This window comes from Microbacterium sp. R86528, assembly GCF_044596335.1.
Lineage (GTDB): Bacteria > Actinomycetota > Actinomycetes > Actinomycetales > Microbacteriaceae > Microbacterium > Microbacterium marmarense.
Genome location: NZ_CP138996.1, coordinates 57,672 through 173,014, shown reverse-complemented (window position 1 = coordinate 173,014; position 115,343 = coordinate 57,672). Strand labels below are relative to the sequence as shown.

General features: G+C 63.0%; 106 protein-coding genes, 1 tRNA gene, 1 pseudogene and 1 riboswitch (2 of these 109 cut by a window edge). Of the genes and pseudogenes, 43 read left to right on the top strand and 65 right to left on the bottom strand.

Annotated elements, in window-relative coordinates; genetic code table 11:
* The 3 genes from SJY18_RS00790 to SJY18_RS00780 form a co-directional block, all read right to left on the bottom strand.
* Positions 1 to 703, bottom strand: the 5' portion of a protein-coding gene (locus SJY18_RS00790) for an AzlC family ABC transporter permease (RefSeq protein WP_337338261.1). Its footprint begins 68 nt before the window's first position; only the first 703 of its 771 coding nucleotides appear in the window; the start codon lies at positions 701 to 703; the stop codon falls past the left edge of the window.
* 113 nt (positions 704 to 816) lie between these two features.
* The gene (typA, locus tag SJY18_RS00785; protein WP_396668080.1) at positions 817 to 2,733 is read right to left on the bottom strand and encodes a translational GTPase TypA; all 1,917 of its coding nucleotides are present in this window, start codon (positions 2,731 to 2,733) and stop codon (positions 817 to 819) included.
* A 135-nt stretch (positions 2,734 to 2,868) separates the two neighbouring features.
* Positions 2,869 to 4,575: an ABC transporter ATP-binding protein gene (locus tag SJY18_RS00780; protein ID WP_363580235.1), complete on the bottom strand. Its 1,707-nt coding sequence runs from the start codon at positions 4,573 to 4,575 to the stop codon at positions 2,869 to 2,871.
* 29 nt (positions 4,576 to 4,604) lie between these two features.
* Here SJY18_RS00780 and SJY18_RS00775 point away from each other — a divergent pair, with 29 nt between their 5' ends.
* Entirely contained in the window at positions 4,605 to 5,204 is a 600-nt protein-coding gene (locus tag SJY18_RS00775; protein WP_363580232.1) for a PH domain-containing protein, read from the top strand.
* Here the strand turns inward: SJY18_RS00775 and SJY18_RS00770 are convergent.
* The 3 genes from SJY18_RS00770 to SJY18_RS00760 all read right to left on the bottom strand — a co-directional run bounded on the left by SJY18_RS00770 (position 5,195) and on the right by SJY18_RS00760 (position 10,030).
* Positions 5,195 to 6,430 carry an ABC transporter permease gene (locus tag SJY18_RS00770; RefSeq protein ID WP_363580230.1) on the bottom strand — a complete coding sequence of 412 codons (1,236 nt, stop codon included), beginning with the start codon at positions 6,428 to 6,430 and terminating at the stop codon, positions 5,195 to 5,197. The two genes, SJY18_RS00775 and SJY18_RS00770, sit on opposite strands and share 10 nt — an antisense overlap.
* 1 nt (position 6,431) lies before the next feature.
* Complete coding sequence (locus SJY18_RS00765) at positions 6,432 to 7,976, bottom strand: ABC transporter permease (RefSeq protein WP_363580229.1); 1,545 nt, start codon at positions 7,974 to 7,976, stop codon at positions 6,432 to 6,434.
* A 212-nt stretch (positions 7,977 to 8,188) separates the two neighbouring features.
* Entirely contained in the window at positions 8,189 to 10,030 is a 1,842-nt protein-coding gene (locus tag SJY18_RS00760) for an ABC transporter family substrate-binding protein (protein ID WP_396668079.1), read from the bottom strand.
* Between the two features lie 154 nt (positions 10,031 to 10,184).
* Between SJY18_RS00760 and SJY18_RS00755 the strand changes: the two genes are divergently transcribed.
* The gene (locus SJY18_RS00755) at positions 10,185 to 11,036 is read left to right on the top strand and encodes a CPBP family intramembrane glutamic endopeptidase (protein ID WP_396668078.1); all 852 of its coding nucleotides are present in this window, start codon (positions 10,185 to 10,187) and stop codon (positions 11,034 to 11,036) included.
* A gap of 74 nt (positions 11,037 to 11,110) precedes the next feature.
* Here SJY18_RS00755 and gcvP read toward each other — a convergent pair whose 3' ends face one another.
* The 3 genes from gcvP to gcvT are packed head-to-tail and all read right to left on the bottom strand — an operon-like array spanning position 11,111 to position 15,510.
* Complete coding sequence (gene gcvP, locus SJY18_RS00750; protein WP_396668077.1) at positions 11,111 to 13,990, bottom strand: aminomethyl-transferring glycine dehydrogenase; 2,880 nt, start codon at positions 13,988 to 13,990, stop codon at positions 11,111 to 11,113.
* On the bottom strand, positions 13,987 to 14,370 hold the full coding sequence (gene gcvH / locus SJY18_RS00745; RefSeq protein WP_396668076.1) for a glycine cleavage system protein GcvH: 384 nt from the start codon (positions 14,368 to 14,370) through the stop codon (positions 13,987 to 13,989). The genes gcvP and gcvH overlap by 4 nt, the downstream gene beginning before the upstream one ends.
* Positions 14,371 to 14,391: 21 nt before the next feature.
* Positions 14,392 to 15,510, bottom strand: coding sequence for a glycine cleavage system aminomethyltransferase GcvT (gene gcvT / locus SJY18_RS00740; RefSeq protein WP_396668075.1), 1,119 nt, complete (start codon positions 15,508 to 15,510; stop codon positions 14,392 to 14,394).
* Positions 15,511 to 15,669: 159 nt separating this feature from the next.
* Positions 15,670 to 15,766: riboswitch (glycine riboswitch) on the bottom strand.
* Between the two features lie 213 nt (positions 15,767 to 15,979).
* On the opposite strand from gcvT, the gene SJY18_RS00735 reads away from it, so the two are divergent.
* From SJY18_RS00735 to SJY18_RS00725, 3 genes are read left to right on the top strand one after another with little or no spacing between them, the layout of a single operon-like run.
* Entirely contained in the window at positions 15,980 to 16,954 is a 975-nt protein-coding gene (locus tag SJY18_RS00735) for a methionine ABC transporter ATP-binding protein (protein ID WP_396668074.1), read from the top strand.
* Positions 16,951 to 17,700, top strand: coding sequence for a methionine ABC transporter permease (locus SJY18_RS00730; protein ID WP_337338272.1), 750 nt, complete (start codon positions 16,951 to 16,953; stop codon positions 17,698 to 17,700). The genes SJY18_RS00735 and SJY18_RS00730 overlap by 4 nt, the downstream gene beginning before the upstream one ends.
* Positions 17,701 to 17,759: 59 nt before the next feature.
* Complete coding sequence (locus SJY18_RS00725) at positions 17,760 to 18,584, top strand: MetQ/NlpA family ABC transporter substrate-binding protein (RefSeq protein ID WP_337338273.1); 825 nt, start codon at positions 17,760 to 17,762, stop codon at positions 18,582 to 18,584.
* Positions 18,585 to 18,658: 74 nt separating this feature from the next.
* Here the strand turns inward: SJY18_RS00725 and SJY18_RS00720 are convergent, their stop codons facing one another.
* Positions 18,659 to 19,828 carry a MarP family serine protease gene (locus SJY18_RS00720; RefSeq protein WP_396668073.1) on the bottom strand — a complete coding sequence of 390 codons (1,170 nt, stop codon included), beginning with the start codon at positions 19,826 to 19,828 and terminating at the stop codon, positions 18,659 to 18,661.
* A 131-nt stretch (positions 19,829 to 19,959) separates the two neighbouring features.
* Here SJY18_RS00720 and SJY18_RS00715 point away from each other — a divergent pair, with 131 nt between their 5' ends.
* From SJY18_RS00715 to SJY18_RS00690, 6 genes are read left to right on the top strand one after another with little or no spacing between them, the layout of a single operon-like run.
* Positions 19,960 to 20,685 (top strand): NrtR DNA-binding winged helix domain-containing protein, encoded by a 726-nt coding sequence (locus SJY18_RS00715; RefSeq protein ID WP_396668072.1) that lies wholly within the window; start codon positions 19,960 to 19,962, stop codon positions 20,683 to 20,685.
* 11 nt (positions 20,686 to 20,696) lie between these two features.
* The gene (nadA, locus tag SJY18_RS00710; RefSeq protein WP_396668071.1) at positions 20,697 to 22,049 is read left to right on the top strand and encodes a quinolinate synthase NadA; all 1,353 of its coding nucleotides are present in this window, start codon (positions 20,697 to 20,699) and stop codon (positions 22,047 to 22,049) included.
* The gene (gene nadB, locus SJY18_RS00705) at positions 22,046 to 23,659 is read left to right on the top strand and encodes an L-aspartate oxidase (RefSeq protein WP_396668070.1); all 1,614 of its coding nucleotides are present in this window, start codon (positions 22,046 to 22,048) and stop codon (positions 23,657 to 23,659) included. Before nadA ends, nadB begins: the two co-directional genes overlap by 4 nt.
* Complete coding sequence (gene nadC / locus SJY18_RS00700) at positions 23,653 to 24,510, top strand: carboxylating nicotinate-nucleotide diphosphorylase (RefSeq protein WP_396668069.1); 858 nt, start codon at positions 23,653 to 23,655, stop codon at positions 24,508 to 24,510. Before nadB ends, nadC begins: the two co-directional genes overlap by 7 nt.
* Before the next feature lie 14 nt (positions 24,511 to 24,524).
* Complete coding sequence (locus SJY18_RS00695) at positions 24,525 to 25,673, top strand: cysteine desulfurase family protein (protein WP_396668864.1); 1,149 nt, start codon at positions 24,525 to 24,527, stop codon at positions 25,671 to 25,673.
* 2 nt (positions 25,674 to 25,675) lie between these two features.
* Entirely contained in the window at positions 25,676 to 26,638 is a 963-nt protein-coding gene (locus SJY18_RS00690) for a glycosyltransferase family 2 protein (protein ID WP_396668068.1), read from the top strand.
* 4 nt (positions 26,639 to 26,642) lie between these two features.
* On the opposite strand, the gene SJY18_RS00685 is transcribed toward SJY18_RS00690, so the two are convergent.
* Positions 26,643 to 28,550 carry an ABC transporter ATP-binding protein gene (locus tag SJY18_RS00685; RefSeq protein ID WP_396668863.1) on the bottom strand — a complete coding sequence of 636 codons (1,908 nt, stop codon included), beginning with the start codon at positions 28,548 to 28,550 and terminating at the stop codon, positions 26,643 to 26,645.
* 84 nt (positions 28,551 to 28,634) lie between these two features.
* Between SJY18_RS00685 and SJY18_RS00680 the strand changes: the two genes are divergently transcribed.
* Together SJY18_RS00680 and SJY18_RS00675 are read left to right on the top strand one after the other, a co-directional pair.
* Positions 28,635 to 28,832, top strand: a complete 198-nt coding sequence (locus SJY18_RS00680) for a hypothetical protein (protein ID WP_396668067.1) — start codon at positions 28,635 to 28,637, stop codon at positions 28,830 to 28,832.
* Positions 28,833 to 28,951: 119 nt separating this feature from the next.
* The gene (locus SJY18_RS00675; protein ID WP_396668066.1) at positions 28,952 to 30,460 is read left to right on the top strand and encodes an MDR family MFS transporter; all 1,509 of its coding nucleotides are present in this window, start codon (positions 28,952 to 28,954) and stop codon (positions 30,458 to 30,460) included.
* A gap of 304 nt (positions 30,461 to 30,764) precedes the next feature.
* Here the strand turns inward: SJY18_RS00675 and SJY18_RS00670 are convergent, their stop codons facing one another.
* The gene (locus tag SJY18_RS00670; RefSeq protein WP_337338282.1) at positions 30,765 to 31,874 is read right to left on the bottom strand and encodes an acyl-CoA desaturase; all 1,110 of its coding nucleotides are present in this window, start codon (positions 31,872 to 31,874) and stop codon (positions 30,765 to 30,767) included.
* A 381-nt stretch (positions 31,875 to 32,255) separates the two neighbouring features.
* Positions 32,256 to 32,708 carry an Hsp20/alpha crystallin family protein gene (locus SJY18_RS00665; RefSeq protein ID WP_396668065.1) on the bottom strand — a complete coding sequence of 151 codons (453 nt, stop codon included), beginning with the start codon at positions 32,706 to 32,708 and terminating at the stop codon, positions 32,256 to 32,258.
* Between the two features lie 186 nt (positions 32,709 to 32,894).
* On the opposite strand from SJY18_RS00665, the gene SJY18_RS00660 reads away from it, so the two are divergent.
* From SJY18_RS00660 to SJY18_RS00645, 4 genes are read left to right on the top strand one after another with little or no spacing between them, the layout of a single operon-like run.
* Positions 32,895 to 33,191 carry a hypothetical protein gene (locus SJY18_RS00660; protein WP_337338284.1) on the top strand — a complete coding sequence of 99 codons (297 nt, stop codon included), beginning with the start codon at positions 32,895 to 32,897 and terminating at the stop codon, positions 33,189 to 33,191.
* Positions 33,192 to 33,208: 17 nt separating this feature from the next.
* Positions 33,209 to 34,642, top strand: a complete 1,434-nt coding sequence (locus tag SJY18_RS00655) for an MFS transporter (protein ID WP_337338285.1) — start codon at positions 33,209 to 33,211, stop codon at positions 34,640 to 34,642.
* Between the two features lie 52 nt (positions 34,643 to 34,694).
* Entirely contained in the window at positions 34,695 to 35,036 is a 342-nt protein-coding gene (locus SJY18_RS00650; RefSeq protein ID WP_337338286.1) for a metalloregulator ArsR/SmtB family transcription factor, read from the top strand.
* On the top strand, positions 35,033 to 35,716 hold the full coding sequence (locus SJY18_RS00645; protein WP_337338287.1) for a cation transporter: 684 nt from the start codon (positions 35,033 to 35,035) through the stop codon (positions 35,714 to 35,716). Before SJY18_RS00650 ends, SJY18_RS00645 begins: the two co-directional genes overlap by 4 nt.
* Positions 35,717 to 35,738: 22 nt before the next feature.
* On the opposite strand, the gene SJY18_RS00640 is transcribed toward SJY18_RS00645, so the two are convergent.
* Both SJY18_RS00640 and putP read right to left on the bottom strand, forming a co-directional pair.
* Positions 35,739 to 36,446 (bottom strand): spermidine synthase, encoded by a 708-nt coding sequence (locus SJY18_RS00640; RefSeq protein ID WP_337338288.1) that lies wholly within the window; start codon positions 36,444 to 36,446, stop codon positions 35,739 to 35,741.
* A gap of 40 nt (positions 36,447 to 36,486) precedes the next feature.
* The gene (gene putP / locus SJY18_RS00635; protein WP_396668064.1) at positions 36,487 to 37,998 is read right to left on the bottom strand and encodes a sodium/proline symporter PutP; all 1,512 of its coding nucleotides are present in this window, start codon (positions 37,996 to 37,998) and stop codon (positions 36,487 to 36,489) included.
* A gap of 128 nt (positions 37,999 to 38,126) precedes the next feature.
* Between putP and SJY18_RS00630 the strand changes: the two genes are divergently transcribed.
* Together SJY18_RS00630 and SJY18_RS00625 are read left to right on the top strand one after the other, a co-directional pair.
* Positions 38,127 to 38,942, top strand: coding sequence for an MOSC domain-containing protein (locus SJY18_RS00630; RefSeq protein ID WP_396668063.1), 816 nt, complete (start codon positions 38,127 to 38,129; stop codon positions 38,940 to 38,942).
* A 72-nt stretch (positions 38,943 to 39,014) separates the two neighbouring features.
* The gene (locus SJY18_RS00625; protein ID WP_396668062.1) at positions 39,015 to 39,365 is read left to right on the top strand and encodes a LysR family transcriptional regulator; all 351 of its coding nucleotides are present in this window, start codon (positions 39,015 to 39,017) and stop codon (positions 39,363 to 39,365) included.
* 144 nt (positions 39,366 to 39,509) lie between these two features.
* Here the strand turns inward: SJY18_RS00625 and abc-f are convergent, their stop codons facing one another.
* Together abc-f and SJY18_RS00615 are read right to left on the bottom strand one after the other, a co-directional pair.
* A complete protein-coding gene (gene abc-f, locus SJY18_RS00620; RefSeq protein WP_396668061.1) occupies positions 39,510 to 41,171 on the bottom strand; it encodes a ribosomal protection-like ABC-F family protein in 1,662 nt (553 codons plus the stop codon).
* Between the two features lie 128 nt (positions 41,172 to 41,299).
* Positions 41,300 to 42,376, bottom strand: coding sequence for an alkene reductase (locus SJY18_RS00615; RefSeq protein ID WP_396668060.1), 1,077 nt, complete (start codon positions 42,374 to 42,376; stop codon positions 41,300 to 41,302).
* A 157-nt stretch (positions 42,377 to 42,533) separates the two neighbouring features.
* Between SJY18_RS00615 and SJY18_RS00610 the strand changes: the two genes are divergently transcribed.
* On the top strand, positions 42,534 to 44,066 hold the full coding sequence (locus SJY18_RS00610; protein WP_396668059.1) for a DUF222 domain-containing protein: 1,533 nt from the start codon (positions 42,534 to 42,536) through the stop codon (positions 44,064 to 44,066).
* Here SJY18_RS00610 and SJY18_RS00605 read toward each other — a convergent pair whose 3' ends face one another.
* Positions 44,067 to 44,738, bottom strand: coding sequence for an alpha/beta hydrolase (locus tag SJY18_RS00605; protein ID WP_337338296.1), 672 nt, complete (start codon positions 44,736 to 44,738; stop codon positions 44,067 to 44,069).
* A 198-nt stretch (positions 44,739 to 44,936) separates the two neighbouring features.
* On the opposite strand from SJY18_RS00605, the gene SJY18_RS00600 reads away from it, so the two are divergent.
* Positions 44,937 to 45,389 (top strand): hypothetical protein, encoded by a 453-nt coding sequence (locus SJY18_RS00600; RefSeq protein ID WP_396668058.1) that lies wholly within the window; start codon positions 44,937 to 44,939, stop codon positions 45,387 to 45,389.
* A 124-nt stretch (positions 45,390 to 45,513) separates the two neighbouring features.
* A complete protein-coding gene (locus SJY18_RS00595) occupies positions 45,514 to 46,461 on the top strand; it encodes a class II glutamine amidotransferase (RefSeq protein WP_396668862.1) in 948 nt (315 codons plus the stop codon).
* A 159-nt stretch (positions 46,462 to 46,620) separates the two neighbouring features.
* On the opposite strand, the gene SJY18_RS00590 is transcribed toward SJY18_RS00595, so the two are convergent.
* The 5 genes from SJY18_RS00590 to ychF all read right to left on the bottom strand — a co-directional run bounded on the left by SJY18_RS00590 (position 46,621) and on the right by ychF (position 49,417).
* The gene (locus SJY18_RS00590; RefSeq protein WP_396668057.1) at positions 46,621 to 46,977 is read right to left on the bottom strand and encodes a hypothetical protein; all 357 of its coding nucleotides are present in this window, start codon (positions 46,975 to 46,977) and stop codon (positions 46,621 to 46,623) included.
* Between the two features lie 144 nt (positions 46,978 to 47,121).
* The gene (locus SJY18_RS00585; RefSeq protein ID WP_396668056.1) at positions 47,122 to 47,541 is read right to left on the bottom strand and encodes a type II toxin-antitoxin system VapC family toxin; all 420 of its coding nucleotides are present in this window, start codon (positions 47,539 to 47,541) and stop codon (positions 47,122 to 47,124) included.
* Entirely contained in the window at positions 47,538 to 47,819 is a 282-nt protein-coding gene (locus SJY18_RS00580) for a type II toxin-antitoxin system Phd/YefM family antitoxin (RefSeq protein WP_396668055.1), read from the bottom strand. Before SJY18_RS00580 ends, SJY18_RS00585 begins: the two co-directional genes overlap by 4 nt.
* Before the next feature lie 54 nt (positions 47,820 to 47,873).
* Positions 47,874 to 48,326 carry a hypothetical protein gene (locus tag SJY18_RS00575; RefSeq protein ID WP_396668054.1) on the bottom strand — a complete coding sequence of 151 codons (453 nt, stop codon included), beginning with the start codon at positions 48,324 to 48,326 and terminating at the stop codon, positions 47,874 to 47,876.
* Positions 48,327 to 48,343: 17 nt separating this feature from the next.
* Positions 48,344 to 49,417, bottom strand: coding sequence for a redox-regulated ATPase YchF (gene ychF, locus SJY18_RS00570; RefSeq protein WP_396668053.1), 1,074 nt, complete (start codon positions 49,415 to 49,417; stop codon positions 48,344 to 48,346).
* A 109-nt stretch (positions 49,418 to 49,526) separates the two neighbouring features.
* Here ychF and SJY18_RS00565 point away from each other — a divergent pair, with 109 nt between their 5' ends.
* Positions 49,527 to 50,129 (top strand): exonuclease domain-containing protein, encoded by a 603-nt coding sequence (locus SJY18_RS00565; protein WP_396668052.1) that lies wholly within the window; start codon positions 49,527 to 49,529, stop codon positions 50,127 to 50,129.
* 135 nt (positions 50,130 to 50,264) lie between these two features.
* Complete coding sequence (locus SJY18_RS00560; RefSeq protein ID WP_396668051.1) at positions 50,265 to 51,587, top strand: DNA recombination protein RmuC; 1,323 nt, start codon at positions 50,265 to 50,267, stop codon at positions 51,585 to 51,587.
* Between the two features lie 90 nt (positions 51,588 to 51,677).
* Here the strand turns inward: SJY18_RS00560 and SJY18_RS00555 are convergent, their stop codons facing one another.
* The 6 genes from SJY18_RS00555 to SJY18_RS00530 all read right to left on the bottom strand — a co-directional run bounded on the left by SJY18_RS00555 (position 51,678) and on the right by SJY18_RS00530 (position 57,831).
* Entirely contained in the window at positions 51,678 to 51,887 is a 210-nt protein-coding gene (locus SJY18_RS00555) for a UDP-N-acetylmuramyl pentapeptide phosphotransferase (RefSeq protein ID WP_337338306.1), read from the bottom strand.
* A gap of 105 nt (positions 51,888 to 51,992) precedes the next feature.
* The gene (gene glpX, locus SJY18_RS00550) at positions 51,993 to 52,982 is read right to left on the bottom strand and encodes a class II fructose-bisphosphatase (RefSeq protein WP_337338307.1); all 990 of its coding nucleotides are present in this window, start codon (positions 52,980 to 52,982) and stop codon (positions 51,993 to 51,995) included.
* 113 nt (positions 52,983 to 53,095) lie between these two features.
* A complete protein-coding gene (locus SJY18_RS00545; RefSeq protein WP_396668050.1) occupies positions 53,096 to 54,523 on the bottom strand; it encodes a GntP family transporter in 1,428 nt (475 codons plus the stop codon).
* Between the two features lie 41 nt (positions 54,524 to 54,564).
* Positions 54,565 to 55,461, bottom strand: coding sequence for an NAD(P)-dependent oxidoreductase (locus SJY18_RS00540; protein ID WP_396668049.1), 897 nt, complete (start codon positions 55,459 to 55,461; stop codon positions 54,565 to 54,567).
* Between the two features lie 21 nt (positions 55,462 to 55,482).
* On the bottom strand, positions 55,483 to 56,913 hold the full coding sequence (locus SJY18_RS00535; RefSeq protein ID WP_396668048.1) for a four-carbon acid sugar kinase family protein: 1,431 nt from the start codon (positions 56,911 to 56,913) through the stop codon (positions 55,483 to 55,485).
* Positions 56,914 to 57,126: 213 nt separating this feature from the next.
* On the bottom strand, positions 57,127 to 57,831 hold the full coding sequence (locus tag SJY18_RS00530; protein WP_396668047.1) for a FadR/GntR family transcriptional regulator: 705 nt from the start codon (positions 57,829 to 57,831) through the stop codon (positions 57,127 to 57,129).
* Positions 57,832 to 57,954: 123 nt separating this feature from the next.
* Here SJY18_RS00530 and fbaA point away from each other — a divergent pair, with 123 nt between their 5' ends.
* Entirely contained in the window at positions 57,955 to 58,986 is a 1,032-nt protein-coding gene (fbaA, locus tag SJY18_RS00525) for a class II fructose-bisphosphate aldolase (RefSeq protein WP_396668046.1), read from the top strand.
* Between the two features lie 79 nt (positions 58,987 to 59,065).
* Here fbaA and SJY18_RS00520 read toward each other — a convergent pair whose 3' ends face one another.
* Both SJY18_RS00520 and SJY18_RS00515 read right to left on the bottom strand, forming a co-directional pair.
* Positions 59,066 to 59,647 carry a DUF6264 family protein gene (locus tag SJY18_RS00520; protein WP_396668045.1) on the bottom strand — a complete coding sequence of 194 codons (582 nt, stop codon included), beginning with the start codon at positions 59,645 to 59,647 and terminating at the stop codon, positions 59,066 to 59,068.
* Entirely contained in the window at positions 59,647 to 60,684 is a 1,038-nt protein-coding gene (locus SJY18_RS00515; RefSeq protein ID WP_337338435.1) for a 4-hydroxy-3-methylbut-2-enyl diphosphate reductase, read from the bottom strand. Before SJY18_RS00515 ends, SJY18_RS00520 begins: the two co-directional genes overlap by 1 nt.
* A gap of 57 nt (positions 60,685 to 60,741) precedes the next feature.
* Between SJY18_RS00515 and xseA the strand changes: the two genes are divergently transcribed.
* Genes xseA through SJY18_RS00480 form a run of 7 tightly spaced genes read left to right on the top strand, consistent with a single transcriptional unit; the run spans position 60,742 to position 67,204 of the window.
* The gene (xseA, locus tag SJY18_RS00510) at positions 60,742 to 62,028 is read left to right on the top strand and encodes an exodeoxyribonuclease VII large subunit (RefSeq protein WP_396668044.1); all 1,287 of its coding nucleotides are present in this window, start codon (positions 60,742 to 60,744) and stop codon (positions 62,026 to 62,028) included.
* Between the two features lie 40 nt (positions 62,029 to 62,068).
* Positions 62,069 to 62,308: an exodeoxyribonuclease VII small subunit gene (locus tag SJY18_RS00505; protein WP_396668043.1), complete on the top strand. Its 240-nt coding sequence runs from the start codon at positions 62,069 to 62,071 to the stop codon at positions 62,306 to 62,308.
* Positions 62,308 to 62,943, top strand: coding sequence for a DUF4245 family protein (locus tag SJY18_RS00500; protein WP_396668042.1), 636 nt, complete (start codon positions 62,308 to 62,310; stop codon positions 62,941 to 62,943). The genes SJY18_RS00505 and SJY18_RS00500 overlap by 1 nt, the downstream gene beginning before the upstream one ends.
* A 35-nt stretch (positions 62,944 to 62,978) precedes the next feature.
* The gene (locus SJY18_RS00495) at positions 62,979 to 63,593 is read left to right on the top strand and encodes a carbonic anhydrase (RefSeq protein WP_396668861.1); all 615 of its coding nucleotides are present in this window, start codon (positions 62,979 to 62,981) and stop codon (positions 63,591 to 63,593) included.
* 26 nt (positions 63,594 to 63,619) lie between these two features.
* Positions 63,620 to 65,014 (top strand): class II fumarate hydratase, encoded by a 1,395-nt coding sequence (locus SJY18_RS00490; RefSeq protein ID WP_337338313.1) that lies wholly within the window; start codon positions 63,620 to 63,622, stop codon positions 65,012 to 65,014.
* A 7-nt stretch (positions 65,015 to 65,021) separates the two neighbouring features.
* Complete coding sequence (locus tag SJY18_RS00485) at positions 65,022 to 66,551, top strand: sensor histidine kinase (protein WP_396668041.1); 1,530 nt, start codon at positions 65,022 to 65,024, stop codon at positions 66,549 to 66,551.
* Positions 66,548 to 67,204, top strand: a complete 657-nt coding sequence (locus tag SJY18_RS00480; RefSeq protein ID WP_396668040.1) for a response regulator transcription factor — start codon at positions 66,548 to 66,550, stop codon at positions 67,202 to 67,204. The genes SJY18_RS00485 and SJY18_RS00480 overlap by 4 nt, the downstream gene beginning before the upstream one ends.
* A 95-nt stretch (positions 67,205 to 67,299) precedes the next feature.
* Here SJY18_RS00480 and SJY18_RS00475 read toward each other — a convergent pair whose 3' ends face one another.
* The 4 genes from SJY18_RS00475 to SJY18_RS00460 all read right to left on the bottom strand — a co-directional run bounded on the left by SJY18_RS00475 (position 67,300) and on the right by SJY18_RS00460 (position 71,576).
* Positions 67,300 to 67,920 (bottom strand): hypothetical protein, encoded by a 621-nt coding sequence (locus tag SJY18_RS00475; protein ID WP_396668039.1) that lies wholly within the window; start codon positions 67,918 to 67,920, stop codon positions 67,300 to 67,302.
* A gap of 150 nt (positions 67,921 to 68,070) precedes the next feature.
* The gene (locus tag SJY18_RS00470) at positions 68,071 to 69,426 is read right to left on the bottom strand and encodes a PhoH family protein (RefSeq protein ID WP_396668038.1); all 1,356 of its coding nucleotides are present in this window, start codon (positions 69,424 to 69,426) and stop codon (positions 68,071 to 68,073) included.
* A gap of 188 nt (positions 69,427 to 69,614) precedes the next feature.
* Positions 69,615 to 70,736, bottom strand: coding sequence for an aminotransferase class V-fold PLP-dependent enzyme (locus SJY18_RS00465; RefSeq protein ID WP_396668037.1), 1,122 nt, complete (start codon positions 70,734 to 70,736; stop codon positions 69,615 to 69,617).
* A gap of 54 nt (positions 70,737 to 70,790) precedes the next feature.
* A complete protein-coding gene (locus tag SJY18_RS00460) occupies positions 70,791 to 71,576 on the bottom strand; it encodes an isoprenyl transferase (protein ID WP_337338318.1) in 786 nt (261 codons plus the stop codon).
* A 108-nt stretch (positions 71,577 to 71,684) separates the two neighbouring features.
* On the opposite strand from SJY18_RS00460, the gene SJY18_RS00455 reads away from it, so the two are divergent.
* Entirely contained in the window at positions 71,685 to 72,413 is a 729-nt protein-coding gene (locus tag SJY18_RS00455) for a hemolysin III family protein (protein ID WP_337338319.1), read from the top strand.
* A 10-nt stretch (positions 72,414 to 72,423) separates the two neighbouring features.
* Here the strand turns inward: SJY18_RS00455 and SJY18_RS00450 are convergent, their stop codons facing one another.
* Positions 72,424 to 72,735 carry a hypothetical protein gene (locus SJY18_RS00450; protein ID WP_396668036.1) on the bottom strand — a complete coding sequence of 104 codons (312 nt, stop codon included), beginning with the start codon at positions 72,733 to 72,735 and terminating at the stop codon, positions 72,424 to 72,426.
* Positions 72,736 to 72,843: 108 nt separating this feature from the next.
* Here SJY18_RS00450 and SJY18_RS00445 point away from each other — a divergent pair, with 108 nt between their 5' ends.
* Both SJY18_RS00445 and greA read left to right on the top strand, forming a co-directional pair.
* Positions 72,844 to 73,236 (top strand): DUF4307 domain-containing protein, encoded by a 393-nt coding sequence (locus SJY18_RS00445; protein ID WP_337338321.1) that lies wholly within the window; start codon positions 72,844 to 72,846, stop codon positions 73,234 to 73,236.
* A gap of 86 nt (positions 73,237 to 73,322) precedes the next feature.
* Positions 73,323 to 73,814, top strand: coding sequence for a transcription elongation factor GreA (gene greA / locus SJY18_RS00440; RefSeq protein ID WP_337338322.1), 492 nt, complete (start codon positions 73,323 to 73,325; stop codon positions 73,812 to 73,814).
* A gap of 8 nt (positions 73,815 to 73,822) precedes the next feature.
* Here greA and ilvA read toward each other — a convergent pair.
* Positions 73,823 to 75,126 (bottom strand): annotated as a pseudogene (gene ilvA, locus SJY18_RS00435) (threonine ammonia-lyase).
* Positions 75,087 to 76,277, bottom strand: a complete 1,191-nt coding sequence (locus SJY18_RS00430) for an AI-2E family transporter (RefSeq protein ID WP_396668035.1) — start codon at positions 76,275 to 76,277, stop codon at positions 75,087 to 75,089. The pseudogene ilvA and the gene SJY18_RS00430 overlap by 40 nt, the downstream one beginning before the upstream one ends.
* A 73-nt stretch (positions 76,278 to 76,350) precedes the next feature.
* Here SJY18_RS00430 and SJY18_RS00425 point away from each other — a divergent pair, with 73 nt between their 5' ends.
* Together SJY18_RS00425 and SJY18_RS00420 are read left to right on the top strand one after the other, a co-directional pair.
* Entirely contained in the window at positions 76,351 to 77,637 is a 1,287-nt protein-coding gene (locus SJY18_RS00425) for a winged helix-turn-helix domain-containing protein (protein ID WP_396668034.1), read from the top strand.
* A gap of 19 nt (positions 77,638 to 77,656) precedes the next feature.
* The gene (locus SJY18_RS00420) at positions 77,657 to 78,565 is read left to right on the top strand and encodes a hypothetical protein (protein WP_396668033.1); all 909 of its coding nucleotides are present in this window, start codon (positions 77,657 to 77,659) and stop codon (positions 78,563 to 78,565) included.
* A gap of 11 nt (positions 78,566 to 78,576) precedes the next feature.
* Here the strand turns inward: SJY18_RS00420 and SJY18_RS00415 are convergent, their stop codons facing one another.
* From SJY18_RS00415 to SJY18_RS00345, 15 genes are all read right to left on the bottom strand, one after another.
* A complete protein-coding gene (locus tag SJY18_RS00415) occupies positions 78,577 to 79,146 on the bottom strand; it encodes a LemA family protein (RefSeq protein ID WP_337338438.1) in 570 nt (189 codons plus the stop codon).
* 82 nt (positions 79,147 to 79,228) lie between these two features.
* Positions 79,229 to 80,542 carry a D-arabinono-1,4-lactone oxidase gene (locus SJY18_RS00410; RefSeq protein WP_396668032.1) on the bottom strand — a complete coding sequence of 438 codons (1,314 nt, stop codon included), beginning with the start codon at positions 80,540 to 80,542 and terminating at the stop codon, positions 79,229 to 79,231.
* Complete coding sequence (locus SJY18_RS00405; RefSeq protein WP_396668860.1) at positions 80,539 to 81,768, bottom strand: alanine racemase; 1,230 nt, start codon at positions 81,766 to 81,768, stop codon at positions 80,539 to 80,541. The genes SJY18_RS00410 and SJY18_RS00405 overlap by 4 nt, the downstream gene beginning before the upstream one ends.
* 68 nt (positions 81,769 to 81,836) lie before the next feature.
* Positions 81,837 to 81,913: transfer RNA gene (locus SJY18_RS00400), tRNA-Leu, on the bottom strand.
* An 82-nt stretch (positions 81,914 to 81,995) separates the two neighbouring features.
* Positions 81,996 to 83,390 carry an NAD(P)/FAD-dependent oxidoreductase gene (locus tag SJY18_RS00395; protein WP_396668859.1) on the bottom strand — a complete coding sequence of 465 codons (1,395 nt, stop codon included), beginning with the start codon at positions 83,388 to 83,390 and terminating at the stop codon, positions 81,996 to 81,998.
* A 32-nt stretch (positions 83,391 to 83,422) separates the two neighbouring features.
* On the bottom strand, positions 83,423 to 84,769 hold the full coding sequence (locus SJY18_RS00390; RefSeq protein WP_396668031.1) for a S8 family serine peptidase: 1,347 nt from the start codon (positions 84,767 to 84,769) through the stop codon (positions 83,423 to 83,425).
* Entirely contained in the window at positions 84,766 to 85,284 is a 519-nt protein-coding gene (locus SJY18_RS00385; protein ID WP_337338329.1) for a DUF501 domain-containing protein, read from the bottom strand. Before SJY18_RS00385 ends, SJY18_RS00390 begins: the two co-directional genes overlap by 4 nt.
* A 39-nt stretch (positions 85,285 to 85,323) precedes the next feature.
* Entirely contained in the window at positions 85,324 to 85,851 is a 528-nt protein-coding gene (locus tag SJY18_RS00380; protein WP_396668030.1) for a septum formation initiator family protein, read from the bottom strand.
* Between the two features lie 32 nt (positions 85,852 to 85,883).
* A complete protein-coding gene (gene eno, locus SJY18_RS00375) occupies positions 85,884 to 87,164 on the bottom strand; it encodes a phosphopyruvate hydratase (RefSeq protein ID WP_337338331.1) in 1,281 nt (426 codons plus the stop codon).
* A 128-nt stretch (positions 87,165 to 87,292) separates the two neighbouring features.
* Entirely contained in the window at positions 87,293 to 87,961 is a 669-nt protein-coding gene (locus tag SJY18_RS00370; protein WP_396668029.1) for an O-methyltransferase, read from the bottom strand.
* 97 nt (positions 87,962 to 88,058) lie between these two features.
* Entirely contained in the window at positions 88,059 to 89,063 is a 1,005-nt protein-coding gene (locus SJY18_RS00365; protein WP_396668028.1) for a DUF1648 domain-containing protein, read from the bottom strand.
* The gene (locus tag SJY18_RS00360) at positions 89,053 to 89,409 is read right to left on the bottom strand and encodes a GntR family transcriptional regulator (RefSeq protein ID WP_337338334.1); all 357 of its coding nucleotides are present in this window, start codon (positions 89,407 to 89,409) and stop codon (positions 89,053 to 89,055) included. The genes SJY18_RS00365 and SJY18_RS00360 overlap by 11 nt, the downstream gene beginning before the upstream one ends.
* A 69-nt stretch (positions 89,410 to 89,478) precedes the next feature.
* Positions 89,479 to 89,646, bottom strand: coding sequence for a methionine/alanine import family NSS transporter small subunit (locus tag SJY18_RS00355; RefSeq protein ID WP_337338335.1), 168 nt, complete (start codon positions 89,644 to 89,646; stop codon positions 89,479 to 89,481).
* The gene (locus tag SJY18_RS00350) at positions 89,643 to 91,220 is read right to left on the bottom strand and encodes a sodium-dependent transporter (RefSeq protein ID WP_396668027.1); all 1,578 of its coding nucleotides are present in this window, start codon (positions 91,218 to 91,220) and stop codon (positions 89,643 to 89,645) included. Before SJY18_RS00350 ends, SJY18_RS00355 begins: the two co-directional genes overlap by 4 nt.
* A 102-nt stretch (positions 91,221 to 91,322) precedes the next feature.
* On the bottom strand, positions 91,323 to 92,264 hold the full coding sequence (locus tag SJY18_RS00345; RefSeq protein ID WP_396668026.1) for an SGNH/GDSL hydrolase family protein: 942 nt from the start codon (positions 92,262 to 92,264) through the stop codon (positions 91,323 to 91,325).
* Between the two features lie 80 nt (positions 92,265 to 92,344).
* Here SJY18_RS00345 and SJY18_RS00340 point away from each other — a divergent pair, with 80 nt between their 5' ends.
* Positions 92,345 to 93,589, top strand: a complete 1,245-nt coding sequence (locus SJY18_RS00340) for an APC family permease (protein WP_396668025.1) — start codon at positions 92,345 to 92,347, stop codon at positions 93,587 to 93,589.
* Here SJY18_RS00340 and hisS read toward each other — a convergent pair.
* Genes hisS through nhaA form a run of 3 tightly spaced genes read right to left on the bottom strand, consistent with a single transcriptional unit; the run spans position 93,582 to position 96,766 of the window.
* Positions 93,582 to 94,853 (bottom strand): histidine--tRNA ligase, encoded by a 1,272-nt coding sequence (hisS, locus tag SJY18_RS00335; protein ID WP_396668858.1) that lies wholly within the window; start codon positions 94,851 to 94,853, stop codon positions 93,582 to 93,584. The genes SJY18_RS00340 and hisS overlap by 8 nt on opposite strands.
* Before the next feature lie 31 nt (positions 94,854 to 94,884).
* The gene (locus SJY18_RS00330) at positions 94,885 to 95,523 is read right to left on the bottom strand and encodes a MazG family protein (RefSeq protein ID WP_337338442.1); all 639 of its coding nucleotides are present in this window, start codon (positions 95,521 to 95,523) and stop codon (positions 94,885 to 94,887) included.
* A gap of 52 nt (positions 95,524 to 95,575) precedes the next feature.
* The gene (gene nhaA / locus SJY18_RS00325) at positions 95,576 to 96,766 is read right to left on the bottom strand and encodes a Na+/H+ antiporter NhaA (protein WP_396668024.1); all 1,191 of its coding nucleotides are present in this window, start codon (positions 96,764 to 96,766) and stop codon (positions 95,576 to 95,578) included.
* A 145-nt stretch (positions 96,767 to 96,911) separates the two neighbouring features.
* Here nhaA and SJY18_RS00320 point away from each other — a divergent pair, with 145 nt between their 5' ends.
* Positions 96,912 to 99,584: a phosphoenolpyruvate carboxylase gene (locus tag SJY18_RS00320; RefSeq protein WP_396668023.1), complete on the top strand. Its 2,673-nt coding sequence runs from the start codon at positions 96,912 to 96,914 to the stop codon at positions 99,582 to 99,584.
* 57 nt (positions 99,585 to 99,641) lie between these two features.
* Here the strand turns inward: SJY18_RS00320 and mfd are convergent, their stop codons facing one another.
* A complete protein-coding gene (gene mfd, locus SJY18_RS00315) occupies positions 99,642 to 103,247 on the bottom strand; it encodes a transcription-repair coupling factor (protein WP_337338341.1) in 3,606 nt (1,201 codons plus the stop codon).
* 79 nt (positions 103,248 to 103,326) lie between these two features.
* On the opposite strand from mfd, the gene SJY18_RS00310 reads away from it, so the two are divergent.
* Positions 103,327 to 103,878, top strand: a complete 552-nt coding sequence (locus tag SJY18_RS00310) for a hypothetical protein (RefSeq protein ID WP_396668022.1) — start codon at positions 103,327 to 103,329, stop codon at positions 103,876 to 103,878.
* A gap of 19 nt (positions 103,879 to 103,897) precedes the next feature.
* On the opposite strand, the gene pth is transcribed toward SJY18_RS00310, so the two are convergent.
* The 5 genes from pth to SJY18_RS00285 all read right to left on the bottom strand — a co-directional run bounded on the left by pth (position 103,898) and on the right by SJY18_RS00285 (position 108,778).
* Positions 103,898 to 104,482, bottom strand: a complete 585-nt coding sequence (pth, locus tag SJY18_RS00305; protein WP_337338343.1) for an aminoacyl-tRNA hydrolase — start codon at positions 104,480 to 104,482, stop codon at positions 103,898 to 103,900.
* An 80-nt stretch (positions 104,483 to 104,562) separates the two neighbouring features.
* Entirely contained in the window at positions 104,563 to 105,183 is a 621-nt protein-coding gene (locus SJY18_RS00300; RefSeq protein ID WP_396668021.1) for a 50S ribosomal protein L25/general stress protein Ctc, read from the bottom strand.
* A 373-nt stretch (positions 105,184 to 105,556) separates the two neighbouring features.
* Positions 105,557 to 106,576: a zinc-binding dehydrogenase gene (locus SJY18_RS00295; protein ID WP_396668020.1), complete on the bottom strand. Its 1,020-nt coding sequence runs from the start codon at positions 106,574 to 106,576 to the stop codon at positions 105,557 to 105,559.
* 20 nt (positions 106,577 to 106,596) lie between these two features.
* Positions 106,597 to 107,364 carry an SDR family oxidoreductase gene (locus SJY18_RS00290; RefSeq protein ID WP_396668019.1) on the bottom strand — a complete coding sequence of 256 codons (768 nt, stop codon included), beginning with the start codon at positions 107,362 to 107,364 and terminating at the stop codon, positions 106,597 to 106,599.
* Positions 107,365 to 107,389: 25 nt separating this feature from the next.
* Complete coding sequence (locus SJY18_RS00285; RefSeq protein WP_337338347.1) at positions 107,390 to 108,778, bottom strand: GntP family permease; 1,389 nt, start codon at positions 108,776 to 108,778, stop codon at positions 107,390 to 107,392.
* Positions 108,779 to 108,936: 158 nt separating this feature from the next.
* On the opposite strand from SJY18_RS00285, the gene SJY18_RS00280 reads away from it, so the two are divergent.
* The gene (locus tag SJY18_RS00280; RefSeq protein WP_396668018.1) at positions 108,937 to 109,632 is read left to right on the top strand and encodes a FadR/GntR family transcriptional regulator; all 696 of its coding nucleotides are present in this window, start codon (positions 108,937 to 108,939) and stop codon (positions 109,630 to 109,632) included.
* Positions 109,633 to 109,657: 25 nt separating this feature from the next.
* Here the strand turns inward: SJY18_RS00280 and SJY18_RS00275 are convergent, their stop codons facing one another.
* Positions 109,658 to 111,097, bottom strand: coding sequence for a gluconokinase (locus SJY18_RS00275; RefSeq protein ID WP_396668017.1), 1,440 nt, complete (start codon positions 111,095 to 111,097; stop codon positions 109,658 to 109,660).
* A 228-nt stretch (positions 111,098 to 111,325) separates the two neighbouring features.
* Here SJY18_RS00275 and gndA point away from each other — a divergent pair, with 228 nt between their 5' ends.
* The gene (gene gndA / locus SJY18_RS00270) at positions 111,326 to 112,771 is read left to right on the top strand and encodes an NADP-dependent phosphogluconate dehydrogenase (protein ID WP_337338350.1); all 1,446 of its coding nucleotides are present in this window, start codon (positions 111,326 to 111,328) and stop codon (positions 112,769 to 112,771) included.
* A 73-nt stretch (positions 112,772 to 112,844) separates the two neighbouring features.
* On the opposite strand, the gene SJY18_RS00265 is transcribed toward gndA, so the two are convergent.
* Together SJY18_RS00265 and SJY18_RS00260 are read right to left on the bottom strand one after the other, a co-directional pair.
* Positions 112,845 to 113,573 (bottom strand): ABC transporter ATP-binding protein, encoded by a 729-nt coding sequence (locus SJY18_RS00265; protein ID WP_396668016.1) that lies wholly within the window; start codon positions 113,571 to 113,573, stop codon positions 112,845 to 112,847.
* A 68-nt stretch (positions 113,574 to 113,641) separates the two neighbouring features.
* A complete protein-coding gene (locus tag SJY18_RS00260; protein WP_396668015.1) occupies positions 113,642 to 115,117 on the bottom strand; it encodes an ABC transporter permease in 1,476 nt (491 codons plus the stop codon).
* 175 nt (positions 115,118 to 115,292) lie between these two features.
* Here SJY18_RS00260 and SJY18_RS00255 point away from each other — a divergent pair, with 175 nt between their 5' ends.
* On the top strand, positions 115,293 to 115,343 hold the 5' end (the start) of the coding sequence (locus SJY18_RS00255) for a response regulator transcription factor (protein WP_337338353.1). The gene runs 681 nt beyond the window's last position; 51 of the gene's 732 nt are visible here — the first part of the coding sequence; its start codon is at positions 115,293 to 115,295; the stop codon falls past the right edge of the window.

Here is a 115,343-nt window from a genome sequence, read left to right as displayed (position 1 = left end):
AATCGAACAGGTTTGCCCATCCGACCACGATCGCCACGATCGCAGCGATCAACACGGGCATGCCCGGCATGACGAACGGCGTCACGACGGTGGCCACGACGGCGGCAGCGATTCCTACGATGATCGGCTGCCGATGCTTCAGCCGCGGCCATAGCAGCGCGAGGAACGCGGCGGCAGCGGCAGCATCCAACCCATATGCACGTGGATCTCCGAGAACGTCCCCTAGCAGCGCACCGGCCAGTGTGGAGAGGTTCCAACCGATGTAGATTCCGACGCCAGTGACCCAGAATCCGATCTGGCGGGCGTGACCCGTGCGTTGCGCGAGAGACACCGCAACCGACTCGTCGATTGTGAACTGCACGGCCATCGCGCGACGCCACACTCCCCCGCCGACGATCGGCGCCATTCGCATTGAGTAGGCGACATTTCTCACGCCAAGCAATGCGGCTGAGGCGATCGCCGCGGGAATTGCGGCTATTCCCCCGGCCGCGACAACCCCGACAAAGGCGAACTGAGAGCCGCCGGTGAACATCAGCAGGCTGAGCACACATGTCTGCCACACATCAAGGCCTGCGGCGACACCCAACGCCCCGAAAGAAATTCCATAGAGACTGGTCGCGAACGCCACGCCGGCACCCGCACGCGCCGCGCGGCGAGCCTCGCCAGGCGTATGCGCATGATCAAAGCGCGGTTCGAGGTTCACTTGTCGATGTTATCTGCGCAGCGTCTCTCGCGTTGCGGCCAGCGCTGGCTTTTCCCCGCGCAACAAAGACAAAGCGGGCGGCCACCCTCAGGTGGCCGCCCGCTTTGATCAGATCACGCGTTGGCGTCTTGCTTCTTCAAACGTGCGGTGTTGCGCGCGCGCTCGTTGGCGTCGAGACTCACCTTGCGGATGCGCACGACCTCGGGAGTCACTTCAACGCATTCGTCGTCGCGAGCGAACTCAAGGCTCTCTTCAAGAGTCAGCAGGCGTGGGGGCGTCATCGACTCGAATGTGTCAGAGCTGGCTGCACGCATGTTGGTGAGCTTCTTCTCTTTGGTGATGTTCACGTCCATGTCGTCGGCACGTGAGTTCTCACCGATGACCATTCCCTCGTAGACCTCTTGCGTGGGCTGAACGAAGAACGACATGCGCTCCTGGAGTGCGATCATGGCAAACGGCGTGACAACACCCATGCGGTCAGCAACGATCGACCCGTTCTGACGGGTCACGATGTGACCAGCCCAGGGCTCGTAGCCGTGTGAGATCGCGTTCGCGATACCCGTGCCTCGCGTGGTGGTCAAGAACTCGGTGCGGAAGCCGATGAGACCGCGTGACGGAACGATGAACTCCATGCGCACCCAACCGGTGCCGTGGTTGGTCATGTTGTCCATGCGGCCCTTGCGCGCAGCCATGAGCTGCGTGATCGCGCCGAGGTACTCCTCGGGGGCGTCGACGGTCAGGTGCTCGAACGGCTCGTGCGTCTTGCCGTCGATCTTCTTGGTGACCACCTGGGGCTTGCCCACTGTCAGCTCGAAGCCTTCACGACGCATGTTCTCAACGAGGATGGCGAGAGCCAGCTCGCCACGTCCCTGAACTTCCCACGCGTCCGGGCGGCCGATGTCGACGACCTTCAGCGAGACGTTACCGATGAGCTCACGGTCGAGGCGGTCCTTGACCATGCGAGCGGTGAGCTTGTGGCCCTTGACCTTGCCCATCAACGGCGAGGTGTTCGTGCCGATGGTCATCGAGATGGCGGGGTCGTCGACCGTGATCGCCTTCAATGGCCGCACATCTTCTGGGTCGGCGATGGTTTCACCGATCGTGATGTCTTCAAAACCTGCGATGGCGACGATGTCGCCGGGGCCCGCCGTCTCGGCAGGATAGCGCTCGAGCGCACGGGTCTTGAGAAGCTCGGTGATACGAGCGTTGCTCGTGGTGCCGTCAGCACGCACCCAGGCAACCGTCTGCCCCTTCTTGAGCGTGCCATTGAACACGCGCAACAGAGCGAGTCGACCGAGGAACGGGCTGGAGTCGAGGTTGGTGACCCAGGCTTGCAACGGCGCTTCGTCATCGTACTCGGGCGCGGGCACGTGCTTGAGGATCGCCTCGAAAAGCGGTTCGAGGTCGTCATTGTCGGGCAACGCGCCGTTGTCGGGGCGGGAGAGCGATGCAGCGCCCGCACGACCACTCGCGTAGACCACAGGCACGTCGAGAAGAGCATCAACATCGAGGTCAGGCACATCGTCTACGAGGTCAGAAGCAAGACCGAGGAGCAGGTCGTGCGCTTCTTCTTCAACCTCGGCGATGCGCGCGTCGGGACGATCGGTCTTGTTGACCAAAAGGATGACCGGCAACTTGGCCTCGAGCGCCTTGCGCAGCACAAAGCGCGTCTGCGGAAGAGGGCCTTCGCTGGCGTCGACGAGCAGCACGACACCGTCGACCATCGACAGGCCTCGCTCCACCTCGCCACCGAAGTCAGCGTGGCCGGGGGTGTCGATCACGTTGATGGTGACAGCCTGACCATCGGGCGCGTGCAGGCCGCTGTAGCTGATCGCGGTGTTCTTCGCGAGGATCGTGATGCCCTTTTCGCGTTCAAGATCGTTTGAGTCCATCGCGCGCTCTTCAACGTGCGAGTGCTCGCCGAACGAGCCGGTCTGGCGGAGCATGGCATCGACCAAAGTGGTCTTGCCGTGGTCAACGTGGGCGACGATCGCGACGTTTCGCAGGTCTGAGCGGAAGGCGTGCGCCATGAAGGATTCCTTGCAAGATGTGGGAGGTAGCCGGGATGCCGGCATGACCAGCCTAACGTAGGAGACCGAAAGCGACCTGAAGGCCCGTTCCAGGGCGCTCAGATCGCTTTCGACAATGTTGCATATCGCTCCCGGCTAGCTTGCGGTACGACCCAACAGTGTCGCCCGCGCCAGGCGACGCTCACGCTGTTCAGCAGGGTCAGGCACAGGAACCGCAGCGATAAGGCGCTTGGTGTAGTCGTTCTGCGGGTTGCGCAAGATCTGCTCTTTCGAGCCTTGCTCAACGATCTTTCCGTGCTGCATCACGGCGATGCGGTCAGCCAGCAGATCCACGACAGCCAGGTCATGAGTGACAAACAGAGTCGCGAATTGCTTCTCTTTCTGGATGTTCTGCAGCAGTTCAAGCACGCGGGCCTGAACCGAAACGTCCAAGGCGCTCGTCGGTTCGTCCGCCACCAGCACTACCGGGTCGAGCGCGAGCGCCCGAGCGATACCGATGCGTTGACGCTGGCCGCCAGAGAGTTCGTGCGGGTAGCGGTTGCGGAAGTCCCGCGGCAACTCAACGAGGTCGAGCAAGTCCTCTACCCGCTTGGAGATCTCTTTGCGATCGCGCCCCGCGAGCTCGAGCGGCTCGCCAATCGATTCGCCGACGGGCCAGCGCGGATTCAACGACGAGCCCGGGTCTTGGAAGACGATGCCGATCTTGCGGCGCACGGCGCGCAGCTGCTTCGCATCCACCCCGATCATGTCTTGACCGGCAACGCGCAAAGTGCCTTCCTTCGGCGCCACAAGTCCGACGACTGCCCTGGCGATGGTGGTCTTACCCGAGCCGGACTCGCCCACCAGACCCATGACTTCACCTGGTTGGATCGACAAGGATGCTTCGCTGACCGCGAGGAAGGCCGGGACGCGACCTCGCTTGGGATACTCGATAGAGACGTTCTCGAGGTGAAGAGCCGCTTTCGCAGCTTCGCGAATACCGTGCGTATCCGCGGTTGCCTCGCCCAGTCCCAAGTGGGGAACTGATGCCATGAGCGCCTGAGTGTAGGGATGCGATGGCGCGGCGAACAGATCAGTCGCCGTGGCGTGCTCCACAACTGCGCCGTCTTTCATCACCATCACGTCATCGGCCATATCGGCGACCACACCCATGTCGTGGGTGATGAGAATAATCGCCGAGTCGAGCTTCTGGTGAAGGTTGCGAAGCAGATCGAGAATCTCGGCCTGCACCGTGACGTCAAGTGCCGTCGTGGGCTCATCTGCCACCAGCACACGCGGGTCGAGGGCGATCGACTGCGCGATCATGGCGCGCTGCCGCTGCCCACCCGACAATTGGTGCGGGTAGGAGTTGTAGGCCTTTTCCGGGTCGGGCATCTCGACCAGACCCAGCAGCTCGATTGCACGTGCTTTGGCGAGCTTTCGCGTCATATTCGAACGGTGGGTAAGCACCGTCTCAGCAATCTGGAAACCGATCGTGTACACCGGGTTCAACGCCGTCATCGGCTCTTGGAAGATCGCAGAGATGCCTTCACCGCGCACCTTGCGCAAGGATTCGATCGGCGCGTTGATCAGTTCACGACCCGCCAGCTTTGCGCTACCCGTGACTCGAGCGTTTTTTGGCAGCAGGCCCATGATGGCCATGGAGCTGGTGCTCTTGCCCGAACCTGACTCGCCCACGATTGCCAGCACTTTTCCTGGCATCAGGTCGTAGGTGACGTGCATGGCGGCAGCCGCCCAGCGATCGCCGACCCAGAACTCAACGCCTAGGTTGCTAACTGAAAGCACGGGCTCACCCGGCTTCGGTGCGTGAGAGACGACGGATGCGTCTTTGCTCGTACTCATCGTGTGGTCCCTCGTGTCAGGATTGTCGAATGTCCCAGCCGGTTGTCTTCCGTCCACGCGGCGGGGTAATACTCGCGATCATCGCGATGGCAGTGTGCGTTGCTGCGCTGATCTTCATTGTGCTCACCGAAGATCTCACCGCACTGTTTCGCTGGGGTTGGCCCATCGTTCTGCTGGCCTGGAGTGCCTGGGTGCTCTATGTTCAGCCGGCTGTCACAGTCACCGATGGCTTCGTTGAAGTGCGCAACCTGGTTCGCACCCACCGCGTGCCGTGGGGCGATCTCGACAGCGTCGACACTCGATTCGCGCTCACCTTGGTCACCAAGGACGGACGCAAGATCCAGGCGTGGGCGGCGCCCGCTCCCGGCGCGCGCCAAGCACTGTCCACCAGACGCGAAGAGGTGTCGCTCACTCCCGGCGAGGGAGATTCGCGGCGTCCTTCCGACTCGGAGACGAGCTTCTCGGGTGGGGCTGCCGCTCTTGTGCGTCGACACCTTGCTGCCTATCAGCACGCTGGCGGCGCCTCGCTGGGCGGTGGAACCACGACGAACTGGCACGTTGCTGTTCTTGCCGTCAGCGCGGTTCTCGTCGCTGCGACGCTGCTGAGCTTTTTCGCACCTCACGGCTGATCACCCTTGGCGCCGGGGTCTCCCCGATCGGGCCCCTCGACGGTCCCGCGTTCTGAGGGGTCTTCATAGTCGGCCGCTTCCTCCGTTGACTCGCTGAACATCGCGCGTGGCAGATCGGGGTCTTCTTCTGACGTCTCGATCTCGACCATCTGCACAGCCTGGATCGACGGAATGGCGGCGACAGTCTTCGCTGCCTTGCGGCCGACCTTGCCCTGCTGACGCGGGTCGAACGCGTCGCGCAAACCGTCACCAATGAAGTTGATGCACAGCGCAAGCGTCACGATGAACAGACCCGGCCACCAGAACAGCCACGGCCGCGTGCGGAACGCTTCGCGGTACTCACTGATGATCTGGCCCAATGAGATGTCGGGATAGGTGATTCCGAACCCGATGAAGCTCAGCGCGGCTTCGATGAGCACTGCGGCGCTCATCAGCAACGTGGTGTTGACGATGATCACGCCGACCGCGTTCGGCAGAATGTGACGGAAGATGATGCGGGAGCTGCCAGCGCCAGCGACGCGCGCAGCATCCACAAATTCTCGTTCTCGAAGTGCCAGGAAGTCACCTCGGACCAAACGAGCCAGGCCCGTCCAGCTCAGCAAGCCGAGGAAGATTCCGAAAACGATCGCATTGCCACCGAACAGCTTTCCGAAGATCGAGCCGATGACGATGATCGGGATGATGATGATCACATCGGTGAAGCGCATGAGCAGCGAATCGACCCAGCCACGGTAATAACCCGACAGGGCGCCGATGACGACACCCACGATCAGCGAGCCGATGCCGACGAGGAACATCACAGTGATGGACTGCTGAGTACCGCGCATCACTTGCGCGAAGACATCCTTGCCCAGAGTGTCTTGACCGAAGGGATGCTCACCCAAACTCAGCGGCCAGAGTGTCAGCGTGGGCTGACCACCGTTGATCACGGGGTAGGTCGTCCACCAGTTGAGGGGCCACCAGCCGGGGATGCGGAATCCATCGACGGTCAGCGTGCCGTTGGGCAGGGCCTTCAAATTGCCCGTGCCACCCACCACTGTTCCCACTGAGCTGAATGCCAGCACGATAACGAGAAAGAGGACGACCATCGCGATCAACGCGAACTTGTGTCGGAAGAAGCGGCGGCGCACCAGGGTTCCCTGGCTGAGGCCCGCAATCGCCTTCTGCTCAATGCTCTGCTCGTTGCCGCGATCTTCCTGCGGCGCGTTCGTTGGTGTCGTAGTCATGTCAGTTCACCCGAATCCGGGGGTCAAGAGCGGAGTAGAGCAGATCGGCGATCAGGTTGAAGACCACCGCGAGAATTCCCGTGACGACGAAGAAGCCCATCACGAGGTTCACGTCGCCCGCATTGAGTCCGTCGACGAAAAGCGCGCCCATTCCCTTCCAGGCGAAGATCGTCTCGGTGATCACTGCACCGCCGATCAGTGCTCCGATGTCGAACGCGATGATCGTCGCAATCGGAATGAGAGCGTTTCTCATCGAGTGGCGCATGATGACGGTGCGCTCGGTGAGCCCCTTGGCTCGCGCTGTGCGCACGTAGTCCTGGTTCATCACCTCGAGCAGGCTGGAGCGTGCGTAGCGGGTGTACGCGGCGATCGAGACCAGCGCGAGCGCAATGGTCGGCAAGACGAGGTGGGCGAAGCCGTCAAGAATCTCAAACCACATGTCGCCCTGCAGACCGGGCGTCTGTGCGCCGATGGTGGCAATCACCCCGCTCTGCGGAATGCGGTCGACGTAGTCGGGATACACGAGCATCACACGGTCGATGACGATGACGAAGAAAGTGATGAAACTCACGATGGCAGCGGTGCGCGCCGCTTCTTTGCGGCCATCACCGCCGATAAGCGCGCCGATTCCGATACCGAGTCCGATCGCGGCAACGGCGAGGCCCAGGAGCATCCAGCCCGTCGGAACGTAGAAGAACAGGTACTGAAGCGGCACGTAAAGCGCTACCCAGATCGCGACAACGATCAACGATGAATACAGCGCGCGCTTGTTCGCGAGGCCGGTAGACAGAGCCGTGATTCCTACGGCTGCTGCCACTCCGGTGATGATCACACCGACGATCGTGATCTGGGGGCGTGAGAACCAGTCCATGACGCCAAGGAGCCACAAGAGGCCTGCCGTTGCGATGAACGCGCCTCCAAACGAGACGAGGCGCTTTTTCGCATTGCCGCCGATGATGCTCATCACGATCAGGCCCCAGACGGCGCCGGTGATCAGAATTGCTGGCCATGTGATCACGGGGTCGCTCAAAAACTCGTTGAAGCGAATCGCGCCGTACTCCTTGAGGAGCACCGCGACCCAGAAAATGGGGAGCGAGTAGACGATGAACGTGAGGAAGGTCACGGTGTAGTCAAAACCGCTGTACTGGCGAAGAGCCGTCAGGATTCCGATGGTGAGACCGAAGAGAATGGCGACAATAGTCGCCGCGGTGACCAGCTGAATGGTGGATGCAGCAGCCGAGCCGAGTGCGTCGGTGACCGGCTGATAGCTGCGGCTGAATGCCGCGCCGAGATCGCACTCGAGAACACCCGGCACGAGGCACTTGGCCGCGCCGCCGAGCCAGACGAAGTAGCGGAGCGGAATGGCGAGATCTAGGCGGAGCTGCTCGGTGCGGAACGCGATGAGCTCGTCACGGTTCGGTGCGCTTGATCCCTTTAGATCCGCGAGGGGATCAGCCGTGATGGCCGTCAATGTGTACACGATGAACGAGGCGACGAGCAGGACCAATACGGTCGCTCCCAGCCGCCTCAGGATGTACGTCAGCACTGCCGACCTCCGTGCGAGGTTGTGAGTTTACTCATGGGTTTGTTCCATTCGCGAGCGGTCTGCTCAAGCTACTACGTCAACGGGCATACGGGGTGCGTTTGCGTGGTGACGCGACTGTGGGCGCCGGGGGTCCCCGCGGCGCCCACAGTCATTGAGTCGTCGACTCGGGAGAGCGGGCATGATGCCCGCTCTCCCTTGAGGTCAACCGATGTCTACTCGGAGTCCTCAGCCGGTGCCCACTCCCAGAAGTTCCAGAAGTAGTCCGGGCTCAGTGGCATCGATTCGACACCGGTCACCTTGTCGCTCGAAACGAGCAGACCCGGGAACTGGAAGATCGGAATCGACACCGAGTCAGCCCAAATAGCGGCTTCAGTCTGCTCGAGAAGAGCGGTCTGCTCGTCGTAGTCAGCGGTCACGTTCAGCTGGTTGAGGAGGTCGGTAACCTCTTCGTTGCAGTAACCGTTGTAGTTTCCGCCCTTGGCGAGCGGGTCTTCGTAGCATGCGTAGATCTGGTCAGATCCACCAACTGCGAGGCTGGTCTGCGACCATGCGAAGATCACCGCGTCGTGGTTGTTGACCGGAACCGAAGCCGGGTCGGTGAAGAGCCAGTCAGGCTCGCTCTGATCGACCAGTTCGAAGCCAGCAAGTGCTGCCGACGATGCGATCAGTTCGTACTCCTGGCCACGACGCACGTTGCCCTCGGGGTACCAGAAGCCGACCTCGACGGTGCCCTCGATGCCAGCATCGGCGAGAAGCGCCTTGGCGCCCTCGATGTCGACGTCGGCGTAGTCAGCCGAGCCGTTGGTGTCCGACAGGAGCGGGTAGCGCTCGGGGTCAGACGGGCTGACGAGGTGCGTGTTGCGAACCTCTGCGTCAGCCTGAAGCGGCGCGATGATCTTGTCGACGATCTCCTGGCGCGGGATCGTCTTGAGGAACGCGGTGCGCACTGCAAGAGCGGTCGCCTCGTCGCCGTCATACGTGGCGGGGTCGAACGGGCCGCCGTTGTTGACCGTGAGGTCGACGTGCTCGTGCGAAGCCTGCACCGCGGTCTGAACATCGGCGGTCGCGATTTCGTTCGCGAGCTCCAGGATGTCGGACGTCGGCTGGCCGGTCCAGATGTCGAGCTCGCCCGACTCAAGTGCCTGCAGAGCGGTCGTCGCGTCAGCGATCGTACGGATCGTGATCTTTTCGAACTTGGGCGACGGACCCCAGGTGTAGAGCGGGTTGGCTGCCACGGTGATGTACTGGTCTTCGACGATGTCGTCGATGATGTACGCACCGCTCGTCAGCGCCGCTGCGGGGCTTTCGGGAAGCGTGGTGTAACCGTAGCCGGTGTTCCATGCCTCACCAAGAGCTGCGAGAACCTCTTCGTCGCCACTGGTGATGGCGTCGACGACCTTCTGCTTGGCGTCTTCAGCGAACGTTGCCGCTGCTTCCTGGTAGGCGTCCATGTCGCCCTCGTCGTAGGCAGACTGCACATCTGCGTACTCGTCCGGGAAGGCGAGTGCGTAGGTGCCGTGTGCTGACACGCCGAGCGGGCCAACGAGCTCCCAGTCCACGTAAGGCTCGTCGTAGACGAGCGTGATGCTCTTGTCCCCGGTCTCAGGCGTTGTCGTGACGAGGTTGTAGCCCGTGGTCGCCGCGGGTGCGAATGCGTCGGTGACGTTGCCCGACATCGCAGCCCACTGCAAAAGCATGTCGGCCTCGTCGATGGCCACGCCGTCAGACCAGACTGCGTCTGCCGTGATGGTGTACTCGACCGTCAGCGGGTCTTCCGACGTCTGCTCGTACGAACCGAAGTCGGTGTTGTTAACCCACTCGGGGGTGTTGTTGTAGTACCCGAATGACGTGTCCGTCATGTATTTGACGTTGCCATTGGCCGTGTTGTTTCCGGCACCGCTGTCGTCGTTGAAGTGGAAGAATCCCGAGTTGTACGCAACCGTGATCTCTGTGCCTTCTACGACTTCAGACTCGTAGGGGTTGCCGCAGCCAGCGAGCGTAAGTGCTCCGACTGCAACGATCCCCACGCCCGCCGTCAAGCGTGCGATCTTCACATTTCCTCCTGTGCAAGGGTTAAGTGCCCAGCCTGTGGCAGCGCTGGACACGGTCACGGACACGATAAGCACCGTTGGCGATCCGAACAAAGCAGAAACGCAAACCGTTACATATCCTTAACTCAAAGCGACAAGCGTGTGACAATCTGACAACGTGAATACTTTCCTCCCCCGGAATCTGCTCGATCCGCCTCCGCTGACGCACGGCGCCCGGGTGCGTCAGCGCTGGGAGATCGGTATTGTGCTCGCCATCACCGTCGGGCAGTCTGCGGTGTACTCCGTGCTTTCGCTCGTGCGAGCGCTCTTCCGCCCCACGCCGATCGGCGAGCAGCAGACCCAACTCAACGCATCGCGCGACTCTGCAGCCTTCTGGGATGTGCTCTACCAATCGCTGTCGATCTTCTTCGGTCTGTCGTTGGTGGCTCTGGTGGTGTTTCTGATGTGGGAGCCCTCAGCAAACGCACTGCGCCGCATGGGACTGGACTTTCGCCGGTTCGGAGGAGACTTCGCGAGGGCGCTGCTGCTGGGTGCGGCAATTGGCATTCCGGGTCTCGCGCTCTACGCCGCCGGACGTGCGCTCGGAATCACGGTAGACGTGCAGGCGTCGCCGCTTGATACCGCCTGGTGGACAGTTCCGCTGCTGATCCTGGCGGCGCTTCGTGCTGGTCTGACCGAAGAAGTGATCTTCATCGGCTACCTGTTCGACCGATTGCGACGGCTGGGATGGGGATGGTGGAGCATCATCTTCACGACGGCCGCGCTGCGGGGCGCCTACCACGCCTACCAGGGCATCGGTCCGATCATCGGCAATTTCGCAATGGGTGTCGTGTTCGGCTGGTGCTACAAGCGCTGGGGACGGGTGATGCCGCTCGTCATCGCTCACACGCTGATCGATATCGTCGCATTTGTCGGCTACCCGCTCGCAGTCGCCCTCTGGCCGGGTTTGTTCGGCGCGCCTCCCGCAGAGTCACCGAGCCCGACCCCGACGCCCAGCGCGACGCCGTAGCGCTGCAGGCGCTCGCCTCACACACGACAAGAGGAGGGATGCCATGGCATCCCTCCTCTTGTCGTTGTTCGGGTTCAGGCGAAGGCCTCGATGGGCGGGCACGAGCACACCAGGTTGCGGTCGCCGTGCGCCTGGTCGATGCGCCTGACGGGCACCCAGTACTTGTTGCGCACGAGCGTCGGCACCGGATAGACCGCGATCTCGCGTGCGTACGGGTGAGCCCATTCGTCGCCGACAACCGACTGCGCCGTGTGCGGAGCGTTCACCAGCGGGTTGTCATTCGCGGGCCATTCCCCCGCAGCCACACGGTCAGCTTCGGCCTTGATTGCGATCATCGCCTCGATGAAACGGTCGATCTCGCCGAGATCCTCTGACTCCGTCGGCTCGACCATAAGCGTCCCCGCGACCGGGAATGACATCGTCGGCGAGTGGAAACCGTAGTCAACGAGCCGTTTGGCCACATCGTCGACGGTGATCCCCGTGCTCTCTTTGAGCGGGCGCAGATCGAGAATGCACTCGTGCGCCACGAGTCCGCCCTCGCCGGTGTACAGCACTGGATAGTAATCGCGCAGCCGCGAGGCGATGTAGTTCGCCGAGAGCACGGCCGCCGCGGTCGCGTCACGCAGTCCTTCGGCTCCCATCATGCGCATATAGGCCCAGGAGATCGGCAGGATGCTGGCCGATCCGTGCGGAGCACCCGCGACCGCACCGCCAGAGAAGACGCCACCGGCATGATCTTCTCGCTGCTGCATTTCGTGACCCGGCAGATAAGGCGCGAGGTGAGCCTTTGCCGCGACTGGACCAACGCCCGGCCCACCGCCCCCGTGCGGAATCGCGAAGGTCTTGTGCAGATTGAGATGCGACACATCGCCGCCGAGGTCACCGAAGCGCGCGTAGCCGAGCAGCGCATTGAGATTGGCGCCATCGACGTACACCTGCCCGCCGGCGTCATGCACAGCCTGCGTGATCTCCAGCACATCGTGCTCGTACACCCCGTGCGTCGAAGGGTACGTGATCATCAGAGCCGACAGCAGCTCGGCATGCGCGCTGATCTTGGCGCGCAGATCATCGAGGTCGACGTTTCCGGCTTCGTCGCACGCCACGACAACGACCTTCATACCGGCGAGCACCGCGGAGGCGGCATTCGTTCCGTGCGCTGAGGAGGGAATGAGACACACAGTGCGCTCGGTCTCACCGTTCGCGTGGTGGTAGCCGCGAATCGCCAACAGCCCCGCCAGCTCACCCTGCGAACCCGCGTTCGGCTGCAACGAGACGGCGTCATAGCCGGTGACTTCGGCAAGCCAGCGCTCAAGCTGTTCGATCATGACGAGGTAGCCGCGCACGTCAGCTTCGGGCGCGAAGGGATGCACGCGAGAGAACTCGGGCCACGATACGGCCGCCATCTCTGTTGCCGCGTTCAGCTTCATCGTGCAAGAGCCGAGGGGGATCATGCCGCGATCGAGTGCGTAGTCGCGGTCGGCGAGCACCTTCAGATAGCGCATCATCGCCGTCTCGGAGTGGTGCGTGTTGAACACCGGATGCGTCAGGAACTCCTCTACCCGGTTGAGCTCAACCGGCACCCCTGCGATTGCGCTGCTCTCAGCGAACGACAGCTGAAGCTCTTCAGACTCGGGCAGCCCGAATGCCCACGCAACCGCCGCCAGGTCATCAGCGGTCGTCGTCTCATCGACTGACACGGCGACCGTCGCCTCGTCAGCTTCGTAGAGTTGATACCCCTTCGATCGGGCGCGCGCGATCACACGCGAAGCAGGGCCGGGCGTCACGACGCGAATCGTGTCGAAGAACGAATCGCTGACGAGCGCGAGGCCATACGAGCGCAGTCGCTCGGCGAGCGCTTCAGCCTTCTGAGCGACTTCGCTCGCGATTTCGCGCAGACCCGCAGGCCCGTGGTACACCGCATACATTGACGCCATCACTGCGAGAAGCACCTGCGCCGTGCAGATGTTGCTCGTCGCCTTCTCACGACGAATGTGCTGCTCGCGCGTCTGCAACGACAGCCGGTACGCCGGTTGACCCGCCGCATCCTTCGACACGCCCACGAGTCGCCCCGGAAGCTGACGCTCCAGTCCCGCTCGTACCGCCATGTAACCGGCGTGTGGGCCGCCGAATCCCATCGGCACTCCGAATCGCTGCGTGGTGCCGACGGCGACGTCTGCGCCAAACGAGCCGGGCGAGCGCAACAGCGTCAGCGCCAGCAGATCGGCCGCCGCCACTACGACGCCGCCCTGCGCGTGCACCGCGGTCACGACATCGCTGGGATCCCAGATATGCCCGGATGCTCCGGGGTACTGCACGAACGCCCCGAAGATGTCTTCACCGATCACAGCACCAACGTCATCAGCATGCGCGAGGTCTGCGTATCGAAGCTCGATACCGAGCGCTTCGGCGCGGTGGCCGATCACAGCCTTGGTCTGCGGCAGAGTGTCAGCATCCATCACGAAGACGTTTGAGCGCGACTTCGAGGCGCGACGGGCAACGAGCATGCCCTCCACGACGGCAGTCGATTCATCGAGCATTGAGGCGTTCGCCGTGGTCAACCCCGTGAGGTCGGTGACCATGGTCTGAAAGTTGATGAGCGCTTCGAGTCTGCCCTGAGAGATCTCGGGCTGGTAGGGCGTGTAGGCGGTGTACCACGACGGGTTCTCAAGCACGTTCCGCGTGATCACAGACGGGGTGAAGGTGTCGTAGTACCCCAGGCCGATCATCGGCCGGGCGGCACGGTTCTGCGATGCGAGAACGCGCAACTGGGCCAATGTCTCTGCCTCGGTGGCGGCTGGAGGAATATCGCTGGTCGGTCTCGGCTGGACGTGAATGGATGCTGGTACTGCTGTGGTCAGCAACGCTTCTACATCTGCATATCCCAGGGCGTCGAGCATGGTGCGCTGCGCCGCGGTGTCAAGTCCGATGTGGCGCTGGGCGAAACTGCCACTCATTCTTCGCCGCCGGTGAGTGCGACGTACGCGTCGCGGTCGAGCAAGGCGTCAACGGCCGCCGCGTCCGTGGCGATCTTGATCAGCCATCCCGCGCCGAACGCGTCGGAGTTCACCAGCGACGGGTCATCGACCGCGGTCTCGTTGGTCGCGACAACCTCACCGCTCAGCGGCGCGTACAGCTCACCGACCGACTTGGTGGATTCGATCTCGCCGCAGACATCACCGGCAGTCACGGTGTCGCCGACTGCCGGCAGTTCCACGAACACGACGTCGCCGAGTTTGTCGGCCGCGAAGTCGGTGATGCCCACGGTCGCGGTCTCGCCGTCGAAAGCGATCCACTCGTGCTCGGCCGTGTACTTGAGTGAGTTGAGGTCAGTCATGGTTTTCTCCGGTGAGGTTGATCAGTTGCTGCGCCGATAAAACGGCAGGGCGGTAACGGTGGCGGCAATGCGGGTTCCCCGCACATCGATAAAGAGCGTGGTGCCAGCAGTGCTGGCCGACGGCGAGACAAGGGCCATCGCGATCGGGTGGCCGAGTGTGGGGCTGAGCGCGCCGCTGGTGATCTCGCCGACGGGTTCACCGCCCTCAGCGACATCGAACACGGCGTAGCTGGCGCGACCTGCCCGACGTCCTTCGCTGATCAAGCCCACGAGCACAGCAGCATCATCGGCATCTCTGGCCGCCAGCCCGTCGCGCCCGACAAAGTCAGACTTATCGCTGGCAACGACCCGACCCAGCCCGGCTTGCGCGGGGACGATGTCGAGCGAGAGCTCATGACCGTAGAGCGGCATGCCTGCTTCGAGGCGCAGCGTATCGCGCGATGCGAGACCAGCGGGCACGAGCCCCAGAGGCTCGCCCGCCGCCGCGAGCGCGTCCCAAAGGTCGGGAGCCTTATCGACGGGAATCAGCAGTTCGAAGCCATCTTCTCCGGTATAGCCGGTGCGTGCGATCAGCAGGGGTGATGAATCGAAGCGCGCATCGACGGCGGCGTAATACTTCAGCTCGTCGAGCGGCTTGCCCAGATCGGTGATCGAGTCGGTCTTTTCGAGCACCGTCCGCGCGACGGGCCCCTGCACAGCGATCAATGCGTATTCGTCGGTGACATCAGTCACTTCAGCATCCATCGACTGGGAGCGCTCAGCCAGGGCGGCCGCGACAGCCGCGCGGTTGCCAGCGTTCGAGATGATCAGATATCGCTCGTCAGCAAGGCGATAGACGATGACATCGTCGATGATGCCGCCGCTGGGCTCAAGCAGCAGACTGTACTTCGCTTTCCAGATCGGCATCGCCGTGAACTTGCCTGCGAGGGCATAGTCGAGGTAGTCGTCAGCGCCGGAACCTTCGATGAGGAACTCCGCCATATGCGAGATGTCGAACAGGCCCGCACGCGAGCGTACGGCGCGATGCTCAGCGAGGTCTGAGCTGTAGCGGACCGGCATCAGCCAGCCACCGAAGTCAGTGAACGATGCGCCCAGAGCCTCGTGGCGATGATGCAGAACGGTCGTGCGGGGGTCGGTCATGAGTTCTCCCGGTCGGTTCGGGCAGGCGCACGAATGCACCCTAGGGAACTCCCCCTCTGTCATTGGCCTGAGAGTTTCGCCGACACAGCCCCAGATGGGCGGATGCGACAGCTTTCACCTTCGGCAGGGTCGACGACGTCGATCCTTTTCCAGAGTTGGCCGACCAGGACGGTACGCGTACCTGAGAGATTGGCGGGGAGGCTTGCTCCTTCGGTGCCCGACACGATTGCTGTCGAGGCTCTCCCGCCCGGGTCATTGGCCGATATTGACGTGTTCGATCAGCATATCGGTCGCGCGGTGTAAAAAACCGCAGATGTACCGAAGCACCTGTTGCTCGACTCCCGGAGCCTTGCAAGGTCACACGATGTAACACGATTGCTGTCAACCGCTGCGTGTCAGTCACTCTGGACTCTCCCTCACCGACGGCGGTGCGCGTCACCGCCCGGTGGTGCGTTTCGTCGTGCTTGCGATGATTACAACTACTCACCTCTATAAAACGTTCTCTGGCGTTCGCGCCCTCGACGATGTCTCGCTCAGCGTGCCCGAGGGCGAGATCTTCGGCGTTGTCGGCACCAGCGGCGCGGGCAAGAGCACGCTCATTCGTACTCTCAACGGTTTGGAGAAGCCGGATTCCGGCACGGTGGAGGTTGCTGGCCGCACGATCACCGCACTGACGGGCGAAGCGCTGCGCGACGCTCGCCATGACATCGGCATGATCTTTCAGCACTTCAACCTGCTTTCGCGCCGCACCGCAGCGGGCAACGTTTCGCTCGCGCTGGAGGCGCAGGGTGTTTCGCGCCGGGAGCGTGCTGCGCGGGTGGGCGAGATTCTTGATCTGGTGGGCCTGGGCGACAAAGCACATGCCTACCCATCGGAGCTCTCGGGTGGGCAGAAGCAGCGCGTCGGAATTGCTCGGGCGCTCGCAACGAGCCCCCGCGTGTTGCTCTCTGACGAAGCGACCAGCGCTCTAGATCCCGAAACGACGCTGAGCATTCTGGACCTGCTGCGTACCCTCAATCGGGAACTCGGGCTGACCGTGCTGCTCATCACGCACGAGATGGACGTCGTCAAAGGCGTGTGTTCTTCGGCAGCGCTCATGGAACACGGTCGCGTAGTCGAAACCGGTCGCCTGCACGATCTGCTGCGCACCCCCGGATCCGTCATCGCTCGGCAGCTCTTTCCGCTGGGAGACGTTCCTGCTGTGGGCAACGGCACGGTGGTTGACGTGACCTTCACGGGTCTGTCCGCAACCGAGCCCGTCATCACGCGTCTTGCCCGTCATCACACCGCCGACGTCGGCTTGCTCGGCGCGGCAATCGAGACGATCAATGGGGTACAGACCGGCCGTACCCGACTAGAGATTCCTGCCGCGGCTGACACCGCTGCGGTATTGGCAGACCTGCGATCCCAAGGCCTCGTGGTCGAGGAAGTGAGCCGAGCATGATCGATTCGACTGATCCCGGGTTCTGGGCTGACCTGTTGGAGAACCTCGCAAAAGCGACATGGGAAACCCTCTACATGGTCGTCGTCACGATGATCGTGACGTTCATTGTCGGTCTTGCGGTCGGTGTGATTCTCGTCGCTACCGATCGCGGCGGCATCTTGCAGGCTCCGTTCGGCAGCCGCGGACTCGGGCGTACGATCAATGTCATTGTGGCGATCGTGGTGAACATCACCCGTTCCGTGCCGTTCGTCATTCTGATGATCGCGCTGATCCCCGTGACGTACGTGCTGATCGGCACCTCGTTCGGATCAACTGCCGCAATCGTGCCGCTGAGCGTGGCCGCCATTCCGTTCTTCGCTCGCATCGTTGAGATCGCCGTGCGGGAGGTATCGCCTGGAAAGGTCGAGGCAGCCGAAGCCCTCGGAGCTACTCGCTGGCAGATCCTCAGCAAGGTGCTCGTTCCCGAAGCATTGCCGTCAATCGTGCTGGGCTTCACCACCACCGTGGTGTCAATCATCAACTTCTCGGCGATCGCGGGCGTCATCGGCGCGGGCGGGCTTGGCGACCTCGCCATCCGCTACGGCTATCAGCGGTACAGCACCGAGTACATCGTTGCCGTGATCATTGTTCTTCTCATCATGGTGCAGGTACTGCAATCCACCGGCAGCTTCGTCGCGCGACGCATCGACCATGAGCGATCGCGCTCTGGTCGCAACAAGAAGTCAGCGACCGCCGCCAGCGTCTGACCACCTGCTTCGGCGAGTCGTACTGCGGCGCGCCATCTTGTTTCATCGAAAGGAAAAATATGTCTATCTCCACCCGCTTCGCTGCTGCGCTTGTCGGCGTTTCCGCTGTCTCGCTCGCACTTACCGCGTGCGCCGGCACGTCCGCCGACGCCGATGCGGCGCCCGAAGAAGACCTCGGCACACTCGTCGTGGGAGCAACGGCCGTACCAGCCGGCGAGATCCTGGCCTTCGTGCAAGACAACCTTGCCGAAGAAGCAGGCCTTGACCTCGAGATCACCGAGTTCAGTGACTACAACACGCCGAACCCGGCGCTTGCCCAGGGCGCCACCGACGCGAACCTCTTTCAGCACGCGCCGTTCCTCGACCTGTTCGTCACCGATTCGGGCGACGACCTGGTTTCTGTCGGCGAGGTGTACCTGCCGCCGCTCGCCCTGTACTCCGAGACCGTGGCCTCAATCGACGAACTGCCTGACGGCGCCGAGATCGCCTTGCCCAACGACGCCAGCAATGAGTCCCGCGCCCTTCTGCTGCTCGCCGATGCCGGACTTATCGAGACCACGGCAGAACCAACCACGATCGCCGACATCACCGCGAACCCGCGCGGTTTCGAGTTCACTGAGATCGACGCCGCGAGCTTGCCCACGGCCCTGCAGCAGCAGGACGCCGCCATCGTCAACTTCAGCTTCGCGGCCGCTGCTGGACTCAGCGGAGATCTGCAGATTCTCACGGAATCAACCGATAGCCCCTACTTCAACATCCTCGCCACCCGTGGTGAGCTGATTGATGATCCCCGCATCGTCACGCTCTACGAACTGCTGACGTCCGTCGAGACGCAGGAGTGGATCATCGAGAACTACAACGGGCTGGTTATTCCTGCCGAGTAGTCCACGAATGCGAGTGGGGTGGGATGCTGCGGCATCCCACCCCACTGGCGTTTAGCCCGCGGTCACGGTCACGGTCACGTGCAGTTTCCTGACGAGACCGACTGTGTGAGGGTGCCGCTCTGCGCGATCACTGGCATAAGTTCTGCCGTCGTCATCGCGTAGCCCAGATTGTCGTCGGCTTCGGCTCGAGCGAACACCACGCCCGCGATTTCACCATCTGCGGTCAGCAGCGGTCCGCCAGAGTTGCCAGGGCGCACCACAGCCTCGAGAGCGTAGATGTCGCGTGGAGTCGAGCTCTCGTCGTAGATATCGGGAATGGGCACCGTTCCGGTTGAGAGCACCGAAGCGCTCACCATCGTGAAGGGACCACCGAGCGGATAACCCTGCACGACCGCGGCAGCGCCAGCATCGAGCACGGGTGCAACTTGCAGCGGGGCCACGCCCAGGTCGTCCACGGCGATCACCGCGAGGTCATCGATCGGATCAAAGTAGACGATGCGGCCTTCTCGAGATGCTTGCCCGGGCAATTCCACGTGGGGCTGATCGACGCCGGCAACGACGTGCGCATTGGTGACGACGAGATCTTCTGCGATCACAAAACCGCTTCCGGTCGAGCTGCGTCCACAGGCGAAGGCGGTTCCAGAAACGCGCGCAACGGAGGCGGCGGCCAAGGCCAGTTCCGGATCGTCGAGATCGACAGCGGGCATTGCCACCTGCGGTGTGACTTCGAGCAGATCGCCCAGCTGCGGGAGCCCCTCGTCGATGACCATCGAACGCACTTCCGCGAGCGCACGGTCGACCGGTTCCGGCGTCAACTGGTCGATCGTGCGCACCACCGTCGATGATGACAGCGCGGTTGCCAACACCGGCACGCCCGCCGCGATCACGCTGGTCGCTGCCAAAGAGATCACGAGCGAGGTGACCACGACACCCGTCGCTGCGCCCAGGAGCCGATCAATCGCCCGAAGCGGGGTTCGATCAACACCGCGGCGCACTGCAGCGCCAACGGATGCGCCGATCGATGCTCCGAGAACCAAGATCAGCAGTGCCGACAGCACGCTTGCCAGGAGCGCCCACTCCGGCCACGGCCACCCTGTGTTGATGAGCGGAGCCGCCCAGTATGCGATCGCGGCTCCAGCGGCCAGACCCGCGAAAAGGCCGATGCTTCCGGTGAAACCGCGCGAAACCCCGCCAAACAGAGCGATCACCAGAATCACGACCAACACGATGTCGACAATCGGCACGCGGTCCTCCGGGGGTAGATCGCGCGGTCTTGCGCACGGACGGCAAGGTTACGAGGTGAACCTTTGAATCCGGTGATGTTTTGCACTTCTGGTCATAGCGACACTAAGATGAGAGCGGAGTAAAAGTCACCATGACCATAACGAACGTCCCAGCCCCCCGCGCGTCCGGCGCCACGAGTTCCGTCGCGCCCGGCACGCGCGTCGCTGTCTCGACGGTGATCTTCACGCTTCGCCGCTCAGCGGGTCAAGAACGGGCAAGCGTGGCACTGCCCCTCGTTCGACGCCAGAGTGATCCACACGAGGGTCAGTGGGCTTTGCCGGGTGGATGGCTCGACATCGTCGAAGACCTGGATGCCGCGGCGTCGAGAACGCTGGCCGAGACGACCGGGCTCGCTCCGAGTTATTTGGAGCAGCTCTATGCGTTTGGAGCGGTTGACCGCTCCCCCACGAGGGTGGTTTCCATCGTCTACTGGGCGCTAATTCGCCCGGACGAGATGGCCGATACCTCTGACGAGAATGTGCGCTGGTTCGATGCCGATGACTTGCCGAATCTCGCATTCGATCACAACCAGATCGTTGCTTACGCGCTGTGGCGACTTCGCAACAAGGTCGGCTACAGCCAGATCGCGCACGGCCTGCTCGCGGACGAGTTCACGCTCGCCGAACTGCGAGAAGTGTACGAGTCGATCCTTCGCCGCAAGCTCGACCCCGCGAACTTTCGCCGCCAAGTCGAGGGCACCGACACGCTTCTTCCTACCGACCGTTTCCGAAAGGGCAGCCATCGCCCCGCCCGTCTTTACCGCTTCAATCAAGATGTTGAGCTTGCCGATCGCGGCCCGCTCGGCGTACGCCCCTGAATCGAGCCCTCATGCCTGCTGTCAACATCGCACTTCAGTCCCGTCCAGACACCGATCCCTCTGTCGATCACGCCATTCAGGCGATCGTGACCGGTGAGGCTGTCGGCGAAACCTGCAACACCGACCTCGCAGCCGGCCCCTGGGACTTCGATGGTCGCCCTGGCTACGGACCTGGCTCTTCGATGGGCGACGTGATTCCCACCGGCTCTCCCCGCCAGGGAGAGCTGCCCCTGCAGTACCGCGAGGCGTCAGAAGACGAGCTCAACGAGCGCATCGTCGCAGCCAAGGCCACGCTCGGCGACCGAGTCGTCGTGCTCGGGCACTTCTATCAGCGCGAAGAGGTTGTGCTGCACGCAGACTACGTCGGCGACTCGTTCCAGCTCGCAAACGCCGCGAAGGCACACCCCGAAGCAGAGGCGATCGTGTTCTGCGGTGTGCACTTCATGGCAGAAACCGCCGACCTGCTCTCTGGCGACGAGCAGGCCGTGATCCTGCCGAATCTTGCCGCGGGCTGTTCGATGGCTGACATGGCAGACATCGACCAGGTCGAGGAGTGCTGGGAGCAGCTCGAAGAGATCTATGGCGACATGGATGCTGTTGACGCTGACGGGCTCGTGCCAGTCATTCCCGTGACCTACATGAACTCATCGGCCGCCATCAAGGGGTTCGTCGGTCGCCACGGCGGCATCGTCTGCACCTCGTCCAACGCCCGCACGGTGCTCGAGTGGGCCTTCGAGCGCGGTCGTCGAGTGCTGTTCTTTCCTGACCAGCACCTCGGGCGCAACACCGCCAAAGCGATGGGCGTGCCGCTCGAGCACATGCCGATGTGGAACCCGCGAAAGCCGTTCGGTGGATCTACCCCCGACACCCTCGAAAAGTCTCGCGTGATTCTCTGGCATGGTTTCTGCTCGGTGCACCGACGCTTCAGTGTTGCCCAGATCGAGCAGGCGCGCATCGAGCACCCAGGTGTACGTGTCATCGTGCATCCCGAGTGCCCGATGGAGGTCGTGGACGCCGCCGATGAAGCGGGCTCGACGGATTACATCCGAAAGGCCATCGAAGCGGCTTCCGAGCCGACTACCTTCGCGATCGGCACCGAAGTAAATCTCGTGCAGCGTCTGGCCGCGCAGCATCCACAGCATGAGATCTTCTGCCTAGACCCGGTGGTCTGCCCGTGTTCGACCATGTACCGGATCCACCCGGGCTATTTGGCGTGGGTGCTCGAAGGTCTGGTAGCCGGCACCGTGCTCAATCGCATCACTGTTGCTCCCGATGTCGCCGCCCCTGCCCGCGTCGCTCTTGAGCGCATGCTCGCAGCCAAACCGCCCGCAGCACCCGCGCTCACTGACAGCAGCGCATCATGACGCCGCACGCGGTGATCGTCGGCAGCGGCATTGCCGGACTGACGGTGGCGCTGCACGCGGTGGCCCACGGCTGTCGAGTGACCCTGGTGACCAAAGACGTGCTGGAACACGCCAACACCCGATACGCCCAGGGCGGCATCGCAGGGGTCATGTTCGACGACGACCGCATCGAAGATCACGTGCGCGACACGCTGACCGCCGGTGCCGGGTTGAACGATCCCGAGGCTGTGCGGGTGCTGGTCGAAGAGGGGCCGGCCCGCATTCGCGAACTGATCGACCTCGGTGTCGCGTTTGATCGCGCCGCCGACGGCGACTTCGTGAAAGGCCTCGAAGCCGCTCACTCCTACCCGCGCATACTCCACGCGGGCGGTGACGCTACCGGCACAGCGATTGAGAAGGCACTCGTGGCGAGTCTTCGCGCCTCGAACGTGCGTGTGATCGAACATGCATTTCTCGTCGATCTCGTGGTTTCTGACTCACGAGTGACCGGCATTGAGCTGCTCATAGACGACGTCGCAGCCGGCAGCGCAGGCACAAGCGAAACAGTGCGGGCCGATGCCGTGGTGCTCGCCACCGGCGGCGCGGGAGAGCTCTACGCACACTCCACGAACCCCGAGGTCGCCACGGCCGATGGCATTGCCGCAGCGATTCGCGCTGGCGCGCACGTGCAAGAGCTGGAGTTCTTCCAGTTCCATCCGACCATCATTGCCGCCGGCGAAGCGTTCTTGGTGTCGGAAGCGGTGCGCGGCGAGGGCGCGACACTCGTCGATGAGCACGGCCGGCGCTTCGCGTTCGACGCGCACCCTGACGGCGAGCTTGCGCCCCGCGACATCGTGGCTCGCGCGATCGCGAAGCAGATGGATGCCCAGAACGGTAGGGCGGTGTATCTTGATGCAACTCAGCTGCACTCCACAGACGCTGACGAACGCGCAACGTTTCTCGCCCAGCGCTTCCCAACGATCGATCGTGCCGTGCGTGAACGCGGTTTCGACTGGGCCCGCGAGCCCATTCCGGTGACTCCGGCGGCCCACTATCTCATGGGCGGTGTCACCACAGACCTCCACGGGCGCACCAGCGTACGCGGACTCTACGCCGTCGGCGAGGTATCGCGCACGGGTGTGCACGGTGCGAACCGCCTTGCGTCGAACTCGCTACTCGAAGGTGCCGTATTCGGCGCTCGAGCGGGTGACCTGATTGCTGCCGACGCTGCCTCAGGCCGCTGGCCCTCAATGCCCAGTGCTGCGCTCCCCCATCTGGTCAGTGACGGTCGAAACCTCAACGCACCCGTGCCCCCGTTCTCGCGCGAAGCGCTGCAAGAGCTGATGTGGGACAACGCCAGCCTCGTGCGCGACGAGGCCGGCCTCGCCCATGCGGCCGAGGTGATCGCCGTCTGGCGCGAGACAGCTCGCAAGCAGCGCACAGAGCGGCAATTCGAAGACGAGAATCTGCTTCTGGTGGCAGAACACCTGGTGGCCGCGGCCCGCCAGCGTCGGGAATCTCGCGGCGCTCATTTTCGCAAGGATGCTGCGGCGTACGATCAGGGTGAACCATCCGCGCGCGGCATGGCTCACGCTCACGCTCACGCTCACGAGGAGGCGATCGCATGCTGACCCGTGCGCACATCGACCGTGTTGTCGCTGCCGCACTCGAAGAGGATGCCCCCTGGGGCGACCTCACCAGCGAATATCTGATCGACGAGATCTCAGTGGCGCGTGCCGACCTCGTGGCGCGCGAGCGCGGGATATTCAGCGGCGGCGAGGTGTTCGCTACCGCCTTTCGCCTGACAGACCCACGCGTCGAGGTCGAACTCGTCGTGGCAGACGGCGAATGGTTCGACCCGGGCGATGTGCTCGCGACGGTGAGCGGGCCGGCCCGCGGTGTGCTCACCGCAGAGCGCATCGGCCTCAACTTTGCGCAGCGCATGTCTGGCATCGCCACGCTGACAGGTCTGTTTGTGGCCGAGGTCGCTGAGACCGCAACCCGCATCGCTGACACCCGAAAGACCACGCCTGGATTGCGAGCATTTGAACGCAAGGCGGTGCGCGATGGTGGTGGCCGCAATCACCGATACTCACTTTCCGACGCGGTGATGGCCAAAGACAACCACCTCGCGATCCTCACGCGCGACGGCGCGTCGATTGCTGAAGCGCTGCAAGAAGCGAAGCGGCGGCTTCCGCACACGGCTCATATCGAGGTCGAGGTGGACCGACTCGATCAGATCGAAGATGTGCTCGCTGCCGGCGTCGGGACGATCATGCTCGACAATTTCTCGATCGACGAATTGCGCACCGGTGTCGCTCAGATCGCCGGGCGGGCCACAGTCGAAGCGTCCGGCGGAGTCACGCTCGAAACTGTGCGGGCTATCGCTGTCACCGGTGTCGATGTCATCTCGGTCGGCGCCCTCACGCATTCGGCACGGGCGCTCGATCTAGGCCTCGACGTGCATATCGACACACACTGAGTACCGTCATGCCCCTGCTGTATCTCGACAACGCGGCCACGACTCCTGTGCGCCCCGAAGTTCTCGAGGCGATGGCACCCTATTTCTCACGCTGGTTCGGCAATCCCTCGAGTCACCACACCGTCGGCGAAGCCGCGGCCGACGCACTCGTCGATGCTCGCGCTCGCGTTGCCAGGGTGCTCGACATGCGCGCCGGCGACGTGGTCTTCACCGCTGGCGGAACCGAAGCAAACAACCTCGCCATCAAGGGCGTCGCAATCGCCGCGGCCGCACGTGGCGCTCGGCACGTGGTCACCACCCAGATCGAGCACGAGTCGATCCTCGAGTCGGTGTCGTACCTCGAGCGCATCCACGGCTTCGATATCACCCGTGTGCCCGTCGATGCAGACGGCGTATTGCTCGCCGACGCCGTCGCCAGCGCCGTTCGCGAAGATACCGCTCTGGTGAGCTTCGGCTATGCGAACAACGAGGTCGGCACTGTTCAAGATGTCGCGGGCATCGCGGCAGCCGTGCGAGTGAGCGCAACGCGTGTACCGCTTCACATCGACGCCGTCCAAGCCGCTGGCTGGTTGCCGCTGTCGGCGAAAGCGCTCGGTGTCGACGCCGTCTCTCTCGCGGGCCACAAGATCGGCGCATCAAAGGGAATCGGGGTGCTCGCCGTGCGCGGACGCATTCCGATCGAGCCCGTATTGCACGGCGGCGGCCAAGAACGCGGCAAGCGCAGTGGCACCGAGAACGTTGCCGCAGCGGTCGGCTTTGCGACAGCGCTCGAACTGACCGAAGCAGAGCGCCTCGAATCTGCCGCTCGCGTGGCTCGCCTGCGAGATGAGTTCGTCGACGCAGTTCTTGCGCGCGTGCCAAACGCCCGATTGACGGGCCACCCGGTGAAGAGGCTTCCAGGCACAGCGAGTTTCACCTTCGCGGGCACGAGCGGTGAAGCGGTGCTGCTAGAACTCGAGCGGCGCGGAATTGTCTCGTCGAGCGGATCGGCCTGCGCCGCCGGCAGTGATGAAGCTTCGCATGTTCTCGTTGCGATGGGCATCGACGAACCCATTGCGCAAACCGCAGTGCGCTTCACCTTCAGTCACTCTCACGACGGCTCGCTCGACGCCGTCGCTGACGCCGTCGCTGGCGCGGTATCGGCCGTAAAGCCGGGCGCATAACCGTGGCTGAGAACGCCACCGTCACGATCATCGTGCCAGCATTCAACGTCGATCCATACGTTGCTGACGCACTGCGCTCGTTGCAAACGCAATCGCTTCCGTCGTGGAGAGCGATTCTGATCGACGATTGCTCAGAAGACGACACCGCCGAGATACTCGACAGGTTCGCCGCAGTCGACTCACGATTTCGCGTCGTGCGCCATGGCGCTCGACGCGGCCTAGGCGCCTCAAGGAACACCGGACTCGACCTGGTCGACACACCGCTTGTTGGTTTTCTCGACGCAGACGACATCTTGAGACCGGCTGCCCTGGAACGCTTGACTACCACACTGACCGAGACGGGGAGCGACTTCATCGCCGGTGCCTATGTTCGCCTGCGCCCAGACGCACAGGGCACGTACGAGTCCGGTGAGGTGCAACCATGGGTTCTCGCCGCGACCGATCCCGCGCGGCGTGCAGTGACGCTGGAAGATCACCCCGCCGCATCGGGAAACGTGGTCGCGTGGTCCAAGATCAGCCGCATCGATTTCTGGCGCCGGCACCGGTTTCGTTTTCCCGAGGGCAAGGCGTATGAAGACCAGATCATCGCCCAGCTGATGTACACGAAAGCTCGTGCTTTCGACGTGATCACCGAGGTGGTCGTGGAGTGGCGCGAGCGCGCCAACGGTTCGTCGATCACGCAGCACAAAGCGGAGCTCCCGGTGCTGCTGGACTATTTGGAGGCGCTGCGAGGGGGGCTGAGCGTTCTCGACGCAGCGGGCGCCCGATCAGCCGCGGCCGCACGCGTGCCGCTGATGCTGATGCTCGATCTGCCGCCGCTGGTTGAGATCGCGATCGAGCACCCGGTGGAGCGGTATCGCAATGAGGTGGGTGCGTTCGCTCGCGAACTCACCCGTCGCGCCGACGCACCCTCAAAGCTGTCGGACCCTGCCGCGCGCGCACTTGCCCGGGCGTCAGGTTGGTGAGCCGCTAGCCACCCTCAACTCCACGATCAGCTTCAGCTTCGGCTTTCAAGATTCGGGATGCTGCCATCTGCTCCGCCGCGAGGTCGGCGTAGAGACCGCCCGCGGCAAGCAATGACGCGTGAGTACCGGATTCCACAATGCGTCCAGCTTCGACGACATGAATGATGTCGGCGCCGATGACTGTTGAGAGTCGATGTGCGATAGACAGTGTCGTGCGGCCTCGGGCTGCAGCATCCAGCGCCTCTTGAACGACACGCTCCGAGACCGTGTCGAGAGCCGAAGTCGCCTCGTCGAGCAGCAGCACCGGCGGATCTTTCAACAGAACCCTGGCAATCGCAATACGCTGCTTCTCGCCGCCTGACAGCCGGTACCCACGCTCGCCGACAATGGTGTCGTAGCCGTGCTCGAAACCCGCAATCACCTGATGGATGTTCGCCGCTCGGCAGGCTTGTTCTAGCTCAGCATCCGTCGCGTCGGGCTTCGCGTAGCGAAGATTCTCACGGATTGATGCGTGAAACAGGTACGTCTCCTGCGAGACGATGCCGACGTGGTCGATGATCGCTTCCTGGGTCAGATGGCGCACATCTGCACCGGCGAATCGCACCTCACCACCCGAGGCCTCGTACATACGCGGGGTGAGGTAGAGCACGGTGGTCTTGCCAGCCCCGGACGGTCCCACAAAAGCCACGTGCTGCCCGGGCTCGGCGGTGAAGGACACGCGGTCGAGGGTGGGGCGAGAGTCGGGCGCAGCATCCGGGTAGCGAAAAGTCACATCTCGAAACTCGACCCGACCGAGAGCGTCGCTGGCGCTATCGACGCCGACGGCATCGGGGGCATCTTTGATAGTCGGCACGAGGTCGAGATACTCGAAGATGCGCGCGAACAGAGCGCCCGACGTCTGCAGGTCGAGTGCAACACGCATGAGCCCCATCAGCGGCATCAGCAGGCGCGCTTGCACTGTCGTGAACGCAACGATCGTTCCCGCCGTGATCGTGTCGGCAGTGCCAGCGATGAGGTAACCCGAGACGAGGTAGATCACCGCGGGCACGCTGGCCATCAGCACCTGCACCACCGCGAAGAAACCCTGGCCGCTCATAGCCTGACGCACCTGCAGACGCACCTGGTTCACGTTCTCGGCACCGTAGCGCGCAGACTCGGCACGCTGCCGGTTGAAGGACTTCGACAGCATGATGCCTGAGACGCTCAGCGTCTCTTGCGTGATCGCGGTGAGCTCAGACAGCGACTCCTGCGTTTCGCCCGCGATGCGAGCGCGCACCTGACCGACTCGGCGCTGCACGATCACGAGAATGGGCATCATGATCACGGCGATGATGGTCAACCGCCAATCAATGATGATCATGGCGATCAGCGATGCGATGACCGTGACGGTGTTTCCTAGCACGCTGGTCACGGTGTTCGTGAGCACACCCGAGACGCCGCCGACGTCGTTCTGCAGGCGCGACTGAATCACTCCGGTCTTCGTTCGGGTGAAAAAACCCAGTTCCATCGCTTGCAGATGCTCGAACAGCCGTATCCGCAAGTCGCCAGTGACGCGGTTGCCGACCGTGGCTGTAAGCCATGTCTGTATCACTCCCACGCCGGCTGACAGGAGGTAGAGCCCGATGGTGGCGAGCACCAGTTCCCACAGCAGCGTCAGATCGGGGGCAGAGCCATCGACGGGAAAAAGCGCGTCGTCGAAAATTCGCTGCACCAACAGGGGCGGGACGACTGCGAGGCTCGCTCCCACGATCACGAGAATCGCGGTGCAGATAATGCTCGGCCGGTAGGGGCGAAAAAGTACCACGATTCGACGACCCAAGTGGGGAATGCGTGGAGCTTCCGCGTTCTGCTTGCGCTGCGCTGCGGTGTCAGGCGGGCGAAAGCTGGGACGCCCTCCGCCCCCACCACGCATCATGCTCACGCCGAAAAGCCTATGCGACCCACCTCACTCCGGCTCCGCCTCCCATTCGAGGCGTGACGCGACTAGGCTCAGACCATGACTTCGACACCCGATGCGTCCGCGCCAGACGGCGCCGATCTGACCGAACTTCGCAAAGAAATCGACGAGCTCAAGGCGATCCCCGAAGAGGAACTCGTCAATCCCACGCCCGCCAGTCTCACGGACCGCGAGCCCACGCCGCACGCAACCGACGCGATCGGTTCAGAAGACTGGGACGCGAACACAGAGGGTTAGGGCCTCGTCTGAGATTTGTCTCCCTCACGGGAATGCGGCGTGCTCAACCGCCGTTAGGCTGAGAGCTTGCCGATTCTCTGCGGCATGCTTCGCCTTGCCTGATTTCGAGGAGACCACCGATGGCGGCCATGGACACCACGCCCGACACTGGCAGCGTCAGAACAGCTGAATCGGCTCTCACTGCCGAGCAAGCACGAGTCATCTGGTTGCTGCTCGGTGCGGCTTTCGTTGCGATCCTCAATGAAACCACGATGGGCGTCGCGATTCCCGACCTCATCACAACTCTGGGCATCACCGCACTGGCGGCGCAGTGGCTCACCACCTCGTTCATGCTCACGATGGCGGTCGTGATTCCGATCACCGGCTTCCTCATCCGGCGCTACAGCACCCGCCCGATGTTCATCGCCGCCATGTCGTTGTTCTCGCTCGGGACGCTGATCGCGTTTCTTGCTCCCGGCTTCGAGATGCTGCTGGTCGCGCGCGTTGTTCAGGCGTCTGGCACCGCCATCATGATGCCGTTGCTGATGACCACCCTGATGACCGTGGTTCCAGCGCAGTCCCGTGGGCGCATGATGGGGCGCGTGAGCATTGTCATTGCGCTTGCACCGGCGATCGGCCCCAGCCTCTCGGGCCTCATCATCCAGACGGCCGGCTGGCGCTGGATCTTCGGCATGATCCTGCCTATTGCGCTCGTCGCGCTAGTGGTCGGAGCAATGTGGATTCGCAACATCGGAGAGAAGTCACACGCGCGCATCGACATTCCATCCGTGATTCTGTCGGCGTTCGGCTTCGGTGGCGTCGTGTACGGACTGAGCCTCATCGGCGGCGGCAGTCATGACACGAGCGCTGCAGCGCTCGCAACCAATGCCGAGATCGACCGGTCACTGACGATCTCACTCGTCGTCGGAGTGGTTTCGCTCGCACTGTTCGCATGGCGCCAGATCCGTCTGCAAGCTACCGACTCCGCGCTGCTCGATCTTCGCGTCTTCAAGAGCACCAATTTCTCGCTATCGATCGCCCAGATGATGTTGATGTCGATGGTGTTCTTCGGTGCAATCACCCTGCTACCCCTTTACCTACAGCAAGTTCTACTCCTCGAGCCGCTTGATGCGGGCCTCATTCTTCTGCCCGGCGCATTGGCGATGGGCTTCGCCGGCCCGGTCATTGGGCGCATCTACGACCGATGGGGCACACGCGTGCTGATCGTGCCCGGGTCGATCCTCACCAGCGGCATGCTCTGGGCGAGTACGACCTACGACGAGAACACTGCCGTCTGGGTGGTAGTCGCGGTGCAGACGCTTCTTTCTGTTGGCCTTGCCCTCTCATTCACGCCACTGTTCACCGCATCGCTCGCGTCGGTTCGACCGAGGTTCTATTCGTACGGCAGCGCCATCGTCAGCACCGCTCAACAGGTTGCCGGAGCAGCCGGTATTGCGTTGATGATCGGCATCATGTCGTCGGTGAGCGCCATGCAGACGCACTCGGGCACTGCCGCGGTCACCGCTGAAGCCGCGGGCATTCACGCCGCCTACCTCGTCGGCGCGATCATCTCGCTGCTCACCATCGTCGGCGCGTTCTTCATTCGCAAGCCTGCCGACGACCTCGACGCTGCGCCAGTTGCTCACTGACGCAGCGACGTCGACACAGACAAATACAGCTCTGCCCCCCGCTGTCTCAGCGGGGGGCAGAGCTGTATTTCGTGCCTTAGTTGGTGCCGCAGGCGCTTCCACCGCAGCATCCACCCGCGGATTCTGCGGGGGCGAGAAGGTTCTTCTCGTCGTCAACGGGCTTGAGGGCAACGGTCTCTGGCTGTGAAGTCATGGCTCCATAGTACGACCATCGGCCAAGCGCGGGGCCGCCGCAACACCATGCGCGTGCAAACGACAAACGCCCGCAGAATGATCTGCGGGCGTCGTCGAACTTGCGTCGTGGCTAGACACGACGCATGTCAGAAACCATGGGGCAGTCGAAGGGGTCGCGTGCTGCGAGTCCGACGCGGTTGAGGTAGTCGATGACGATCGCGTACGAACGCCAGAGCGTGGTCTCGGTATACGGAACGTCGAGTGTTTCGCACTGCTCACGTACGATTTCGCGAGCCTTCGCGAGGTGCAGGCGCGACATGCTCGGAAAGAGGTGGTGCTCGACCTGGTAGTTGAGGCCGCCCATGAGCCAGGTGGCCCACCATCCGCCGCTGACATTGCGCGAGGTGCGAACCTGCTTGCTGAAGAAGTCGAGTCGAGCGTCGGGCGCGATGATCGGCATTCCCTTGTGGTTCGGTGCGAATGCCGCGCCCATGTAGACGCCGAAGACCGCGAGCTGAACGCCCATGAACGCAAAGGCCATGCCGAGCGGCAGCAGCAGAAAAACCGGCACGATGACGATCGCGAGGCGCGTGAGAATCAACGTGATTTCGAGCGCACGGCCTTTGACCTTGCCCTTGGTGAAGAACAGGTGCTTCAGACCGAGGTAGTGCAGGTTGATGCCCTCGAGCGTCAACAGTGGAAAGAACAACCAGCCCTGCTTGCGAGTGATCAGGCGGACGAATCCGCGTGACTGAGCCGCGTCCTCTTCGAGGAATGAGATCGTGTCGACCTCGATGTCGGGGTCTTTGCCCACCCGGTTGGGGTTGGCGTGGTGACGGCTGTGCTTGGCATCCCACCACGACAAACTCATGCCCACGAACCCTGCCGCGAGAACACGGGCGAGGCGGTCATTGGCGCGGCCGCTGGTGAGGATCTGCTTGTGCGCTGCCTCGTGTCCGAGGAAGGCGAACTGGGTGACGATGATGCCGAGTGCGGCCGCCATCAGCAGCTGAAACCAGCTTTCGCCGAGCAGAATGAACCCGGTGATGACGCCGCCAAGGGCAAGAACCAGCACGGTCGCGACAGTGCCGTAAAACCACGGGGTGCGTGCGAGCAGACCGGTCTCTTTCGCGACCTGCGAGATGTTCGTGTACGCACGGGCCACAGGGGGGAACGTGGTCGCACTCGCGTACGTCTGCCTGATTGGCCCGAGAGTGGATGCTGGTGCAACGGATGCCATCGCGGCTCCTCTGGTCGGCAGCGGCGACCCTGGAGCCAAAGCTGGTTGGGGCGGCCCGAAAGAGCCGTTGCGGCGAGCCTACGCGGGGGGTGATGCCGCAAGAGGCATGTCCTTGGCGATCTCACCTCGATTGCCGAGCGGGGCAGCCCATGCGATCACCAGCGCTCAATCACTCCGTTGCGGATCAACTCCGCGCCGAGCTGTTCCTCGAACGCATCAACGTCGTCATAAAAGGGGTCATCAAGTCTCTCTTCATTCATGAGAGCTCCGTTGCCGATACGTTGCCGTTGCCCTGGATCCGACCAAGGGCGACAGCCGCCTATGGGAAAGGGCGCCGTTGCGGGACGGAAGATTCGACCGCCCCGCAGCGGCGCATGATCGCTACTGTTCGACGGCTTGTGACGCGTCAGACTCGTGCGCCTGAAGGGCTGCGACCGAATCTGCTGTCGCGACAGCGATGCGGCGCGGCTTGGCTTTCTCGCTGACCGGGATCGTCACCGACAGCACCCCATTGTCATAGGACGCACTGATCTGCTCGGTGTCGACGCCTTGGCCGAGGTTGAGTTGGCGTACAAAAGTCGCCGCCTCACGCTCTCGAGTGATCCACTTCACATCATCGCCCGATGCGAGAGTCCGTTCAGCGCGGATTGTCAGCAATTGACCGTCGACGTCGATGTCAACCGAGCCGGGATCGATTCCGGGCAGATCCGCGGCGAGCACATAGTGGTCGCCGTCGCGGTAGAGGTCCATCGGCATGCGCCGCGGTCCACCGCGCGACTCGAGAAGGGTCGACGCAATACGGTCGAGGTCACGGAACGGGTCGTAGTTTGCCATAGTCATCTCCTTTTCTCTTCGCTCGAACGATGCGCTCGAGCGCCGATTCAAAGTTGAGCCCACATGACTCAACTGCTCAAATATTAGCACTCTCGGCAGTCGAGTGCCAGAAATTCGCCGTCAAAACATTGGCCCCCAACCCTGCCCGAAACAGACGCACGACGCTCCCCCAGCTACCGTGGGGGAATGACCTCCGACCGCGCCACCCGCCGCATTGAACTGACGATGCACAAGCCGTGGTTTGCGCTCTATGGCGGAATTCGCCCGACGCTCATCATCGAAGGCAGAGGCCAACCCGTGCAGTGGGGCGTGGGCACATGGCAGCTCGCCGCCGACGAGTCGGTGACGCTGGGCGTGTTTCTGTTCAACCGAATGTGGCGATTTGGCGAAGCTCAGTTCACGCTCGCACCCGAGGACCCCGCGAAGCTGATCTACGAAGCGCCGATCTGGCCTTTCACACGCGGACGCATGCGGTTGGGCTAGCTCGCTACCGTTAAGTGATGTCGACACCGACCAGCGCGATCCGAGTGCCCATACGGTTGGGGGCGCGCGGGGTTGTGTCGATGACAGGGCTCGTCGTCGCAACGCTCGGGGCAACTCTGCCGCAGGCGATGACTGCCCCGGTGCTTGGAATTACGGCAGATGCTTTCGGTGTGACCACGGGGGACGCCACCTGGGCTCTCACAATCACATTGGTTGTCGCCGTCGCCACCACACCGGTCATCGGGCGAATGGGAGACGCCTACGGCGCTCGACGGACGCTGCTGATGGTACTGCCGCTGGTAGCACTCGGCCTGTTCATCACGGCGATCGCGCCCACCCTCGGGTGGCTTATCGCCGGCCGCGCCATTCTTGGGGTCGGCGGGGGCGTGTTTCCACTGGCCATCGCCGCTGTGCCACGACTCGTACCGGAACACAACCGCGCGGGCGCTGTAGGTCTGGTCACCGCGATGTTCGCCACCGGGATCGGGTTCGGCGTGCTGGTATCGGGGCTGCTGGTCGATCACATCGGCATCCGCGCCACTGCCTGGGTGCCGTTTGCAATCGTCGTGGCGAGCTGGGTTGTTCTCGCTTCCGCTCTCCCCCACATTCCCCGCCGCCGCAACGTCCACGTGGAGCTGCGAGCAGCACTGTCGCTTGCAGTTGGCGTGATCGCCGTTCTTCTCGCCTTCACCGAGGCACCACGCTGGCCCTCGCCGTGGTGGTGGATCATCGCACTTGTTCTCATCGCGACCGTTGCGCTTTGCTACTGGTTCTTTCGCGAGCGCGTGAGCCCCGATCCTCTCCTCGGCGCTCCCACTCTGCGTCTGCGCGGAGTGTGGGCCACGCAACTGACCGCATTCTTGCTCGGCGCAGCCCTGCTCGGCATCTACGTTCTCATTCCGGCGTTCGCCGAGGCGCCCTCTGGCGACGAAGCAGGACTCTCTGCGTCAGTGACGCTCGCTGCATTGCTTCTGTTGCCGGCGACGATCGCCATGCTCGTGGTCGGTCCGCTGTCGGGTGTGCTGCGTCGATGGATCGGCACACGCGCGCCCGTCATTCTGGGAGCAGCCACGGCCGCCGCCGGTGCGCTCGTGATGATTATCGCGCCGCGCGAACTCATCACCCTGCTGCTGGGTACCGTTCTGCTCGGCGCGGGTATCGCGGCGGCGTCTGCCGGGCTCGTGAACGTGCTGATCGACCACGTCGATGAGCAGCACGTCGGTGCGGCCACGGGCCTGACTGTCGTCGCTCGGCAACTCGGAGGTGCGGTCGGCGCATCGATGATCGCGGCGCTGATAGCCATTCAGTCGTCCGAGCCGGATGGCGATGTATACGCGGCGGCGTTCAGCGCTATCACGGCGATCACGGTGCTCGCGGTTCTCTCGGCGCTATTGATTCCGAGCGGCACGACTTCAACGCTGCGGCGAGTACGCAGCCGACTCGCACGTTGAACAGCCCCATAGATACAGCGTTTCCTTAATTCATGGTTTGCTGTATTCTCAAATGGTGCTCGCCACCACCGCCTCCGTGACCCACACCGCCGCTCTCGCAAGGCTCGGCTTTGCACTCTCGGATGCGACCCGAGTGGGCATTCTGCTTGCGCTTCGCGCAGGCTCGGCGTACCCCTCTGACCTGGCCGACTCGCTCGACGTCTCACGACAGGTGATGTCGAATCAACTGGCGTGTTTGCGCGGGTGTGGCCTCGTCACGGCTACGCCAGACGGTCGACGCACGCAATACCGTCTCGCAGACGCTCATCTCGCACCAGCACTCGACGAACTACTGCAAGTGGTATTGCACGTCGAACCGGGCTGCTGCTCCACTGACGTCTGCACCTGCTCATGACCGCGGCCACCGGAACGCTCTCGGCTCAGCGCAAAGCAACCCTGCAACGACGAATCCGCTGGATCGTGTCGGCGACTATCGTCTACAACCTGATCGAGGCTGTCATCGCGTTGACAGCGGGCAACCTTGCGAACTCGGCCGCCCTAGTGGCGTTCGGACTCGACTCAACAATCGAGGTGCTGTCGGCCGCAGCGGTCGCATGGCAATTCACGCGGCGAGATCCAGAGCGTTGGGAGCGAGGAACACTGCGGGTCATCGCCGTCGCCTTCTTCGCACTCGCCGCGTATGTCACCGCCAGTTCGCTGTTCGCGTTGATCACCCGCGTTGACGTCGAACACAGCTCGACCGGCATCGCGATCGCCGCGCTCAGCGTGGTGATCATGCCGTTCTTGTCGTTTGCAGAACGTCGCGCCGGTCGCGAGCTGGGGTCGGCGAGCGCGGTTGCCGACTCGAAGCAGACGCTGATCTGCACATACCTGTCGGCCGCGGTCTTGGTCGGGCTACTGCTGAACTCGGTGTTGGGCTGGTGGTGGGCCGACGCGATTGCCGGTCTCGTGATCGCCGCATTCGCGCTACGCGAGGGCATCGAAGCGTGGCGTGGTGACGCGTGCGCGACATCTGTAGGGATGCTACTTGAGGACGAGCACGACGATGATCGCCACGATCACGATCACCACTGAGCACTCACACCGTGCGATCTAGCTAGCGGCGACTTCTTCCCACGTACACGGTGTTAGATGACATCCCTTCAGTCACGGGGTTCGCAAAGTCCACGACATGCGCAGCCGTGTCGTCGAAAACCTGATCGAGCTGAACCATGAAGTCCGCGTCTGGCGGGTCGTCTGACCAAAGCGCGAACACGCCTCTCGATGCGAGATGCCGGTCAAGTGCGCGCAAGCCCTCCGCCTGGTAGAGGTCGGCGTGCGTCGAGTCGAGCTGATGGCGCGGGGAGTGATCGACGTCGAGCAAGATTGCATTCCACGCCCTCTGGTCATCACCCGGAGCGTTGCGCATGACCTCGAAGAAATCGTCGCAGACCAGCGTGGTGCGCGGATCGTCCACAAGCTCGGCCGAAACTGGCAACAGCTTGCGCTCATGCCAGCCGATCACGGTATCGAGACGATCGATCACGGCGAGCGCACCCACCCGACTGTCACGCAATGCCGCTACCGCGGTGTAGCCAAGACCAAGCCCGCCTACCAGCACGTTGAGGTCGTCGCCACCCACGACGGCGAGTCCGAGATCTGCGAGCGCGATCTCAGCGACAGTGAACAGACTCGACATCAAGTACTCTTCCCCGAGCTTTACCTCATAGATCTCGTGCCCCGCCGCAGGCTCCCACCGACGCCGCAGGGTGAGATCCCCCATCGGCGTCGGTTGCCAATCAAGTTCTTCGAACCGAGTGATCACGTGATTCCTTCTCGAGCGTGGCTTGCGTTCGAACGCAGCACTACTTCGCCTCCGGCAGCACGACAGTGCCCGTGCGCACACTTTCAACCGCGGTGTCGAACTCGCTCGAGATATCGTCGCTTGCGGTGTACGTGAATCGGCTGACTACGAAAGCCACGACGAGATTGAGCACAAAGCCAGGCACGATCTCATACATCACGCCCGAAAGCGCATCGATGTTGCCCCAGATCACCACGGTGATCGCTCCCGTGAGCATTCCGGCAATTGCTCCGGCACTCGTCAGCTTGCGCCAAAACAGCGATAGCAGCACAATCGGACCGAATGCGGCCCCGAAGCCCGCCCATGCGTAGGCAACGAGGTCGAGGATCGACGAATTTGGGTCCCATGCGAGAATCACGGCGATCACCGAGACGATCAGCACGCCCGTGCGACCGAGGATGACCTGTGCTTTGGGGGTCGCCTGCTTCTTAGCCACGATCTTGTAGAGATCCTCGACGAGTGCAGACGACGAGACGATGAGTTGCGACGAAATTGTGCTCATGATCGCGGCGAGCACTGCTGCGAGCACGAACCCTGCGATCAGGGGGTGGAAGAAGATCTGCGCGAGCTCAAGAAACACGCGCTCGGGGTTTTCGAGCGTGAGTTCAGGATGCTGCTGAAAATACGCGATTCCCACCAGCGCCGAAGCCATCGCGCCGAGAACTGAGAGAACCATCCAGCTGATCCCGATGCGCCGACCCGCGACGGCATCGCCGGGCGAGCGCAGGGCCATGAAACGCACCAGGATGTGGGGCTGGCCGAAGTACCCGAGCCCCCACGCCGCAGCGGAGATCGCCGCGAGAACTGTGCCGCCAGCGAAGAGGCTGAACATGTCAACTTCGGTACTCACCGCCCGAATGGACTCGATCGTGTTGGAGACTCCACCCGTCTGGGTGAGCCCGATGATCGGCACGGCAATAAGCGCACAGAAGATCATGATGCCCTGCACGACGTCGGTGTAAGTCGCTCCGATAAAGCCACCGAAGAGCGTGTACAGAACTGTCACGCCGCCCACAATCAGCATCCCGATCCAATACTCAGAGCCAAAGGCGCTCTGGAAGAACACGCCGCCGGCCACCATTCCAGATGAGACATAGAACGTGAAAAACACGAGGATGATGACGCCCGCCACCACTCGCAGTACTCGCGACTTGTCGCGGAGGCGGTTTTCGAAGAAGCTCGGCACGGTGATGGAGTTCTTCGAAACCTCGGTGTATGCACGAAGCCGGGGAGCCACGAACTTCCAATTGAGCCACGCTCCGATGGTGAGACCGATCGCGATCCAGCCTTGAAAGAGCCCGCCGATGTAGAAAGCGCCCGGAAGCCCGAGCAAAAGCCATCCCGACATGTCTGAAGCGCCAGCGCTGAGCGCGGCGACGCCGGGACTGAGTTTTCGTCCCGCGAGCATATAGTCATCGAGATCGCTCGTGCGCTTGTACGCCCACCAGCCGATGCCGAGCATCGCAGCCATGTAGATGACCATTGCGATCACTTGAAAGACCTCGTCGTCCACGCTCGCCCCTCTCAGTCGCGCGAGGTCTCGGGATCTCGGCAAACCGCTGTGGCGGGAACAAGAAACTCTCGCGGTCCGAGGCTAGCGCACAACGACGCCAGAAGGCAGGGCTGCGATAGCGTGCACTCGTGAAGGTAACCAGACTGCGCGTGTATCCCGTCAAGTCACTAGCGGGTCTCGATGTCGACACTGCTGAAGTGCGCCCGTGGGGTCTTGAGAGAGATCGACGGTGGGCGGTTGTCGCCCCTGACGGAACCCCCGTAACCGCGCGAGAGGCAAACCACTTGCTGTCGTTGCGCGCGACGACGCTCGACAGTGGTGGAGTGCGTATAGAGAGCGTTGCCGAGTCGTTGCACGTCGATGTGCCGGTCCACGCTGAGCCGGTCGCTGTCGGCCATGCCGGCCAGGGGACGGCGTTGCCAGCTGCAGCTGGCGCCAACGCATGGCTGAGCACGCAGTTGTCTCGGCCGGTGCGGTTGGTGTGGCAACCTGACCCGACGCGACGTGCTCTAGACCCCGACGAGGGCGGGCTGGTCGGCGATCACGTCTCCCTCGCTGACGTGGCTCCGCTGCTGCTCACCAGTGAATCATCGCTGGCTCAACTCGACGCGTGGACCGCCGACGAGATTCCCCCGCTCGACATGGTGCGGTTTCGGCCCAACATCGTGATCGACGGCGACCCAGTGACGCCTTTCGCCGAGGACTCCTGGTCGAGCATCCAACTCGGCGACGTGCGTTTTCGCGTGCTTGGTCCATGCGATCGATGCGTGATGACGACAATCGACCCCGCCACGCTCGAGCGGGGAAAAGAACCCATCCGCACCCTCGCCAAACATCGCCGCTGGGATGGCAAGACCTGGTTCGGCATCTGGCTTGTTCCCGATCTGAGCGAGTCTGCCCCGTCTGAGATGATTGCTGTCAACGACGAGTGCATCGCCCGCTGATGTGCCACGCAACCCGCAGGCTCGCGGAGCGATCTCACCGGTCATCCATTCACCCAACATGAGAGCTGATCTGTGAATCCCACGCATCTCACACGTTTCCTCACGATCGTCGAGCACGATCTGCACGTTCCGCGCGCGGCCGCATCCCTCGACATCCCGCTCGCATCGCTCTATACGACCATCGACAAACTCGAGGCCGAGACCGGGCAGCCCCTGTTCTCGCGTGCGAAGGCGGGCTGGACGCTCACTCCTGCGGGAGTTCTGCTGCGCGAAGACGCTCAACGCTTGATCGACGAATCACCGCCCGAGGTCGAGAAGCCGAAGGTTCCCGCGGGCGGCAAAGCCAAGGCGTCGAAGGGAAAGGGTCGTGCGCCGTCTGTGAAGGGCCAGCCGAAGCCGTTTAAGAAGCGCCAAGGGCGCTGATCCCACTGTGGAATGAGCGCCCCTGACGTCGAAGGACGGCTCAGTACTTGTAGAAGCCTTCGCCGCTGGCGACTCCGAACTTGCCCTTGTCGAGAAACTCGGTTTTCAGAATCTCGGCGAACTTGATGCTGCTCGCCATGAGCGTCATCGTTCGGTGACAGTGCCCGCTTCAACCCGCCAATGACGATCAGTCTTCACAGTGGCGAGCATTCGCCGATCATGAGTGACGAGCAACAGTGTGCCGTCATAGGAGTCGAGCGCCTGCTCAAGCTGCTCGATCGCTGGCAGATCGAGGTGGTTCGTCGGCTCATCGAGCACGAGCACGTTGACGCCGCGAGCCTGCAGCAGCGCGAGCCCTGCACGGGTGCGCTCCCCCGGCGAGAGCTCATCGACCGGGCGATTCACGTGATCGGCTTTGAGCCCGAACTTGGCTAGCAGGGTGCGCACTTCGCCCAATGCCATCTCAGGAGTCAGACCTGCGAACGCCGTAGCCAGCGCCTGCGAGCCGGCGAGAAGCGCACGCGCTTGATCGATCTGGCCGATCTGCACGTTAGCCCCCAGGCTGGCACTGCCTTCATCGGGCGGCTGCGTGCCCAGCAGGGCACGCAGCAGGGTCGATTTGCCGGCACCGTTCGGGCCGGTGATGCCAATGCGTTCACCAGCGTTGACCTGAAGTGAGACGGGTCCGAGTGTGAAAGCGCCTTGCCGGAACACCGCTTCGCTCAGCGTCGCGACCACAGAACTCGAACGTGGCGCGGATCCAATCGTGAATTCCAGCTGCCATTCTTTTCGAGGCTCCTCAACTTCGTCGAGGCGAGCAATGCGGCTTTCCATCTGGCGCACCTTCTGCGCTTGCTTCTCGCTCGACTCGGTCGCGGCCTTGCGGCGAATCTTGTCATTGTCAGGCGACTTTTTCATCGCGTTTCGCACACCTTGGCTCGACCACTCCCGTTGAGTACGAGCCCGACCCACCAGATCCGACTTCTTTTCGGCGAACTCGTCATACTTCTCTCTCGCTTGGCGCCGCAATGTGGCGCGCTCTTCGAGGTACGAGTCGTAGCCGCCGCCGAATACGCGGTTGGAGTTCTGCGCGAGGTCCAATTCCAGCACTCGGGTCACGCATCGAGCGAGAAACTCACGGTCATGGCTGACCAGCACGACGCCGCCGCGCAGACCTCGCACGAAAGCTTCGAGCCGTTCTAGCCCGTCGAGGTCGAGGTCGTTGGTGGGCTCATCGAGCAGAGCGATATCGAAGCGGCTCAGCAATAGAGCCGCTAAACCCACGCGAGCTGCTTGACCACCCGACAGCGAGGTCATAGGTTTCTGCTCAGGCGCGTCGCCGAGATCAAGTCCAAGTTCCGCGAGCACAACCGGCAGACGCTCATCGAGGTCAGCTGCGCCGCTCGCGAGCCAACGCTCAAGGGCTATCGAGTAGACGTCTGCGGGGTCAGTGCCCGGTGCTGCCAACGACTCGTCGCCGAGCGCAACAGCGGCAGCATCCATTTCTCTCGTGGCTTCGGCACAGCCCGTGCGACGCGCGACGTAGCCCGCGACGCTTTCTCCGATCACACGCTCGTGCTCTTGGGGCAGCCAGCCGACGAAGGCGTCAGCAGGTGCAAGCGAGATCGAACCCCCCTGCGGCTCGTCGATGCCCGCGAGCAGCCGCAACAAGGTGGACTTGCCCGCACCGTTGGCCCCGACTACTCCCACGACATCACCGGGCGCCACCGTCAATTCGAGGGCGTCGAACAGCGTGCGATGGCCATGGCCGCCGGCGAGGCCTTGGGCGACGAGTGTTGCGGTCATTGGTCGATCATTTCACCCGAGAGCGCCTCGTCGTGACGCCCGGCTGCCGGGGCGCAGCGACGCCGCGGCAGCCGCGGCGCAGGGGCGCTGCGGCGGGGGGCCTTGCCCGCGCGGCCATGCAACGCCACTCAGGCTGCGGGCAAACGCGGGTAGTCCGTGTATCCCTCGGCACCGGAGGCGTAGAAAGTGGCTGGGTTGGGCTCGTTCTCGGGGTGGCCGCCCTGCCAGCGCGCCACCAGATCGGGGTTGGCGATCGATGCACGACCTACGGCGACGGCGTCAGCTTCGCGACGCCGGATGAGTTCATTCGCTTCTTCTTTCGTGGTGAGCTTTCCGAAGCCGCTGTTTGCGATGAACACGCCGTCAAAGCGAGCGCGAAGTGCCTGAACGAAAGCTCCGGCGGGGTCTGCGTGCAACAGGCTCAAGTAGGCCAGACCCAACGGCGCAATGCCTTCCATAAGCGCCCCGTATGTGGCGCGCACATCGTCATCATCAGTCTCGAGCACTCCCTGAATGTTGTGAGCCGGTGATATGCGAATACCGACTCGTCCGGCCCCGATCGCCTCGGAGACCGCGGTGGCGACCTCGATCACGAATTTCGCGCGTGCCTCGGGAGAGCCCCCATACCCATCCGTGCGGCGATTTGAGTCAGGTGACAGAAACTGGTGCAGCAGATAGCCGTTCGCGCTGTGGAGCTCGACCCCATCCATCCCCGCGGCGATCGCACGCTTGGCAGCTGAAACGAACTCTTCGCGCACCTGCGCAAGCTCGTCGGTGGTGAGCGCATGCGGCACCGGGAACGGCTGCTTGCCGTCGGGAGTGCGAACGTCGCCGTCGATCGCGATAGCGCTCGCAGAGACGATTCGGTCGGTGCTGGTGATGTCGGTGTGCGACACACGTCCACTGTGCATCAGCTGCATCACGATGAGTCCATCCTGCGCGTGCACTGCGTCGGCAACGGCGCGCCACCCTTCGACCTGATCGTCGGTGACGATGCCGGGTTGGCCCATGTATGCGCGCGACTCTGCGCTCGGGAACACGCCCTCGCTGATGATCATGCCGTGGCTCGCTCGTTGAGCGTAGTGCTCAGCGACGATCACCCCTGGCACTGCGTCGACTCCCGAGCGCAGGCGTGTCAAGGGCGCCATGACAACGCGGTTTGCAAGGTCAAGGTCACCGACGGTGAGAGGGGAGAACAGATCCACAGATGAGGTCCTTTCAGCGAAAATCGGCGCGGACAGATGCGCGCCGACTAAGGGGCAAACAGTATGCGGGCGTGGCCTATTCCTTTTCTGGATGCTGCGCGGCCGCGAGCGGCGACTGCGCACCTGCAATGTCTGAACCCCCTGCCACAATTAGAACATGCATTCGAACGGAGTCATCGGTTTCACCGACGCGGATTCGGCCGAGCTCGTCGAACTCGTGGCTCAGGTCGAGCAGACTCAACGCGCGATAGCTGCCGCGCAAGCTGCCCAGACGCGTGCGCTTGCGCGAGCCGGCAACCTTGCGCGCAAGCAGTGCGCACGCGCGAGCACGAAGGTGCGTGATCATGACATGGCGCTGCGCGCGATCGCCGCCGAAGTTGCCGGCGTGATGCACACCAGCGACCGCTCAGTGCAACGCCAGATCGGCGACGCCATCGAACTGGTCGAAGACTACCCAGAGACGCTCGGCGCGTGGGGTGATGGCGTGATCACGAGAGCGCACGTGCGCGTGATCGCCGACACTGGCACGGTGCTGCCTCCCGAACAACGGGCAGCGTTCGAAGCTTCGGCCTTGAAGACGTGCGAAGGTGAAACCGCCGGGCGCGTGCGGGCTCACCTCGAACTGCTGGCAGAGCAGCTGCATCCGCGTACGCTTGCCGAGCGACACCACGATGCGCGCGAGAACCGCAAAGTGCGCGTCCTGCCACTCGCCGACGGCATGTCAGATCTGTGCGCGACGCTGCCAACGCTCCTCGCCGACGCGATCTACGATCGGGTGACGCAGCAAGCACGTTGCATCGTCGATGAACGTGCGCTGGCAGCGGCGGAGCTTCGAGAAGCAGCAGCGACCGAGCGTCGAGAAGCAACGACCGGGGCCGCAAGCGCCGCAACCCATGGAAGCGATGACGCAGCGGCGCGGGAGTTGATAGCTACTGACACGCGCACGATAGACCAGGTGCGCTCGGACGTGCTTGCCGACATGCTGCTCACCGCATCACCCACAGCCGACCCGACGCGCACGGACGACCGACCAGGGACTCTAGGGACGATACGCGCGAAGGTGCAGGTCGTGGTGCCCGCGCTCACGCTGCTCGGGTCGGACGCCAACCCCGCCGATCTCGTCGGACGCTCCCCCATCGACCCCGAAACCGCTCGTCACCTCGCGAGCGCAACACGTTCACCGTGGGAGCGAGTGCTGACGCATCCGGTGACAGGCGTAGTTCTTCATGTCGACACGTACAACCGCACCACCGCAATCGATCGCTTTTTGCGAGCGCGCGATCAGCACTGTCGCTTTCCGGGATGCCGCATGCCTGCAGTGCGCTGCGAAGTTGACCACACGCTTGACCACGCACTCGGCGGCAAGACTGACGTGAAGAATCTGGCACACCTATGCCAGCGGCACCACAGCATGAAGCAGTTCACCGCTTGGTGTGTGAAGCAATTGGGCGACGGAGTGCTCGAGTGGATTTCACCCCTGGGACGAAGTTATATCGAAGACCCGCCCACTCTTGGGGTGCATTTTCGTCCGTCGCTCGACACCGAGACTGAACCGGACGCACCAGGCGAAGACCCACCCGATATCGCGGGGGCCCATCGTTGGTGGCCAGTTGGCGACTCGCCCGACAACTTGCCCGACAACTCGCCGGGCACCGCACCCGACAGTTCCGCTGGCAACGCGCCGTTCTGATCAGTCCCAGTCCAGGTAGTCCTCGATCGCCCACGACGTCGCACCGATGTGCGTCGCGGGGAACATGTGGTTGCCGCCTTCAACCGGCACGACGCTCACTCGGTCAGATGCAGACGCCTGCAATGCCTCACCGTTTGCCGGTGGCGTCAGCTCGTCGTCAACACCCTGAATGATCAGCACTGGCAGGCCCTCTGCCAGTGGCACCGGACCGCCCGCTGCTTCACGTGCATCTCGCTGCATCGCCGCAACTTCAGCGTCGTGCATACGCGCGGGGATTCCGGGAAAGTCGAGGGAGCTCGCGGTCTGGTCCGAGGACTCCACACCCATCAACAGCACACCGTTCACGCGGTCATGGTGATCCGCCGCCACCGAGCGTGCCACTGAGCCACCGAACGCGTGGCCGCCAACCCACGCATTCTCAACGGACAGGTGGTCCATGACGTCAATGACGTCTTGGGCGAGGTCAGACATCGTCACAGCGGCATCCATAGAAGGTCGACGCGAACCGACACGGATCACGCGGAAGTCTTCTTCGGCGACCGAATGCGCAAGTGTTCCCAGGTACGAGATGTTCAGGCCTTGGCCAGCAATCAATACAACAGCGGGCCCGTTGCCTTCGACGGCGTATGGAATCGCACGTCCCTCGGGTTCGAACGTCTGGGTTTCAGTCACAGCGCGGAGTCCTCTCGAAAGCGGTTTCATGCCGGTCGACCACGGCTAGGGATGAAGAAATTGACCAGATTTGATCCGCCGACATTCTCTCACAGCGCTCTCACCAGTCCCGCTGAACCCCAGCGCCAGTCGTGGTCAGCCACAACGGAGCACGTGACTGAGCGAGCCGTTCGAGAGCGGCTGGTAGTGTCGGCGCCCATGAGACGCCAGACCCTATTCCTGCCGACGATCGTCGTGAGTGCGTCGCTGCTCGCGTCGTGCGCTGGTAGTTCGGAGCCTACGCAGAAAACGGTGAGCTCAGACTCGACAAGCAGTAGCGGCGACACCTCGAGCACTGCGAAGTCGCAGGAGTTTCCCGATGTAGTCGACGCGACGCTTTCTGCGAGCGGTGACGAGTTCACGATCGCAGTCACGATCTCGTCGCCCTACGATACGCCGCAACGCTACGCGGATGGTTGGCGGGTGCTCTCCCCCGGCGGTGACGTGCTCGCCGAGCATCAGCTGGGACACGATCACGCGAATGAACAGCCGTTCACCCGCACTGGCGGCACGTTCGCGATTCCCGAAGGCGTCGACGAGGTGACCGTCGAGGGGCGAGACCAAGACAATGGCTACGGCGGCGCGACCGTGACGATCGAAGTGCCGCGCTGACTCTCTGACGCTCGCTCACCCAGGCGATCTCGGCGCAACCGCCACCGCCGCGGATTCGCCACCGCGGCCAGCACCGCCTCCGCGCAACGAGGGTAAGGTGGCGGGAGCCCAACGAAGGAGACGTATGTGCCGCGTGCTCGCCTACCTCGGCCCTGAGACACCACTGGAGAACCTCCTACTCAGGCCGCAGAACAGCCTGATCAACCAGGCACTCGACCCCGAACGGCACCCAGAGCTCCAGTTGGCCGGATGGGGATTCGGGATCTGGGGCGAGCACCTGCTGAAGCCAGAAGAACCCTTCATCTACCGCCGGCCCATGGCGGCCTTTTACGACGACAACGCCAGCCGGATCATCCCCAGCCTTCAGGCCAGCACGATGCTGGCGCACGTGCGGGCCGCGGCGTACGACTCGAAGGTCGTGATGGCCGACGAGAACTGCCACCCGTTCTCTTTCGAGCAGACCCCGTGGATCGTCGCCCAGAATGGCTACCTGCCCAACTGGCAGCTCCTGCAACGCGAACTGTTGCAGCACTGCGAGGATCGGTATCTCAAACAGTTGCGCGGGAACACCGACACCGAGTTCATCTACGTGCTACTCCTCTCGCTGCTCGAGGGTGACAGCAACGAGGACGTCCAACGAGCGATCGAGAAGCTCATCGAACTGATCGCCCAGGCTATGAAGGACCTCGACCTCGGCGCTCTGACCAAGCTGAAGATGGCCCTCGTGTCGGCAGACCGCATCATCGGTGTCAACGTCGGCCTCGGTCACCACGGTGAGGCCAATCCCGCCGGCGACTGGAAGGAGCTGCGGAAGTCAGCCCCCGACAGCGACGATTTCGCGCTCTCTATGCTCCTCGAGCCGATGTACCTACTGATGGGACGCAACTTCGACCACGACGCGACGACCTACGACTTTGAGGAGTGCGGCGAGGATGACGCGACCGGTGTCATACTCGCCTCCGAACCCTTGACCGAGGCTGACTATTGGTCGCAACTTGAGTTCGGCGAGATCGTCTTCCTCGAGAAACACGGCGAGCGCATCACCAGAACCATCAACACGCTGAACGTCTGAGCGCGCTAAGTGGGGCACCCATCGACTGACCGATGAAAGTCACGCCCTGCTGCACGCTCAGCGTGCGGCAACCGTCGAGCCCGGTCCTGGCTCGTGTCTGGTGACTCCCGATCCCCACTCAGGCCTTCTAGCCGCAGGTCGAGACGAGAGCTGCCCTATTCAGCTCCGCACAAGGTAGGTGCGAATGTGCACAATCTTTGCAGTTTTCGCGACCCCCGAGAATCGGAATACGTGACAAAAATCGACCCACCCCGATGCGGTGAGCATGCGGCCGTTGCACGATGAAGCTCTGCCGTGGTTGATTGCGGTGAAGACCTCGATCTCCCGCACATTCTCCGGGAGCAGAAGGGACGACTCCGCATCACCTTCGGGTTCCCCCACCACTTCCCAACGAGCGTCGTCAGCGAACAGTGGTCGCAGACTCTCGATGTTTCCTGCTGCCCAGTCCACCGAGAACTCACCAACGAGCGAGTTTCTCGGTGAGTTTCCGCAATCGTCAGGGACCGTGATCTTCATGGCGCCAAGCTACTAGCTCTGGCGACCCCACACACGACGTGCTCGACCGGCGAGAAGCTTCCAGGAATCGAAGGCTAAATGTTGTTCCTAGGCTCGATGGCGCTCACGCAAGCCTCCGCAACCTGATCGCGACGGCGTCCTCCATCATGACTCGTCAGCAAGGCTCGCCGCACCGGGAGCAATCACATCGAGGCCGACCGACACCGCCGCGTCAGCAAGCCGATGATCGTAGGTGAGGATCGCATCAACATCGAGGCGAATAGCCGCCTCGAGATGCAGAGCGTCGAGGGTACGCAGATACGGCATCGGCAGAAGGCCCGCAGACCGGTAGGTGGCTCTGTCGAGAGCGGCAAGCGACACTCCCTCGAGGATCGCGCTGACCTTTACCTGGTCACGGCCCTCTCGCACAGCCATGCGGCGCAACTCCGTCTCGAGCAGATCGCTTGAGACAAGCCTGGCGGGCGTGTGATCCAGCCAGTCCACCAGCACGTGCGTCTCAGCCTGTGCGATCAGGAGCGCTCCGAGCGCGGAGGTGTCGGCGTAGACGAGCGGGACGTCGGTCACGCTCGATCCTCACGCAACTCATCAATGATCCGCGCCATCGCACGGTCGCCGTCAGAAGGCTGAGGCGCAAGCGCCACCCAACCGCCGACACGCTTGGCGCGACGAATGATCGTCAACGCGGGAGCCGGAGCATCGAGCGGGACAATGCGACCGACCGGGACTCCGCGGTTGGTCAGGACGAAGGATTGCCCCTCACCGACCGCGCGCAGAACTCGTCCAGACTCGTTGCGCAGCTCGCGCTGCGACAGACTCTCGACGGGCGGCTCACTCGCGCTCATTTCACCAGCGTAGCACCCGCGCTACACCTTAAAGCGGGACTCCACCGGGTTGCGTTACGGATAGGTATCGTGACGCCGCTCGACACGGCCCAGCATTATTCGCGCGAGGACCGCAGTGAACACAGCCGCCACAACCGCGACACCGATGAATATGTACGAATAACCAGCACCGCCAGTCATTGCGGTCGCGACTCCAAAGGCTCCCCAGGGCAGCGCCGATCCGATGGTTGCGCCCGCGACACCAATATTGATCCGCGAGCTGCTCGCACGTGCGAGATCCCGATCGCGCGACGCGACGGCGAGAACCGCGACGAGAATCGCCATGAATCCTGTCCCGACGCCGCACACCGCACCGAGCACGATCCAGTATGCGAAGCCACCCCAACCAGACTGTGCTCGATAGTCGGCGTTACCGCCGAGGTAAACCGCCAGCCCACACAAGATACCGATGGCCGCGGAAGTAGCTATTGCCAACCCCAGCGTTGATCGGTAACGTCGCCAGATCACTCAGACTCCCCAACCTGCTAGTTGTTGAAGCGGAACTCCACAACGTCGCCGTCCTGCATGACGTATTCCTTGCCCTCAAGACGCGCTTTGCCCTTCGAACGTGCCTCGAGAACCGAGCCGGTCTCGACGAGATCATCGAAGGAGATGACCTCCGCCTTGATGAAGCCCTTCTCGAAGTCCGTGTGGATCACGCCAGCCGCCTGGGGAGCCTTCGATCCCTTCGGAATCGTCCACGCACGCACCTCTTTCGGCCCCGCGGTGAGGTAGGTCTGCAGACCGAGTGTGTCGAACCCGATACGCGCGAGTTGATCGAGACCCGACTCCTCTTGCCCCGTCGAAGACAACAGCTCTGCAGCATCCTCAGGATCAAGATCAATGAGCTCAGACTCGATCTTGGCGTCCAAGAAAACCGCCTGCGCCGGAGCAACAAGAGCGGCGAGTTCGGCCTTGCGACTGTCATCGGTAAGCACTGCTTCGTCGACGTTGAAGACGAAGATGAACGGCTTGGAGGTGAGCAAGCCGAGTTCTTTGATCGGCTCGAGGTCGATCTTGGATGCTGAAAGCAACTCGCCGCGCTCGAGCGCGCCTTTCACCTCAACTGCTGTCGCCAGCACCGACGGATCGAGCTTTTTGCCCTTGACCTCTTTCTCGTAGCGCGTGATTGCTTTCTCGACGGTCTCGAGGTCGGCAAGCTGCAGCTCGGCGTTGATCGTCTCCATGTCGTTCTTCGGGTTGACCGAACCCTCTACGTGCACGACGTCGTCATCGTCGAACCCGCGTACGACCTGGGCGATAGCGTCAGCCTCACGGATGTTGGCCAAGAACTTGTTCCCGAGCCCCTCGCCCTCACTTGCGCCACGCACGATGCCGGCGATGTCGACGAACGAGACCGCGGCGGGCAGAATGCGCTCGCTGCTGAAGATGTCAGCAAGCGTGTTCAACCGCGGGTCAGGCAGGTTCACGACACCGATGTTCGGTTCGATCGTCGCGAACGGGTAGTTCGCTGCGAGAACCGAGTTCTTCGTCAGAGCGTTGAACAGGGTGGACTTGCCGACGTTGGGCAGGCCGACGATGCCGATAGTAAGAGCCACGGGAGTTCAGTCTACGCGGCACCATCAGCAGAGTTGACGAGTGCTTTCAGTCTGCGATGCCACGGCGCGCCTAGCTTTGCACCACCAGCGCGCGGGTGAAGGTAAGTGTGTGCCCCTGGACTTCACCGCGATCGACTTCGAGACGGCGAACTCCTCGAACGCTTCAGCATGCGCCGTGGGACTCGTCCGGGTACGCGATGGCATCGTGGTGGAGCAGACAGGGTGGTTGATTCAGCCGCCTCCTGGGCACGACGAGTTCTTCGAACTGAACACCCGCATTCACGGAATCTGCGCCGACGACGTCGTTGATGCGGCAACCTGGACATCGCAGCTCAGTGCGATCGTTGACTTCGTCGGTGATGACGTGATCGTCGCGCACAATGCGGGCTTCGATATGGCTGTGCTCAAGCGCGCGTGCGCCGCCACTGATGATGAGGTGCCTGCCTACCGCTACGTCTGCAGCCTGCAGGTTGCGCGAAAGGTCTACCAATTGGATTCGTACCGGTTGCCGTTCGTTGCCGCCGAAGCGGGTTTTGCCGAGTTCGCGCACCACAACGCCATCGCCGACGCGCTGGCGTGCGCTCACGTGATGATCGACGCGGCTCGACGCCAGAGTGCCGAAAGCATCGAATTGCTTGCTGAGGCTACTGCGGTGAAAGTGTCGCAGATCACGGTCGCCGCGGCTCCCGCGAAAACAGCCTTCGCTGCCTAGCCGCAGCAGGGTCGTGTCACAGCACATACTGCGCATTTCGGTTTGGTCATGTCGGTTTGGCGTGGTTCTGGGCAGACTCAGACCATTGCGGCCAGCCGCGCGTGCGTTGTCTGAGGCGAGAGACACCATGGAGGCATGGACACACTCGCCGTATTGCTGATCGCCGTCGTGATGCTCGCTCTCGGCGCGACCGTTGGCGTCTGGGTCGGCAACATGCGCTCTTCTGCACGCGCGGCGACCGTGAATGCCGACCTGCACGCACGGATCGCAACTGCTGAGACCGCCAAGCATGGTGTGCTGGCCCAGCTCGAACAGCAACAGCAGCTCTACCGAGAGCTGTCGTTGCAGAATCGGCAAGATCAGGCCGCGCGAGAAGAACGCGAACGAAGAGACCAAACGGTGTTGCGCGCCCTCGCTCCTGTTCAAGAAACGCTCACTGCGATGCAAGGAAAGGTGAACGATCTCGAACGAGACCGCCAGGAGCAGTTCGGCACGCTGGCCGAGCAGCTAAGGCGCGCGCACGAGTCTGACGAAGCCTTACGCGCCACGACGGAATCGCTCGCGAGTGCGTTGCGTTCGGGCACCACCCGCGGCGTGTGGGGTGAGACTCAGTTGCGCCGAGTTGTCGAGGCGGCAGGACTCACCCGTTACGTTGACTTCGATCTGCAGACATCGATCTCGTCGGATGCCGGTGCGGGCCGTCCCGACATGATCATCCGACTTCCCGGTGGCAAAGCCATCGCGGTCGATGCCAAGGTGCCGCTTGACGCGTACATCGAAGCGAGTGCTATCGCCGCCACCGCCCAGGGCGCCGAGGGCGCTCAGCGCAAAGCACTGCTCGAAAAACACGTCAAAGCTGTTCGCAGTCACGTCGACGCGCTTGCGAAGAAGGCGTACTGGGCAGGGCTCGAGTCGAGCCCTGAATTCGTCATCTGCTTCATCCCGAGCGAATCGTTGCTCGCGGCCGCGCTCGAGGAGGATCCTTCGCTGCTCGACTACTCGTTCAGCAAACGGGTGGCGCTTGCTTCGCCAGTAAACCTTTGGGCGGTGCTCAAGACGGTCGCCTACACCTGGACGCAGCAAGACGTATCGCAAGAAGCTCGAGTGCTGTTCGATCTGGGTAATCAGCTGTACGAACGGCTAGGGTCACTTGCCACTCACGCCGACGATCTGCGCCGCGCAATCGAGCGCACAGTCACCAGCTACAACAACTTTGCTGGTTCGCTCGAGAAGCGCGTGCTGGTGACAGCCCGCAAGTTCCCCGGCATTGATCAGACCAAGCTTGATTCCGTGCCAACCCCATCGACAATAGAAGCCGCTCCCAGGCGTATGACGCAGCCAGAGTTGCTCGATGGGCTTGAACAGCTGGACGAGGCCACCACTGCGGTCTCGCGCTCAGCAGCGAGCGCGGAACTCGGCGATATTCGAGAGCGCCTGGCGCAAGCCAACGAGCAATAACGCATCTCTGCCGCGCCCTAGAGTCGAACCGGCGGCGCGAAGACTGTTCGGCGAAGACTGCGCCAGACTGCGCGGCGCGAGAAAGTGTGTCTATGCGCCGCCGGGCACGAAGCTCATCACGACGATGACCACTGCAGAGACGCCGACAAAGGCACCGATCATCCACCATGCGCTGGCTTCGTGGCCTTCTTCGCGGCGAACGCGAAGGAGCACGTCGGGCCGACGCGCGGGGTCTGCGGCGCTCGCGATTACAGCCTGTGCGCCCGTTTGGGGTGCAGGACCACCGGTAGGTGTAGACATAGACGAACCCCCTCGAATCACGAGATCAGTGGCGCAGCATCATCGATGCCTCTGCGATTCTGCCAGAGTTGGGGCGTTGATGAAGGATCGAACCGCGACGCAGGCCTAAAGCCACTTCGAGGTGAGGTGCTCCGAAGAGATGCGGCGAAGGGTTCCTGAGGCACCGCGCAGCACGACAGACTCGGTATAGACGTACCCTCCATCGCGGCGAACTCCGGCCACGAGCTGACCGTCGGTCACACCCGTTGCCACGAAGATCGTGTTGCTTCCGCGCACCAGGTCGTCCGCTTCATACACGTGATCGTCGAGTTTGAGTCCCGCATCGATGCCGCGTTGCTTCTCGTCGTCATCTCGCGCCCACAGCCGCCCTTGAATATGGCCGCCGAGAGACTTGATCGCACAAGCGGTGACAATGCCTTCTGGGCTGCCGCCGATGCCCACACACATATCGGTGCGTGCGTTGTGACGTGCGGCGTTGATACCGCCGGCAACGTCGCCGTCGCTCATCAGTCGTGTGCCCGCACCAGCCTGACGAATCTCTTCAATCAGCTGTTCATGACGCGGACGATGCAACACCGACACGACGAGCTCATCGACAGGCTTGCCGAGTGCTTTCGCCAGCAGACGGATGTTCTCACCGATGGGCAAGCGAATGTCTACCACGCCCACGCCGGCCGGACCGGTGACGAGCTTGTCCATGTAGAACACGCTCGAGGCGTCGAGCATCGTGCCGTGGTCGGATACCGCGATGACCGACAGGGCGTTGTTGCGGCCGGCGGCAGTCAACGACGTGCCGTCGATCGGGTCAACCGCCACGTCGCAGCGAGGGCCGCGGCCATTGCCGACTCGTTCGCCGTTGAAAAGCATGGGCGCTTCGTCTTTTTCGCCCTCGCCGATCACGATCGTGCCGTCGAAGTTCACCGTAGTGAAGAACGCGCGCATTGCGTCGACGGCGGCACCGTCAGCATCCTCTTTTCGTCCCCGGCCGATAAAAGGAACCGCTCGAATCGACGCAGCTTCGGTGGCACGAACAAGTTCGAGTGCCAGATTTCGGTCGGGATGCAGCGGGCTCATGTCCGCGGTAAGACTCACCATGGGTTCACCATATCGATTGGTCGTGCACGAAAGTGGACTGTTTGGCCGAGCAGTGAGGGAAGGAAACGCAGAACTTATCGTCCACGAAACCTTCCCTCAACTAAACCCATGCTCTACGAGCCTGCGGACACCGCAAACCACAGAGCCGATGTGATTGCGAAGCCCGCCAAACCGAGCACAGTCGTGAGCACGGTCCAGGTGCGCAGACCATCTCCTACGCTCAGACCCAAGTAGCGAGTGACAACCCAGAACCCGGAGTCATTCACGTGGGAGAAGCCGAGGGCACCGAACCCGATAGCGAGGGTGATGGCCACGATCTGCATCGAGCTGTATCCCCCGGCAGCGACAGCATCTGCAAGCAGGGCTGCGGTAGTAAGGATGGCTACGGTCGCAGATCCTTGGGCGGCACGAAGCGCGGCCGCCACGACGAACCCGAGCAAGAAGATGGGCAGCCCCGTTGACACAAGTGTGTCAGCGAGTGCGGGACCGATGCCCGACTCGGTGAGGATCCGAGCAAACGCACCTCCCGCGCCAGTGACGAGAATCACGATCGCTGCAGGAGGCAGGGCCGACTCGAAGACCTCTGAAAGGTGTGCACGAGTCCAACCCTTGCGAACGCCGAGAAAGTAGCCGGCCAAGACGACAGTGACGAGCAGAGCCAGGATGGGCGAGCCGATGAACGTGAGCACATTGCGCGTCGGGTCTCCCGCTGGCAAAACCGCCGACGCTGTCGTGCCGATACCGATCATGATCAGCGGTGTGAGGATGAGCCCGAGGATCATGCCCGCGGAAGGCGGCGCCTCGGTGCGAGTCAGCGTGCCAGTAGCAGTGGTGGGCGCATCGGCCCCGCCGAAGGCTTCGAACATCTGCTTGGTCGACGCGAGCATCTCGAAGTCGCGACGGTTCAGCCACTTGGAGAAGTAGTGTGAGATCACACCGAGCGGGATTGCAATGGCGATGCCGAGCAACGTCAGCAAGCCAACGTCAGCGCCGAGCAAGGCCGCACCTCCCACCACTCCCGGGTGCGGAGGAACCACGACGTGGACAGCGAGCATGATGCCGGCGATCGGCAGACCGAACTTGACGGGGCTTAGACCTGCAGCATGACTGAAGCCGTAGATGATCGGCACAAGAATGATGAAGCCAACGTCGAAGAACACGGGGATTGCGAGCACGAGGGCTGCAGCGGTCAGCGCCCCCGAGACCCGGCGAGGTCCGAGAATCGACGTGAAGCGACCAGCCAGGCTCGACGCACCACCCGAGATCTCAATGACACGTCCGAGCATTGATCCCAGCGCGACCAGAATCGCGACGCTGCCCAGAGTCCCACCCATTCCCGCGATGATCGCCTGAATGATGCCGAGTCGTTCCGGGGCATCTTCGGTGGCTGGAACAGTGGCAAGCGGGACTCCAGCGGCGAGCCCGACCAGCACGCTGGTTATGAGCAGCGCGAGGAAAGCGTTGACCTTGAATCTGACGATCATCAGAACAAGGAGGGCAATGCCTCCCAGTCCGACTAAGAGCAAGGCGAGGGTGGACATTCAGTCTCCTTTGACAGTGTTTGCAGGGTTTCGGGACAGGTTCAGGCGGTGCGTCGCACGGGAGCGATCACTCTGATGACCGCGGAGTCATCGAGCGCGGCGAGGCCTTGTGCCTCGCCGACGAGGTAGAGCTGTTCGGCTGCCGCGGCCACGGGTGTTGCGAGGTGAGCAGCTCGTGCTGCCTTCGTGACGATTCCCATGTCTTTCACGAAGATGTCGAGACGACTGAGCACGTCTGCTCCGCCTTCGTCGTATGCCTGCAGCGCGCGCGGCCCGCGGTTGGCGAGCATGAACGACGCCGCCGCGCCAGCACCGAGGGCGTCGAGCGTACGCTCAGCGTCGAGGCCGAGCGCGTCAGCGAGGGCGAGTGCTTCAGCAGCCGCTGCGATGTGAACGCCGCAAAGCAGTTGATTGACAGTCTTGAGTGCTTGGCCGTCACCCGGTCGATCACCGACGACCGTGAGCGTCGACGCCAGTCGGCTCAACACCGGCTCGGCTTTGATTCGGGCCTCGGGCGTCGCACCCACCACGATGAGCAAGTCGCCCGCCCCTGCCCTGGCAGGGCCGCCGCTCAACGGAGCATCCACCAGCTCGACTCCGAACTCTGCGAGCTGGGCGACTACCTCTGCCAAGCCGTCGATGCCGACGGTGCTTGTGAGGATGACGATCGAACCATCTCGCAGCTTCGGCGCGATGCCGGATGCACCGAAAAGCACATCGGCGAGCTGTGCTGAGTCGCGCACCGCGAGCAGTACCGCATCAGCATCTGCTACCGCGGCATCGGCGCTGTCACAACGCACGATGCCCGCCGCCGAGGCGAGGTCAAGTCGCGCACCGTTGATATCGAACCCGCGTACGGTGAGCTCTTCGGCGAGACGGGTGGCCATCGGCAGGCCCATAGCACCGAGACCGAGAACTGCGACAGTAGGTGTATTCATCGTGTAATGCCTTTCAGTGGATCAAACAGATTGCGGGGCGCGCAGCGAGAGCTTCGCAACTGCCTCGGTGAGTGTGCTGTCGGTACCGACGTTTCCCGCGAAGACCACGTAAGGAATTCCCTCAGCGGGTCCGTCGGCGGGCTCCCACACCGACACGATGCCGGGGAACAACGATCCGCGAACCATCGCTCGTCGGATAGAAAGTCCTCTGCTGGCGATGTCGCTTGACGTGATCCCGCCTTTCGCGATCACATAGCGGGGCCGCGCATTTTTGACAGTGCGCTGCACTACCGCCACCAATGCGTCTGAGACGGCACGCGAAATTGCCAAGCTCTCCTGAGGGTCGTCGGTACGAATGAGTGTGCGGCTCGAGTGCAGGATGACGTCAGTGGTCATGATCGCTGCGCTGACTGCTTCTACTGCAGCATCAATCGTCGCGACCGCGGTGTGAGCACTCAGAATTGAGGGAACATCGATCTCGACGACGACGGCATCAGGTCTGTGCGCTGTCAGGTCAGCGAGTTGGCGGCTGGTGACTCCGACGTGTGAGCCGACGACGACGAGCCCGCCAACAGTGGCGCCCTCGACGGCATCGTTGGCGGCTGGCAACGGCGCGCGCGGCGCCTGTCCGATGCGCGCCCGCACGAAAGGTGGTCCGACCCGGTAGATGTATGTGCGCCCGGTCGATTCTGCCTGGTCGAGTCCCATTGCCAGCAGGCGGAGGTCGTCTTCGCCGACGACATCGGCTGTGAAAACGCTGCCGACCGGAGCGGAAAGCAATGCCGCGGCGACCGCATCTGCACCGGCTCGCACCACATCGAGGGTCAGTTCAACGACCGATGACGCCGCAATCCGCCCGTCGCTCTTCTCATCGACCCAGTCGGCCAACCGAGATGATCGGTACCCGAAGGTCGAATCCTGGGCGTACTCGGTTTCGCCGACCGGGGTGAAGATACCGTCAGCGACCATCCCGTGGGTGCCGCCGATCGTGACGCGTCCCGCGTCTGGAAACGCGGGCACAACGATCACGCCGTCGGGTTGAGGGGCACCCAACTCGATCAGCGTGCGCGCAATCACATTCGGTTCCAGCGGAAAGTGGCCCCGCAACGTCGAATCGCCCCGGCTGGTGAAGGCTGCGCGAACGCCGTACTGCTCGGCTGCGGCCACTGCGGCCGTAACGACCTCGCGGTTGATCCGCTCGGCAGTTGCTTCGTCGAAGCTGCGCGAGTTGGTCAGCACGTAGACGGCCGGCGCATCGAGCTCGAAAGCCCACAGAAAGTCTTCAATCTCCCAGCGCGCGAGAACGGGCAGATCAGCAACCGACTGCGTGCCGGTGGGATCGTCGTCGAGAACGACGAGCACGGTATGCGATTGACGTGCACGCTCTGCGATCGGGCTGGGATCAACTTCGATTGCGCGAGGGTATCGCTGCAGCATCTCGTCAACGTTCATCACAACTCCATTGTTTGTGGGGCATTCCCAGGTACCTGCTGTCAGGTGTCATACAGGTTGCCATGTGCAAAGGCGGATTGTCAACACTTGCTCTGCAGTTCGATCAGAGCACACGACGGCTTCGGCCATAGCGCGCAGCATCTGCGCATAGCAGGAGTCACTGCCTGAGAATCAATCCGGCGACGGCTCGGAGTCGAGTGTGTGGGCCAGAAATCAGTGTTTGGCGAGCACGTAAGTGTGGAGGTCGTCCAGCGTTTGCTGCATGTGGTGATCCATAGCCGCTCGCGCAGTTGCGTCGTCTCGATCGCGCAAAGCACGCAGAATTGCTGCATGCTCATCGATCGCATGGAGCTGAATCTCATGAACGCGTGAGGTCTCAGCGCGGCGTTCCGCCAACACCCTGGTGAGGGGTTCAAACAGCGCCGCGAGGAACACATTGCCGGACCCGCGCAAGATCACGTCATGGAAGCGAAGATCCGCATCGACAAAGCCCTCGACATCGTTGGCCGTCGACCCCTCGCGCATGCGTTCAATGCACTCCTCAAGCTCCTCGAGCCCCTGATCGCTGAGCCCGGTCGCCGCGAGTGCGGCGGCCTCGCTCTCGAACATCCGCCGAACGGCAATCAGCTGAGTCGCCACCTCGCCGCTATCACCACGGACTGACCGATAGCGCAAAATTGCGCTCAAGGACTGCCACTCGTCGAGTGGGTTCACCACTGACCCAATCCCCGACGTCACGCGAATGATGCTCTGCGTGGTCAATACCCGTAGCGCTTCGCGAACCGTAACTCGACTGACATCGAATCGTTCGCCAATCTCTGCTTCGCTCGGCAACGCCGCACTGATACCGATGGCACCGGTAACGATGTCATCGAGCAACGCATCAGCTACTACGGACACAAGCGACTTGCGCGCCATCTGAGTACCCCCGTCCGCCGAAGCGTCGAGCGTAGCTTATCCGAGCGCGGCACATCGACCCGCGTCGCCGGCGCCGTTCTCGCTACACTCGACGAGTAGGCCGTACATCCTCGAAGGAGAACAATGCCCGTCGCAACCCCTGAGCAATATGCCGAGATGCTTGACCGCGCGAAGGCTGGTGGCTTTGCCTATCCGGCCATCAACGCGGCCAGTTCGCAGTCCGTCAACGCCGTCCTGCAGGGACTCACAGAAGCCGGATCAGACGGCATTCTCCAGGTCACCACCGGTGGCGCCGACTACTTCGCCGGTCACACCGTCAAGGGCCGCGCCACCGGCGCGCTCGCCTTCGCGAAGTTCGTGACCGAGGTCGCCAAGAACTATCCGATCACAGTGGCGCTGCACACCGACCACTGCCCGAAAGACGCACTTCCTGGCTTCGTGCTTCCTCTCATCGAAGCATCCGAAGAAGAAGTTCGCGCCGGTCGCAACCCGATCTTCCAGTCGCACATGTGGGATGGCTCAGCGGTTCCCCTTGACGAGAACATCGAAATCGCCAAAGACCTGCTCCCCCGCATGAAGAACATCAGCGCTATCCTCGAGGTCGAAATCGGCGTCGTCGGCGGCGAAGAAGACGGTGTGCAGCACGAAGGATCGAACGACGCCCTCTACACCACCGTGGCTGACGTGACGAAGGCCGTCGAGGCTCTCGGCCTCGGCGATCAGGGTCGCTACATTTCAGCCCTCACCTTCGGCAACGTGCACGGTGTCTACAAGCCGGGCAACGTCAAGTTGCGCCCCGAGCTTCTCGGCGAGATCCAGGCTGGTATCGCTGAGCGCTTCGGCACCGGCGAGAAGCCCCTCGACCTCGTCTTCCACGGTGGCAGCGGCTCCACGTCTGAAGAGATTGCACTTGCGGTCGCCAACGGTGTCATCAAGATGAACATCGACACCGACACGCAGTACGCGTTCACACGCTCGGTGGCTGGCTTCATGTTCGAAAACTACGAGGGTGTCCTCAAGGTAGACGGCGAAGTCGGCAACAAGAAGAAGTACGACCCCCGCGCCTGGGGCAAGATCGCAGAGTCGGCGATGGCGGCTCGGGTCGTCGAAGCGACACAGCAGCTCGGCTCAGCGGGCAAGAGCCTCGGCGTCTAAGGCGACTGCCTCACAGGAAAAAGACGAGGGCCGGATGCTGCAACGCAGCATCCGGCCCTCGTCTTTGCGTGTGTTCGAGCTACCCCACCGAGTCGAGAATCGCCTGCCAAACGCCCGGCGTGTTCATCAGGGGCACGAGCATGAGGAGGGCTGAGACACCGGTGAACACGAACGCTCCCACGAGCGGAATCCACCACGAGATGCGGCCGCGCGACATCGACATCCACGAGAGCACTGCCGTGACGAACCAGCCGAAAACCAACACCAAAGCAGCTGCAATACCCCAGGACTGCCCGACGATGGTCGCGGCGAGATCGGTGTCGACGCCCATCATCGAGAGCATCTGCTCGGCGTACGGGTTGTACTCGACGAGCTCGGTGAACGAAGTCACCACCGTGATGAGTCCGTACACCAGCAACCCGATGGTCGCCGCGCGGTCAAACGGGCGCCGACGGACCTCTCGCCTCGCGCCGCTATTTCCCGCTAAGGGCGTTTCAGCGGGTACGACGTCGGGCGAGAGCTGCCCCTCGGGCACGTCGGCGACAACACCGGTGTCAAGCGCCTGGGTGATGTCTGGTTGCCTGATGCGCGCCTGCTGCTCCTCGACCGTGGCGTATTCGCCATACTGTGGTCGAGGCCGCGGGTCGATGGCGTCGTTCATCAGCTGATCCGCCCGCCGAGTGCACGGTCGTCGCGCTTGCCTTCATTGGTGGAGCGCAATTCCTTGGGCAGCGAGAACAGCAGGTCTTCCTCTGCGGTCTTCACTTCTTCAACGTCGTTGAATCCCGCGTTGGCGAGGTCGTCCATCACCTGCTGCACGAGCACCTCAGGCACAGAGGCGCCGCTGGTGACGCCCACGGTTTCAACGCCCTCGAGCCACGCCTGTTCGATCTCGTCGGCGTAGTCGACCCGATATGCCGCCTTGGCGCCGTACTCGAGTGCTACCTCAACCAGGCGCACGCTGTTGGAGGAGTTCGATGACCCCACGACGATCACGAGATCAGCATCCTTCGCGACCTTCTTGATCGCGACCTGGCGATTCTGAGTTGCATAGCAGATGTCGTCAGACGGCGGATCTTGCAACTGAGGAAAACGCACGCGCAGCCGACGAACGGTCTCCATGGTCTCGTCGACGGAGAGTGTGGTCTGCGAGAGCCAGACGACCTTAGAAGGGTCGCGCACTTCGATGCGGTCGGCGTCTTCGGGAGAATTCACGATCGTGACGTGGTCGGGGGCTTCGCCCGCGGTTCCCTCAACTTCTTCGTGTCCCTCGTGGCCGATCAGCAGGATCTCAAAGTCGTCACGGGCGAATCGCACTGCCTCGCGGTGCACTTTGGTCACCAACGGACAGGTGGCGTCGATGGCCAGCAGTCCCCGGTCTGAAGCGCTGTTGACGACGGCGGGCGACACGCCATGGGCGCTGAAGACCACATGCGCGCCAGCGGGCACTTCGTCGACTTCTTCGACGAAAATTGCGCCCTTCTGCTCCAATTCGGTCACCACATGAATGTTGTGAACGATCTGTTTGCGAACGTAGACGGGGGCGCCGAAGCGTTCCAGAGCCTTCTCTACGGCGATGACTGCGCGATCAACGCCAGCGCAGTAGCCGCGGGGAGCGGCGAGCAGCACCCGCTTGGGTCCGGGCACGGCGATATCCTGAAGTGGTTCACGCCGGCGCGGAACACGAGGAATGGGCATGCTGATAGTCACCCCCCGAGTCTACGGCCGGTACCGAGCGTCAGCCTGAAAGGTGCCATGACGAGCTTCGAGCCCGGCCACATCGTCGGCGAACCGCCTCCCGCAGATTCGGTGCGCCCGAAAGACTCCACCAACGACGCTCCCACCTCGGTGTCGCGGCTCAACGAGACGATTCGCGGCTTCATCGCGAGCTGGGGATCGGTGTGGGTCGAGGGCGAGATCACGCAGTGGAACGTGCGCGGTGGCAGCGTATTCGGCCGGCTGAAAGATCTCGTGACCGATGCTGAGATCTCGATCCGAATCTGGTCTAGCACCCTGAATCGCCTTCCCGCCGATCTCAAGGTCGGTGACCATGTCGTCGCCTCGGTGAAAGCCGACTACTTTCCTAAGCGCGGCGATCTGTCCTTCGGCGTGAACGCGATGCGCCATGTCGGCTTGGGCGATCAGCTTGAGAGACTCGAGCGGCTTCGCGTGCAGTTGCGCGCAGAAGGGCTGTTCGACGACTCGCGCAAGAGACCGCTCCCCTTCCTCCCTCACGTGATCGGTCTCATCACCGGCGAGCGCTCTGACGCAGAAAAAGACGTGCACCGCAACGCCGAGCTGCGGTGGCCTCAGGTGCGCTTTCGCACCCAGCACGTCGCTGTGCAGGGCGAGCGCTGCGTGCCCGAGACGGTCGCAGCGCTCAAACTATTGGATGCTGATCCCGACGTCGACGTCATCGTCATCGCGCGCGGCGGTGGCGACGTTCAGTCGCTGCTCGGCTTCAGCGACGAAAGGCTCCTGCGGGCGGTGGCGTCAGCATCCACCCCCGTCGTGAGTGCCATCGGCCACGAGAACGACCGACCGCTGCTTGACGACGTAGCCGACCTGCGCGCCTCGACACCCACCGACGCAGCAAAACGCGTCGTTCCTGACGTCGTCGAGCAGCGCACGCTTGTCGGCCAACTGCGGTCACGGCTCGCCATGCGATTGTCACAACGCGTCAATCACGACATCGCACAGCTCGAACAGCTGCGCAGTCGCCCGGTGCTGCGACAGCCGGAAGCGCTCGTGCATACGCGTGCCCAAGATGTGGAGATCATCACATCGCGGGGCCGCGAGCACGTCGCGCGCGCCCTGGAGACATCTGCCCGCCGCACCTCGGAGCTGCGAGCATCGCTGCGCGCGCTTTCGCCAGCCGCGACACTTGAGCGCGGCTACGCCATCGCGCACTTGAACGACGGAGCGATCGTTCGCGATGTCAACCAGGTGCCGGAGTCGACAGCGTTCGTCGTCACCGTCGCCCGGGGCGCGTTTGCGGCGCGGTCTGATGGAGAAACCGTGGAGTCGTCGGCGACACCTTGACCGAGCAGAAGCGCGAGCGCGCCGAAGTAGGATGGACAGCATGACCGAAGCGAATGGAGCCGTCACCGACGTCACGGATCTTTCGTTCGAGCAGGCCCGAGACGAACTCGTGCGTGTTGTGGCGGAACTCGAGCAGGGTGCCCCCACGCTCGAGCACTCCCTTGCCCTCTGGGAACGCGGCGAGGCTCTCGCGGCGCGTTGCGAGCAATGGCTGGTCGGCGCGAAGCAGCGCCTCGATGCGGCTCGCTCTGGCGCGCTGGCCGAGGACGATCAGAAGTAATGGCGAATCAGCAGCGAATCGTCGCGGAGCTCGGCCGTCCCGAGACTCCGCAAGAAACCGCGAATCGCAAGGCAGCGTCGTCGCACGCGTATCGCTCAAGCCAGACCGCGCGCAACCTCATCGCCGCGTTGCTCATCACCCTCGTGCTCGTCGCCATTGTGATCTTCGGCGTTCCCCGCGGCAGCGCACCCGAGGCTGAGCCGATCGATGTCGCGGCGGTAGCCGAAAGCGTCGAAGCGGCCGAAGGCCAGCTGGTTGTCGTGCCTGACGCGCCGGACTCGTGGCGGGTGAACCGCGCGTACGTTGACCGCAACGATCTGAGCGCCTGGACTGTCGTATACGCGCCGACAGCTGGTTTTGTGCGCATCGCGCAGGGTTTTGACGCAGACGCGGCATGGACGACCCGCGTGCTGGGCGGCGCCAACTCCGGCGACACCGTGACCATCGACGGCATCGTCTGGACGCAGTACGACATCTCAGACCCCGACCGTGCCGGCGGTATCACCGCCGCGATGTCGACCCAGGTCGGCGACGACACCGTTCTCATCTACGGGGTCGCCGACGACGAGCTGCTCGTTCAGGCCGCCGAGTCGGTGTCAGAGTCCATCCACCAGCTTGAAACGGAGACCGAGTGAGCGAACACCCCAGCCCCGCACAGGTGTGGAGCGAGATGGAACGAGGCAACGAGCGCTTCATCTCGGGAGCGCCACAGCACCCGCGCCAGAATGTCGAGCGTCGCCACGAACTCGCAAGTGGTCAGCGCCCACGAGCTGCGCTCTTCGGCTGTTCGGACTCGCGCCTCGCTGCAGAGATCATCTTCGACAAAGGTCTCGGTGATCTCTTCGTCATTCGCAACGCGGGTCAAGTGATCTCAGAGTCAGTGATCGGCAGCCTCGAGTATGCCGTTGCCGTGCTCGAAGTTCCGCTCATTGTCGTGCTCGGCCATGACGAATGCGGCGCGGTCAGAGCCGCGATCGACAGCGCGAACATGGACTCCGCTCCCCTGCCCCCGCACATCTGGCGGCTGATTGCTCCGATCGTGCCGGCCGTGCGTCGCGTGGTGCAAGCCACCGGTGCTGACAAAGCGAACCCCGACACGATAGATGCCGAGCACGTTGGCCGCGAGCATCTTCGCGACACCGTCAAAGAGATCCTGCACTCGTCTGAACTCATCACAGACGCAATCGCTTCCGGGCGCCTCGCGATCGTGGGCGCGAACTATCAACTCGCCGAGGGAAAGGCCGTGGCTGATATCGCCGTCGGTCTTGAACTTGTCGCATCCTGACCACGCATTCACAAAGGAACAACGAAGTGACTGACATCGAATACCGCATCGAACACGACACCATGGGCGAAGTACGCGTGCCGAAAGACGCACTGTATTCCGCACAGACGCAACGTGCTGTTGAGAATTTCCCGATCTCGGGTTCGGGTCTCGAGTCGACGCAGATCGCCGCGCTCGCGCGCATCAAGAAGGCTGCTGCTCTCGCCAATAAAGACCTGGGCACGCTCGACGGTGCCATCGCTGACGCCATCGCTGCTGCAGCCGACGACGTCATCACTGGTGCGTTCGACGCTCACTTCCCTGTCGACACCTACCAGACCGGCAGCGGCACCTCGTCGAACATGAACATGAATGAGGTGCTGGCCAACCTCGCTTCGCAGAAGCTCGGCGCACCGGTGCACCCGAACGACCATGTGAACGCCTCGCAGTCGTCGAACGATGTTTTTCCGACCTCGGTGCACATCGCTGTCACCCAGGCGCTGATCGACGACCTGATCCCGGCGCTTGACCACCTCGCCGTCTCACTCGAGGCCAAGGCAGAACTGTGGAAGACCGTCGTGAAGTCGGGTCGCACACACCTGATGGATGCGACCCCGGTCACGCTCGGCCAGGAATTCGGCGGCTACTCGAGGCAGATGCGACTCGGTATCGAGCGCGTGCAGGCCGTGATTCCGCACGTCAGCGAGGTGCCTCTCGGCGGCACCGCAGTCGGTACCGGAATCAACACCCCTCCGGGATTCCCGCAGAAGGTTATCGAGCTGCTCGCCGCTGAGACCGAGTTGCCGATCACCGAGGCCAAAGACCACTTCGAAGCTCAGGCGAACCGCGACGGTCTCGTCGAGACCTCTGGCGCGCTGCGCACCATTGCCGTATCGCTGACGAAGATCAACAACGACCTGCGCTGGATGGGCTCTGGACCGAACACCGGCCTCGGAGAACTGCACATCCCCGACCTGCAGCCGGGTTCGTCAATCATGCCTGGCAAGGTCAACCCGGTCGTCCCCGAGGCCACGCTCATGGTGTGCGCGCGCGTGATCGGCAACGACGCGGCCGTCGCATGGGCGGGCGCCTCAGGCTCATTCGAGCTGAACGTGGCGATCCCCGTCATGGGCACCGCACTACTTGAGTCCATTCGCCTGCTTTCGAACGCCATGCGGGTGCTCGCTGACAAGACGGTCGACGGCCTCGAGGCTAACGTCGACCGTGCAGCCGCCTACGCGGGCATGTCACCGTCGATTGTTACTCCGCTGAACAAGCTCATCGGCTACGAGGCAGCAGCGAAGATCGCGAAGCACTCGGTCGCCAAGGGCATCACCGTGCGCGAAGCCGTCCTTGATCTGGGATTCGTGGACCGCGGCGAACTTACGATCGAGCAGCTTGACGAGAAACTAGACCTGCTTTCTATGACGCACCCTGGATAATCAAGGGGTGAGCCGTACTAGACGGCCGATCTCGGCGCGCGTCAGAATTCTGGGAGCAATCCTCGGTGTGACGTGCGTCGGGCTCGCGATCGTCGGCAGCGTGACCTTCGTCGTACAGCGTGAACGCGTGTTCGACGAAGTCAACATCCGCTTGCAATCGCAGGTCGATCGCCTGACTACCGTCGCCGACCAGGCCATCCCCGCACCCGAGGAGACACTGGCGGATTCAGCGGACGAAGGCACTCAGCCAGTGGATGAGAACTTCACGCCGCAGTCTTTCGACGACCTTCGCTCGTACATGCGCTCTGTGGTCGCGCGCTTGGTCCCCGCGCGGAACGAAGCCGCGATGGCCATCATCGACGGCGAGGTAGCGTTCGTGCCGTCGACCCTGTCAGGTTTCACTCTGCCCGACGACGGTGAGTTCATCAATCGAATCGTCACCGAGACCGCTGACGGTCAGATCATGATCGGCACCGCGACGACAGGTGATCGCATAGTTCGATACATCGCGATTCCCACCGAGGTAGAGGGCGACCCGAGTTCCGGCATCTATGTGCGCGCGAGCGACCTGGGGGCCGAATTGCAGCCAGTCACCGCCTCTCTCACCACCTACGTGCTCGCCGCTCTGGCGCTGCTGGTGGCCACCGGCGTGGTCGGCTGGTTCGTGACCGGACGGCTGCTCAGACCAATTCGCGACATGCGCGTCACCGCAGACTCCATCTCGCTCTCCGACCTTTCTCCGCGCTTGCTCCCCCGGGGCGACGACGACATCTCAGACATGTCTCGTACGGTGAACTCCATGCTGGATCGCATTCAAGGCTCGGTATCTGTGCAACAGCAGCTGCTCGACGACGTGCGTCACGAGCTGAAGACGCCCCTCACCATCGTGCGTGGACACCTCGAGCTGATGGATGCTCATGATGCGACCGACGTCGAACTCGCGCGTCAGATCGGAATCGCTGAGCTCGATCGTCTTGCCCGCCTGGTTGAAGACATTGACCTGCTGGCAGCGGTTGAAGGTGAGGCATACACGCCGACCGAGGTCGACGTCGCCGCTCTGACCGCGCGGATCAGCGAGCTGGTAACGGTCATTCCTGGTCATACTTGGAGCGTCGAGAACGTTGGCGACGGCACAGTTCTCGGCGAGGAAGACCGGCTGCTTCAAGCATGGCTGCAGCTCGCCGATAACGCTGCGAAGTACACGCCGGGTGGCTCTCCGATCGAGATCGGGAGTTCTGCGACCGCCGAGGGGACGCAGCTCTGGGTGCGCGACCATGGGCCCGGCATACCTCCAGCTTCGCGACACCGCGTCTTCCGCCGCTTTGATCGCGGAGGCGGAAAACGCTCAGTGGGAGGCTCCGGTCTCGGGCTTGCTATCGTCGACGCGATCGTCAAGGGCCACGGCGGTAGTTGCACCGTCGATGACACTCCCAGCGGCGGCGCTACTTTCACCATCCACCTTCCCCCGACGTCAACTCCCCTACCGCAACCTGTGCGTGCCGGTGATGTTGTCATCCAGCGAGAGGCATTCGAATGACGCACATACTCATCGTCGAAGACGAGCCGCAGATCGCCTCGTTCGTATGTCGAGGCCTGGGCAATGCCGGCTACGAGACAACCATCATCGAAGACGGTGCGACGGCGCTAGAAGCGATAGTCGGCGGCGGCTACGACCTGGTGCTGCTTGACGTCGGCCTGCCCACTCTCGACGGCTTCGAGGTACTGCGTCTCGTGCGCGCGCAGGGCTCCACGGTGCCCATCATCATGCTGACCGCACGAACCAGCACTCGCGACACCGTCGAAGGGCTTGACGCGGGCGCTAGCGACTACGTGCCCAAGCCATTCACTTTCGAGGAACTGCTCGCCCGCGTGCGCTCTCGGCTGCGCGAATCCACGGCAGCTGCCGCAATGATCATCACCCAGGGCGACGTTGAGCTAGACATCTTGGCACGCCGCGCCACGGTGGCAGGTCAGGAAGTCGAACTCTCAGCACGGGAGTTCGCACTCGCCGAGCAGTTCCTTCGCAATCCGGGTCGAGTTCTCAGTCGCGAGGTGCTTCTCAGCCAAGTCTGGGGGTTGGACTTCGACCCAGGCTCGAACGTGGTGGATGTGTACGTGCGCTACCTTCGGGGAAAACTAGGCGCCGAACATATCGTGACGATCCGCGGCACCGGCTATCGCTGGGAATAGCCACCGGCAACAGCGGGAGAAGCGGTTAAAGAGAAGCCCCCGGTGCTGGGGGACACCGGGGGCAGGAGGCCGGGCTGGGGAAGCCGGCCTCATTATCAATCGCGACGATCTGGGGAAACGTGCGATTGAGCCTTGTGGTCGGGTCGGTCTTTGTCAGACTCACTCGACGTGGGAGCGGTGGACTCTTCTGAGCTCTCTTGCTCGTGAGCTGCATCAGAGTGTGAATCTTCAGCCTTGGCCACGATGTGCTCGACGATCTCAATCGTCTTCTCCGAGAGAGCACCCTCATCTGATCGGCTCTTCTGAGCAGAGGCAGCGTGGCTGGAATGCTTGACCTTGAATGCAGCAAGGGCGCGGTTGGACTCGACTCTCGGCGCCTGTGCGGACGGAGTCTCTGCCGCTTCTGGGGTGAGATCTGAGACGACAGCAATCTCGGTCGCGGCAATCTCGGTCGCGGCAATCTGCGTGACCGCTATCTCGGGGGTGGCGACAATGTCGCGGGGCGTGCCCGCTTCAGCCACAGCTTCTTGGCTCTTGGAAGCTGAAGCACCAGCGTCGCGGGGCGTCGCTGCAACGATGACGGTTCCGCTTCCCACGGCGGTGCCGCGGACGTCTGCCAATGCTGCCGAGTTCGACATGGCAACGGCGACCACGAGCCCGACGCTTGCCGCCACACTGGCGATACCGCCAGCTGCGTACTTCGCGCGAGTTTCCATGGTGCCATCCTCATCGAACAAGATTTGATCTGTTCAATTTTCGCACGCACTCAAGTCGAGTCCGAACAGTGAAGATGAGACTATTCTCATGACCTCGAACACCCGCGAGCAGGAGGGCCGAGCCTGTGCCCGGCCCTCCTGATTGCATGATCAGGCGCGTTCGCCAGCCTCCAGGAGCTCTGTGACCAGAGCCGCGATCGCGGAGCGTTCTGACCGCGTGAGAGTGATGTGCGCGAATAGCCCATGGCCCTTGAGCGTTTCGATCACCGAGGCGACGCCGTCGTGTCGACCGACCCTCAGGTTGTCTCGCTGACCGACATCGTGTGTCAGCACAACGCGTGAGTTCTGACCCATGCGGCTCAGCACGGTCAAGAGCACGTTTCGCTCGAGGGACTGCGCTTCGTCGACGATGACGAATGCATCATGCAACGAACGCCCGCGAATGTGGGTCAGTGGCAGCACTTCGAGTAATCCGCGCTCAACGACCTCTTCAAGAACATTGCCCGAGACAACAGAACCCAGAGTGTCGAAGACCGCTTGCCCCCATGGATTCATCTTCTCTTGCGCGTCGCCGGGGAGATATCCCAGTTCTTGCCCGCCGACGGCGAAGAGAGGACGGAACACGATGATCTTCTTCTGTTGTTGCCGCTCGAGAACGGCTTCGAGTCCAGCACACAGCGCAAGAGCTGACTTGCCTGTACCCGCTCGGCCGCCGAGCGAGACGATGCCGACTTCGGGGTCAGTCAGCAGATCGATCGCAATGCGTTGTTCCGCAGAACGGCCGTGGAGACCGAAAACGTCGCGGTCGCCTCGCACCAGCCGGTATGAGGTGTCCCCCGTTACTCGGCCCAACGCCGACCCACGCTCGGAATGAACGATCAGCCCTGTGTTGATGGGAAGACCTCGAACATCTTCGCTGGTCGCCACTTCGCTCTCGTATAGATCGCTGATGTCATCGCCAGCGACGTCGAGCGTTGCGATTCCCGTCCATCCCGAATCCACTGCCTGTTCGGCAAGGTATTCCTCGGCGCTGATGCCCAACGACGCCGCCTTGACACGCATCGGCAGGTCTTTGGAGACCACGGTGACTTCCTGACCATCCTGGGCTAGGTTCATCGCGACCGCCAGAATGCGGCTGTCGTTGTCTCCGAGTCTCATGCCAGCCGGAAGAACAGACGCATCGGTGTTGGTGAGTTCGACCCGCAGGGTGCCGCCTTCTCCCACCGAGACGGGAAAGTCGAGGCGGCCATGTTCGACGCGGAGTTCGTCGAGGTGGCGAAGCGCCTGACGTGCGAAATAGCCGATCTCGGGGTCGTGCCGTTTGCCTTCAAGTTCGGTGACCACCACGACAGGAATCACGACATTGTGTTCGGCAAAACGAAAATACGCCCGAGGATCGCTCAGTAGAACCGAGGTATCCAGCACGTAGGTACGCAGATCCTGATCCTGATCGTCGATGTGCTCGACGCTCTGACTGCGCTGATTGTGTGGTGCTCTTATGGTCACAACCCACTCCCGACCCGGGTAGGAACCCGGCAGTCACGAGTCGACCAAGGTCACGAGTCGCGATCTTTCAGGCCGACTCGAACGGACTCTTTGTCCGTTGAGATGACCGTACGACTGCTAGAGACCGCCACGCCAGGCCGACACGCGGGAAGCTGGTTACGGCTAGGTAAATTTCAAAAGCCGGCTGTTCACCACACGCGCGCCGACGAAAACGCGGCAAGCGCATCGCCGAACAGACGCAGCGTGTTGGCACCGGTTCCGACGTGGGGCGACACGCGCACGAGTCCCGAGCGCACCGTCACTGTCAGCCCGTGGTTCGACAGCGAAGCTACGAGCGGTGCAACATCTTGCGGTGCGGGCGCGAGCGTGACGATGCCGGCTCGGCGGCGGTCGTCGCGTGGCGTCACCACGGGCAACTCGTATCGATCAGCGAAGAACATCACGTCTCTCGTGCGCTCAGCGAGCTCTGCTTGCAGTGTGGCAACGCCGATGTCTCGAACCTCGCCAAGCCCCGTTGCAAGGCGCGCCGCAGCGAGGTTGTCGCCGCCGCTGATGGTGAACGCGCGCGCAGACGTCGACGGAAGCGGAACGACATCCAGCGGAAGGTCGCCGTCAGTGCCAGAGAAACCCGACAACACGGGAGAAATCCGCTCGAGCGCACGATCGCTGAAGGCCGCGAACCCGGTGCCACGACCTGAGCGCAACCATTTGTAGCCATTGGCGCACACCACGTCAGCGGCACCAAAGTCGGCATCAACGATGCCGAATCCTTGAATGGCGTCGACGATGAGCAGTCGATCGCCGATCACATCGCGCAGGGCCGAGAGGTCAGTGCGATAGCCGGTACGAAAATCGACGAGGCTTACAGCGACCGCGCGAGTGTCGTCGGTGAGGTTGTCGCGCACCAACTCGGGGGTGATGAAACCATCATCTGGCTCAAGCCATTGCAACTCGATGTGTCCGAGGGCGTCAGCTGCACGAGTGGCCGCGACCGTGAGCGAGGGAAACTCGCCTCTGCCCAACAGGAGCCCACCGGTGAGCCCATACATCGCCTGCATCAATCCGTGAGTGGTCGACGGCTGGAGTACTACACGGCTCGCATCAACGTGGAGCAGCTCGCCGATGAGCGACACCGCGGCAGTGGCATGTTCGTTCACAAGGCCAATGCTCGACGGCCGCCCTGAGCCGAGCAGTTCGGTATCAGCTTGCGCCTCCGCGCGAACCGCAGGCGAAAGCGGTCCGAACGCGGCCCAGTCCAAGTAGCCCGGCTCACCATCGAACGTGGCTAGAAATGCATCCAGATCCGTCACTTTGTCATTCTGGCATGCCAAACCCGCCAACACGGGCGCATTGCATCTGGGCTCTCAGCTGCCGAAGCGGCGGTTGCGCGTCCCGAAGTCACGGATCGCACGAAGGAAGTCGACCTCGCGCAGATCGGGACCAAGAGCCTCGACGAAGTAGAACTCGCTATGGGCGGACTGCCAGAGCAGAAAGTCACTCAACCGCTGTTCACCCGAAGTGCGGATGACAAGATCAGGGTCCGGCTGCCCTCCGGTATACAGATGCTCGCCGATCTGTTCTGGAGTGAGGCTGGCAGCGAGCTCCTCGAGAGACCCGCCGTCTTTATGGTGTTGCGAGATGATGCTGCGCACCGCGTCGACTATTTCGCCGCGGCCTCCGTAGCCAACGGCCAGATTGACGTGCAGTCCGGTGTTGCCTCGGGTGCGCTCGGCGGCCGAGGCGAGCACGCGCGCCAGTTCAGGCGGCAGCAGGTCGGAACGCCCGACGGGCTGCACTCGCCAGTCCCGCTGATGCGATAGCTCATCGGCGAGTTCAGCGATGATCTCGATGAGGTCTTCGATCTCTTTGGTGTCGCGCTTTTGCAGATTGTCCATCGAAAGCAGATACAGCGAAACCACGCCGACACCGACGTCATCACACCAGCCCAAAAACTCGTGCATCTTTGCGGCACCTGCGCGATGGCCGTGAGCAACGGACTCAAGGCCGAGCTGCTTGGCCCAGCGACGGTTGCCGTCGATCATCATGGCGACGTGGTGCGGCACCCGTCCTCGACCGAGCTGCCGCCGCAGTCGCTGAATATAGAGGCGATAGAGCGGGCCGCGCCCTGCATTCTCCGAACCTCGTATCACGCTCCTACGCTACCGCGATACGCGTGCGAACTTTGGAGACTAGGTGCCACAATCGGCGGCACTCAGTATGTACGACCGATGGCATAGGCGTGGGCCTACCCTGGGATCATGAATCGACGTAGCGAGGAATCCCGCCTACCCGAGGTCCCCGAGCTTCCGTTGATGGATGCGGCTGCTGTCGATGCCACGCTTCCCGAGATCAAACCGTCGTGGCGTGGTTGGATACACGCCGCCACCTTTCCGGTGACTATCGTCGCGGGAATCGTGCTGATCGTCGCTGCCGAGGGATCGGCAGCCAAGTGGGCGTGTGCGGTTTTTGTCGCGACCTCGATGTTGCTCTTCGGCAACTCGGCGCTGTATCACCGCTTCAACTGGGGCCCGAAAACCAAGGGCGTCCTCAAACGCATTGACCACGCCAACATCATGTTGCTCATCGCGGGCACATACACTCCGCTGGCAGTGCTCGCTCTTGAGCCGCCCAAGGGGTGGATCCTGCTCGCTGTGGTCTGGGGTGGTGCACTCCTGGGCATTCTCTTTCGCATCTTCTGGATCAACGCCCCGCGCTGGCTCTACGTCGCGCTTTACCTCGCGCTGGGCTGGGCAGCCGTGATGTACATGCCCGATCTGTTCCGCGCGAACGCGGCGATGATGGTTCTGGTGATCATCGGCGGACTGCTGTACACCGGTGGGGCGATCGTCTACGCAATGAAAAAGCCGAATCCGTGGCCCGGCCACTTCGGGTTCCACGAAATCTTCCACGTGTGCACGGTGCTGGCTTTCCTGTGCCACTGGACCGCGTGCTTGCTGATCGCGATCAACCCGCCCTACAACGGGTAGCGATCCGGTCTCAGCTGCGCGGCGGCGGTTCGCTCTCAGGATCCGTCGCGGACGACTCGGCCTCGACGGCGCTGGGCAACCCCTCGGCTTCTGCGGCGAGTCTCGCCTGTTCTGCATCCAACTCATCGTTGACGTCAGCGCGCACGCGACCACGCCGAATTCGACGCATCATGTCGGCCACGAGCAGGAAAACCGCGACCACAATCAACGCGATGACGAAGAACCCCTCGGGGCCCGGAGTCACCGAGTCCGGATCGAGCGTCGGCGTAGGGCTCGGCGTCACGGTTGTGGTCAGCCATACGTGCGCGGCAAGCGATTGCATATCGTCCTTTGGTCTGCGGGCTCAGCTTGCGGTGCACCGCGAGGGCGCCGAACCGCATAACCTTGACCTACAGCCTAATCTCCGAGCGGAAACGAAAAGCGACAAGGCATGACCACTGAACAGATGCTCGACGAACGCTATGGGCGCGCCACGTCGGGGCGAAAGCGGCTGGGATTGGGCATCGCCATCGCTTTGGGCGCAGTCGCCACGCTGTTGCTCGGCTGGGCGGTCTACGGCAATACCGTCGACTCCGTCGATTCCGACAGCACGGGGTTTGAAGTCATTGACGAACACGCGGTGACCCTGCGATTTCAAGTGACGGCGGTTCCCGGTCGCGATATCTCTTGCGTGATCGAAGCGCAGGACGAGGACTTCGGCATTGTGGGGTGGCGGGTGGTCAGTTTCGCTGGATCCGACGCGACGAGTCGCGAGTTCGAAGAGTCCATCCCGACCACCGCGCTGGCGACGACAGGTTTTGTCAACTCCTGCTGGGTGTCGTAGTCTGGGCCGAACGCCGTCACCGCGCGCCCTGGCTGAATGCCGGGGCGTTTGACTTATATGCGCGCCCCCGACTGAAGGAGTCAAACGTGTCCAACGATGCCCCAGTGACCTTCCTCACCCAGGATGCCTACGACCGACTCGCCACCGAGCTCGAGCAGTTGTCGACCACCGGACGCGAAGAGATCGCCAAGCGCATCGAAGCCGCGCGCGAAGAAGGCGATCTCAAAGAGAATGGCGGCTACCACGCAGCCAAAGACGAGCAGGGCAAGCAAGAGGCACGAATTCGCACCCTGCAGCACCTGCTGAAGACCGCAACCGTCAGCGAAGCGCCGCAGAGCACCGGCGTCGTGGAGTCGGGAACCGTGGTCACAGCGATTGTCGCCGGCGGCGAAGAGATCTTCCTCCTCGGCAACCGCGAGATCGCTGTCGGCTCAGAGCTCGACGTGTACAGCGAAGCATCCCCTCTGGGTTCAGCCATTCTTGGCCTGAACGAGGGAGACAAGACCAGCTACACCGCGCCCAACGGTCGCGAGATCAGCGTTGAGATCGTCAAGGTCGCAACCTACACCGGCCAGTAGCCTGCGACTCAGTCCGACGCCACCCGCGCGGTGAAGCCAGCCTGCTCGAGAACATCGATCACGTGCGCTCGATGTTCTTGCCCGCGCGTCTCAACGCTCAACTGCAGGATCACTTCACTGATCTGCAGTCCCTGACCGTGTCGGGTGTGCAGCACTTCGATGACGTTTGCCCCCGCCTGCGACAGCAGTTCAGACACACGAGCAAGCTGGCCGGGCCGATCTGGCAGCGGAATCTGCAGAGTCATATAGCGACCGGATGCTGAGAGGCCGTGAGCAACGACGCGCTGCAGCAGCAGCGGGTCGATGTTTCCCCCGAGAGCACAGTGACAGTGGGGCCGTTGGCCTGAATCTTGCCGGCGAGGATCGCGGCTACACCGACGGCTCCGGCGGGCTCCACGACCTGTTTGGCACGTTCGAGCAGCACCAGCAAAGCGCGAGCGATGTCATCTTCGGTGACGGTCACGACTTCGTCGACAAGCTCGCGAATGATCTCGAACGGCAAGTCTCCGGGGCGAGCGACCGCGATGCCGTCTGCGATGGTCGGGCGAGTCTCCACCGTCAGGGGCATGCCCTCGCGCAATGACGAGGGGTAGGCAGCGGAGTTCTCTGCCTGCACCCCGATCACTCGCACAGTGCGACCCGCGGCAGCAGCGCGAGCCTTCACCGCGGCTGCCACGCCCGCGATGAGTCCACCGCCGCCGATGCCCAGAACCACCGTATCGAGGTCGGGGATCGCATCAATGAGCTCAAGTCCGAGCGTTCCCTGGCCAGCAATGACATCAGGATGATCGAACGGGTGGATGAATATCGCTCCCGTGCGCTCAGCGAACTCGGCTGCAAGACGCAGCGGAGTCTCCACCGTGGCACCTTCGAGCACGACGTCGGCTCCGTAGCCTCGCGTTGCCAAGAGCTTCGGCACGGGTACGCCAAGCGGCATGAATATCGTCGCGGGAATGCCAAGCGTCTTCGCGGCCAGAGCCACACCCTGCGCATGGTTTCCGGCGGAAGCTGCGACAACGCCGCGCGCTCGTTCTTCTTCTGTCAGCCGCGAGAGCCGATGCGTCGCACCTCGAATCTTGAATGATCCAGTGCGTTGCAGGTTCTCAAGCTTCAGGTAGACAGGTGCTCCTACAAGCTCCGAAAGAAAGTCAGAGACATCGAGGGGCGTCTCGCGAATCACGCCTTCAAGCGAGGCCGCGGCGTCTTCGAAGTCGGCAATCGATGGCGCACGAGACTTCTGGTGCACCAGCGACTCGGACGGGGTGTGTACGCTCACGAACGGGTCCTCCTCGGACGCGGGACGGTGTCCCATATCAAATCTCCCGTGGGCTTCAGCCCGGTCTCCCAGGCACGTGCCCCCAAATACACCACCACCACGTTCACAAACGCGGCCACCGGTACGGCGAACAGCGCACCGGGGATGCCAGCGATCATGGCGCCACCGGCGACGACCAGCACGACCGCGATCGGGTGAACCTTGACGGCTGATCCCATCAGCAACGGCTGCAAGATGTGACCTTCAATCTGCTGCACGCCCAACACCACCACGAGCATCCATAGTGCAATCCACGGCCCGTTGTACACGAGTGCCAAAAAGACCGCGACCGTACCGGTGAGCACTGCTCCCACGATCGGAATGAACGCGCCCAGGAAGACCAAAACGCCGATGGGGATCGCTAGCGGAACACCCAGCAGGTAGGCGCCGAGGCCGATGCCGACTGCATCTACCGTTGCTACCAGAAGTTGAGTGCGGGAGTAGTTGACGATCGTCACCCACCCCGCACGCCCTGCGCCATCGGCTGCTGCTCTCGCGCGTCGGGGGAAGATTCTCACTGTCCAGCGCCAGATTCCGGCACCATCGGCGAGCAGAGCAATCAGAATGAACAGGGCCAGCAGAGTGCCGGCGGCGACGTCCCCGACGGTGGTGCCCAGTGCGAGCGCGCCACTCCAGAGCAGCTCCGCCTGCTGCTGAATCAACTGCCAGGACTGAATGAGCACCTCATCGAGCTGAGTGGGCGTGAGATGCAAGGGACCATCGATCAGGTACTGGCGAAACTGCTGCAGCGCCTCCACGGTGCTGGCCTGTACCGACGTCCATTGTTCACCTACCTGCCATGCAACCAGCCACACGAGACCGGCGACAATCGCGAGCAGCCCGACCACAGCGATCACAATGGCTAACCAGCGAGGAACGCGGCGGCGCACCAGATACGAGAATGCCGGCCACACCAGCGCGGTAATGAGAATCGAGACCATCAGCGGTATGACCAGCAGCTTGAGCTGAATCACCAGCCAGATGGCGAGTCCGATCGCTGCTGAGATCACCAAAAAACGCCATGAGAACGCGGTGGCAACGCGTAGACCGTGCGGCACAACCTCCGACATGTCGGAGGTGACTACCCGGTTGCGATCGCGAAGCGCGTCAAACAGCGAACCTTTGGGCTTTTCGTCAGGGCCGCTCATCCCGCCAGTTTAGGCCCGCCACATGCCTGCGACGTTATGCGGCGCTGTCTGCGGTGCCCCTTAGCCTGGCGTGGTGAAGACATCTCTCAGCGCGGCCGAGGCACGACGCATCGCGCTTGCCGCCCAGGGATTCGCCCGCGCCCCTTCGCGAAGCGTCGGAACACGGCAGTTGAATCTCGCCCTGGCACGCATGTCGACATTGCAGATCGACTCTGTCAACGTGTTCGCGCGATCTCACTACATGCCGTTGTTCTCCCGCCTCGGCCCATACGACACTGCGCAACTCGACAAGCTCCTTTTCGAACGACGCTCCCCGTACGTGGAGTACTGGGCTCACGTGGCCGCGTTCATTCCGGCCGAAGACTGGTCGCTCTTCGGCTTTCGCATGGACAGTATGCGGCAGAAGTACGGCTCCGACCCAGACGGTTGGTTCTTACAGAACTCAGCCACCGTCGACTGGGTGCGCGCTGAACTGCGACAGCGCGGCCCGCTGCGGCCAGCGCAGATCGAGCACGATAGTAAGCGCGCTACGCGCGGACCGTGGTGGGATTGGGATGCTGTCAAGCGATCCCTCGAGCACCTTTGGCTGTTCGGCGAGGTGGCCATTGCCGGCCGGCGGGGCTTCGAGCGCACCTATGCGCTGGCAGAAGACGTCATCGCCCCAGAGACCCTGGCGCGATCGGTGTCACGCCCCGATGCGATCCGTGAACTCGTCAGGCGCGCATCGCGCGCCTATGGGGTCGCCACGGCAGCTGATCTCGCCGATTACTGGCGCATCAACGACCGTGGCGCGGTGCTCGCTGCTGTTGCAGAGTTGGGCGACCTCGGCGAATTGCAGCAAGTGAGCGTCGAAGGCTGGTCTCGCAATGGCCGGCCGCTCCCCACATGGCTGCACCGTGACGCTGTGCTCCCCCGCCGAGTCGATACTGCAGCGGTCCTCACCCCGTTCGACCCAACGGTGTGGTTTCGCGATCGCGCCAAGCGGTTGTTCGACTTCGACTATCGAATCGAAATCTATACTCCCGCGAGCAAGCGGCAATTCGGCTACTACTCGCTCCCTGTGATTGTCGGCGACGACGTAGTTGGTCGCGTCGATTTGAAAGCCGAGCGCACAGCGTCGCGGCTACTCGTGCAATCGGCATGGTGGGAGCGCGATGCGCCCGTTCACGCCGCCGCGCGGCTCGCCGCAGTAATAGAGGATGCAGCACAGTGGCAAGGCCTCGAGACCATTTCGGTATCGCATTGGGGTGACGCAACCGATGACCTTGCAGGTGCATTGCCGCGCGCGCAGCGACACGAGGTGCGAACCGGGCCGGTCAGACCCGTCGCTATCGCCAGCGACGCGATCACCGAGGCTTGACACGACTAGCGTATAAAGGGTGAAGCGTGCCGCAGTCGTCGCCATCGTTGCAGGAGCAGTCGTTCTTGCTGGCGCTGCCGTTGGCGTCGTTTTCCTCGCAAACAGCGCGGACGGGCCAGCGGAAGCTGCGCAGTCGTATCTGAGCGCTCTTGCCTCTGGCGACGGCGAATCGGCCGCAGATCTGATCGTTGGCTCTCCGCGCGACGCATCGGAGCTCGCGTCAGCACTTGACTCCGCTGCCTCCCTCATCACCTCCCCAGAGGTAATGAGTGTTGACGTGGCCGATGCGCAAGCCACTGCAGCTTTCGCTTTCTCGCTGGAGGGCGAAATCGTCGAAGGCACGTTCACCCTGGTGAAGACTGCCGATGGATGGGGTCTTGCCGACGATGCTGTCGGCGTCATCGTGCCGACAGCTCAACAGGGCGACTCTGCGATGATCGCGGGCACACTCGTGTCATCAGACACCACCGTGGTGTTGCTGCCCGCGACGTATTCGGTGACAGCTGCACCCGTAGGCCTTCTCGAGGGCACCGTGACGGCGCGCGTCACCCCGGGCGCCACGGTTGATGCTGCAACGCCCGCGGAGCTGTCTGCCGAGGCGGTAGCCACTGTTCAAAGGCAGCTGGATGCCTATGCCGATGTGTGCGCGGCTTCAGTCGACAGTGTTCCTGACGAGTGTGGCATCCGCGTGCCGTGGGGCGTTGATCTCGCTTCGCTGCACCGCATCGCCTTCCAGATCAGCTCGTACCCCATCGTGGATCTCAGCGACGACGAGAGTTTTCGCTCCTCCGACGGTGTGATCACCGCGACTGCGACGGGAATCACCCGCGATGGCGAGGAGCGATCCTTCACTTATCGCGCGGATGATTGGGCGATGCAGGGAACAGTGCAGTTCATCGGCAACGAGATGGTGCTCTCGGTCTTCTAAGACCTCGCCGGTCAGAACTGAACGCGCGGTGGTTCTGCGATGCCAGCTCCGTCTACAACTTCGAAGAAATCGCGCTCGTGGAAACCGAGATTGCGGGCAAAGAGGTTGTTCGGGAACACCTTGATCTTGGTGTTGAGCTCTCGGACTCCCCCGTTGTAGAAACGGCGCGAGGCCTGAATCTTGTCTTCGGTGTCGACGATTGAGTGCTGCAACTGAAGATAGTTCTGACTCGCCTGAAGCTGCGGGTACGCCTCTGCCACTGCGAACAGCGACTTCAACGCCTGTTGCAGGTGCCCCTCGGCAAGGCCCGCCTCAGCCGGTCCCGACGCGGCGAGCGTTTCTGCTCGCGCACGCGTGACGTTTTCGAACACTGCTTTCTCGTGCGCAGCGTATCCCTTCACCGTCTCGATCAGGTTGGGCAGCAGATCTGCGCGGCGCTTCAGCTGAACCGTGATGTCGCTCCACGCTTCGTCGACGCGTACGTTCAACTGCACCAACGAGTTGTAGGTTGCCCAGAGGTAAATACCGACTGCAGCAACCAGCACTACGACGATAAGAACCGGGATCAGCCATTCCCACATGCGCACGACTCCGTTCTAAGTATGAGTTCATCCTAATCAACGGCGTCACCTGTGGCGACGACACTGCCCGTACTCTCAGCGGTCACTCACCAAGAACGCGCTCCAGGTAAGGGTTGTGGAACATACGATCGGGATCAAGTCGGTCGCGTACCGCAACGAAGTCATCGAAGCGCGGGTAACGCTCCCGCAAGACGGACGCGTCAAGAGTGTGCATCTTGCCCCAGTGCGGCCGACCGCCGAACTCGGTCATGATCTGCTCGACGGCGTCAAAATACTCCGCAGGGTCGTCTCGCCAATATCGGTGTACCGCAATGTAGCCCGATGCTCTGCCGTGAGCGGTCGACATCCATAGCTCATCGCCCTGTGTAAAACGCACCTCGACGGGAAACGAGATGCGCCAGCGACGCTCGCGTACGAGCGCCTGCACCGCCTCGAATGCCGCGCGCACGTTCTCAATGGGAAGTGCATACTCCATCTCACGAAATCGCACTGAACGAGTTGTCGCGAACACGCTGGCCGAGGAATCGGTGAACTCGCGATCACCCCACAGCTTCACCGAGAGTCGGTTGATCGCCGGTGCCGTCGACGGAGCCAGGTGTGTCAGACTGCACGCCACCTGGTGCAGAGCGGTGCCAACCAGCACGTCATCGACCCACTTGCCGATCCGCGGGAGCGGATGCTGAGGAGCGTCTGCCGGCAGACGCGTGTTGGTCTTCGTCATGGCCCTGTCGGTGTGAGGAAACCAGTAGAACTCGAAGTGGTCGGTCGCTGCCACTCTGGCATCGATTTCATCGAGCACGTGTTCGAGGGACTCGGGTTGCTCGATCGCGTGCAAAACGAACGCCGGCACGCAACGGACTGTGACATCAACGATGACCCCCAGCGCTCCCAGCCCGAGCGCTGCCGCGGGGAGGAGTTCGGTGTTTTCTTGTTCGTTCACAACGAGAACCTCGCCGTCGGCGGTAACGAGGGTGACGCCCACCACCTGGGTGGCGATTCCACCGAACCGTGTGCCGGTGCCGTGCGTGCCGGTCGAAATCGCGCCCGAGATTGACTGGCTATCTATGTCACCGAGATTCTCCATTGCGAGGCCGTAAGGGGCAAGCAGCTGCGGAATCTGGTGAAGTCTGGTTCCCGCGAGCAGCGTGACATATGAGCGATCTGCATCGACGCTCACCAGTCCCGAAAGATATGCGAGCTCGAGCAACACGCCCGGGGCAACCGCGATGCCCGTGAAGCTGTGACTCGCGCCAATAGCTTTCACTCGCAACCCACGGGCACCCGCGGCCACGACGGATCGCTGGACTGCCTCGGCTGTTCGCGGGTACTCGACGGCCTGCGGGCGAACCTTCTCGCTACGACCCCAGTTCTGCCAAACGCCGCCCATGCGCATCATAGGAAGGCTCTCTGTTCACCGCGATACGTTGCGCTCTCCCCGACGAGTCGATCCCCATCGACGAGGTGATACGACGCGACGCGCTCTGCCAGCTCGCCGCTCTTCGAGTGTCGAAACCAGACGCGGTCTCCAACCTTCAGCGTGCGGGCAGCCTCGCCTTGCAACGGCGTCTGCACCTCTCCCGCGCCTTCGCGGCCGAGAGTGGCGAGCCCCTGGGGCCAAACCGGTCTGGGTTGGCGCGACTCATCAGCCGGTCCAGAAGCAATCCAACCACCGCCCAGCACAGTTGCAATATCGGCGGTTGGCTTGCGCACAACCTCGAGCGAGAACGCAGCAGCCGGAGCGGGAGCGAAGGAGCGATACCCGTCGAACAGGTGACCCGCGAGCAAACCGCTACCGGCAGTGACTTCGGTGACCGACTGGTCCGAGGCGGTGAGCTCAAGTGAGCCAGTCCCGCCGCCATTCACGAACTCGATCGGAGCAATGTCGCGCAACAGCCGCACAATCGCGGCGCGCCGCTGGAGCAACTCGGCACCGGATCGGCGTTGCATCCACCTGATGGCGACATCACCGCGGCCTGTCGAGTTTCCCTGGCCGGCGATCTGAGCCTCGTACATCATCAAGCCGACCAGCTCGAAACCGGGGCGGGCGACGATCGCGCGGGCGAGCGACGCAGCTTCTTCAGGCTCGTGCACCGGCGACCTGCGCACGCCGATGTGTCCGAGTCCCCGAGCTCGCCACGAGGCGTCAGCATCGATGCACAGCCGAATCGCAGGCCGTTTGCCCGGCTCAACCACTGAGTCAATCAGGTCGAGATGCGAAACATCATCGACCATGAGTGTGACGCGGGCGGCAGCACGCTCATCCGCGGCGAGTGCTGCAATCGCGTGACGATCGGCCGTCGGGTATCCCACCACCACGTCGCCATGCCGCTCAGCTAGCCACAGCGCTTCGGGGAGAGTGAAGGCGAGGATGCCACGGTATCCGGGTAGAGCGAGCGTGGCATCCATCACTTCTCGCACGCGAATCGACTTGCTGGCAACTCGGATCGGCAGACCGCTGGCGCGCACTACGAGGTCGAGCGCGTTGTATCGCAGGGCTGCAACGTTAATCGCGGCGATCGGCCCCGAGAGGTTTTGAGTGGCGCGAGTCATCGCGCCCCAGTAGGCCGCTGGATCGCTCCAAGGCGACCCCGTCGTCGGGGTGGACAGCATGGTGAGGCTCATACGGCCCGCTTCGGGTGCGCGCACATATCAACAGCCTAAGCCTGCCGCACGCCCGCGACCCATTTGTTTGGTACCCCCGCTGGGGCTCGAACCCAGACTGGAGCGATTTTAAGTCGCCTGCCTCTGCCAATTGGGCTACGGGGGCACGACAGATACGCCTCGAAACGCATGTCTGTCTGGATCAGCGTACGACGAAGTCGCCGGCTCCGTGGTGAAGCCTAGCTGCCTCAGCCGCCAGTAGGAGCCTTCTCTGCGGGCTTCGCGCCAGCGTCGGGCTTCGGCGGAGTTTCCGCTGAAACCGCTGGGCGCGGCCGGGCAGCGAACTCTTCGAACACGTAGCGCGGGTGCTGAACAGTCTGCAACGACACGTTGTCGCGGCCGAGCCAGAAGTTGTGCCACCAGTCGCCGATGACGCGCCACTTGCGTTCCCACGACGGCATTGCGAGACCGTGGTAGCCACGGTGCGCGACCCACGCGATGAAGCCCTTGAGCGCGATGTTGCCCGACTGGAAAACACCGTTGTATAGCCCCAGCCCTGCAACCGCGCCGAGGTTCTTGTGAATGTACTCGCGTGGCAGTTCTCCGCGCAGCACTGCCACGAGGTTCTTGGCAAGAAGCTTGGCCTGTCGCACTGCGTGCTGCGCATTCGGCACGCAGTAGCCGCCGGGCCCAGCTCCGGTGAGGTCGGGAACCGCCGAAATATCGCCAGCTGCCCAGGCGCCCTCAACGATCTCGTCGGCCGTGCCCACGCGCAGATCAGCGCGAGTCGCAATGCGCCCCCGCTCTTCGACGAGCAAGTCGCTGCCGCGCACCACCGTCGGGTTGGCCATAACTCCCGCGGTCCACACGATGATGTCGGTCGGGATGATCTCGCCGGTCGACAATTCGACGTTGCCGTCCACGGCGCCAGTCAGCTGGGTGTCGAGGTGCACGTTCGCGCCGCGCTTTGCCAGCGACTTGAGCACCCATTCGCTCGTCTTGAGCGAAACCTCGGGCATGATGCGCCCCATGGCCTCGATCAAGTGGAAGTGAGTGTCTTCGAAGCTGAGCGTCGGGTAGTCCTTGATCAGCGATGATGCCAGGGCACGAAGCTCGGCAAAGATCTCAATTCCTGCGAAACCACCGCCGACGACGACGACCGTCAGCAGTCGGTCACGCTCGGGACCGGCGGGCAGGTTCGATGCGCGCTCGAAGTTCGTCAGCACACGGTCGCGAATAGCGACAGCTTCTTCAATCGTCTTCAGACCAATTGCGTTGTCTGCGATGCCCGGAATCGGGAACGTACGCGACACGGCACCAGCGGTGACGACGATCTGATCGTAGGTCTCCTCCCACGCGTCGCCCACCGCCGGGGTGATTGTCGCGGTCTTGTTCGCGTGGTCGATGCCCGTCACCTTGGCGGTGACAATGCGCGTCTTCTTGAGGTGTCGGCGGTGTCCGACGATGACGTGGCGGGCTTCGATCTCTCCAGCGGCAACTTCGGGAAGAAACGGCTGGTAGGTCATGTAGGGCAGCGGGTCAACCATGGTGACCTCGGCTTCGCCCTTGCGAAGGTGCTTTTCGAGCTTCCAGGCGGTATAAAAGCCTGCGTATCCGCCACCGACAATGAGAATCTTGGGCACGGTGTTCGTCACGGGGGAATTACTCCTGAGTATCAGCGGCTCGGCGAGGACCTCGCCGATCGGATGCGTCGGACAGCAGCAGTGACGCCGAGCGCCACCAGTATAGCGCTGGCAGTGCCGAGCATGAGCGGGACCGAGCCGTAGACAAGAGTTGAGTAGCTCGGAAGCAGGGGCGAAGCCACCGTGGTGACGTCTTCGACGGGCGGAAGCGCGGGCACGACGACCGGCTCTTGGGTCTGCACAGGAGCCGGTGCGCTGTCGGCGCGGCGATACAGCCGAATCCAGTCGCTGAGACTCCCCATCGGGTTGCTCTGCACGGTAGGAATGCTGGCCGTCACGGCCGCACCCGCGTTGACCAGCCCGTAGCCGTAGAGCGGATCAGGATCTGCTGTCGCGGCTGCCGCAGGCTCGGCCGTCTGGATGATCCGATTGATGACATTCTGTGCATCGAGGTCAGGGTGGGCCGAGCGCACGAGTGCCGCGATGCCCGCGACGATGGGCGCGGCACCGCTCGTGCCGTCCCACTGCACGAGCCGTCCGTCAGCCGACACACCGATGAGTCGTTCGCTCGGCGCCGAAACTCCTATCGTGATTCCCTGCGTCGACGCATCGACGCTCGCCACACCGTTGGGGTCGACGCCGCCTACCGTCAGCACACCCGGGATCGTGGCCGGGGCACCGACTTTCGTTGTTCCACTCCCCCGGTTGCCCGCTGCGACAACGACGACGACGTCGTTGTCGAATGCGTACATGAACGCGTCATCCCAGCTTTCGTCCCAGGTCGACTCGTTCGTGGTGAGCGACATGTTGATGACGTCTGCACCAGTGTCGACAGACCAGCGGATCGCTTCGGCAATCTGCTCTGTGAACGGTTTCTGAGCGGCAGCGCCAAACCCGACCGAGACCGAGAGCAGTTCGGCCTCTGGCGCCACGCCGACCATACCTTCCTCTGCACCGGTGCCGCGGGCAGCTGCCAATGAGCCAACCCAGCTGCCGTGGTCTGCATCGACGGCACCCACCGGAGTGCGACCGTCGGAAGTGCCGAGACCCGATACATCGGTGCCCGCAACGACAGCCCCCTCAAATTCGGCCGGTCCTCTCCCGATGCCAGTGTCAATGATGGCGATACGCACGCCTTCGCCGCGTGTGACCTCCCAGGCGTCGTAGACGCCGTAATCCTCGAGCCAGTACTCCGCGCGTCGAACCGGATCGACGTCGTCGGCTTCGGGCGTCGCGGTGGGAGTCGCTGCCGTCGTGGCTGCGGTTGTCGCTGCGGGCAACGCTGCTATCGACTGCACCGAGCCCGCCGCGGCCGTCAACGGCAGAGCTGCAACCAGCACTGCGACTGCCGCAAGCGAGGCAAACGAGCGGCGGATCATCCGCCGTTTCCGGGATCGGCGCACACACAACGATCTGGTGACCAGACCGACATCTCGAGCGCTCGGTCGCCGATGGGGTTCACACCCGGTCCGGCAGCCAACGCATGACCGGCCAAGGCGTGGAGGCACTTGACGCGCGTGGGCATTCCCCCGGCCGAGATACCCTCGATCTCAGTGACCTCGCCGTACTGCGCGCGATCAGCGAGGTATGCCTGATGAGCGCGCTCGTAGCTGGCCGAGAGCTCCTCGTCTTCTGCCAGCTCTTCGGCGAAGACGTTCATCACGTGGTCTGCCTCGAGCTTGGACATCGCGATCGTCGCCCCCGGATGGGTGAGGTAGTAAAAAGTCGGGAACGGCGTTCCATCCGGCAGCCTGGGCACGGTGGCGACCACCGTCGGATTCCCGCACACGCAGCGCGCCGCAACTCCGAGCACGCCCCGCGCGGGGCGTCCGAGCTGCGCCTGCAGAACGGCGAGATCAGCATCATTGACAGGGGCGAAAGGCGGGGTCGTCACGACCGCTACGCTACCGGGTACGGCTGAGACACCGCTGGATTACTCGGTCGGCGCGGGCGTCGGCGCGTCGTCTGGAATGCCGATCGTCGGCGCGACGACAGTCTGTGCGAGTCCCGCTTCAGTCACCGAAGAGACAAGTTGCGCCATCCAGTCGGTCGGCGTGACCTCCAGGGTTTTACTCACTTCGCGCTGCTCGACGGGAAGGTCTTCCGGCGGCAGATCATTGTCTACCAGGTAGACGACCTCGCCTGGCTTGACGTAGTACAGCCGCTCGCGCGCTTGCGTGGTGATGTAGGCCGCGTCCGACCATCGGTCACGTTCCTGCTCGAGCGCTGCGACTTCTTCTTGGCTCAGTTGCACCGCGGCTTCGAGAGCGGCGATCTGCTGGCGCTGATTCACGTAGGTGCCGATGGTCGGCACGAGCACGAACGCGGCAAGCACCACGAGCGACAGCATGATGACCATGAATCCCGATAGGCGAATGCCGCCGAGCCAGCCGCGCACATCGATCTGACCACGCCCGGCCGAGCGGGGGGCACGAGAAGGGGGAGCCGTCTTCTTGACCACGGCTCCCCCTCTCACTTGCAGTGTGTTGAGCGCTATCCCTTGAAACGGGGGAACGCGGCGCGGCCGATAAAGCTACCGGCGTCGCCGAGCTCTTCTTCGATGCGCAGAAGTTGATTGTATTTCGCTACGCGCTCGCTGCGTGCGGGCGCGCCGCTCTTGATCTGACCTGCGTTCGTCGCCACGACCAGGTCGGCGATCGTCGTGTCTTCAGTTTCACCGGAACGGTGCGAGAACATCGAGGTGTAGCCAGCACGGTGTGCCATATCAACAGCGTCGAGCGTTTCGCTGAGCGTGCCGATCTGGTTCACCTTCACAAGCAGCGAGTTGGCAACGCCAAGGTCGATGCCCTGCTTCAGGCGCTCGGGGTTCGTGACGAAGAGGTCGTCGCCGACGAGCTGCGTCTTGACACCCAGCTTCTCGGTCAGTGCCTTCCAGTCTTCCCACGAGTCTTCTGCCAAAGCGTCTTCAATAGTGACGATCGGGTAGTTGTCGACGAGGTCAACGTAGTAGTCAGTGAGCTCGGCTGCGGTCCATGGCTTGCCCTCGAAGTGATACTTGCCCTCGGAGTAGAACTCCGTTGCCGCGACGTCCATGCCGAGCGCGATGTCAGTGCCAACGGTGAAGCCAGCCTTCTCGATCGCCTTGACCAAGAAGTCCAGGCCCTCACGGTTGCTGCCGAGGTCGGGCGCGAATCCGCCCTCGTCGCCAAGACCGGTCGTGTATCCGGCTGCCTTCAGCTCGCTGTGCAGCACGTGGTAGGTCTCAGCACCCCAACGCAACGCCTCAGAGAAGCTGGCCGCGCCGATGGGCGCGAGGAAGAACTCCTGGCAGTCGATGCCGTTGTCTGCGTGCGAGCCACCGTTGATCACGTTGAACAGCGGCACGGGAAGAACGTGCGCGTTGGGGCCGCCAAGGTAGCGGAACAACGGAAGATCCGCGGAGTCTGCTGCGGCCTTGGCGACGGCGAGAGACACGCCCAAGATCGCGTTCGCGCCCGCGCGCGACTTGTTGTCGGTGCCGTCGGTCTCGATCAGAATCTCGTCGATGATGCGCTGCTCGCTCGCCTCGACTCCTTCAATTGCCGGGCCGAGCTCGTCAACAACCGCGGCGACGGCCTTGAGGACGCCCTTGCCGTTGTATCGACTCTTGTCGCCATCGCGAAGCTCATATGCTTCGAACGCGCCGGTCGACGCACCTGAGGGAACGGCCGCGCGCTGAACGATGCCATCGTCGAGCAAGACCTCCACCTCTACGGTCGGGTTGCCGCGTGAATCCAGAATCTCGCGTGCGCCTACTGCCTCGATAAGTGCCACTTAGGTACTCCTTGTGTCGTGGAGGGGTGGATCTGCGGAGCGTCTTTGGTCCGTTCACGAGTCTAGTGACCGTGAACGAACTTGCCAGTGTCATATTTCGTTGCGCGCCGCACCCGGAATCGCCGCGCTCAGATCACTACCGCCACGGCGACTCCGTCATAGCCCTTTCGGTCGAGAGTCTGCAGCGCCGTCGCATCGAAGCGTGGATCACGCGCGAGCATCTCGAGTCCTCGTTGCGTCCCGATCACCTGAGAGTTGGTGGTCGCCGGGTCAGCGATCTCGCCTCCTCGCCCAATGTTGTCGACAACCACGACGGTGCCAGCTCGTCCCAGACGCGCAGCCCAGTCAAGGTAGACGGTGTTGGACTCTTTGTCTGCGTCAATGAAAACGAGGTCAAAGGGCGAATCGCCCTCAAGCGTGGGAAGCACATCGGCGGCGCGTCCAACCCGAATGTCGACTTTCGCCCCCACGCCCGCGCGGTCGAGGTTGGTGCGCGCAACGCGGGCATTGGCAGGTTCGGCTTCGATCGTGATCACGTGACCGTCGTCAGGAATGGCGCGCGCCAGCCAGATCGTCGAATAGCCCGCTAGCGTTCCGATCTCAAGCACCCGGCGAGCACCCGAGATGCGAGCGAGCAGATTCAAGAACTTGCCGTTCACCGGTGCGACCTCGATCGCAGGCATCCCGGCCGCATGCTGTTCGCGCACGGCCGCGTCCAACACGGGATCCGCTCCCACGAGAAGCTCGGTCAGATAGCTGTCGACGCGGCGCCATGCGTCTGGAGAGGGCTCGGTCATAGGCCCAGCCAACCGCGGCGCTGGCGTGACGTCAAGTGTCTCGCAGACGTGTAGTGATGGTCTCGACAATGCTGCAGATTGCCTGCGTCAGTTGCTATCAGGTGGTTGCAGCGTTCGCGCGCTCGGCTAGAGCAGCGAGCAATGACGCGCCGGTTTCGGCATCGTCAGTCGTGACTACGAAGTGCCGCCCGTCGTTTCGGGTGACCTCGATCGCTTGACCTGCCCGAAGCACCACGCCAAACCGGCCCGGAGCCATTCGCACGCCCCAACCCCCGAACTCGCCCATCGGCATGACGTCTGCCACTTCGACAGCCGCGATGTCGCTCAGCGGCACCGAAAAACGCGGCACTCCCCATACCGACCGCACCGTCAGCCCAGCGTTATTCACCACGACAGTGAATGCCGTTGTCGCGCCTACCGCGATCAGCAGAACCAGTCCGGTCGTCGCGAGAATCCATCCCGAAGCTCCGGAATCCGCGGCAACGGCGATGATGCCGGCGCCGGTCAGAACGATCGAGACCCCCCAGAGCACCCACATGACGGCCGGCGTCATGGCAGCTCCGTGCACCCAGACGACGCGTTCGCCCGAGGCGAGCGCAAGATCTTGGGGAGCTCGCGAGAGCGAGCGCACTGTCTCGGTCGCTGGCTGCAAGAACCACGCCATCAGCGCCAGCCCCGTCGCGACGACCAACGCCACGACGAGTGGCAGAAAGATCCCAGTGGCTTCCGCCGACGATTCCGCGCCCTTCTGCATGACGAACGTCCACGTGAACAACACAACGATGAGCGCCGAAACCCATGTGCCGGTCGCGCCGAGGAAGCGATAGGTCACTCCCCTGTCGCCGCGCCGAAGGCCGGGAGCGGCAAACAGCGCCAGCAAAGCCGGAACACCCAAACCAAGCAGCAACGTCGTCAGCGGAACCAACCATGCTGGCGCGAAACCGTCTGGCTGACCTGCGGCATTCCAGTGGGTGGCCACCGTCGCGGGCACGTGGGGCAACGCGATGAGCTGGATGACGATGCCGATGAGGGTGATCACGGCCGGAATGACAACGGCAACCAGAACGAAGCGGCGAGCCACCAGAGAGGATTCAACGGTCATGAGCGATCTCCTTTACGAGAGAGGTCAACAGTTCGGGTGAGACGCCGAGGTGGCGAGACCTCGCCACCAACTCGTCGATCTCGTTGCGCAGATCTGCGAGTGCAACCACTGCATCGGTGATGATCGCGCCGCGGCCACGCCGCATGTCGACCAGGCCCTCGTCGCGCAGGTCTTGGTATGCGCGCAGCACGGTGTGCAGATTGACGTCGAGCGCGGCTGCCACGTCGCGAGCGGTCGGCAAACGGTCGCCGGCGCGCAGTCGCCCCGCTGCGGCATCCGATCGGATCGACGCTGCGATCTGCTCGAACAGCGGCGCGTCGCTGGTGGGTTCGATTCTGACTAGCACGAGATTATTCTATATCAAATAGAACAACTTGGTTCCATTCCTGCGGCAGCCTCACCCGAGCCGAGCGGATCAGGTGTCGTGAACGATCGGCGCGTCGTCTTCGCGGTGATCGTCGATCCCGCCGGCGGGATAGCGCTCGACTTCGGGGCGCGACCTCAGCGCGAGAGCGCTGACGATCAACCCGCCCCACACCAGCACGAGGGCGAGAATCAGAAACGTGATGGCAACAGCGGTCATCGCACTACCTCCTCGGTGTACTCGGGCCACACATCGAAGTCATCGACCGGACGCTTCCACTTCAACAACGGCATCACCACAGCGCCGATGACCAAGAGCAGCACTGCACCCCACCCAACCGCCAGAAGGTAGCTGACCGGATAGCCTTCGTATCCCTCAAAGACAAGCACAACGATGCGCTGAATCAGCATGTACCCCAGCACCACGGGCGCAAGCAGGCCGACGAAGAAGAGCCAAGAACGCCCCACCTGAAAAGTGGAGACGCTGTTGAGATGAAAACGCAGTTCATTGCCCTTGCGCAGCATCCACAGAACAAAGACGACTGTCAGAATCGCCGAGCTCACAATGCCGATGTTGTTGACCCAATGATCGACGGTGTCGAGGGCGATGAGTCCGGTGGTGGTTGAGAACAGCAGCACCGAAAGCACTCCCGAAACGACCCCGATCGTGGCGGCAGATCGGCGCGGTGACAGGTTGAACTTCTCTTGAAAAGCTGCCGAGACCACCTGCAGCACCGACAGCAGCGAGGTGAATCCCGCAACGACGAGCGATCCGAAGAACAATGCACCGAACAGCGGTCCCCCTGGCATCTCTGAAACGATCGCGGGGAACGTGACGAATGACAGCAACACTCCGGTGATGTCGTTCAGTTCGCTCACTGCAATTCCTTGCTCGAACGCGAAGAACCCGAGGGTGGCGAACACGCCGATGCCGGCGAGAATCTCGAACGACGAATTCGAAAAAGCCACCACGAGACCTGGAGCAGTCAGATTCGACCGGCGCTTGCGATACGACGAGTACGTGATCATGATGCCGAAGGCGATCGAGAGTGAGAAGAAGATCTGACTGTATGCGGCGATCCACACATTCGGGTCGGCGAGTGCTTCCCATTGCGGTGTGAACAACGCGTTGAGGCCATCCGCAGCCCCCGGCAAGAAGAGTGCCCGCACAACAAGAATCAGAAAGGCCACCACCAGCAGCGGCAAGAAGATGAAGTTCGCTCGCTGAATTCCACGGGCGATGCCTGCTCCGAGCACCACGATTGCTGCGATCCACACGATCACAAGCGGTATGAGCACTCCTGGCACGAACTGCATGCTCAAGCCCGGGTCACCGAGCTGCAGATAGTCATTGATCAAGAACCCGGCAGCGTCGTCGCCCCAACGCAGATCGAATGAGAAGACGAAGAAGCTCAGCGACCAGGCGATCACCACGGTGTAGTACAGCCCGATGACGAAGGCGATCGTCACTTGAAACCAACCGAGGCCTTCAAGCCACCGCCCGTTTCGCTGCCCGCCGAGCCGGCGAAACGCAGTCGGTGCCGAACCCCGAAAACGATGCCCGATCGCATAGTCGAGAAACAGAATCGGGATTCCCGCCGTGATCAACGCGATGAGGTAAGGGATCAGAAACGCGCCGCCGCCGTTCTCGTATGCGACGCCGGGAAACCGCCAGATGTTTCCCAGCCCGACCGCTGAACCGATCGCCGACAAAATGAATCCGGCTTGGCCGGTCCACTGCTCGCGCTGCGGAGCGACGCCAGCTGATGCCGACGCGGGGGTGGATGCTGACACTGGCGCCTCCTCGTTGCTGGGCCACGTGAGCCCGTTGAGCGCACGCTACCAGCGTCACAGTGCTGAGCGCACCTGGTTGTTTACGCGGACTCGTTCTGCTCTTTACGCGGACGCGTTCTGCTCTGTGACCGCCGGGCTGGTCACCTCGTGCGTGGCAGCCTCAACAGCAGCTTGTCGTTCAGCCACGGCCGTTGCGACAGCGGGAAGCAGCGCATCAGCAGTGCGGCGATATCCAAGGGCGCTCGGGTGAAAACGGTCGAGGCTGAACATCTCATCGGGTTCAGAGATGAAGAACTGCCCCACGGTGTGGCGCAACGACACCGCATGTGCGCCCGCGCGACGCGCAACCGCGGCCTGTTCGGCCGCCAACTGTCGCGAAAGTCGCGAGCCGAGTATTCGCAGCGGCTGCGGAACAGGACGCAGGGCGCCAAGGTCTGGACAAGTGCCAACAACGACGCGGGTTCCTCGAATGTGCAGACGCTCGAGAGCGCTCGCCAAATGGCCCGCTGAGATGGTGACGGGAATGCGATGCGTGATGTCGTTGCCACCGACGATGATGACCGCGACGTCTGCAACGTATCCGTCAGCGAGGCCGTCGAGCTGCACGCCAAGCTGTGACGACTCCGAGCCCACCACCGCCGCGGTCGTCAGGCGCACGGGGCGCTGCATCTGCGATGCCAGCGCTTTCGCAAGCCTGCCGCCGAGGGTGTCTTTGCGTCGGTGTGCACCCAGTCCCGCGGCGATCGAGTCGCCGAGCAGCAGGAGCTCGATCGGTGTTCCCTCGAGTGACCGCTGCCAGATGCGGTCGGCATCGATAGCGTCTTCGCCCAGCGGCTTGCCAATTCGACGCCGCGCGATGGCCGCTTGTCGATGCAGCGCGGTGCGTGCGCTGAGCACTGCAGCCAAGAGCACCGCGACCGTCAGCAATGCGCGCTGCAGCTTCCAGACGCTCTCCCACTTCCAGACGCTCTCCAGCTTCCAGACGCTCTGCCACTTCCATACGCTCTGCGACTTCGCCATGCGCCCCATGAGCAGAGTCCACATCTACGAGCTGAACACAATGGGTCCGGGTGGTTACCAGCGGTGTACACCGCCCCGCGGCTCGATCCACGTAAGATGCCACCGTGACAGCCCCCTCACTCGAGCGACGTCTGGGCCTGGGGGACGCCGTGTTCATCGGTCTGGGATCGATGATCGGCGCAGGAGTATTTGCGGCTTTTGCCCCCGCGGCCACCGCGGCCGGCTCCGGCCTGCTCGTCGGTCTTGCGATCGCGGCTGTCGTGGCGTTCGGAAACGCTACCTCCACCGCACAGCTCGCCGCAGTGCACCCGACATCGGGCGGCACCTACGCCTACGGGCGCGCTGAGCTGGGTCCCTGGTGGGGATTCACCGCGGGCTGGGGGTTCATCATCGGCAAGACCGCAAGTTGCGCGGCGATGGCGTTGACCTTCGCCGCATACGCCGCGCCGGCTGGATGGGAACGACCCGTCGCGATCATCGCTGTGATGGGGCTGATCACGGTCAACTGGTTCGGTATCACCCGCACCGCTCAGCTCACTCGAGTGATCGTCGCCGTGGTGCTGATCAGCCTGAGCATCGGTGTCGCCGCGGCCGGTTCCGCTCCCACCTCCCCCGGTTGGCTCACGGGCGAGCCGGCCGGCGACTTCGGTTGGTACGGCATTCTTCAGTCTGGCGGGCTGCTGTTCTTCGCATTCGCTGGCTATGCCCGCATCGCCACCATGGGCGAAGAAGTACGCGACCCCTCGCGAACAATCCCCCGCGCGATCCTCATCGCGTTCACCCTCGCGCTCGTCGTCTACTTCGTTGTGGCCACCGCGGTGCTTTCAACCCTCGGACCCGAAGGCACCGCCGCGTCGACAGCCCCGCTCGCCGACGCCGCGGCGGCTTCCGGTATCGCGTGGACAACCGCTGTCGTAACTGTCGGTGCTGCAGCAGCGTCGCTCGGCGCCCTACTGGCGCTGATCGCGGGAATCGGTCGCACCAGCTTCGCGATGGCACGCGAGGGTGACCTGCCCCGCTTTCTGGCTGCGGTGCACCCGCGATGGAAGGTGCCGCACCGTGCCGAGCTGACGCTCGGCCTCATCGTGATCGTGCTTGTCGCCACCCTCGACCTGCGCGGGGCAATCGGCTTCTCGTCGTTCGGCGTACTGCTTTACTACTTTGTCGCGAATGTTGCTGCGTTTCGGCAACGCGTCGACGTGCGGCGCTATCCCCGAATAGTGCAGGTCATTGGAGGCCTAGGGTGCATCGTCCTTGCGATCACCTTGCCTTGGCAAGCACTGGTCGCTGGTCTCGCCGTCGTCGCTGCGGGAGTGATCTACCGCGGGGTTCGCCTGCTGGCTATGTAAGCGGCTTGATCTCGAGCGAGGCGCTGGTCGCTCCAGCCGAAACGATCGCAAACGATGAGTAGCCGTCAGCTGAAGCGCGCTCCAGTAGCGCCTTGAGGTTCTTCGTTCGCACCTCGAGCCGCACGCGTAGGCCCTCAGCCACCAGAGATGCTTTGATCGCAAGCAGTTCAGCTACCGCGACGTCACGGTCGTGAACGAGCACTATCGAGCGGGATGCTTCGTCTTCGGCATCCTTCACCAGATCAACGATTCGCTCGAAACCGATTGAGAAACCGACGGCGGGCACGTCCCCACCGAGGAAGCGGCCGATCATGCCGTCGTATCGGCCGCCACCGCCGAGCGAATAGTCGACCGACGGGTGAGCCAGCTCGAAGATCGTGCCGGTGTAGTACCCCATGCCTCGAACGAGGAAGGGATCGAAAACCAGCGGAATGTCGCCAGGAACGATGGTTGAAGTCGTTCGCGCTGCGCTCACCGCAGCGCCGATACCCACGAGGTGCGCAACGATCTCGTCTGGCACCGCGTCAGGAAGCAGCTTGCGCACTTGCCGCTCACCGAAGGGGCTGTACTCGAGCGTGACGGGGCGGCGCATGAAGGACTCAAATGCATCAACCGCAGCCTCGCTCGCGCCTCGCTCACGCAGTTCAGCAACGACACCCTCGGCTCGAATCTTGTCGAGTTTGTCGATCGTGATCAGCACGCCGGGGCGCTCAGCCTCGCTGAACCCGAAGTGCCCCAGCATCCAATCGAGAACTCGGCGATCGTTGATTCGCACGCTGGCACCTTCAAGGCCCAATGCGTCAAGCGTGTCGAGGCTGGCGACGATCAGTTCCGCCTCGGCACGCGAACTCGCGTCGCCCATGATGTCGATGTCGCACTGCATGAACTGCCGGTAGCGGCCCTTCTGCGGGCGCTCCGCGCGCCAGACCGGAGCGATCTGCACGGAACGAAAGACACTCGGCAACTCGCCCCGGTGGCTCGCGTAGAAACGCGCGAGGGGCACGGTCAGATCGTAGCGCAGCCCGAGATCGGTGAGATCTGCCGGGCTGTCAGCCGCAGCCGTGATCGCCGCGCCATCGAGACCGCGTTTGAGCACGTTGTAGGCGAGCTTTTCGTTGTCTCCGCCGATGCCCGAGTGCAGGCGTGCGTACTCCTCCATAATGGGAGTCTCGATCTCGTCGAAGCCGTGCGCGCGGTAGCGCTCACGAATGACGGCGAGCACACGCTCGCGACGAGCTTTGTCTGCGGGAAGAAAGTCGCGCATTCCGCGCGGAGGATTGACCGTTGCCACGCTTCTATCTTTGTCTATCGACGGGTGTGACCTGTGCAGCGCGGCGGGCTTCGACCTCGCGGACGTCAGTGGTCAGCGCGCGCAGGCGTTCTCGAAGCGCGCGTTCGGCATCCCAGCCCTCGCGCTTGGCAAGCGCGGTCAGCGCGAGCAGCTGTTCGCCGAGTTGCTGTTCGGATGCTGGTGTTTGCGAAGCAATCGCGGAGTCGGGCTCGATGCCGACCACCTGCGCCTTGCCGATCAGCTTCTGCGCGAGGGCGAGGGTGGGCATTCTCTCGCTGACGCCATCGAGCACGCTGCTGCGAGAACTCTTCTCTTCGGCCTTCGCTGCGTTCCAGTGCACCAGCACCTCTTCGGGTGTCGCTGCGACGGCGTCGGCAAACACGTGCGGGTGACGCCGAACCATCTTGTCGGTGAGACCGCGCGCCACGTCGTCAATATCGAACGGCGAACGAGCGTCTCTCGACGCGATCTCTGCGTGAAACAGCACCTGCCACAGCAGGTCTCCCAGCTCTTCACGCAGGTCGTCGCGGGTTCCCGCCTCGATCGCGTCGATCAGCTCGGCGCTCTCTTCCTCGAGATAGGGCACCAGCGCGTGGTGGTCGATCTGCTGTGTCCAAACACAGCGATCACGCACCGCACGCATGGTTTCGGCCGCCTCGCGAAGAGAATCGCCCTGAGGATCGCTCACGACAACATCACGCCGTGGCACTCTTATCGTCGGCAGTGGTGCCGGCCTCGACGTGATCCAGCATGCGGTAGTGCCGCGCGCGCCAAGACACCAGAATGCCCGCAAGCAAGAGCGAGATCATTGAGCCGGCGAGAACACCGAGTGTTGCCTCGTCACGAAGCTCATCGTTGCTCGCGAAGGCAAGCTCAGAGAGCAACAGTGACACCGTGAAACCGATGCCGCCGAGTGCTCCTGCGGCCAGCAGATCGGTGAACGCGAGGGCGGGTTTCTCTGCGGTTTTGTCGCGCCCCACTCGAAGTGAGATCCAGCCGAACAGCGAGATTCCGACAATCTTTCCCACCGGCAGTGCGACAACAATGCCCCAGAACGCCGGAGTGAGTTCGCGCAGCGGCACCTGAGGGATGACCACGAGCGCGGCAGCGAATGCGAACACGGGCAGCACTACGCCGTTCACCCACGGCTCCATTGCGTGCCGGGTGCGCAGAGCCGGCTGTTGCGCCATCGCAAGCCCCAGCGCCACACCCGCGATGGTCGCGTGAACACCCGATTGGTAGGTGAACACCCACGCGGCGATAGCGAGCAGCACCAGAACGATGGAGATCGCGATGCGCGCGCGGCCATCGAGCTGCCGACTGAGAACACCGAAGAGCACCACGCAGACAGCGGCGGCGGCGAGCATGCCGAAGTTCACATCGGTGGTGAACAGCACCGCGATGAAAATGATGCCGACGATGTCGTCGAGAATCGCCAAGGCGAGCAAGAAGATGCGCAGTGCTGACGGCAGTCCTCGCCCAAACACCGCGAGAACGCCGAGCGCGAACGCGATGTCTGTGGCCGTAGGAATCGGCCAGCCGTCTGCCGAATCGGTGCCGGCGGTGAACGCGAAGAACACCATGATCGGCACGATCACTCCGCCGGTGGCGGCAATTGCGGGCTGCAGCGCCTTCTTCGCTGAGTTGAGTTGGCCGTTGGTCAACTCAAACTGCAGCTCGACGGCGACAACGAAGAAGAACAGCACCAGCAGACCGTCTTTGATCCAATGATCAACGGAGAGCTCGAAAACATCGGGAATGCCAACGTAGGCGTGCATGATGTCGTCGGCGGCCGCGCCCAGAGGGGAATTGGCCACAATGAGGCCGAGCGCGGCAGCGCAAAGCAGCACAATCGCGGGGAAACGTGCGGAACGAAGCAGGGACATAGGGTCCTTTCAGAGTGCCAGTCGGTGGTTCTCTACCGACGCCGACCAGACTTCCCGGCACTCCGCAGAAGAGTCTATCGACGTTCAACGTCATAAGTACCGCCCGCGTGACCAACGCGAAACACAGCGACGCTACCGTTAGAGGATGCGCGAACTGACTCACACCGAAGCGATCGACCTTGTCGGACGATTCGAAGCCGGCCAGGAGATTCCGGAGCAGATGCGCTCCGACGTCCGAATGCTCGGCTCTCTCCTTGGCAAAGTACTCCGCGAGAGCGGGTCGAAGGGATTGTACGACGATGTCGAGCGCCTGCGCGTTGCGACCATCCACGCCTACACGGACGAATCCCCCGAAGCCTTCGAACGGGCGGCCAGCATCGCGGACTCTCTCACCGTCGAGCGGGCAGACGAAGTCGCCCGAGCGTTCACCACCTACTTCCACCTCGTGAACCTAGTCGAAGAGCATCAGCGAGTGCGAGTGCTGCGCCAGCGCGACGGGCGGCCCGCCCGCGAGAGCGCGACCGATTCGGTAGCCGCCGCGTTCGTTCGGCTGGCCGAAGAAGTCGGCGACGATTCGGCGCTCAAGCGTCTGCAGGCAATGCGATTCCACCCCGTGTTCACCGCACACCCCACCGAAGCGCGACGCCGTGCCGTTTCGCAGAGCATCCGTCGCCTGTCGGAGCTGCTCGAAGAGCACGACCTGGCGCTCCGCAACGGCGCCGACCAGCGCCGCGCCGAGCGGCGGATGCTCGAAGAGATCGACACCCTGTGGCGAACGGCGCCGTTGCGGCCGCAGAAGCCGTCACCCACCGACGAAGTGCGCGCTGTCATGGCGGTGTTCGACGAAACGCTTTTCACCGCCGTCCCCCACGTGTATCGCCGCGTTGACGACGCGCTGCAGGGCCCCGCGGCCGGCGACCGTGCACCTGTGGTGCGCCCGTTCGTGAGAGTGGGTTCGTGGGTCGGTGGCGACCGCGACGGCAACCCGTTTGTGACCGCCTCGGTTACGCGCAAAGCCGCGGCAATCGCCAGCGAGCACGTGCTGCTCGGCCTTGAACGCACCGCCAACCGCATCGGCCGAACGCTCACGCTCGACGCCACATCTACCCCGCCCAGCGACGCGGCCGGGGCACTCTGGCGACGATTGAAGGCTGCGGATGAAGACGCTGCCGCCGAGATCGCCGAACGCTCGCCGAACGAGCCATACCGGCGAATCATGCTGCTGATCGCCCGCAAGCTCACGGCCACGCACGCGCGCAACGCTGATCTCGCCTACCGCGATCCCGAGCATCTGCTCGCCGATCTGCGCGTCATCCAGGACTCGCTCGTCGCTGCGGGCGCGTCGCGTCAGGCGTACGGCCATCTGCAGCAGCTGATCTGGCAGGTCGAGACCTACGGCTTTCACCTCAGCGAGCTCGAAGTGCGCCAGCACTCCGCCGTTCACACGAAGGTGCTCGCTGAACTTGATGCCGGCGGTGCGCTCAGCGAGCAAGCCGAGGAAGTACTCGACGTCTTTCGCTCGGTCGGCTTCATCCAGGAGCGCTTCGGACCACGTGCCGCCGGGCGCTACATCGTGTCATTCACGCAATCAGCTGAAGACCTCGCCAACGTGCACCGGCTTGCAGCTTTCGCTGCCGGGCCGGACGGCAACACCCCTGTGCTCGATGTCATTCCGCTCTTCGAGACTTTCGCCGACCTGCAGGCCGCGCCAGGCATTCTCGCCGAGATCGTCAACCATCCTGAGTTCGCTGCCAGGCTCGAGGCGACCGGGCGCCGCCTTGAGGTGATGCTCGGCTATTCCGATTCATCGAAAGACGTCGGCCCGGTTGCTGCCAACCTCGCACTATACGAAGCCCAGGCGAAGATCTCGGCGTGGGCCCAGGAAGAGGGCATCGAGCTCACCCTCTTCCACGGTCGCGGCGGTGCGCTCGGCCGCGGTGGCGGGCCTGCGAACTCGGCGATTCTCGCTCAGCCGCAGCACTCTGTCGACGGCCGATTCAAGCTCACCGAGCAGGGCGAGGTGATCTTCGCACGCTACGGTGACCCGGCAATTGCGATGCGGCACATCGACCAAGTCGCTGCGGCGATACTCTTGGCCTCGTCACCGTCGAACGAGAAGCGCAACTTCGATGCGGCGGAGAAGTACGCCGAAGTCGCAGCGACCATGGACACCGCTTCGCGTGAACGCTTCTTCTCGCTCGTCAAGGCACCAGGATTCGCCCCCTGGTTCGCCACCGTGACCCCGATGGAAGAGATCGGTCTGCTGGCGCTCGGCTCACGCCCCGCCCGCCGCGGACTGTCAGTGGAGTCGCTCGAAGACCTGCGTGCCATCCCATGGGTGTTCGCTTGGACTCAAGCCCGCATCAACCTCGCAGGATGGTTCGGGCTGGGAACCGCTCTTGATGCGGTCGCCGACGAAGCTCTGCTCACGCAGGCCTACGCTGATTGGCCGTTGTTCCAGACGATGATCGACAACGTCGCGATGAGCCTCGCCAAGGCCGACGACCGCATCGCGCAGCGCTACCTCGATCTGGGCGATCGTGACGACCTCGCCACGCTTGTGCGCGATGAAATGGCGCTCACTCGCTCCTGGGTGACCCGCATCACGGGCGGGAGCGAACTGCTAGGCAATAAGCCTGTTCTGCAGCGGGCCGTCAAGATGCGTAGCCCTTACGTCGATGCGCTCTCGTTGCTGCAGCTGCGCGCGCTGCGCGCCCTGCGCGATGCCGATGAGAGCGCTCCGGTGGATGCTGCGCAGCAACGGCTGTTGCTGCTCTCGGTCAGCGGTGTCGCGGCCGGGCTGCAGAACACCGGGTGACACCATGCCACGCAGACGATCACTGCGAGAGGTGATCGTCTGCGTGCGGCACGAAGACTACTGTGCGGCGGCGGGTTTCGCGGGCGCAGGCCAGAGCTGATCGATCAGCTGACCAACCCACGCGATCAAGTCGGCGTCACTGACTGGTTCCGAATCCACCCGCGGCAGCGGCACAACCAGGGCATCTCCGCCAGCGAGTAGCTTCGCCTTCGGATAGAGCCTCTGCAACCGCACGCGCATCGAGTCCGGCAGATGAGCGGGTGCGACGCGCAGGTTCGGCCCCATCGCAACCACATCGGTCAGTCCGGCCTGCGTGGCGCGCCGGCGCAACCGAGCGATGGACAGCAGTCCTTCAACATCTGCGGGCGGCTCGCCATAGCGATCACGAAGCTCGTCGATCACCGCATCGAGCGAATCGTCTTTCGCCTGCGCGGCAGACGCCGCTGAGAGCTTTTGGTACGCCTCGAGTCGCAGCCGTTCACTGTCGATATAAGCCTCAGGAATACGAGCCTGCACGGGCAGCTCGAGCCGCAACTCGACAGGGCCCTCGACGTCGTCGCCTCGGAAAGTCGCGACAGCTTCGCCGATCATTCGCAGATAGAGATCAAAGCCGACGCCAGCGATGTGCCCCGCCTGCTCGGCGCCCAGCATGTTTCCCGCACCACGGATCTCGAGGTCTTTCAGTGCCACCTGCATGCCGGATCCGAGGTCGTTGTTGACCGCGATAGTCTCCAGACGGTCGGCAGCGGTTTCAGAGAGCGGCTTCATCTCGTCGTACATGAAGTAGGCGTAGGCACGCTCGCGTGCGCGACCGACTCGCCCGCGCAGCTGGTGCAACTGGCTCAGCCCATACTTGTCTGCGCGGTCGATGATGATGGTGTTCGCATTCGCGATATCGAGGCCGGTCTCGATGATCGTGGTCGACACCAGCACGTCTGCTTTTCGCTCCCAGAAATCGTCGACGACCTGCTCGAGCTGGTGCTCCCCCATCTGACCGTGCGCCACGACAACCCGCGCCTCTGGAATGAGCTCGGCGAGTTCAGACGCCACACGCTGAATCGACTGCACTCTGTTGTGCACGAAGAACACCTGGCCTTCGCGCAACATTTCACGACGTATGGCAGCCGCAATCTGCTTGTCATTGCGAGGTCCGACGTACGACAGAATCGGGTGCCGATCCTCGGGTGGAGTCTGCAACGTCGACATCTCGCGAATGCCGGTGACTGCCATCTCGAGCGTGCGCGGAATGGGTGTGGCGCTCATCGCGAGAATGTCGACGTTCGTCTTGAGCTTCTTCAACGCGTCTTTGTGCTCTACGCCGAATCGCTGCTCTTCGTCGATGATCATCAGGCCGAGATCTTTGAAAACCACCTTTTCGGTGAGAATGCGATGCGTTCCGATAACCATGTCGACAGTGCCGTCGGTGATGCCAGCGAGAACCTCGCGGGCCTGTTTATCGGTCTGAAAGCGCGAGAGCGCTCGCACTTTCACGGGGAATCCGGCGAAGCGCTCGGCAAACGTCTCGATGTGCTGCTTGACCAATAGCGTGGTCGGCACCAGCATTGCGACCTGCTTGCCATCCTGAATGGCCTTGAACGCGGCGCGCACTGCCACCTCGGTCTTACCGAATCCGACGTCGCCCGACAGCAGTCGATCCATGGGAATCGGCTTCTCCATGTCGGCTTTGATCTCATCGATCGTCTGCAGCTGGTCAGGGGTCTCGGCGAACGGGAATGCCTCTTCGAGCTCACGCTGCCACGGCGTATCAGGGCCGAAGGCGTGCCCCTTGGCTGCCATGCGCGCAGAATAGAGCTTCACCAGTTCGACCGCGATGTCTCGCACCGCGCGGCGTGCTTTGCCCTTCGCTTGGGCCCAATCGCTACCGCCCATCTTCGACAGCACTGGCGTCTCGCCCCCGACATAGCGAGACAGCAGGTCGAGCTGGTCCGTCGGCACGAACAGTTTGTCGCCCGGGTAGCCCCGCTTGGACGGCGCGTACTCGATCACGAGATACTCGCGGGTGCTCTTGATCGCGTTGCGACCGCCGCTCGAGACCTCGCGCTGGGTGAGCTCAACGAACTTTCCGATGCCGTGGGTGACGTGCACGACCGCATCGCCCGCCTTCAGCTGCAACGGGTCAACCACATTGCGACGCCGCGATGCCAGTTTCTTGACCACGCGCTGGTCGCCACCGATCGTGCGGCCGTAGAACTCAGACTCGGTGAGAACCGCGAGCTTGGCCTCGGCTGATTCGAATCCGCGCTCCAGAACAGACAGCACCACGTGCGCGACGCCCGGCTCAGGAATGGCGAGAACCTCATCGACCATGCGCGCGGCGATTCCACGCTCGGCCATCACATCGCGCGCGCGCTCGACCAAGCCAGCACCGGAGGCGGTGACGATCACACGCCACCCCGCTTGCAGCAGCTCGGCAATGTGTGCTGTTGCACCGTCGACGTTTCCCTGGAACGAGGGCACCGCGTTGCCCGGCACGCGCACGACTCGCGCTGCCTCGAGGGCTGCATCGATGTCGAGCAGCCCCTCCGCCGAGGCATCTGCCTCGCCGGAGTCGAATGAACTCAAAGTCCACCAGACATCGCCGCGTGATTCTGCGGCTTCGCGCAATGCGGGCAACGGCACGAAATCGCCCGTGCCAAGGTCTACGGGCGTGTCGGCGCCCGCGGTCGCGGCGCTCCACGCAGCATCCAGAAACTCGCGGTTGGTATCACTCAGCGTGATCGCGCGACTCACGGCGCGTTCGGGGTCAACCAAGCCGACCGCTGCGCCCTGTGGCAGATAATCAACGAGCGTCACGAGGCGATCGACCAGGGCGGGCAGCAGTGACTCCATGCCCTCGACGGGAATTCCCTCGGTCATCTTCTCGAGCATGTTGCGAAGACCGGGGAACGTCTCGTGCAGCGCGGCGGCACGTTCGCGGACGTCCTGCGTGAGCAGAAGTTCACGGCTCGGCAGAAGTGACACTGTTCGCACGTCCTCAGGCAGCGAGCGCTGGTCAGCGACGGAGAACTCTCGAATCTGGTCGACCTCGTCGCCGAAGAACTCGATGCGGAAGGGATGGGCAGCGGTGGGAGGAAACACGTCGAGGATGCCGCCGCGCACAGCGAACTCACCGCGGCGCGACACCATGTCGACGCGCGAGTAGGCACGTTCGACGAGCCCCAGCACCACATCGCCCAGTTCGTTGCCTCGGCTGCCCATCGACAGCTCGATCGGTCCAACGTCGGTGAGGCCTGCTGCGATCGGCTGAATCGCCCCGCGCACGGACGACGTGATGACAAGTGGCGTCTTGCCCTGCCACTTCGCCACGTGCGCGAGAATCTCGAGCCGCTTGCCGACAGTCTCTGCACTCGGGCTCAGACGCTCATGAGGCAGGGTCTCCCACGCAGGAAAGTGAAACACCTCGGCACCGGGCAAAAGCGCACCGAGCGCGGGCCCGAGCGACTCAGCGCGTCGCCCGGTGGGTGCAATCAGCAGCACCACCGGCGGCTTTCCGGCTGCGCGGCGGCGCTCGATAAGAGCGGCAAGAAGCGGGGCGTCAAGCCCTTCGACGAGAGAAAAGTCGGCGTTTACAGGCGCCACAGAAACGGCGTCCTGAAAGGGCTCCGCCTGCTCGAGGGCGCGCACTATCCCGGGAACTGTCACCTTAGAAGTGTACGGCGCACAGCCGACACCCCGGCAGTCGCGCTCCCACGCAAGACAAGCACGCTTCTAGGATGAAGGCGTGAGCGATTCCACACCTGGTCAACCCCCCGTGCCGCAGTCCGCGCCCGCAACGAGCGGGTGGGCGGCGCCGAGCGCACGTCCTTTTGCTCCGCCCGCAGGTTATTCGATGCCTCCGGGCTATTCCGCGCCCGCACAACAACGCGGTGCCGACGCTCCCCCGGCACAGAAGCGTAGCGCCGCGCTCGGCGTTGTCGCGCTGCTGCTCTCTCTCTTTGCGGCCATTGTCGTACCCGTGGCACTGGGGCTCGCCGCCTTCGAAATCGGCCAGGGTGCGCTTACGCAAAATGTGCTCACTTCTGCGCAGTTCAGTCCCGCGACCCTGACTCCGGTGCGCGAGTGGGTGCTGTTTGCCGAGATCGCCTTCTGGGTCGGCACCGTGTGCGGCACCTGGGCTCTCATCCAGGGCATCGTCGCGATTGTGCGCCGACGCGGGCGTGGTGCCGGAATCGCCGCGGTTGTGCTGGCAAGCGCTGGACCGCTCATCGCGCTGGTCGTCATACCGAGCGCCCTCGCGGTCGGCGCGACGATGAATGCGAGCGGATCTCTCTGAGCTCGCGCCTCTCCCGCCGCTAGCCTCGCGGTGCATGATGCTTCTGCTGAGCCGCGACCAGGCCTTCGGCAATCAGCTGTTCCACCGCGTCGGCAGCATCCGACACCAAGATCGGGAGGGTTTTTCGCTCGACAGCTCCGAATGGATCAAGCACCCAATCGGATGTCTCTTGCCGTCCGGGCGGACGCCCGATGCCCACCCGCACTCGGGGAAACTCGGGGGTGGCCAGCGCTTTTGCGACGTCGCGCACCCCATTGTGCCCACCGTGTCCGCCGCCGATTTTTAGCTTGATCGTGTCGAACGGGATGTCGAGCTCGTCGTGCACGACGACGACATGGCCCGGATCCACGGAGTAGAAGTTCGCCAGAGCTGCGACGGGACCGCCCGAAACATTCATGAAGCTGTTCGGTTTGGCGAGAATGAGTTTGTCGCCGCCCGGGCGCAACCAGGTCTCAACCGTTCGCGAGTTCGTCTTGTGCGCGCGGAACGTTTCGCTGCGGCGAGCCGCAAGTTCGTCCACGACCAGCTGCCCCACGTTGTGGCGGGTGGTCTCATAGCGCGGCCCCGGATTGCCCAGGCCCACGATCAACCAAGACTGTGCCATGTCTTCCATCCTGTCTGACGGCGCGTAGAAACCGAAACGAGGGGGCGCGGAATCCGCACCCCCTCGCTATTGTGAGAGTCTTACTCGGCTGCTTCCTCGGCCTGCGTGTCAAGAGCTTCGCCCTCAGCAGGCTTGGCGTCTGTTTCTTCAGCAGCAGCAGACGGCGCCGAGATCGCCACGATGAGCAGTTCGGGGTCAGCGGCCAGCGACGCACCCTTAGGCAGCGACAGGTCGGCTGCGGTGATGTGAGCACCCTCTTCAAGACCCTCAACGTCAGCCTCAACGCCCTGCGGAATGTGAGTTGCCTCAACCTCGAGCAGAACCGACACTGCGTGCTGGTTCACGTTCATGCCGGCAGCAGGCTCGCCGACGACCGTGACCGGAATGTCAACCTGGACCTTCTCGCCCTTCTTCACGACGATGAGGTCGATGTGCTCGATGATCTGGTGCACCGGGTCCTTCTGCACGTCCTTAACCAGGGTGAGCTGGTCCTTGCCATCGATGACGATCGTGAGCAGCGCGTTTGCGCGGCGGATGAGCAGCGCAACCTGGTGACCGGGCAGGGCTACGTGCACGGGCTCGGTGCCGTGTCCGTAGATCACGGCAGGAATCTTGCCAGCGGCGCGAAGGCGGCGGGCGAAGCCCTTGCCGAAGTTCTCACGGACGTCTGCGATGACCTTGTGGTCGGGCTCGTTCGACATTGTTGCTCCTTGCGGGCGCTCAGGCCCGTTCTGTCAGCGGGCCAACCTGCGAAGGCCCAGGGTATGTGGGGTTGTTTCGACTCAAACGCGAGCGCGTGAGGAAAGCCGGGGCCTAGATCACCGCGTCGATTACGGATGCCGATTGCTGCTGTAGAGCGAAATCGGGGCATCCCTCGCCGAAGTACAAGCACAGAGTCTAGCAGTGACCCGGCTACGATGAAGACTCACCCGATCAGCACCCGGAGGTTTTGCATGGAGTACGGATTCTTGACACACGTGTTGCTGTGGGTGGTCGGCGCTGTCGCGCTGATCGGTGCAGTCGGAACGACGTTGGCTTTCTGGTCAATGGGCCGCTCCTACGACAACAACTGAGCTATCCGCCCTCCGGCCACATCGAAACGATGACCTTGCCGGATTGCTCCGAGTCGCGAGCGATCTGGAACGCCTCTTCGATGGACTCAACGGATACCTCGTGGGTGATGACTCTCTCGATGCTCGGGTGCGAATCGAGTAGGGCAACGGCCCGATCAATCTCGTCCTTGAAACGAAATGTGCCTACCCATCGCACCTCTTTTGAGATGAATGGCGCAATATTCAGCGGTCGGTTCTCGTTGGGAACCATCCCGACTTGAACCACGGTGCCTCGAGCGCGAACCGCTCGCAGCGCGCTAGATATCGACGGTGCGACGCCCGAGCATTCGAGCACGATGTCGTAGGCACTCTCAGGAACCTCGTCTGCAGCCACGTTGATCACCGTGTCGGCGCCAAGTGCGCTGGCGCGGGCCAGCGGTCCGGGCAGAACGTCTGTGGCGCAGATGCTGCTCGCACCTGCCGCGGCAGCAGCAGCAACAGCCAGCAGGCCAATGGGCCCAGCGCCCGTGACGAGCACGCGCGCACCTGCGACGCCACCCGCCTGCGCGATGCCATGAAGCGCTACCGCGAGCGGTTCGGCGAGCACCGCGCGACGCACGGGCAACGACTCCGGCAGGGGGCGAATCATGTCACGCTCGACCAAGATGTATTCCGCCAGAGCACCCTGGGTGTGCGGTGTTGTCGAAGCGCTTCCCAGATACGCCCCGCCCGGCCAAAGGTGTGGCTCATCGATGATTTCGGGGAGCGGAGTCCCGAACGTTGCGGGATGCACGGTGACCGGCCTGCCGCGCTCCCAGACTCCCAGCGGGTCATCGTCGACACGACCCGACAGTTCGTGTCCGGGAATGAGCGGTTCTCGCACGACGAACGCACCGTTGGCACCAGTGAAGTAGTAGTGGAGATCCGATCCGCAAATTCCGACGTAATCCACTCGTACTCGTACTTGATCGGGGCCCGGCTGCGGGATGGATGTCTCGCGCACGACGAGATTCTGCGTGGCTTCGATATAGGCAGCGCGCATCATCTGTTCCTTTCCGATGGTCATACGACGGCGGTCATTCCACCGTCGACGAAGATGTTCTGACCCGAGATGAAGCTCGATGCATCTGAGGCGAGCAGAATAAGCGCACCGTCTAGCTCTGCGAAGTCACCCCAGCGCTGAGCCGGGGTTCGGGCCTTCAGCCAACCCGTGAAATCCGGGTCATCGACGAGATCCTTGTTCATCTCTGTCGCGAAGTACCCAGGAGAAATCGCGTTCACCTGCACGCCATGTCGCGCCAAATCCGCGGCCATGCCCTTGGTCAGCTGCACAACACCCCCCTTGGAGGCCGAGTATGGGGCAATGGTCTGGCGCGCGAGCAATGACTGCACCGAGGCCACGTTGATGATCTTTCCGGAGCCCCGCTCAACCATGGCAGGCGCCACAAATCGAGATACATAGAAGACCCCGTTGAGGTTCGCCGCGATGATGTCGTCCCAGTCCTGGACAGAGAACTCTGTGAACGGGCCACGCCGTTGCACGCCGGCGTTGTTGACGAGAATGTCAGGCACGCCGACCTCCTCGAAGAGCTTTGCGATGCCAGCCTCGACGCCGGCAGCGTCAGTCACATCAAAAGTGACAGCCGCCGCCGGTCGTCCTGAGAGACGTTCAGCCTCGGCACGAGTGCTTTCCACTGCCTGCGCATTTCGCCCATGAACGACGACACGGGCCCCTTCTCGCGCGAGGGCGAGGGCGAGCGACCGGCCGAGTCCTCGGGATGAACCGGTGACCAGCGCGAGACGGTCAGCGACAGTGAAAAGTTCAGACATGAGCAGAGGTGCCTTTCAGTTGCGGTCAGACGAGGGTGGCAACGCCGTATACAGCGAGAACGAGCACGAATGCCAGTACGGACTCGATCGCCTGCTGCACGGTCCATGTCTTCAGGGTGGTCTTGACGTCCATGCCCATGAGTCGCCCGACGAGCCAGAATCCGGAGTCGTTCACATGCCCGGCGAAGACGGAGCCGGCAGCGGTTGCGAGCGTGATCGCTGCTATCTGAAGCGGATTGAAATCGCCTGCGAGCACCGCCGGCGCCGCGAGTCCTGCGGCAGTCACCAGTGCGACGGTCGCAGATCCCTGTGCAAGGCGAATGACAACCGCGATGATGTAGGCGGCGACGATGACGGGCAGGCCCAGGTCACTCAGCGTGTCTGCCAATGCATCACCGATTCCTGACGCGCGCAAGACGCCACCGAACATTCCGCCAGCGCCGGTGATCAAGATGACCGAAGCAACCGGACCGAACGAAGAATCAAGCGTCTTCTCCAGAGCGGTGCCGTTCTCGCCGCGGCGAGTGCCGAGAACATACGTCGCCACCAGAACGGTGATCAGCAGCGCGACAAACGAGTTGCCGAGCAAGGTCAGAACCTGTACCCACAGCGAGTCGCTGGCGACCAGACCTTCGCTCGCGAGGGTCGTGAGGCCAGTGTTCAGGAAGATGAGGAACATCGGCAACAGCAGTATCAGCACGATCGTCATCGGCTTGGGCGGGTTAGCCGGCTGGTCGTCGTCGATCGAACCGAAAAGCGCGGGAACAGGCAGCTTGATGCGCGCAGAGATGAACTTCGCCCACAGGTAGCCCGAGACGTACCACACCGGGAATGCGATCAGCAGTCCGAGCAATAGGACGATTCCCAGGTTGGCGCCATACAGACCTGCGGCGGTGACCGGGCCCGGGTGGGGCGGAAGGAATACGTGCATGACCGAGAATGCGGCCGCGGCGGGCAGGCCGAACAGCAGCACATTGTTCTTTGACACGCGCCGCGCCACGGCGAAGACGATGGGGAGCATCATCACGAGGCCCGCGTCGAAGAACATCGGGAAGCCAAGGATCAGCGATGCAACGCCGAGCGCAAACGGAGCGCGCTTTTCACCGAAGATCTCGACGAAGCGATCCGCCAGCGCCTTGGCGCCGCCGGAATGCTCTATGAGTCTTCCGAGCATCGCTCCCAGGCCCACGAGCAACGCAACGCTCGCCAAGGTTGCACCGAACCCGCCCAGCAGAGTCGTCGCGATCTCCGACACCGGCACTTGCGCAACCAGTGCGGTCAGCAACGACACGATAATCAGCGTCAAGAAGGCATGCACCTTGAAGACGATGATGAGCACAAGAATGAGCGCGATCGCGCCCGCAGCTATGGCCAGAAGCGGCCCGGTACCCAGCGTTTGGGTCCAATCTTCCATCTGAATCTCCGTTGATGTGAGGAATGAGAACTCGGGGACACCCCGGCTCCCGCGTTAGGATTCGTGCGACGCGCTCTATGAATTTTCAGCGCGTGCAGTGATCTTGCCACAATGATCATATTTTTGGCAAGCTTTGATCATATTTATTGGAGGCCCTCGTGGCGCAAGCAGCTCACCGACCGTTGCTCGATGCGCTCGGCGAGCGCATCGCATCGGGCGAACTGCAGCCCGGCGTCGTTCTCACCCTCGCCGGACTCGAATCCGAGTACGGAGTCTCGCGAACGGTGGTACGAGAGACCGTTCGGGTGCTCGAGGCCATGGGGATGCTCGAATCGCGCCGTCGAGTTGGCCTCACCGTCCGGCCGGTGAACCAGTGGAACGCCCTGGACTCCCAGCTGATCGCCTGGCAGCTCACGGGCCCGCGGCGAGATCAGCAGCTGGTAGTCGTGAACGAGCTGCGCGCGGCGATCGAGCCGGTCGCCGCCCGCCTCAGCGCTACGCGTGCGAGTGATGTGGAGCGAGCCGAACTCACCAGATTGGCTGACCAGCTCAACGAACTGGGAAGCCAGGGCAGGGGCGACTCCGAGGAGTACCTGCGCGCCGACATCGCCTTCCACGATCTGATCCTCGACTCGAGCGGCAACCTGATGCTTGCCGCGACCAAGTCTGCGATCGCGGCAGTGATCAGTGGGCGTTCACGCGAGGGGCTCACTCCCCCGACGCCTCACCACGAAGCGCTGCACAACCACCTTCAGACCGCAGCGGCGATCGCTCGCGGCGACGCCGAAGCGGCCGAACACCACACCCGTCGCTACGTCGACGCTGTTCTGTCAGAGGTGCGGTCGCTGAGCTGAAGCCAGTCAGCCGCTTCGTGCCGCGTCAGCTCTTCGGCGGGGCAACAGGCACTGTTCGTGAGTAGTGATCCAAATACCGCGTGAAGCCGGCGTCATACTGCGCGCGCCGCTCTGGTCGAGGTCGAACGATTCGGCGTTCGACCGAGTCAAGTGCCGGATGCTGCATGGGCAGCTGCAGCGCGGCGAGCCCCATGCGAATGGCACCCACCGTCGAGCTGTGCTGCTGCGTCGACACTTCCATCTCGACGCCGAAGACATCGACGGTCAGCTGCGTCCAAAACGGGGAGGAAAGCACGCCACCCGAGAGAATGACGCGCCTGGGGGAACCGCTTAGCGCGGTCAGCTCTTTGAAGCAGTGAAACAGCGAGTAGACAATGCCCTCGAGCACGGCTTGGTACATGTCAGCGCGGGTGTGATGCGGTTGCAGTGCGAGCAGTCCCCCCTGTCGCTGGTCTTGCCATCCTGGACTGCGCTCACCGAACAAGAACGGCATGAATACCGGCGTGTCAAGTCGGTCCGCAGACAGTAGCGGCTCAATCTCGGCGTAGTCAGTCGACATGCCGAAGAGGCGCTCGCGCGCCCAATCGACACAGTTTCCACAACCTGAGGTTGCTGCGCCACTCAGTGATCCCATAGGCGAGCGGTACGACCAGGTACTGAGCGTGGGCGAAAAGGCAGGATGCCGCGAGGCAAGCCGCAACGCGCCGCTCGTGCCCATCGAAAATGTCATATCTCCTGGTTCGGTCGCGAGGTCGCCAACTTGACTGAGCCCACCGTCAGGCCCGGGAACAAGCACTGGCACACCAGCGCGAATGCCGAGCAGAGTGGCCGCTTCTGGCAGAAGGGACGCCGTCTGCGTAGACGCTCGAAGCTCGGGAAGCTGCACGTGCTCGAGCCCGAAGCGTGCAATGACCTCGTGGTCCCAATCTGCGGTCGTGGCATTGAGCAGGCCGGTACCAGAAGCGAGCGACGGACTCGTCCAGCACTCACCCGTCAACCGGGCGAACACGAGACTCGGCTGATCCATGGCGACAGCAGAAGCAAGGTCATGGCCTTGTTGCGCGAGATGCATGAGCTTGAACACGGGGTAGACCGCGTTCACCATGCAGCCCGTGCGCTCGTAGAACCACCATGTAAGCTCCGCGTCGTCTCGCAACCCCGCGCAGAGATCCTGTGCGCCGGTGTACGGCCACTCCATTACGGGCGTGATGGCGTCGAACGCGGGTGTTTGCAAGGTGAGACCATGCCAGGTGCCGCTCAGCACGATCAGGTCAACGTCATGACCGTGCGCGCTTTCGCGCCCGAGCGCAAACAGCTGAGTGCAGATCGCGTCACCGTCGCGCACAGCGGCGTCTGGCCCGTCGGTCTCGAAGCGCCGCGATTTAACAGCGATTTCGCCGCTGTCAGTATCGAAGAGCATCGTCTTGGCAGACGTTGTGCTGGCTTCCAGCGCAAGGATGATCATGAATTGTTGTCCATCGTCGGAGGGAGACGGCGACGAGAACATCGTCCCGCATAGCCCCAATGATATGATCATTAGGCGGGAATCGTCTATCCCCATCCACTGAACCGACGAAGCGCACCTACCGTCACACAACCTGCGAGGCAGAGCGGTGGCGCGCTACGCTGAAACCGCCAGCCCTGCCGCTTACCACGCAGCGGTGCGAGAGCTCGGCTCTGACTGAGGAGAAAAATGAGCGGAACCGCCAATATCGGCGTTGTTGGACTCGCGGTAATGGGATCGAATCTCGCCCGCAACCTCGCAAGCCGCGAGGGCAACACGGTCGCGATCTATAACCGCAGCCATGACAAGACCGAGACTCTTGTTGCTGAGCACCCCGAGGCGAAGTTCGTTCCCGCTTACTCGTACGACGAGTTCGCAGCCAGCCTGCAGAAACCCCGTACCGCCATCATCATGGTCAAGGCTGGCGGCGCCACCGACGCCGTCATCAATGCTCTCGTTGAGGCCTTCGAGCCCGGTGACATCATTGTCGACGGCGGCAACGCGCTCTTCACCGATACGATCCGTCGCGAGAAGGCCGTCCGCGAAACGGGAATCAACTTCGTCGGAGCTGGCATCTCAGGCGGCGAGGAGGGCGCCCTGCTGGGACCGTCGATCATGCCTGGCGGTTCAGACGAATCGTGGGTGACGCTCGGGCCCATCCTCAAGTCCATCGCAGCCGTCGCCGAAGGCGAACCCTGCGTGACACACATCGGTCACGATGGCGCCGGTCATTTCGTCAAGATGGTGCACAACGGCATTGAGTATGCCGACATGCAGCTCATCGCCGAAGCCTACGATTTGATCCGACGCGCGACGGGAAAGTCCCCCGCCGAGATCGCCGACGTCTTCGCGGAATGGAACAAGGGTGAGCTTGAGAGCTACCTGATTGAGATCACGGCCGAGGTGCTTCGGCAGATGGATGCCGACACCGGCAAGCCTCTCGTTGATGTGATTCTCGACCAGGCAGGCGCCAAGGGCACCGGCGCATGGACGGTGCAAACTGCGCTGAACCTGGGCGTTCCAGTGTCTGGCATCGCTGAGGCAGTGTTCGCGCGCTCGCTGTCGAGCCACCCCGAGCAGCGATCGGTGTCGGGTGAACTTCCCGGTCCGAGCGAGGGCCTATCGGTAGAAGACACCGACGAGTTCATTGAACAGGTGCGCCTGGCACTGTACGCCTCGAAGATCGTCGCTTACTCGCAGGGCTTCGACGAGATTCGCGCGGGAGCCGCCGAATACAACTGGACGATCGACCTCGGCGCAGTATCGAAGATCTGGCGCGGCGGTTGCATCATCCGAGCGCAGTTCCTCAACCGCATCGCTGATGCGTATGCCGAAAGCCCCGAGCTGTCAGTGCTGCTCACCGCTCCATACTTCGTCGACGCCTTGGGCCCGGCGCAGGCAGCGTGGCGTCACATTGTTGCCACGGCGGCCACCGCCGGCATCCCCGCGCCCGCGTTCGCGTCTTCGCTGGCCTATTACGACGGTCTGCGCGCAGACCGCCTGCCGGCAGCCCTCGTTCAGGGCCAGCGTGACTTCTTCGGAGCACACACGTACAAGCGTGTCGACAAAGAAGGCACTTTTCACACACTGTGGTCGGGAGATCGCAGTGAAGTCGAGGCAGAAGACACTCACTAGCATCCGCTAACGCGTCACGCGCGAAAACGCGAGCCCCGGTCGAACCGGGGCTCGCGTTTTGCTTTCTCACTATCTATTTGCGCGTGATGTCACGCACGGTGCCGCGTTCAAGCCGCAGTCGCCGCTTGGCGCGCTTGGCGACAGCCGAGTCGTGCGTGACGACGATGAGCGTCAGTCCCTCGGCGCAAAGCGCCTCAAGCACCACGAGGATCTCATCTCGCATGCTTTCATCGAGGTTGCCGGTCGGCTCATCTGCCAGCAGCACCTTTGGCTGCTTCACGATTGCTCGGGCGATCGCCACACGCTGTTGCTGCCCGCCCGACAATTCACCCGGAAGATGATCGGCGCGCTCTGCCAGGCCGACTCGCGCGAGCGCTTCTTCAACACGCTGCGCGCGTTCCTGTTTGGTCACTCCCAGCGGCTCAAGGGCCATATCGACGTTCTCGGCCGCAGTGAGCGTCGGGATCAGGTTGAACCCCTGAAAGACGAAGCCGATCTCGTGGGCGCGCACCTTGGTGAGCTGCGCATTCGAGGCCTTGGCGAGATCAGTATCGCCCAGCATCACCGAGCCGGCGCTCGGGCGATCAAGCGCACCCAGCAGCTGAAGAAGGGTTGACTTGCCTCCCCCGGTTGGGCCCTGGATGGTGACAAAGTCACCTCGGGTGATCTCGAGATCGACGCCGGCCAGCGCTTTCACAACCCGGTCTTTCTGGCGGTATGTGCGCGTGACTCCAGAGAGCCGATAGAGCACGACGGGTGCAGCATCCAGACCCTGCTCTGTATGGGTAGCGATTAGCGTCATCTCGGTATCTCCTTCAGAATGAGTGCCCGCCGCTCGGGTCGGGGCGGTGTTGTCGGTGTGCATTGCCACTAGCCCACCGATCGCAGTGCTTCGGCCGGACTCAATCGCGCGGCACGCCAGCCGCCGAAGATCCCGGCGAGACCACCGCCCAGAACAGCGATCCCCATCGCCAACGCGATCACAGTGGGTGAGAACGGCGCATTGAGCACGATCTCGGTCGAGGTTTCAGTGACCGCGCCGAAGGCTTGGCCGCCCTGCACGCCCGGCGCTTCCGCGCCCCCGGGGCCTGTCGTGGCCGTTTCGGTCACCGAAATCGTCGGAGCGATGAGGTTTACGGCGATGATGCCCGCGAGACCGATGATCAGCCCTGCCGCTCCGCCGATGAGTCCCTGCACCACGGATTCTCCCGCGACCTGTCCCACGACTCGATTGTTCGACCACCCGATCGCCTTCAGCGTGCCGAACTCGCGAGTGCGGCGGGATACGCCCGAGATCGTAAAGAGCACGGCGAGCGCAAGCGCGACCCCGAGGACGATGATCGACAGCCAGGTGCCGAGGTTGGTGATGAGAGTGGATGCTGAAGAAAGCGATCCAGACACGGTGGCGGCAAGATCTGACTGTGAGCTCACGGTCGCGTCAGGAAGCTCGTCTGCGATTGCGGCCTGCACGGCGTCGATGTCGCCCGCATTGGCAGCCTGCACGTAGACGGTCGATACGACGTCTTCAAGCCCGGCAAGCGTCTGAGCGGTGTCAAGCGGCAGATACACGTTGGCTGCCGTGTCGGCCTCGTTCGTAGTAGACGCGACGATTCCGACAACCTCGACGGCATTGCCGCCCACGTCGATGGTGTCGCCCAGTGCGATCTCGGCCGTTGCGGCGTAGGTGGCGTCAACGAGCGCCACAAGCTGCTCGGAGTCAGCGGCATCGAGCGCGCGGCCTTCAGCAACTTCCATCGCCGAGAGTGGTCCCGATGTTGTCGCCGCAGGGTCGATGCCCAGCACCGTGAAGGTGTCGAGGTCGAACGCGCTGCCGCCGGCGCCGTCGGCGCCGCCCTGGCGAGGAGCCTGTCCCCCCGCGCCCTCGCCTTCGGTTGCCTGGCCGGGGTCGATCTGCTCGGACTCGGCGAAGTCGGGAAGCTCTCCTGAGAAAGTCGTGTTGGTCAGCGAAAGCGCGCCTGATGCCGCAGCGACGCCATCCACCGCCGCTACCGTCTCGATTGTCGAGGAGTCGAGCGTGCCACGAAGAAAGTCTGTCGTGAGCCGCGACTGACTGAGCGCCGTCGTGCCGTCGGTCGTTTCGCCCGCTTCGGCACCGAACTCGAACCGCTGTCCGCGCTCACCGGGCTCGGCGCTTGCGCCGGTGACGGTGAGGTCGGTGCCCACTCCGTACACCGATTCGAGAGCCTGCGCCTGAGCGTCTTTGACGCCTGTCGCGAGCGAATTCACAATGATGACAAGCGCAATCGCAACAGCAAGTCCTGCCGCGACGATGATCGTCTGTTTCTTTCTTCCGGCGAGTTCTCGCCGTAGGTACGTTCCGTACATCAATTCTCCTCAAGCCGAGCCAGGTACCCGTCGATGAGAAAACGCTAGAGACGCGGCTCATGCGAACTGTTAGAGAAAGTTAAGAGTTGCCTATGATTCGCCGCCTGACCGATTCACAGCTGACGCAAATACCGGCGCATAGCAAGCTCATAGGAAACTGCGCACAATAGAAGACATGACTACCCCGCAAACTGCCCTCACCCGCCCCGACGGTTCAGCCCTGCGC

Bases quoted from the DNA above. Each gene is read 5' to 3' on its own strand.
- typA (WP_396668080.1), bottom strand. From the start codon at position 2,733: ATGGCGCACGCCTTCCGCTCAGACCTGCGAAACGTCGCGATCGTCGCC.
- SJY18_RS00780 (WP_363580235.1), bottom strand. From the start codon at position 4,575: ATGAGTACGAGCAAAGACGCATCCGTCGTCTCTCACGCACCGAAGCCG.
- SJY18_RS00775 (WP_363580232.1), top strand. From the start codon at position 4,605: ATGTCCCAGCCGGTTGTCTTCCGTCCACGCGGCGGGGTAATACTCGCG.
- SJY18_RS00770 (WP_363580230.1), bottom strand. From the start codon at position 6,430: ATGACTACGACACCAACGAACGCGCCGCAGGAAGATCGCGGCAACGAG.
- gcvP (WP_396668077.1), bottom strand. From the start codon at position 13,990: ATGAGTGGCAGTTTCGCCCAGCGCCACATCGGACTTGACACCGCGGCG.
- gcvH (WP_396668076.1), bottom strand. From the start codon at position 14,370: ATGACTGACCTCAACTCACTCAAGTACACGGCCGAGCACGAGTGGATC.
- gcvT (WP_396668075.1), bottom strand. From the start codon at position 15,510: ATGACCGACCCCCGCACGACCGTTCTGCATCATCGCCACGAGGCTCTG.
- SJY18_RS00735 (WP_396668074.1), top strand. From the start codon at position 15,980: ATGATTACAACTACTCACCTCTATAAAACGTTCTCTGGCGTTCGCGCC.
- SJY18_RS00730 (WP_337338272.1), top strand. From the start codon at position 16,951: ATGATCGATTCGACTGATCCCGGGTTCTGGGCTGACCTGTTGGAGAAC.
- SJY18_RS00725 (WP_337338273.1), top strand. From the start codon at position 17,760: ATGTCTATCTCCACCCGCTTCGCTGCTGCGCTTGTCGGCGTTTCCGCT.
- SJY18_RS00715 (WP_396668072.1), top strand. From the start codon at position 19,960: ATGACCATAACGAACGTCCCAGCCCCCCGCGCGTCCGGCGCCACGAGT.
- nadA (WP_396668071.1), top strand. From the start codon at position 20,697: ATGCCTGCTGTCAACATCGCACTTCAGTCCCGTCCAGACACCGATCCC.
- nadB (WP_396668070.1), top strand. From the start codon at position 22,046: ATGACGCCGCACGCGGTGATCGTCGGCAGCGGCATTGCCGGACTGACG.
- nadC (WP_396668069.1), top strand. From the start codon at position 23,653: ATGCTGACCCGTGCGCACATCGACCGTGTTGTCGCTGCCGCACTCGAA.
- SJY18_RS00685 (WP_396668863.1), bottom strand. From the start codon at position 28,550: ATGCGTGGTGGGGGCGGAGGGCGTCCCAGCTTTCGCCCGCCTGACACC.
- SJY18_RS00680 (WP_396668067.1), top strand. From the start codon at position 28,635: ATGACTTCGACACCCGATGCGTCCGCGCCAGACGGCGCCGATCTGACC.
- SJY18_RS00675 (WP_396668066.1), top strand. From the start codon at position 28,952: ATGGCGGCCATGGACACCACGCCCGACACTGGCAGCGTCAGAACAGCT.
- SJY18_RS00670 (WP_337338282.1), bottom strand. From the start codon at position 31,874: ATGGCATCCGTTGCACCAGCATCCACTCTCGGGCCAATCAGGCAGACG.
- SJY18_RS00665 (WP_396668065.1), bottom strand. From the start codon at position 32,708: ATGGCAAACTACGACCCGTTCCGTGACCTCGACCGTATTGCGTCGACC.
- SJY18_RS00660 (WP_337338284.1), top strand. From the start codon at position 32,895: ATGACCTCCGACCGCGCCACCCGCCGCATTGAACTGACGATGCACAAG.
- SJY18_RS00655 (WP_337338285.1), top strand. From the start codon at position 33,209: ATGTCGACACCGACCAGCGCGATCCGAGTGCCCATACGGTTGGGGGCG.
- SJY18_RS00650 (WP_337338286.1), top strand. From the start codon at position 34,695: ATGGTGCTCGCCACCACCGCCTCCGTGACCCACACCGCCGCTCTCGCA.
- SJY18_RS00645 (WP_337338287.1), top strand. From the start codon at position 35,033: ATGACCGCGGCCACCGGAACGCTCTCGGCTCAGCGCAAAGCAACCCTG.
- abc-f (WP_396668061.1), bottom strand. From the start codon at position 41,171: ATGACCGCAACACTCGTCGCCCAAGGCCTCGCCGGCGGCCATGGCCAT.
- SJY18_RS00610 (WP_396668059.1), top strand. From the start codon at position 42,534: ATGCATTCGAACGGAGTCATCGGTTTCACCGACGCGGATTCGGCCGAG.
- SJY18_RS00600 (WP_396668058.1), top strand. From the start codon at position 44,937: ATGAGACGCCAGACCCTATTCCTGCCGACGATCGTCGTGAGTGCGTCG.
- SJY18_RS00595 (WP_396668862.1), top strand. From the start codon at position 45,514: ATGTGCCGCGTGCTCGCCTACCTCGGCCCTGAGACACCACTGGAGAAC.
- SJY18_RS00590 (WP_396668057.1), bottom strand. From the start codon at position 46,977: ATGAAGATCACGGTCCCTGACGATTGCGGAAACTCACCGAGAAACTCG.
- SJY18_RS00580 (WP_396668055.1), bottom strand. From the start codon at position 47,819: ATGAGCGCGAGTGAGCCGCCCGTCGAGAGTCTGTCGCAGCGCGAGCTG.
- SJY18_RS00560 (WP_396668051.1), top strand. From the start codon at position 50,265: ATGGACACACTCGCCGTATTGCTGATCGCCGTCGTGATGCTCGCTCTC.
- SJY18_RS00555 (WP_337338306.1), bottom strand. From the start codon at position 51,887: ATGTCTACACCTACCGGTGGTCCTGCACCCCAAACGGGCGCACAGGCT.
- glpX (WP_337338307.1), bottom strand. From the start codon at position 52,982: ATGGTGAGTCTTACCGCGGACATGAGCCCGCTGCATCCCGACCGAAAT.
- SJY18_RS00545 (WP_396668050.1), bottom strand. From the start codon at position 54,523: ATGTCCACCCTCGCCTTGCTCTTAGTCGGACTGGGAGGCATTGCCCTC.
- SJY18_RS00540 (WP_396668049.1), bottom strand. From the start codon at position 55,461: ATGAATACACCTACTGTCGCAGTTCTCGGTCTCGGTGCTATGGGCCTG.
- SJY18_RS00535 (WP_396668048.1), bottom strand. From the start codon at position 56,913: ATGAACGTTGACGAGATGCTGCAGCGATACCCTCGCGCAATCGAAGTT.
- SJY18_RS00530 (WP_396668047.1), bottom strand. From the start codon at position 57,831: ATGGCGCGCAAGTCGCTTGTGTCCGTAGTAGCTGATGCGTTGCTCGAT.
- fbaA (WP_396668046.1), top strand. From the start codon at position 57,955: ATGCCCGTCGCAACCCCTGAGCAATATGCCGAGATGCTTGACCGCGCG.
- SJY18_RS00520 (WP_396668045.1), bottom strand. From the start codon at position 59,647: ATGAACGACGCCATCGACCCGCGGCCTCGACCACAGTATGGCGAATAC.
- SJY18_RS00515 (WP_337338435.1), bottom strand. From the start codon at position 60,684: ATGCCCATTCCTCGTGTTCCGCGCCGGCGTGAACCACTTCAGGATATC.
- xseA (WP_396668044.1), top strand. From the start codon at position 60,742: ATGACGAGCTTCGAGCCCGGCCACATCGTCGGCGAACCGCCTCCCGCA.
- SJY18_RS00505 (WP_396668043.1), top strand. From the start codon at position 62,069: ATGACCGAAGCGAATGGAGCCGTCACCGACGTCACGGATCTTTCGTTC.
- SJY18_RS00500 (WP_396668042.1), top strand. From the start codon at position 62,308: ATGGCGAATCAGCAGCGAATCGTCGCGGAGCTCGGCCGTCCCGAGACT.
- SJY18_RS00495 (WP_396668861.1), top strand. From the start codon at position 62,979: ATGGAACGAGGCAACGAGCGCTTCATCTCGGGAGCGCCACAGCACCCG.
- SJY18_RS00480 (WP_396668040.1), top strand. From the start codon at position 66,548: ATGACGCACATACTCATCGTCGAAGACGAGCCGCAGATCGCCTCGTTC.
- SJY18_RS00475 (WP_396668039.1), bottom strand. From the start codon at position 67,920: ATGGAAACTCGCGCGAAGTACGCAGCTGGCGGTATCGCCAGTGTGGCG.
- SJY18_RS00455 (WP_337338319.1), top strand. From the start codon at position 71,685: ATGAATCGACGTAGCGAGGAATCCCGCCTACCCGAGGTCCCCGAGCTT.
- SJY18_RS00450 (WP_396668036.1), bottom strand. From the start codon at position 72,735: ATGCAATCGCTTGCCGCGCACGTATGGCTGACCACAACCGTGACGCCG.
- SJY18_RS00445 (WP_337338321.1), top strand. From the start codon at position 72,844: ATGACCACTGAACAGATGCTCGACGAACGCTATGGGCGCGCCACGTCG.
- SJY18_RS00430 (WP_396668035.1), bottom strand. From the start codon at position 76,277: ATGAGCGGCCCTGACGAAAAGCCCAAAGGTTCGCTGTTTGACGCGCTT.
- SJY18_RS00415 (WP_337338438.1), bottom strand. From the start codon at position 79,146: ATGTGGGAATGGCTGATCCCGGTTCTTATCGTCGTAGTGCTGGTTGCT.
- SJY18_RS00410 (WP_396668032.1), bottom strand. From the start codon at position 80,542: ATGATGCGCATGGGCGGCGTTTGGCAGAACTGGGGTCGTAGCGAGAAG.
- SJY18_RS00405 (WP_396668860.1), bottom strand. From the start codon at position 81,768: ATGAGCCTCACCATGCTGTCCACCCCGACGACGGGGTCGCCTTGGAGC.
- SJY18_RS00390 (WP_396668031.1), bottom strand. From the start codon at position 84,769: ATGATCCGCCGCTCGTTTGCCTCGCTTGCGGCAGTCGCAGTGCTGGTT.
- SJY18_RS00370 (WP_396668029.1), bottom strand. From the start codon at position 87,961: ATGACCGAGCCCTCTCCAGACGCATGGCGCCGCGTCGACAGCTATCTG.
- SJY18_RS00365 (WP_396668028.1), bottom strand. From the start codon at position 89,063: ATGACCGTTGAATCCTCTCTGGTGGCTCGCCGCTTCGTTCTGGTTGCC.
- SJY18_RS00355 (WP_337338335.1), bottom strand. From the start codon at position 89,646: ATGACCGCTGTTGCCATCACGTTTCTGATTCTCGCCCTCGTGCTGGTG.
- SJY18_RS00345 (WP_396668026.1), bottom strand. From the start codon at position 92,264: ATGTGGACTCTGCTCATGGGGCGCATGGCGAAGTCGCAGAGCGTATGG.
- hisS (WP_396668858.1), bottom strand. From the start codon at position 94,853: ATGCGCGACTTTCTTCCCGCAGACAAAGCTCGTCGCGAGCGTGTGCTC.
- SJY18_RS00330 (WP_337338442.1), bottom strand. From the start codon at position 95,523: ATGCGTGCGGTGCGTGATCGCTGTGTTTGGACACAGCAGATCGACCAC.
- nhaA (WP_396668024.1), bottom strand. From the start codon at position 96,766: ATGTCCCTGCTTCGTTCCGCACGTTTCCCCGCGATTGTGCTGCTTTGC.
- SJY18_RS00320 (WP_396668023.1), top strand. From the start codon at position 96,912: ATGCGCGAACTGACTCACACCGAAGCGATCGACCTTGTCGGACGATTC.
- pth (WP_337338343.1), bottom strand. From the start codon at position 104,482: ATGGCACAGTCTTGGTTGATCGTGGGCCTGGGCAATCCGGGGCCGCGC.
- SJY18_RS00300 (WP_396668021.1), bottom strand. From the start codon at position 105,183: ATGTCGAACGAGCCCGACCACAAGGTCATCGCAGACGTCCGTGAGAAC.
- SJY18_RS00295 (WP_396668020.1), bottom strand. From the start codon at position 106,576: ATGCGCGCTGCCTATATCGAAGCCACGCAGAATCTCGTCGTGCGCGAG.
- SJY18_RS00290 (WP_396668019.1), bottom strand. From the start codon at position 107,364: ATGTCTGAACTTTTCACTGTCGCTGACCGTCTCGCGCTGGTCACCGGT.
- SJY18_RS00285 (WP_337338347.1), bottom strand. From the start codon at position 108,778: ATGGAAGATTGGACCCAAACGCTGGGTACCGGGCCGCTTCTGGCCATA.
- SJY18_RS00275 (WP_396668017.1), bottom strand. From the start codon at position 111,097: ATGATCATCCTTGCGCTGGAAGCCAGCACAACGTCTGCCAAGACGATG.
- gndA (WP_337338350.1), top strand. From the start codon at position 111,326: ATGAGCGGAACCGCCAATATCGGCGTTGTTGGACTCGCGGTAATGGGA.
- SJY18_RS00265 (WP_396668016.1), bottom strand. From the start codon at position 113,573: ATGACGCTAATCGCTACCCATACAGAGCAGGGTCTGGATGCTGCACCC.
- SJY18_RS00260 (WP_396668015.1), bottom strand. From the start codon at position 115,117: ATGTACGGAACGTACCTACGGCGAGAACTCGCCGGAAGAAAGAAACAG.